The following is a 111,949-nucleotide window of genomic DNA, read 5'->3' on the forward strand; positions in this document are numbered from 1 at the left end:
AGTATATCAACGGCTTCTACAATCCGCGCCGACGGCACTCAGCATTGGGCTGGAAAAGCCCGGTCGCCTTCGAACGGAAAGTGGCCTAAAAGAGCACCTGGGGCGGCACTAAACCGCGACAGGTCCAGCATCCTGAACATGAAGATGCAGTGGAACGCTGTGTTGATGGCAGCAAGATGCTTTTGATGTTTGGTTATCGAGAGCCGGTAAGCAGCGCGGGCCTGAATCTTGCATCAGTGAAAAGCCTCCCCGTCAATCATACGCTTTTTCAGATGCTCGACGCCCTGATCTCTGCTGCGAAATCCGGAAAGCTTGAATCTGCGGCAGGCGAGAGGAAGCCCGTCGAGGAAACCAACGGATTTCGAAACGTTGGGACGTGGGAGATCGAAATCCGAATGTCCGGACCAATTCCGACGGCGGAGGTATCGATAGGTTGCGACGAGCAGTCCTTCACCGCTATTTACGCCACAGGCGTTCGATGAAGATATTATCCAAGGAACGACCCTTGCCGTCCATAGAGATGCGGACGCCGGACCGGCGCAGGCGGTCTGTCCAGGCGAAGGATGTGAACTGCGATCCCTGATCGCTGTTCATGATGTCGGGCGGTCCGAACCTATGGAGCGCCTCGTTCAGCGCCTCGACGCAGAAGTCGGCCTCCGGCGTGTTCGAGATTCGCCACGACAGAACCATCCGGGTATGCCAGTCCATGATCGCCACCAGATAGAGGAACCCGCGGCGCATAGTAGAACGACGACCGCGGGATCAACAGCAGCGCGCACTGCTGGCCGATGGACAGGTCCGGATGGTCGCGTTCGATCATACCGCGCCTCATTTCCCGCCCCAGAACTTGAGCTTTCTTTCCAGAAAAGAGTTGGCCACCGCCAGCCCCCCGATCTTGGCGTGCAGGTCCCTGATCTGGTCTTCATCAATCACCGGTGCCTTGCGGCTGCCGCGCTGGAAAACACCGGACGCGCCATCCAGCAGCGCCCGTTTCCATTGGTTGATCGTCGTTGGATGCACGCCGAACCGGCTCGCCAGCTCCGACACGGTCGCCTCGCGTTTCAGCGCTTCCTGCGCCACCTTCGCCTTGAACGCAGGGGCATGCTGCTTTCGTCTCGACATCATCGATCTCCTTCGTGGTGAAGATCAGCAGACCGCAAATCAGAGCTCAGGTCCTTGTCCAGTTTGAGGGGGGCACCTCAAGAGCGAATTCTGGGAGTGCTTTGAAATTCTCTGCATACATGCGGTTCGGGCAACAGATCACCGGCTCCCGCAGCTTGAGCGGCTTCACTGAGCAGGCACCGTGGCGCGGTTTTATGCAGGGACCGTTAACGAATGGGCATTGCGCCTGATCCGCGAATATACGGCCTGCCGGATCGAGCGGCTCGAAGCCAAAAATTCAGTAACTTGAAGTGCCATATCGGCACACTTGAAAAACCAGCCGGGTTACGCAAGTGCAGAAACACTCGCGCCACCAATTGCTTGAAGACAAGAACAGTGGTGCGAATGTCAGCTTAGCGCTTCAGTGGAGGTTTGTTGATCCACGGTGGCCATTGTCCAGCCTATATTGCAACTTCGCAAATCTTGCCTGAGCGTCAGGGATCAAGGTAATCTGCCCAGCAGAAGGACCATTAATACATGTGACAGCCACAGTCTGCGCAGGTAGGCTGAACATGTCTTCGCTCTGACCGTGCAGGCGCCCCTTGCATACCCATCGATGCGGGACCATCGCGCTGCCTGTTATTTCCCAGCCACCATCCGGGAGGTGAAAGGTTGATGCGTAAAAGGCCGGGTTGCTTCAAGGTCCTCCCGTGGCCGCGTCAGCGGCAAGGGAAGCCAGAACTAGAACGCTCGCTGCGGATAGATTTTTCATGTGCACTCCCAAAAACTACCTTCTCTTTGGTCATCTACATCTACGGCGTAGTAATGACCAAAAGGTGCGTTCGATGGGGCACAGTTGTCACCGAGGAGTTAGGCGCACGGTGAAAAGTTGCAGCCACGAACCTCACGGAGGCGAGGTAATCAAACAGAGACCGCCAGAAACAGACTTGTGGAATGGTTTATGGGTCAGTTTCCCCGGCGGGGTGTAACTGATTTGTTTTATTGCCGTAATTTGAGAAAGTGGCAGCCCGTAGGGGAGTCGAACCCCTCTTTCCAGGTTGAAAACCTGGCGTCCTAACCGATAGACGAACGGGCCACACGTTGCGTGAGGCGGTTCCTAGGCAAATCCGGCGATCTATGCAAGGGGGATTTTGCATCTTTCTTAGTCGGATGGCGGAAAACTTGCTTCGGGGATGAAATGCCGTAATTCGATCACGCCAAAGCGGCGTCTTCCAACCTTAGTTGCACGTTCTGACGACCGCGCCACACGTTCAGCTCAAGGCGGCCCGCCAGATGAAATCGCTTGCCGCCATGATTTTCCAGCATGGGGCCCAGCGGGCCGTCCGACGCGCCAAAGGCAATGGCATCAAGTTGTGGCCCCGTGCCGTCACCGAAGCGGATCTTGAGATGACGTTCGCCAACACGTTTGGCAAAAGTGATCTGCATCTGGGCAAAGACGTGGCGCGGCGCCGAGGCACCCGCGCCGAAGGGGCCGGCCGCGTCCAGCTGCGTGATCAGATCGGGTGTGGCGGCGCCGGGCATCAATAGCCCGTCAAGCACCAGATCCGCGGCGCCGACGGTGCCGGCGCCTTGCTTGGCCAGCAATTCGGACAGGCGCGTCATCGCAGGCTCCAGCTGAGCGCGCGTGACGGTCAGGCCGGCAGCCATCTTGTGCCCGCCCCCTTTCAGCAGCAGTCCTTCGGCGGCCAGCTTCTGAATTGCGGCACCCAGATCGACGCCTGTCACGGAGCGGCCCGATCCCTTGCCGATATCGCCGTCAAAGCCGATCACGATGGCGGGGCGGTTCGCCGCCTCCTTCAGGCGGCTGGCAACGATGCCGACAACGCCGGGATGCCAGCCGTCGCTTGCGGCCCATACCAGCGGCGCATCCAGACCGCGCGCTTCGGCTTGCGCCATTGCGGCGGCCTGAACCCCTGCCTCTATCTCGCGGCGTTCGCCGTTCAGCTGATCCAGCCGCTCGGCCATCGCCTGCGCCTCGACCGGATTGTTGCAGGCCAGCAGGCGCGCGCCCAGATCGGCGCGCCCGATGCGCCCGCCGGCATTGACGCGCGGCCCCATCAGGAACCCAAGGTGATAGGCCGCCGGCGCGCTGTCCATACGCGCAACATCGGCCAGCGCGACCAATCCGGGCCGCTCGCGCCGCGCCATGATGCGCAGGCCCTGCCGCACAAAGGCGCGGTTGACCCCGATCAGCGGCGCCACATCGGCCACCGTGGCCAGTGCGACCAGATCCAACATCGCCATCAGGTCCGGCCCCTTGCGCCCGGCCTCCCGCAGTTGGCGGCCCGCTTCGACCAGCATCAGGAACACGATGGCAGCCGCGCACAGATGTGCCAGATCGCCGCTTTCGTCCTGTCGGTTGGGGTTCACGATGGCCAGCGCGTCCGGCAACGTCTCTCCGCCCAGATGGTGGTCGAGGATAATGACATCGGCGCCTTTGGCTGCGGCAACCGGTCCGTGGCTCAGCGTGCCGCAATCGACGCATATGATCAGATCATGCGCGGCGGCCAGCGCGGCCATCGCCTCGTCATTGGGGCCATAGCCCTCGTCGATGCGGTCGGGCACGTACAGCGTTGCTTCGCGCCCCATCTGGCGCAGCCAATCAATAAGCAGCGCGGCGCTGGTGCCGCCATCAACGTCGTAATCGGCAAAGATCGCGATCCGCTCACGCCGCTCTACCGCCGCAAGAAACCGGGCTGCGGCCGTCTCCATATCCAGCAGCGATCTGGGATCGGGCAGCAGATCGCGCAGGGCAGGGGCCAGGTATCCTTGGGCGCCCTCGGGGGCTACGCCGCGGCGGGCCAGCACCAGACAGACCGGATAGGGCAGGTCGGTGATCTGCGCCATCGCTTCGGCCGCACGCTCCAGTGCCGGTGTCGGGCCGGTCCAGCGTCGCCCGGTCAGCGATGCCTCTACATCCAGAAACGCAGTCATGTGCGCCCGGCTTTCATCTTCCGAAAAATACTCATGGTCCGCCGATTACCGCGTGCGCATCGAAATGTCCCGAAGAATTCCGGTCGCTTCAGCGCGCGGCTGCGAATATCCGGCATGTGCGATTTGCGCGGTGTCAGTTCCAAGTGGCCAGCACAACGACACCACCGCAATCTGACAACGCAAAAGGCGCGCCATGCAATCGGGCGCGCCTTGAATGCTTCGGTTTGAAAGCGACTTTACTTGATCGGATTGCGGTAGATCATGCGGCGCACCGACCCGGTTTTCGAGCGCATCAGAACGGTTTCGGTTTCCACATAGGTCTGACGCCGTTTGACGCCCTTGACCAGCGATCCGTCGGTGACGCCGGTGGCGGCAAAGATCACGTCGCCCGTCACCATATCGTCGCGCGCATAAATGCGGTCGAGGTCGGTGATGCCCGCCTTGGCGGCGCGGCCACGTTCGTCATCGTTGCGGAACAGCAGCCGGCCCCAGATCTGGCCGCCCATGCATTTCAGCGCGGAGGCCGCCAGCACACCCTCGGGCGCCCCGCCCGAGCCCATGTACATGTCGATTCCGGTCAGCTCGGCCTCGGCGCAATGAATGACGCCGGCAACATCGCCGTCGGGGATCAGGTAGACGGCGGCGCCGGTGGCGCGGACTTCTTCGATCATTTCCTGGTGGCGGGGGCGCTCAAGGATGCACACTGTCACTTGCGCCGGCTTGCAGCCCTTGGCGCGGGCCATCGCCTCGACCCGCTCGCGCGGGGACATGTCCAGCGACACCACGTCCTTGTCATAGCCCGGCCCGATCGCCAGCTTTTCCATGTAGACGTCGGGCGCGTGCAGCAGGCTGCCGCGCTGCGCCATGGAAATCACCGTCAGCGCGTTGGGCATCGCCTTGGCGGTCAGCGTCGTGCCTTCCAGCGGATCGAGCGCGATATCCACGCCGGGGCCGTCGCCGGTGCCGACCTCCTCGCCGATGAACAGCATCGGCGCCTCGTCACGCTCGCCCTCGCCGATGACGACGACGCCCTTGATCGCCAGCTTGTTCAGCTGCTCGCGCATGGCGTTGACGGCCATCTGGTCTGCCGCCTTTTCATCGCCGCGCCCGATCATGTCGGCGCAGGCCAGCGCGGCCGCCTCGGAAACGCGGGCCAGTCCGAGCGACAGCATGCGGTCGTTGAAATCGGCGGTGTCGGTCATGGCAGGATCCTTTGGCAAATGTGGAATGGGCAGCAATGACACCCGGTTTATCGGCAGCAGGGCCGCCGCACAAGGCAGCGGTCAGACAGTTTCGATGCGCAGCGCAATGGGCGTGTCGGTGACAACGCCCAAGCCAGGCAGGGCCGCCAGCGCCGCGTCCAGATCGGCGCGGCCAGCCTTGTGCGTGACGATCAGCACGGGCGCGTCCGGGCCGGAATGGTCGTATTGGCGCATCCGGTTGATCGAAATGCCGGCATCCCCCAGCGCCGTGGCGACCTTGGCCAGTGCGCCGGGTTTGTCGGTCAGCGACATGCGCAGGTAGTACGGCGCTGGCGTGCCGCCCGTCGCGGGCTGCGATTGTGCCAGGCTACGCGCCGGCTGGCCGAACATCGGCAGGCGGAAGCCGCGCGCGATATCCATCACATCGCCCGTGACGGCGCTGGCGGTGGGGCCCATGCCCGCGCCGGGGCCGCGCAGCACGATCTGTTCGACATTGTCGCCCTCCAGCACCACCATGTTGGTGCCACCCTCCAGCTGGCCCAGCGGGCTGGTGGCCGGAACAAGGCAAGGCGTCATGCGCTGCTCCAGCCCGCGGCCGGTCATCTGGGCGACGCCCAGCAGCTTGATCCGGTAGCCCATGTCGGCGGCGTGATTGATATCCTCGATCGTGATCGCGCCGATCCCCTCCATCTGGACGGCGTCGAAATCGACGCGGCAGCCAAAGGCGATGGCCGCCAGCAGCGACAGCTTGTGCGCGGCATCAATGCCGCCGACATCCAGCTGCGGATCGGCCTCAAGATAGCCCAGATCGGATGCTTCCTGAAATACGTCCTCATACGGCAGGCCCGCCGATTGCATCCGCGTCAGGATGTAGTTGCAGGTGCCGTTCATCACGCCCATCACGCGGGTCATGTCATTCCCGGCCAGCCCTTCGGTCAGTGCCTTGATGACGGGGATGCCGCCGGCCACCGCCGCCTCAAAGCGGATGACGCGCCCTGCATCCTCGGCCGCCAGGGCCAGCGCGTGGCCGTGATGGGCCAGCAGCGCCTTGTTGGCTGTCACGACGTCCTTGCCTGCGGCAATCGCGGCCTCGGTCGCGTCCTTGGCGGGGCCGTCGTCGCCGCCCATCAGCTCGACGAAAATATCGACGTCATCGCGCTGCGCCAGTGCGACGGGATCATCCTCCCACGCGTAATCATCCAGCGGAACGCCGCGTTCCTTGCCGCGCGAGCGGGCCGAGACGGCGCTGATCGTCACGGGGCGTCCGGCACGTGCCGCCAGCAGGTCGGCCTTCTGGCGGATGATGCGCACCACGCCGGTGCCAACGGTGCCCAATCCGGCGATACCAAGGCGCAAAGGATCGTTCATGGGGCTGTCTCCGGCTTGTGGTAAGGGTCTTTGGCGATCTACAGGCAAAGCGGGCAGGGTGCAACGCGGGTTTTTTGCAGCATTGCCGCGGCTCTACCGCGTGACCCCGGCTTGCATCCGTGCGCGTGTGCTGTCGTCAATCACCGTCCCGCCCAGCCGGGACGCCCGCGATTTCAGCCCGGCGATGCGCGCCTCGATTGCCGGCGCAGTATCGGGGCCGGTGTCGGTTTCGTTGATGCGGGCCTGAAGCCCCTCCAGCGGCACCAGATCGGGATAGGGCGCCGCGCGCGCCGCGTCCGTCAGGGTGGCGTCCAGCTGCGGGAACTGCGTACACCCTGCGGCCCCCAGGGTGATGATCAACGCAAAGGCATGGCTGCGGCGCATAGGGGCATCCGGTGGTTAAAGTGACGTCACCCCTGCTGCATGCCACTTTTCCGCCGCCATGGGCAAGCGCGGCGTCCTTTTTATACCGGCGCATGTCGCATTCCGCCCAGACGGCGCAGGCATTGCAGGCAAGGCTGGCGATGGAGCGGCGGCACAAGGGGGATGCGCATGAAAACCGGGTTTATCGGGCTGGGAAATGTCGGCGGCAAGCTGGCCGGCAGTTTGCTGCGCGGCGGCACGCCGCTAATGGTGCATGATCTGGACGCGGATCTGGTGCGCGATTTCGGCGCGCGCGGCGCCGGTGATGGCGGCGATCCGGCACAGATGATGCAATACTGCGATACGGTCATCACCTGCCTGCCCAGCCCCGCAGCCAGCGCCGCCGTTGTGGCGCAGATGCTGCCACATATGGGGCCGGGCAAGACGTGGCTGGAGATGTCCACCACCGACGCGGCCGAGGTGCAGCGCCTTGGCGCCGAAGTGATGGCCAAAGGGGCATCAGTGGCCGATTGCCCGGTGTCGGGCGGTTGCCACCGTGCCGGTACCGGCAATATCAGCATCTATGCCGGCTGCGACCGCGCCACGTTCGACCGTATCCTGCCGCTGCTGGTGATCATGGGCCGCAAGGTCCTGCATACCGGCGAGCTGGGCAGCGCGTCGGTGCTGAAGGTGATGACCAATTATCTGGCCACCGCCAACCTGCTGACCCTGTGCGAAGCGCTGACGGTGATGAAGGCGGCGGGCATGGATCTGGGCACCACGTTTGACGCAATCGCGATCTCATCGGGCAATTCGTTCGTGCACGAAACCGAAAGCCAGCTGATCCTGTCGGGCGCGCGCGACGTGAATTTCACCATGGATCTGGTGCAAAAGGATATCGGCCTGTTCCAGAAACTGGCCGATCTGCACAATGTCCCGCTTGAGATATCGCCCCTGATGATCGAAATTCTGACAGATGGGCAGCGCCGCTATGGAATGCGCGCGCAGTCGGACCGCATCATCGAGCGACTGGAGGAGGCGACGGGCCTCAGCATCACCGCGCCCGGATTTCCAGGCCATCTGGTGGATACCGAACCGGAAGAGATTGGCGCCGAGGTGGTCGCGCGGCGCTGAAGGGGCAGGTCGGGCGGGCGGAACTGCGCAGCCAATCAGAATCTGTCATGCCCCTGACACAGTGCGAGACTGCGGCGATTGCTGCGGGGCGTCGGTTCAGCTGTCCTCCCACTTGACTTGCGGAACAAAGCGGGGGCTGGTCATGACGGTTGTGCGGATCTTCAGATCATCGCTTAACCCGACTTTGAAAATGGCCGGGTAGGTCGACACGCTTTCCACGATGATCAACTCTTCGCCGCCGCGCAGAACCGGCAGTTTGTCATGCGCTGTTTTGATGTCGGACGTCTCCAGCTCCGGCAAATCGCCCGCGCCACGCACCTTGCTCCATTGAACCACATATTCGTTGTCGCTGCTGACGAATTTCACTACCGAAATCCGCAGCGAATTGGCGCCCCCATCGTTCGAGATGGTGTCGAACACGATCTTTGCGTTGTCGATATACGTTGGCGTGATCGCCGCACCTTCGCGCGAAATCATGTCTGCAATGGTGTAACTGGCCTTGTCGCGGGCGCTGTTATAGCGGTGCAATTCAAAAAATTCATAGGTTGCACCGATCGCCCAGATCAAAAGCGGCAGGGTGATGACCGCCTCGACCATGACAGTGCCGCGTTCGTCATTGTTAAATCTGGCCAGCCAGGATTTCAGGATGCAGCGGAACATGTTACAAAGGCTCCATCACAAAGGCGGACATGGTCACGATTGCCAACTGGCCGCTGTTGTCTTTTGTCATCGACCGCGCAATGTGCCAGGTCGGAAATAGCGGATCGTACTTCACGCAAGCGCGCAGAAACATCAGATCATTCCCCACGCCGGGCATCAGCCGATAGGTGGCTTTGCCTGTTTCCTCGCGGTCGGTACACATGACCTCCCCGCCCAGAGAAACCAGATTGCGCATGTCGCTGCGCACCATTTCCAGTTTGATGCTGTTCAGGCAATCGGCAATGGTAAATGCCTCATCGCAGATGCGCTGCTTGATCTTGGTATGGTATTGCTCCAACGCGGCCTCATTCTCGGCTTCGGTGTCGTAATTCTGCACAAACTCGCCTGTCCCCAGACGGATGTCACGTACCGCCATGTCTAGCCCACGTTCCAGCAGGGTCTGGCGCAGGGTGATCATGCTGAGTTCGATCGACATCGCCAGCAGCGCGAAATAAATCGGAAAGATCACCACAAACTCGACCGAGGCATTTCCGTCCTCGCGACGGGCCAGCCCCATCAGGCGGCGCAGGGCGTGGCGCAGATGATTTTTCATTGCGTCAACCTCAGGTTAATCACGTTCGAGGCAATCGAGCTGAACGCATCGGAGATATCGAGCCCCTTGGCGCGGTAATAATGCGCGTGCGAGGTGGCGCAGCGTTTCAGCTCTTTTTCAGCGGTGCTGTTTACCGGAATTTCAAAGCCGATCGTATAAACGACGACACCCTTGTTCTTCGTGGCTGTGCAGATATCGTCCATCTGCCCATCTTTCTCGCTACCGGTTACGCGGTTGGTGTTGTTTGTAAATTCATTCAGTGCCGTTTTATAGTTGAACTTGTCGTTCAGAAACTCCGGGCTGATCAGCCCCCAAGCCATTTCCCAGCTTAATTGTTCGCTGGAAATAAAACCTGACAGGGTTTCGTCCAGGTTGTCGAAAGCCCAGGAAGAAATCCGCGTATTTTCCTCGACGTTCAGATATTCGTCTCTGTTCGGGTTCTTGATGTAATAAGCCGATTTTTCAGAGCCTCCTTCCTCGTAAACGCAAATCCACTTGCCCAGCCACGTGTTTTTTCCACAATTCGACTCGTCATATGTCTTGATGCTGTTGATAAGCGAGAGGTATCCGTATTTGAAGCTTTGCTGCGTCCACGTAACCTTGTGCATCAGCGAATTGGGGCCGCGGAATGCGCTGGGCAGTTTGAATTGATTGGAATACGTGTTTTCGCCATCGCCCATCATGACGATGACTTTCAGCGTTTCGCCCTCGTCATAGGCTGCGGGGACAACTCCCACCAGCGGATCGACCTTATAAATGGGTTCGGTGACCGGTTTTTTATCATCGTCAAGAATGACCGTTCCCGCGGTATCGACCTTGGGCCGTTGGCCGACGACGACTTTGCCCAGATCGGTTTTGACTTTTTGAAATTTGGCATCCAGCAGGGCGGCGCCCCATTTCATGCCAATATTGCCCGAGGTATTTCCGCCCGCCTCGAAAGAGTCGATCTTGGCGTGCAGATCCGTCTCGCTGATGGAATAGGGCAGGATTTCGGCGTATTCGTTAGTAAAGCAGGTTCTGGTATCGCTATCAAGATCGTCGAACCCGTCATCGCCCTGCGCCGTGTAGATCAGCTGTAGCTGTTCAACATCCGGGTCAATCGCCGCGCTGTTGAAATCATCATCGGAAAATTGAAGGCAGCTGGCATAGGTCTGCAATTCGTCCACTTCCAGCGCGTCGAAGATATGCTGGCCGGGCGCGACGTCCCAGCTGGAACGGCACGATGGAAATCACCGCGTCGCCCGTGCTGCTGCTGTTGAGGATGCTGGTCGTGAATGCCTTGCCGGCGGTCTTGAGATTAACCAGCTTCTGGTTGTTTCGCATTGATCCGGACACGTCCAGAACCATGGCCACTTCCAGTTTCGGCACGCGCCGCTCGGCGGTGGAGGCCGCGACAGCGCCCAGTTGTTTCACACCGGTCAAGTGCATCAGATAGGTGTCCATCGACATTTTCGCCGTCGCGCTGACCTTGCTGGTGTTCAGCGTCTGGATGATGTCGTCATCGCCGTCCAGCCCGTCATCGTCGATCTCGTTGAGGTACGCGGACATGCCGGCCTTGGCCATGAAATCCTGCACGATCGGCTTTGGCTTGGTGCCGTAGGGCGCGCCGGCGCCGGCCAGAACGGCATTGTCCAACGTGTTCTGAAGCCGGGCGCGGCTCATCTCCTGCCGCATCGTGTCAATGGCGATGCCGCCCACGATCAGCATCATCAGCAATGCAAACAAGGTAAAGGCGACGACGGCCCCGTCTTCATCCTTGCGGAAGACGGTCAGACGGCTGCCCCTTGCATGGGGCGGTGCAGGTTTGGCGCTGGACAGGCTGTGCCAAGTATCTGGTTTCATGCTGAAATGCGTCACTGTCATGCCTCGCGGTGCCAAAAGCGGCGTTGTCGACTCGGATTTCGTTGCAATGTTTATGGCGGTCTGCTGTGTCGGAAATGCGGCCGCGATCACGGCGAAAAAGAGGCAAATTCGGGCTGTTTTGGACAATTTTCCGATGTTTTGCCTTGTAATGCCGGGCAGGCAACGGCGCAGGCCACGGGCAAGCTTGACTGGACAAAAACTGTGCGAAGATTAACGTTACCTTTGGAATTACGTCATAAACATCAAGCGGCGGGCCGATGCCTGCCGCGCATTGGAGGGTAGCGATGACAGCCGCAAAAGAACCGAGTTTCCGCGATTCTGTGGACCTGATGTTCAACCGGGCGGTCGCGCTCATGGATCTTGAGCCGGGGCTGGAGGAAAAGATTCGCGTGTGCAACGCCACCTATACCGTTCGCTTTGGCGTGCGGCTGCGCGGCCAGATTCATACCTTCACCGGGTATCGCAGCGTCCATTCCGAACATATGGAGCCGGTCAAGGGCGGCATCCGCTTTGCAATGGGCGTCAATCAGGACGAGGTGGAGGCGCTGGCGGCGCTGATGACCTACAAATGCGCCCTGGTGGAGGCACCCTTTGGCGGCTCCAAGGGCGGTTTGCGCATTGACCCGCGCCAGTGGGACGAACACGAGCTGGAACGGATCACCCGCCGTTTCGCCTATGAGCTGATCAAGCGTGACCTGATCAACCCCAGCCAGAACGTGCCGGCCCCCGACATGGGCACCAGCGAGCGCGAGATGGCCTGGATCGCCGATCAGTACAAACGCATGAATACAACCGATATCAACGCGCGCGCCTGCGTCACGGGCAAGCCGATCAATGCAGGCGGTATTCAGGGCCGGACAGAGGCGACAGGGCGGGGCGTGCAATACGCGCTTCAGGAATTCTTCCGCCACCCCGAAGATGTCAAGCTGGCCAATCTCAGCGGCAAGCTGGATGGCAAACGCGTGGTCATTCAGGGGCTTGGCAATGTTGGCTACCATGCGGCCAAGTTCCTGTCCGAAGAGGATGGCTGCATCATTACCGCAATCGTTGAACATGATGGCGCCCTGATCAACGAAAAGGGCCTGAACATCGAAGAGGTACGCAACTGGATCGGCAAGCATGCCGGCGTCAAGGGGTTCCCCGATGCCGAATATGTGCCCGAGGGCGCGAAGGTTCTGGAAAAGGAATGCGACATCCTGATCCCCGCGGCGATGGAGGGTGTTACCAACATCACCAACGCGGCCAATATCAACGCGTCATTGATTATCGAGGCTGCCAATGGCCCCGTTACGGCGGGCGCCGATCAAATTCTGCGCGAAAAGGGCTGCGTCATCATCCCGGACATGTTCGCCAACGCGGGCGGCGTGACGGTTTCGTACTTTGAATGGGTCAAGAACCTGAGCCACATCCGCTTTGGCCGCATGGGCCGCAGGCAGGAAGAATCGCGCCACCAGCTGGTTGTGGATGAGCTGGAGCGTCTGAGCGGTGACAAAAATCTGGGCTGGACGTTGAGCCCCGATTTCAAGCAGCGATACTTGCGCGGCGCGGGCGAGTTGGAGCTGGTGCGCTCGGGTCTTGATGACACCATGCGCGCGGCTTACCAGTCAATGCGCGATGTCTGGCACGGGCGCGACGAGGTGACGGACCTGCGGACGGCCGCCTATCTGGTGTCGATAGGCAAGGTTGCTGCCAGTTATCGTGCGCTGGGGCTGTGATTCGGTAAGCGATTTCAGCGCCAGCCAAGGCGCGACCACCCCGCGCAGCGGATTTCCCAGGCTTTCGACCGATTGCGCAGAAACCAGCGCAATCGGTCCATCGCGCTCCGTTTGTGTGGCCAAGCGATATTCGCACTGGTAATTGTTTGCAGATGTCCTGACACGAAAGGCTGATATGTTTCGTTTCCTCCTTTACGCCGCCCTGACCCTGACCGCCGCGCCCGCGCTGGCCGCAGGCAAGGCTGCTGAAAATTGCGCTGTCACGTCAGGCATCGTCGCGGACGCTGTTGCGCAGCGTGTATCGGGCCGCGCGCAGGCGGATGCGACGGCGACGCTTGCCGATGGCGACATCGCGGCGCGGTTTGTACCTGCTGTCCAGCCGCTTGTGGAGTGGGTCTATACCCTGCCGCAGGATCAGCTCACTGGCGATGCCGCTGCCGCGTTCCAGGCCGCGTGTCTGGAGCAGGCTGGCTGACCGAATGTCGCGCTGCGTGGCATTGTTCTCGCTGCCATCCGATCCGGCCCTGTGTTGGCGGTGCCTCTTGGCGGCAGGCGCGACTCAGCCCATATAGCTGTCATGTCCTTGCCGCCCGGTTTCCTTGAAGAGTTGCGCACGCGCACGTCGCTGACCCAAGTGGTCGGGCGCAAAGTCATGTGGGATACCCGCAAGTCCAACCAAGGCAAGGGCGATATGTGGGCACCATGCCCATTCCATCAGGAAAAATCCGCCAGTTTTCACGTCGATGACCGTAAGGGGTTCTACTACTGCTTTGGCTGCCACGCCAAGGGTGATGCCATCAGCTTTGTCCGCGATACCGAGAATGTGGAATTCATGGAGGCGATCCGCATCCTTGCCGCTGAGGCGGGTATGCAGATCCCCGAACGCGACCCGCAGGCGCAGGCCAAGGCCGACCGGCGCACGCAACTGGCGGAGGTCATGGACCAGGCGGAGCAGTATTTCCGTCTGATGCTGAAAACCGGCGCTGGCGCGGATGCGCGCGCCTATCTGCAACGCCGCGGGCTGGATGACGCGACGCAAGACCGGTTCGGGATCGGATTTGCGCCGCAAGCGTGGCAGGGCCTGTGGGATCATTTGACGGGCAAGGGCGTGGCCGAGGATCTGATCCTCGGCTGTGGCTTGGCGCGCCCCTCCCGGAAGGGCGGCACGCCTTACGACGTTTTTCGCGGGCGCATCATGTTTCCCATCCACGACGCCCGCGGCCGTGTCATTGCGTTTGGCGGGCGGGCGATGGACCCAGATGACAATGCCAAGTATCTGAATTCTCCCGAAACGGAACTTTTCGACAAATCGCGCACACTTTATAATTACGCCCCCGCGCGGGAGGCCGCCGGCAAGGGCCAGCCGCTGATCGTGGCCGAAGGCTATATGGATGTGATCGCGCTGGTTCAGGCCGGATTCCACGGCGCGGTGGCGCCTCTGGGCACGGCCGTGACGGAAACCCAACTGCAACTGATGTGGCGCGCCGTGGACGAACCTGTGCTGGCGCTTGACGGGGACCGGGCCGGCCTTGCGGCGGCGCAGCGGGTGATTGATACGGCGCTGCCCCTGCTCGAAGCGGGCAAAAGCCTGCGGTTTGCTCTCATGCCCGAAGGGCAGGACCCCGATGATATCCTGCGCGCCCAAGGGCCGGGCGCCGTGCAGGCGCTGATTGCGGGCGCGCAGCCGATGGTGCAACTGCTGTGGCAGCGCGAGACGGAAGGGCGTGAATTTGACAGCCCCGAACGGCGCGCGGCGCTGGACAAAGCGTTGAAAGATGCAGTGGATAGAATCACGGATCAATCCATACGCAGTCATTATGTGCAGGCGTTCAAAGATCTGTGCTGGCAGCTGTTTCGTCCGCGCAAGGGCGGGCAGGGCCGCCCGCAGGGCGCAGGCAAAGGCCGCTGGATCAAGCCCGATCAATCGGCGCGCGCCAGCACCAAGTCATCGCCGCTGGCCCGGTCGGACCCGCGCCAACACGACCAGATGCGTGAGGCGGTCATTCTGGCCGCGTTCATTTCGACCCCCGCCATCCTGAACGATTTTGAATCCGCGCTTGAGCGTTTGGGCTGCCCCGACCCCGATCACGCCCGGATCCGCGATTTGATCGTCAGCCATGGGCCCAATGGCGCGGCGCCGCTGCGCGATGCCATAATTGCCGCATTGGGCGAACATGCCCTTGAAAAATTGCTGTCTCTTCCCCATGTCGCATTGACCCCGCCTGTCCGCCATCCGGGCGATGCAGCGCTGGCACAGATGACCGTGGCCGAAGAATTGGCCAAGATTGCAGCAACCCAAGGCTTGCGGGCCGAAATTGTAGACGCCGCCGAGGATATGCTGGGCGTTGCAGATGAGGCCATGACATGGCGTCTGGGGCAGGCCGCCGAGGCGCGCAACCGCGCGGTGCGCAGCGAACACGAGGACCGCGCGGAATACGACCTTGCCGATAATGGCGCACGAATCAACCGGGGCGAACGCAAGCAGTTTGACGCCCTGCTGGACAAGATTACCTTTACCAAACCAAGCCGCTAATTGGATTTTGGTAAGGTCCGGGTGAAGAAAAACAGGTAAACGGGTTGCGAATCACCTCGTAGCAGGGATGATTCGAGTTTAGCGAATCACGCGCCCGTCATTCAGGAGACTTACATGGCCGCCAAAGACACCGACGACCAGAAGCCCGACGATCAGGACGCCGAGATGTCGCTGGACATGAGTCAGACCGCGATCAAGAAGATGATCTCGGAGGCACGTGAAAAGGGGTTCATCACCTACGACCAGCTGAACAAGGTTCTGCCGCCCGATCAGGTCAGCTCGGAGCAGATCGAGGACGTGATGTCGATGCTGTCTGAAATGGGCATCAACATCATCGAAAACGACGAGGTCGAGGACGAGGATCAGCGCGGCACCGCCGTGGCCGAAGTTGGCAGGCGCGGTGAAATCACGCTTGGGTCCGGCAAGGAAGAGAAGCTGGACCGCACAGACGATCCCGTGCGCATGTACCTGCGCGAAATGGGCAGCGTCGAGCTTCTGTCGCGCGAGGGCGAGATCGCCATCGCCAAACGGATCGAGGCGGGCCGAAACACCATGATCGCGGGCCTGTGCGAAAGCCCGCTGACCTTTCAGGCGATCACTATCTGGCGCGACGAACTTGTCACCGAGGATATTTTGCTGCGCGATGTCATCGACCTTGAGACGACATTCGGCAATCAGCTGGACGGCGAGGGCGAATCGGTTGTCGATGCCGCAAACGTCGCCACCGCGCCCACATCGACCAAGGACGACGGCACCGAACTGGATGCTGACGGCAATCCGATCGCCGCCGACGACGACGATGACGAAGATGATCAGGCCAATATGAGCCTTGCGGCGATGGAAGCCGCGCTCAAGCCGATGGTGCTGGAAACGCTGGATCATATCGCCGACGATTACCTGAAACTGGCCGAAATGCAGGACAGCCGCATTTCCGCGACGCTGAACGAGGACGGCACGTTCTCGTCCTCGCAGGAGGACACGTATCAGGTTTTGCGCAGCGAAATCGTGGTTCTGGTGAATTCGCTGCACCTGCACAACAACCGTATCGAGGCGTTGATCGACCAGCTGTATGGCATCAACCAACGCATCATGATGATCGATTCCGCCATGGTGAAACTGGCCGATCAGGCCCGCATCAACCGGCGCGAATTCATCGACGAATATCGTGGCCGCGAGCTGGATCCGAACTGGCTGGACGATATGGCCCAGAAATCGGGCCGCGGTTGGCAGATGCTGATTGAGCGGTCGAACGACAAGGTGACAGAGCTGCGCTCGGACATGGCGCAGGTCGGCCAGTATGTCGGTCTGGACATCTCCGAATTCCGCCGCATTGTCGGGCAGGTCCAGAAGGGCGAGCAGGAGGCGCGGCTGGCCAAGAAGGAAATGGTCGAGGCGAACCTGCGTCTGGTCATTTCGATTGCCAAGAAATACACCAATCGCGGCCTGCAATTCTTGGACCTCATCCAGGAGGGTAACATCGGCCTGATGAAGGCCGTCGACAAGTTCGAGTATCGCCGCGGCTACAAATTCAGCACCTACGCGACATGGTGGATCCGTCAGGCGATTACCCGCAGCATCGCCGATCAGGCCCGCACCATCCGCATCCCGGTTCATATGATCGAGACGATCAACAAGCTGGTGCGCACAGGGCGCCAGATGCTGCACGAAATCGGCCGCGAGCCGACACCGGAAGAGCTGGCCGAAAAGCTGCAAATGCCGCTGGAAAAGGTCCGCAAGGTGATGAAAATCGCCAAGGAGCCAATTTCGCTGGAAACCCCGATCGGCGACGAGGAAGACAGCCAGCTGGGCGATTTCATCGAGGACAAGAACGCCGTCCTGCCGCTGGATTCGGCCATTCAGGACAACCTCAAGGAAACGACGACGCGCGTTCTGTCATCCCTGACGCCGCGCGAGGAGCGGGTTCTGCGCATGCGCTTCGGCATCGGGATGAACACGGATCACACGCTGGAAGAGGTGGGCCAGCAATTCTCGGTCACGCGCGAACGCATCCGGCAGATCGAGGCAAAGGCACTGCGCAAGCTGAAACACCCCAGCCGGTCGCGCAAGCTACGCTCGTTCCTGGACCAGTAAACAACATAGAACGCCGCGAAAAGTTGATTTTTGCGGCGTTTTTTCATTCAACGGTGAACCATTCCCGGCCTAACGCGTTGTTTTCCCAGATCGAAGGAGAACGCAATGAAACGCTTTATCATCATAGCCGCCCTATGTGTCCCCGTTGCCGGTCTGGCAACCACGTTTGAAACATCCGATGCCGAGCAGGCGAACGTGTTCGAGATCAAAGTATCCCAAGACAAGCTGCCAGAATGCGAAGAAACCTTGCGCGATTTGCGCCAAAAGCCCGTTGTCACGGACAGCGGGTGGGCATTGCCATCCTTCATGGTCAGCGATGACTTGCCACGTACCGTCTGCGTCGTCGACGCCTGACGCGGGTAGAACACCCTTAAATGCTGATACATCTGAAACTGCGCTGCCTGAATTTAAGGCAGCGCAGTTTCTATATTATAGCGCATCGACCAAAACGCCCTCATCCATGGCGATGTCAAATTCGTGCGGGTGGATCGTGTCCATCCGCTGCTGGGTGTATCCGACGCCGATGACCTGCGGTCTGTGACCCTTGCTGCGCAAATCGGCTATCGTTCGGTCAAAGAAACCACCTCCATAGCCCAGCCTGAAATTGTTCGCGTCCAGCCCCACCACCGGCGCCAGCACGATATCGGGCGCGACCACATCGGCACCCTGCGGCGGGACAGGTATGTTCCAAACCCCTTTTTCCAGCTTATCGCCCTGCTGCCATGCGCGGAATTCAAGCGGATGCGCCTTGGCGACGACGGCAGGCAGGGCAAGCCTTGCGCCGCGATCCCGGCAATCTGCGGCCCATTTGCGCAGGTCCGGCTCTCCCCGGAATGGCCAGTAGAGCGATATGGTTTTGCCGTCCACGTCCCCGAGCAGGGTGTCAAGCCTCTCGGACAGGTGCGCATCGGCTTGTTGTCGCGCGGCGACGGGAATAGCCTGACGCGCCTCGATCAGAGTGCTACGCATTTCCTTGCGCCATGCGGGGGTTCCGGGGAATTCCTGCATCATTCGGCTCCTTGGTTTGGTCAGCCCGTGGGCATCACGACGACCTCTTGCACGTTGGCGTGGGCCGGTTGGTCCAAAGCGTAGACAACGGCGCTGGCCACGTCCACCGGCATCAGCTTGTCAGGTTTTGCCTCGCTGAAAAAGGGCGTGTCGACCATGCCGGGAGCTATGACGGTGCAGCGCCCGCCCCATTCGCGCATGTCCTGCGCCATGTTGCCCGCAAGGCCGTGAACGAACCACTTGGATGCGCCGTAGATCGACCCCGAAATATGCACGCGCCCCGCGACCGAGCCGGTCAGAACCAGATGGCCCTTGGTTTTCTTCAGCTCCGGATATGCCGCCTTCATCGTCAGCAGCACGCCCATGACGTTGATGTCGATCATGTTGCGCCACTCCTCCGGGTCGCCGTTTTCAACGCCCGGCGTATCCAGCCCGGTGCCTGCGTTGGCATAGACCGCGTCCAGCTGGCCAAAATGCGAAACAGTCTGCGCGACAGCATCCTTCAGCGTGCCCAGATCGGTGACATCGCCGGGCAGGGCCAACGCGCTGTCACCGATTTCGCTGGCGAGGGTTTTCAGCTTGTCTTCGCTGCGTGCAAACAGCGCCACGCGCCATCCGGCGTCTGCTGCCCTGCGGGCTGTTTCCGCGCCGATGCCGGATGATGCGCCCGTGATGAATAGAACCTTGCCCGTCATGTAAAAACTCCTTTGCGATGTATTGCAGCCCCAACGCGGCAAGGGGCGCCAAAGGTCCATTGCGCTGCATCTGGTGGGGTCAATTCGCATCTACCCAAAACTTTGCGGCTGCCCTATAGTGCCTGTGGATAACTGGGCGGCAGACCCATATTCGAGAGGCAGAGACAATAAAAGGACAGGCCAATGCGCTGCCCGTTTTGCGGAAATATTGAAACACAGGTCAAGGATTCACGTCCCGCAGAGGAGCATGTCTCGATCAGGCGGCGCCGGTTCTGTCCGGCATGTGGCGGTCGTTTCACCACTTACGAGCGGGTGCAACTGCGCGATCTGGTTGTGGTGAAAACCAATGGCCGCCGCGAGGATTTTGACCGTGACAAGCTGGAGCGGTCCATCCGTATCGCCCTGCAAAAGCGTCCGATCGAACCGGAGCGGATCGAACAGATGATCTCGGGCATTGTGCGCCGACTGGAAAGTATGGGCGACACCGACATACCCTCAAAAACCGTGGGGGAGATTGTGATGGAGAGCCTGGCACGGATCGACACGGTGGCCTATGTGCGTTTTGCCAGCGTTTACAAGAACTTCCAGGCGGCCGACGATTTCGACAAATTCGTGAGCGAGCTACGGCCCGAAGCGCTGCCCGGAGCAGAGCCACCCAAGACGTGACCCGCGGCGACGATCATCGGTTCATGCGCGTGGCGCTGGGGCTGGGGCGGCGCGGGCAGGGCAATACCTGGCCGAACCCGGCGGTGGGCTGCGTGATTGTGCGCGCGGGTCGCATCATCGGGCGCGGCTGGACGCAGCCCGGCGGAACGCCACATGCGGAAACGCAGGCGCTGGCGCAGGCAGGCACCGCCGCACGCGGCGCCACGGCCTATGTCACGCTGGAGCCTTGCGCCCATCACGGACGCACGCCGCCCTGTAGCGCCGCACTGATCGCGGCAGGCGTTGCGCGCGTCGTGATTGCGTCGGACGATCCCGACCCGCGCGTGTCGGGTCGCGGCCTTGCCATGCTCCGCGAGGCTGGTGTGCAGGTCACCACCGGGGTCATGGCCGATGACGCAGCCCGCGATCTGGGCGGTTTTCTCAACCGGGTTCAGCGCGGGCGGCCGGAAGTGCTGCTGAAACTGGCGACATCCTTTGACGGGCGGATCGCCACGGCGACCGGGCAGTCGAAATGGATCACCGGACCGGGTGCGCGCCGGGCGGTCCACGCCATGCGGGCACGCTATGACGCCGTCATGGTGGGGGCTGGCACGGTACGCGCGGACGATCCCATGCTGACCGTGCGCGGCATGGGCGCGCGGCAACAGCCCGTCCGCATCGCAGTGTCGCGGCGGCTGACGCTTCCGCTGATGTCGCGGCTGGCGCAGACGGCGCGCGACGTGCCGGTGTGGCTGATCCACGGGCCGGAGGCGGACTCTGCGTCAATCGCCGCATGGACCGATCTTGGCGCGCGTCTGATCGCCTGCCCGCTGCGCGGCGAGGGCCTTGATATGGCGGCGGCGATGCAGGCGCTGGGCGCTGCCGGTCTGACACGTGTTTTCTGCGAAGGGGGTGGCGCGCTGGCTGCGTCCCTGCTGAAGGCGGATGTGGTGGACGGGCTGGCAGGGTTTACCGCCGGTCTGGCACTGGGCGCGGATGGCCGCGCTGGCATCGGGGCGCTGACCCTTGATGCGCTGGAGGCCGCACCCCGGTTCGCGCTGGAGGATGTGCGCGCTATGGATGGTGACGTCATGCACCTGTGGCGCCGCGCCTGACAAGGTTGCAATATGCAAAACGCGCGCCCCGGTATTGCGGAAGGCGCGCGTTCTAAAGATGATATCGAATTGATCTGGCGGTGCGCTGTGCGCTCATGCGCGAGCGCTGAACTTTGCGATGTCCGAACGGGTCAAGCCGATGTCATCCAGCTCGCGGTCCGACAGCGCAGACAATGCCATGCGTGTGGCACGTGCGTCTTTCCAGGCGGTAAAGGACGCAAAGAGGCGGCTGATGGTCAGCCCGGCGGGAGCGGCATGAAACGCGGCGGAGCGGGTGGTGTCGATAACGGCCATTTTGATCGTCCTTTGAATGGCATGACTGGATGTCATGGCTGTGCGTGTTCTGTTGCAGGTCAGATAGCCAGCCAAACCCGTTCCGGCAACGGCACTTTGCGCATAGTCATTATGCGCCGGCTGCATAGGTCAAAGCGGTTCTTATAAGCTTATTTTTAAGGGGTTTGCGGTAACGGCGCTCTGGCAAATTGAAGGGGGTGTTTTGTTGCCGCAACGCGCCGATTGCGGCCCGAAAGTTGCCCGCCGGATCGTGGCTTGTGTATTCTCCTTGGAAGGTGTTCCCGTTTCGTGCTAGGCATTCGGAAAGCCGGACACAAACGGGCGGGCAGGGGCAGGACATCATGCGGGTTTTAGGCATTGATCCGGGGTTGCGGAATATGGGCTGGGGGTTGATCGACGTCGATGGCAGTCGGCTGAGCCATGTTGCCAACGGCACCCTGCATTCGGCCGGCGACGGCCTTCCGGTCCGGCTGCTGTCGCTGTTTCAGCAACTCAGCGCGATACTGACCCAATATGCGCCGCATACCTCGGCGGTCGAGCAGACATTCGTCAACAAGGACGGCGCCGGCACGCTTAAACTGGGGCAGGCACGCGGTATCGCGCTGCTGGCGCCCGCGCAATACGGGATTGACGTGGGGGAATACGCGCCCAACACGGTGAAAAAGACGGTTGTTGGCGTCGGCCATGCGACCAAGGACCAGATCGCGCATATGGTTAAAATGCAACTGCCCGGCGCGGTGCTGACCGGTCCCGACGCCGCCGATGCGCTGGCCATCGCAATTTGCCACGCGCATCACGCGGCCAGCCGGGCGCGCATCGCCCGCGCATCACTGAAAGGAGCCTTGGCATGATCGGGCGCATCGCGGGACGCATTGATTATCGCGCCGCCGATCACGTGCTGATTGATGTGCGCGGTGTTGGCTATCTGGTGTTCTGCTCGGATCGCACGATGCAGGCGCTGCCACGCGCGGGCGAACACGCGGCGCTCTATACGGATCTGCTGGTGCGCGAGGATCTTCTGCAACTCTACGGCTTTACCACTCTGGTCGAAAAGGAATGGCATCGCCTGCTGATGAGCGTGCAGGGCGTCGGCGCCAAGGCCAGCCTTGCGATCCTCGGCACACTTGGCCCGGACGGCGTCGGGCGCGCCATTGCGCTGGGCGACTGGAACTCGGTCAAGGCGGCCAAAGGTATCGGCCCGAAAACCGCACAGCGCGTCGTCAATGAGCTGAAGGACAAGGCGCCTGAAATCATGGCGATGGGCGCAGGTGCCGCCACGGCTCCGGCGCCTCACGGGGGCGATGTGATCGACGCCGATACTCCCGCATCTGCGCCGCGCCCCGTGCCCGCCGGGCCCGGACCGCAGGCCGAAGCGTTGTCAGCGCTGACCAATCTGGGCTATGCCCCCGGCGAGGCTGTGGGCGCGGTCGCGCAGGCCGCAGGTGATGCGCCCGAGGCTGATGTGGCTGGCCTGATCCGCGCCGCGCTCAAGCTGCTGGCACCCAAGGGATGAGGCCGCCGCGATGACCACCAGCCCGGACCCCACCCTGCGACCCGAAAAACTGGCCGAGGATGAGGGGCGCAGCCTGCGCCCGCAAGCCTTGAGCGAATTCATCGGACAGGCCGAGGCACGCGCAAATCTGCGCGTCTTCATCCAGTCGGCGCGCCAGCGCGGTCAGGCGATGGATCACACGCTGTTTCACGGGCCGCCCGGCCTGGGTAAGACCACTCTGGCGCAGATCATGGCGCGTGAGCTGGGTGTCGGGTTTCGCATGACATCCGGCCCGGTACTGGCCAAGGCCGGTGATCTGGCCGCAATCCTGACCAATCTGGAGCGTAACGACGTTCTGTTCATCGACGAGATTCACCGCCTGAACCCGGCGGTCGAAGAGGTGCTGTATCCCGCGCTTGAGGATTTCGAGCTGGACCTTGTCATCGGCGAAGGCCCCGCTGCGCGCACCGTGCGGATCGAGCTTGCCCCGTTCACCTTGGTTGGCGCCACCACGCGGCTGGGGCTGCTGACGACACCGCTGCGCGACCGGTTCGGCATCCCGACCCGGCTGCAATTCTACACGGTGGACGAATTGCACGAAATCGTCGTGCGAAACGCGGCGCTGCTGTCCATCCCCTGCGCAACCGATGGCGCCCGCGAAATTGCCCTGCGCGCGCGTGGCACACCGCGCATCGCCGGGCGTCTTCTGCGCCGCGTGGTCGATTTTGCACTGGTCGACGGCGACGGCACGATCACGCGCGCATTGGCCGATTCTGCTCTGACGCGGCTGGGCGTCGATCACCTGGGTCTGGACAGCGCTGACCGGCGCTACCTCACCCTGATCGCCGAGGCGTATCAGGGCGGTCCTGTCGGGATCGAAACCCTCAGCGCGGCCTTGTCTGAATCGCGCGATGCGCTGGAGGAGGTGATCGAGCCCTATCTGCTTCAGCAGGGCCTGATCCAACGCACGCCGCGCGGACGGATGCTGGCGCAGCGGGCGTGGACCCATTTGGGCATCGCGCCGCCAAAACCTGCGGGCCAGACTGATCTGTTCGACGGATGATGCATCTGGCGCGTGCGGGAAAATGAGTATTTGAACCAAGATGAAATTCCCGGCAGTGGCTTTTTCTTGGTGAAAATACCCATTATTCGGTTCAATCCATAAAGCGTCGCACGAGAGGCGCCCGGGCCGCGCACCGGGCCGCTCAGAATCGGGCGATGCGTTCGCGGCGCCATGCAGGAGATATCCATGAACCCTGACCAGATCGAACCATTATTCACCCGCAGCGACGGCACTTATTTATGCGCGCGCTGGGGGCGCCCCATCGCGCCGGTGGTTTTCGGTGTCGATGATGCGACCCTGCCCATCATAAAGGGCGCGATCGAGGCGGTGACAACGCTGGCAGGCCACGATACCGCCGAAACGGACCCCGAGCTGGGCGTTAATCTGATGGTGTTCTTCTTTCGCGATTGGGACGAGCTGCTGGATCTGCCGGACCTGGGCCGGATGATCCCGGATCTGGAGCCTTTGGTCGCGCGGTTGCAGGCCGCGGATGCCAATCAGTATCGCATTTTCCGGTTTGAAGCGGCCGGCGCGATCAAAGCGGCATTCGTGTTTTTGCGCATGGACGCGCATCTGGCGGCGGTTCCGGCCGAGACGCTGGCGCTGAGCCAGGCAGCGCAGACCATCCTTTCATGGTCGGACACCGCGTTTCAGGACCGCTCGCCCTTGGCGCTGGTACCGGGGCAGGACGCGGCAATGCTGCGGCCGGATATTTCCGACGTGATCCGGGCCGCTTATGACCCTGTCTTGCCCGATTGCGCGCAGGATGCGTCGCACGCGCTTCGGCTCTCTGCGCGGATAGGCCGCAACTGAGCGGGCCGGACGCGCGGGAAACGGCGGTGGTTGCCGCGCTTTCGTCTGCTGTCTAGGGTGCCGGGTATGAGCCATGTTTTCCCGATCCGCATCTATTATGAAGATACCGACATGGGCGGTATCGTCTATCACGCCAACTATCTTAAATTCATCGAGCGGGCGCGCAGCGACTGGGTGCGCGATCTCGGCATAGATCAGCGCGCGATGAAAGAGGAGGAGGGCGTGGTTTTCGCCGTCCGGCGCATTGAGGCGGATTATCTTCTGGCCGCGCGCTTTGATGACCGGCTTGAGGTGCGCACCGATGTGCAGTCCGTCACCGGCGCGCGGCTGGTGCTGCGCCAGCAGGTCAGCCGCGCGGGCGAGGCGGTATTTTCTGCTGCTGTCACCATCGTCTGCGTGACCGATACCGGCCATCCTGCCCGGCTTCCGGCAAATATCCGCCTGCTGCTGCACTGATAGCTCAATTTTGCGTGCGATCCAGCGATGGCGTTGGATTTTATCCAGTGATTAGGCTAGCGTCGCGCGAAACAGGGCCCACATGCAACCGGGCCGCATAAAAAAGAGCAGGCAGATGGAAGCAGAAACCCTCGCGCTGGCGCAGGATATAGACATGTCCATGTGGGGCATGTTTGCGCAGGCGACGTTCATCGTAAAATTGGTCATGCTGTTGCTGATTGGCGCGTCCTTCTGGGCGTGGTCGATCATCGTGCAGAAGCTGATCCTGTACCGCAAGGCGCGCAGGGAAGCGGAGGCGTTTGACCGGCAATTCTGGTCGGGCGAGCCGCTGGACGAGCTGTTCGAGCAGATCGGCACCGATCCGGCCGGCCAGTCGCAGCGCATCTTTGCGTCGGGCATGATGGAATGGCGCCGCAGCCACCGCACCGATGGCGGCATGATCGCCGGCGCGACCGCGCGCATCGATCGCAGCATGGACGTGGCCATCGCCAAGGAATCAGAGGCGTTGCAGTCCGGGCTGACGGTTCTGGCGACGGTGGGCAGCATCGCGCCCTTTGTCGGGCTGTTCGGCACCGTCTGGGGTATCATGCACGCGTTCATCGGCATTGCCGCGTCGCAAAATACCAGCCTCGCCGTTGTGGCCCCCGGCATTGCCGAGGCGCTGCTGGCCACCGCGCTGGGCCTTCTGGCCGCGATTCCGGCGGTTATCTTCTACAACAAGCTGAGCGCGGATTCAGACCGCATCGTCGCGGGTTACGAGGCGTTCGCCGATGAGTTTGCAACCATTCTCAGCCGCCAGTTGGACAGCTAGGCCATGGGTGCAGCGGTTCAAAACTCGGGCGGGGGCAAGCGGCGCAGGCGGGGGCGCAGCCGTGCGCGCCCGATGGCGGAAATCAACGTCACGCCGTTTGTCGATGTGATGCTGGTGCTGCTGATCATCTTCATGGTGGCCGCGCCTTTGATGACGGTCGGCATCCCGATCGAGCTGCCGAAAACGGCGGCCAATTCGCTGCCGGGCGAACAGGAAGAGCCGCTGACGATCACGCTGACGGCCGAGGGCATCGTCACGATCCAGACAACCGAAGTGGACCGTGCCGATCTGATCGGGCGCCTGCGCGCCATCGCGGCGGAACGGGACGGCGACCGTGTATTTTTGCGCGCCGACGGTGCGGTGCCGTATTCGGACGTGGTGCAGATCATGGGCGCGCTCAACAAGGGTGGGTTTGATAATATCGGTCTGGTGACGGATACGGGCGGCCCGTCGCTGGACGCGCCCGAAGGCTGAGGCGCGCGGCGCAGTGAACACGGGTCAAATCATATCGGGGGCAGGCCATATCGGCCTGATCGGCTGGCTGCTGTTTGGCGGCTGGTCCATGTCCGACCCCATGGATTTTCAGGTGACCGAGGTTACCGCCGTCAGCTATGAGGAATATGCCGCCATCGTGTCGGGCGCGGCCAATCCTGCCCCCGAGGCGGAAATCGCGCCGCCCGCCCCGGTGGAGCCCCAGGTGCCGCAGGATGCGCCGGATCTGGCTAGCGCACCTGATGCCGCACCCGAGGCGCCCGCGCCCGAAGCCGCGCCAGAGGCGGCGCCCGATCCCGCACCGCAGCCGCCCGCACCCCCCGCCGAGGCCGAGGTGTCGGATGCCCCGCCGGTGATGGAGCAGCCCGCGCAGGACATGGCGGCGCTGGTTCCCGACACGTTGCTGCGCCCGCAGCAGCGCCCCGCCGAACGTGTCGCGCCTGAACAGGTCGCCCCGCCCGAGCCGGATACAGCCGTCGACGACATCGTGCGCGAAGAGGCCGTGCCGGACGCCGACGCCGAAACCCCGCGCGAGGAGGCAGAGGCGACCGCGCCCGAGGCTGCCGCGACCGAAATCGTGACCGAGGCGCAGCAGGCCGCGCCGTCCAGGTCCGTTCGCCCGAAATCGCGTCCAAACCGCCCGGCCCGGGCGCCCGAGCCTGAAACCCAAACCGCCGAGGCGGCGCCGCAAACCGCACCCGATCCGGCGCCCGCGCCTGCGCCCGATCCGGCGCCCGCGCCTGCACCCGCACCCGCCGCCGACAGCGCCGGGATCGAGGATGCGCTGGCCGCCGCGCTGGGTGCCGCATCCGAGGCGCCGGCGCCCAGCACGGCGGCCCCCGCAGGCCCGCCGCTGACCTTTGGCGAAAAGGAAGGCATGCGGATTGCCGTGCAAAGCTGCTGGAACGTTGGATCGCTCAGCTCGGACGCGCTGGCCACCACGGTCACGGTGGCGTTCGAGATGTCCGAGGATGGAAAGCCGATCAACGGCACGATCCGCATGATCGCCTCCTCCGGCGGCACGTCGGGCGCGGCCAAGCAGGCGTTTGAGGCGGCGCAGCGGGCGATCATCCGCTGCGGCGGGCGCGGATTTGACCTGCCGGTTGAAAAATACGCGTCATGGCGCAATGTGGAACTGGTATTTAACCCCGAGAATATGAGGATCAAATGATGGCACGATTTCTGGCCCCGCGATTTCTGGCTGTTTTGGCCCTCTGCGCAAGCGCGGTTGCCGCCCCGGTCCAGGCGCAGAACGGCCCCTTGCGGCTGGAAATCACCGAGGGCGTGATTGAACCGCTGCCGTTTGCCGTGCCGGGTTTCGTGCCCGGCAGCGGCACCAGCGGGCAGGTGGCGCAGGACATCACGAACCTGATCGCCGCCGATCTCAGCGGCACCGGCCTTTTCCGCGAAATTCCCGCCAGCGCGCATATCAGCCGGGTCACCAGCTTTTCCAGCCCGGTGCAGTTCGCCGACTGGAAGGCCGTGAACGCGCAGGCATTGGTGACGGGCGCCGTCGATACGGACGCATCCGGGCGCCTGACGGTGCAGTTCCGCGTCTGGGACGTCTATTCGGGGCAGGAGCTGGGCACGGGTCAGCAATTTGCCGGCACCGAAGCGGGCTGGCGCCGGATCGCGCACAAGATCGCCGATCAGGTCTATAGCCGCATCACGGGCGAGGGCGCCTATTTTGACAGCCGCGTCGTGTTCGTCTCGGAAACCGGGCCAAAGGATCAGCGCGCCAAGCGTCTGGCGATCATGGATTATGACGGCGCCAATGTGTCCTATCTGACCGACAGCGCATCGCTGGTTCTGGCACCGCGGTTTTCCCCCACCGGCGACCGCATTTTGTACACCAGCTACGAAAGCGGATTTCCCCGTATCTACGTACTGGACGTGGCCAGCGTGAACCGCAGGTCGCTGCCGTCGCAGGACGGCACGATGAGCTTTGCACCACGGTTTGCGCCCAATGGGCAGACGGTGGTGTATTCGGTCGAATCGGGCGGCAATACCGACATCTACACGATGGATATCAATTCAGGCGCCAGCCAGCGCCTGACCAGCGCGCCGTCGATCGAAACCGCCCCCAGCTACAGCCCGGATGGCAGCCGGATCGTGTTCGAGTCGGACCGCACAGGCCGCAACCAGCTTTATGTAATGAGCGCAAGCGGCGGCGAGGCGCAGCGCATCTCGAACGGCGAGGGCAATTACGGCACGCCGGTCTGGTCGCCGCGCGGCGATCTGATCGCCTTCACCAAGCAAAGCAAAAGCCGCTTTCACATCGGCGTCATGCGCACCGATGGCAGCGAGGAACGGCTGCTGACCGCATCGTTCCTGGATGAGGGGCCAACATGGGCGCCCAATGGCCGCGTCATCATGTTTACCCGCGAAACCCAGGGCGCTTCGGGGCAGGCCGGCCTTTATTCGGTGGACATCACCGGGCGCAACCTGCGCGCTGTCACCACCGGCGGCGGCGCCAGCGATCCGTCGTGGTCGCCCCTGCAATAGATTTCCGCCGGGCGGCGCGCGGGGCGTTTCCCTTGCACCGCCCGGCATGATAGAACAGCGAAAACCACGCGCCACACGGCGCATAACATTATACCGAGCGAGGCATGACGATGACCTTCCTGAAGACAGTGACACTTCTCTGCGCCGGTCTGGCGCTGGCCGCCTGCACCAACCCCAACCGTTTCGGCGCCGATGACGCCGCCGGGCTGAATGGCGGCATGGGTGCCGGGATGGGCGCGGGCATGGATGGATCGGCCTCCGATCCCCGCTCGCCTGCGTATTTCCAGCAGACCGTTGGCGACCGCGTGCTGTTCGTGATCGACACCTACAACCTGACACCCGAAGGCCAGCGCACGCTGGACGGTCAGGCGCAATGGCTGATGACCAACCGCGATTATAACGCAGTCATCGAAGGTCACGCGGATGAGCAGGGCACGCGCGAATACAACCTTGCGCTGGGCGCACGCCGTGCCAACTCGGTCGAGGAATATCTGATCGGCAAGGGTGTTCCCGCCGGCCGTCTGCGCACCGTCAGCTATGGCAAGGAGCGCCCGATCGAGATTTGCAGCAACGAGGCGTGCTATTCCCAGAACCGCCGCGCCGTGACCATCATTTCGGCCGGCGCGAACAGCTGACGCGCTTCACATAAACTGACCGGAGATTGCCCATGCGCCGCCTTGCCACGCTGATCCTGACTGCAACGATTGCGTTCGCCACGCCTGCCCTTGCGCAGGATCGCGCGGCGACGCTGGCGGACATACGGCAGGAAATGTCCGTGCTGTATGTCGAGGTGCAAAAGCTGCGGCGCGAGCTGAGCACGACAGGCGCGGCAGGGCATCTGAACACCTCGGGGTCGGTCCTGGACCGCGTCGGCGCGATCGAGGGCGAATTGCAGCGCCTGACCGCGCGCACCGAAGAGATGCAGCAGCGCATCAACAGCATTGTCACCGACGGCACCAACCGCCTTGGCGATCTGGAATACCGCCTGGTCGAGCTGGAGGGCGGCGATACCACCGCATTGGGCGAGACGACGACGCTGGGCGGCGGCGACATGCCGCAATCGGGTGGCGGCGCCAGCGCGCCGGCCATTCAGCCGGCGGGCAGCAGCGCCGAGCCGTCCGAATCCCTGGCGGTGGGCGAGCTTGCGGATTTCGACGCCGCCGAGGCCGCATTTGCGGCGGGCGACACGGCGCTGGCGGCCGAGCAGTTTGCGACGTTCCTGCAAAACTACCCCGGCAGTCCGCTTGCCCCGCGCGCGCACCTGATGCGCGGGCAGGCCCTGGAAGCGGCAGGCGATACCAAGGCATCAGCGAAATCCTACCTTGATGCGTTTTCGGCGGACAAGTCAGGGCCGCAGGCGCCCGCGTCCCTGTTCCGGCTGGGCCGTGCGCTTGGCCGTCTGGGCCAGAACGATGCCGCCTGCCAGACATTGGCCGAGGTCGAAACCCGGTTTCCGGGCGATCCGTCCGGCGCCGAGGCGCGCGGCGAAATGCAGGCTATCGGCTGTCAGTGACGGCCCCGATTGCGGCCAGTCCCGCCGCGCGGATCGCGCAGCACTTTGAAAATGACGCCCGCCCGCTTGGCATCGCCGTGTCGGGCGGCAGCGATTCGCTGGCCCTGCTGCACCTGATGGCGGCGTGGGGCGGCGCGCCGCTGCGCTGCGTGACCGTCGACCACGGCTTGCGTCAGGCGTCGGCAGGTGAGGCGGCGCAGGTTGCGAAAATCTGTGCGGGTCTTGGCATCGCGCATGACACGCTGACATGGGACGGCTGGACCGGTCAGGGCAATCTGGCCGCCGAAGCGCGCCGCGCGCGCTATGCGCTGATGGCCAACTGGGCCGCGGCGCACGGGCTGGCGGGCGTTACGCTGGGGCATACGCAGGATGACGTCGCCGAAACGCTGTTGATGCGCCTCGCGCGCCGGGCCGGTGTCGACGGTCTGGCCGCCATGCCCGCGCGGCGCCCCGAAGGCGATATTACCCTGCACCGGCCCCTTCTGGCGGCCCGCCGCGCCGAGCTGCGCCGGTATCTGGCCGAACGCGGGGTCGGGTGGATTGACGACCCCAGCAACACCGACGGGCGGTACCGCCGCACGCAGGCGCGGATCGCGCTGGACGCGCTTGTGCCGGTGGGGGTGACGCCTGACGCGCTGGCCGACGTGGCGCAGCACTTGGGCAAGGCGCGCGCCACATTGGCCCATTACGCCGCCGCCGAGGCGCGGGCGCTGGTGACTGTTCAGCAAGGCGATCTGCTGATGCCAGCCGCAGGTTTTGCGGCGCTGCGCCCCGATATCGCGCGCCGCATCCTGTCGGCCGGGCTGCGCTGGATCAACGGCGCGCAGTATGGCGCGCGCGGCCCGGATCTGGACCGGCTGCTGGCGGCGCTGTCTGCCGGACGCGGTGGAACGCTGGCGGGCTGCCGCGTGACCACCGCATCCGGCGTGATCCGTCTGGCGCGTGAATTCGCCGCAGTGCGTCAGACCTCTGCCGCGCCTGATGCGCTGTGGGACGGGCGCTGGCGGCTGACCGGACCGCAGATGCCGGGCGCGCGCGTCTGCGCCCTGGGGCTGAAGGGGCGCATGGCCTGCCCTGACTGGCGCAAGGCGGGTTTGCCGCTGCACTCGATCGAGGCCTCGCCGGCCATCTGGCGGGGCGCCGATCTGATCGCGGCACCGCTGGCCGGATACCCGAACGGATGGACTGCACAGCTTTGCCGCACGCAGACTGATTTGCGGGCAATGCTATTATCGCATTGAAGATGGGTCCATGATCTCTATTTAAAGAGCAAGCCCCGCGTGCTATGCGCCGGGAGACGTAGATTGGGAGAATTTCCTTGGGCAACGCACGCAATATCGCCTTCTGGCTGGTCCTGTTCCTGCTGGTTTTGGCGCTGTTCAACCTTTTCAGTGGCTCGGGCGGCGCGTTGCAGAGCCAGTCGGTGAAATATTCCGAGTTCGTGGCAGCGGTTCAGGATGACGCTGTGACAAACGTGACGCTGGACGGCGAAAACGTGACCTTCCGCAAATCCGACGGCAAGGATTACAGCGCCATCAAGCCCAGCGACGCCGACATCACGCAGACCCTGATCGACAAGGGTATTCCCGTAACGGCCAAGGCGCAGCAGCAATCGGGCTTCCAGACCTTCCTGCTCAGCCTGCTGCCGTTCCTCCTGCTGATCGGCGTGTGGATCTATTTCATGAACCGCATGCAGGGCGGCGGAAAGGGCGGCGCGATGGGCTTTGGCAAATCCAAGGCCAAGATGCTGACCGAAAAATCGGGCCGCGTGACGTTCGATGACGTGGCGGGCATCGACGAGGCCAAGGAAGAGCTGGAAGAGATCGTTGAATTTTTGCGCAATCCGCAAAAGTTCAGCCGCCTTGGCGGACAGATCCCCAAGGGTGCGCTGCTGGTCGGCCCTCCGGGCACCGGTAAGACCCTGCTGGCGCGCGCGATTGCGGGCGAGGCGGGCGTGCCGTTTTTCACCATCTCAGGCTCTGACTTTGTTGAAATGTTCGTCGGCGTGGGGGCCTCCCGCGTGCGGGACATGTTCGAGCAGGCCAAGAAAAACGCGCCTTGCATCGTCTTCATCGACGAGATTGACGCGGTTGGCCGTCACCGCGGCGCCGGTCACGGCGGCGGCAATGACGAGCGCGAGCAGACGCTGAACCAGCTTCTGGTGGAAATGGACGGGTTTGAGGCCAATGAGGGCGTCATCATCGTCGCGGCGACCAACCGCAAGGATGTTCTGGACCCCGCGCTTCTGCGTCCCGGCCGGTTTGACCGTCAGGTGACCGTGCCGAACCCCGACATCAAAGGCCGCGAGAAGATCCTTGGCGTGCATGCGCGCAAGACGCCGCTTGGCCCTGATGTCGATTTGCGCATCATCGCGCGCGGCTCGCCCGGATTTTCCGGTGCGGATCTGGCGAACCTGGTGAACGAGGCCGCATTGATGGCCGCGCGTCTGGGCCGCCGATTTGTGACGATGGAAGATTTCGAGATGGCCAAGGACAAGGTCATGATGGGCGCTGAGCGGCGCAGCATGGTCCTGACCCAGGACCAGAAGGAAAAGACGGCCTATCACGAGGCGGGTCATGCCATCGTCGGTCTGGCGCTGCCGAAGTGCGATCCGGTCTACAAGGCCACGATCATCCCGCGCGGTGGCGCGCTGGGCATGGTTGTGTCCCTGCCGGAAATCGACCGGCTGAACTGGCACAGGTCGGAATGTGAGCAAAAGTTGGCGATGACAATGGCCGGCAAGGCGGCTGAGATTATCAAATACGGCGCGGATGACGTCTCCAACGGGCCGGCGGGCGACATTCAGCAGGCCAGCGGGCTGGCGCGCGCGATGGTGCTGCGCTGGGGCATGTCCGACAAGGTGGGCAATATCGACTATCAGGGCGCGCATGAGGGGTATTCGGGCCAAGGCGCCGGCAGTTTCTCCATCTCGGCCGCGACGAAGGAGCTGATCGAGTCCGAGGTCAAGCGCCTGATTGACGAGGCGTATGAGACTGCGCACCGCATCCTGACGGAGAAGAAAGAAGACTGGACCCGACTGGCCGGAGGGCTGCTGGAATATGAGACGCTCACCGGCGAGGAGATTCAGCGCGTCGCCCGAGGCGATTCGCCAAAGGCAGGCGACGATGAGGATGACAGCGACGCAGGCAGCGCGCCGTCCCTGACCGCCATTCCCAAGACCAAGCCCAAGACGCCGCGCGGCGACGGCGGGATGGAGCCGGAACCTACAGCGTGAGCGCCGCAGGCCACACGCCCGCATCGGATTGGAACCCGCGCGCCTACGCGCGGTTTCAGGACTTGCGGCTGCGCCCGGCGATGGATCTGCTGAATGCGGTGGATCAGATTGGCCCTGGCGATGTGATTGATCTGGGGTGCGGCGCGGGCCAGATGGGCGCCGCGTTATCCAAGGTGGCGATGGGGCGCGACGTGATCGGTGTGGATGCGTCGCCCGCGATGCTGGCAAAGGCGCGCGCCTCCAAGGGTTATGCCAGCGTGCAGCAGGCGGATATACGCGAATGGCACCCGCAACGGGCGCCGGGCCTGATTTTTTCCAACGCGGCGCTGCACTGGCTGGGCGATCACCGGCGCCTGATGCCGCGCATTGCGGATATGCTGCGCAAGGGGGGCACGCTTGCGGTGCAACTGCCCCATCAGAACAACGCGCCCTCGCACCGTGTCTGGCTGACCCTGGCCGAGGATCTGTTTCCCGGCCGTATCGACACCTGCGGGATGCCGGGGATCCTGACCCCGGTGGAATACGATACGCTGCTGACCCCAAAGGGCCGGTTTCGGATGTGGGAAACCGAGTATTACCAGCGCCTGAGCGCCGAGGCGGACAGCCACCCGGTGCGCCGCTATACCGAGGCCACATATGCGCGCCCCGTTCTGGATGCGCTGGACCCCGGCGAGCGGGCGACACTGATCGCGCGCTATGAGGAGGTGATGAGAACCGCCTATCCGCTGCGCCCGGACGGGTCGGTTCTGTTCCCCTTCCGCCGGCTGTTTTTTACTCTGACGGTTTGACCGCTGATCACAGTCCGGATCGCTGCAACGGTGTTTGACTTTGCCGCGCCGCTATCGTGATATGCGGGGTCAGCCCGTAGAGGCAAACTCAGCCCGGAGCGTTCCGAATGCCTGCCATCATCCCGACCGAACACACTGCCCGCATCACATGGCTGGGCTGCGTTGCGAACAGCGAGGCGGATTTGCGCTCGGTGCCGATGCAGGACGCGGCGCTGACATTTGCCGGCGTGCCGGGCGAATTTCACGGCGGCGAAACGCGCCCGTCATGCAGCCGCGTTGCCGCGCTGTATCAACGTGGCACGGTGATCGCAAATACGCGGCAAATCTCGATCGTATCCGCCGAAGAGCTGGCGCTTATTGCGCAGGCCATGGGGACGGACGCGCTGGACCCAAGCTGGCTTGGCGCGTCCATGGTTGTGGAAGGGATCGCTGATTTCAGCCACGTGCCGCCGTCCTCCCGGCTGCAAGCGCCGGACGGCGCCGCGATGGTGGTGGACATGCAGAACCGCCCCTGCCATTTGCCCGCTAAAGTGATCGACGCCGAACGCCCCGGCATGGGCCGCGCGTTCAAACAGGCGGCCGAGGGGCGGCGCGGTGTTACCGCCTGGGTTGAACGCGAGGGGCGCGTTGCCGTGGGCGATACGCTACGCCTGTTCATCCCCGATCAGCGCGGCTGGCAGCCCGGCCGTTAAAGCGCCAGATACCCGATAGCGGCGAAGGTGAGCAGCACACCCATCCACTGCCCCGCTGTCATGCGCTCGCGCAGGATTGCCCAGGCCAGAATGACGGTAATCATGCCGAATGTGGACGCCGCGACCGAGGCAAATTCAGGCCGCGCCATACCGGCAGCAGCGATGACAATCCCCAGCGCAACGCAATCCAGCACCCCCATCGCACCCAGCATCGGCAACGTTCCTCTGCTGGGCCAGCGCAGGCCGCCCGTGGCCAGCATCAGTGCAACCGCCACCAGCGAGGCGACCAGCCGCGTGACGAAAATCACCGGCATTTCGGCGCTGGCATCCGCCGCCGCCTGACCCAGCGCAAAGGTGGCGGCAAAAGACGCGCCGCCCAGCATCGCCCACAGGATGGCCGCGCGCTTGTTCCCGTGGCTTTCGCCGGCGCCGGTCAGAAGGCCCACGATGGCGACGCCTGAAATGACGGCGCCCACGGCAACCCACTGATCCCACGGCACCGGCTGCCCCGACAGCGCCGCCCAGCCGACCGACAGGATCGGATAAGCGCCGATGACCGGCGCGACCAGCCGCACTGGCCCAATCTCGAACGCGTGATACAGGCCGATATAGGCCAGAAAGAACGCAACGCCTGCGGCGGCGGCAAGCGCAACCGCGCCCAACGTCATCGTGTCCCATCCGCCCAAGGCAATGGCGGGCGGCACCAGAATCACCGTGCCGATGATCAATACCGATGTCAGGGCAGACAGGATCCCGCCGCGCTGCGATACATATCGGACACAAATATCATGCAAGCCCCAGCACAGCGCAGCGACAAGGCCGAAGACCAGTGAACTCATGAAAATGCCTCGGGCTGATGGCCTGCGAAGACCGTAGGCGGCTGTAACAAGGACGAAATCACATTACGCGGCGGCGCGTATTTTCCGGCATTGCTTGCACGAATGCAGCCTTTGAAAATCACGTAAAAGTACGCCGTGGTAAAATTGATTTGATACGCGTTCATAATTCGGCAGGCTCGCATTCTTTACCATTGCTTTTCAAGTTATTCTCTGAGTTAAATATTTATTCCAATGGTGCAAAGGATGCATCGCTGCGCGAGGTTTTGAGATGCTCGACGATATTTACGCCAGGGTCCAGCCCGGTCCGCCACGTCCCAGTAAAATCATCGAACCGAGGGTGTTTTCAATGCCTCCCGGTGTCGAACGATACGTGGTCGAAGGGGGCGGCGCGATCCTGATCCGCATTGAGGCGGGTGATCGGTTCACCATCTCGAACACCGAAGGCGGCCAGCCTTGCGAGGTAGTCGCAGCGGACGAGACGGGCCGCATTGACCCCGGCATGATCGGCGGCGCGCCCAACAGCGACGCGTCCGGCCTGAAATCGCTGCTGTCGGGCAGCGATCAGTCGCTGCGTGGGTTGCGGATGGGGCTGGAGGCCCGCAATCTGGACCTGTCCAAGGCCAAGGCGCATCGTTTCTGGGATGGCAACACGCCCGCCAAGGCCGAGCAGAGCTTTGCGGTGGAGCGTGACGGCGTGCTGATCGTCGCCGCACCCGGCGACGCGATGGATTTCGAGGCGCAGGATACATTGACGCCGCTGACGCTGATGGTGACGCGGGCGGTCATCAAACGTCATACCAAGTTCGAGCTGCCCGAGCCGCTGGCCGACCCGCTGCAAAGCATCCGCGTGCACAGCGCCACCGCCGAGGCGTATTTCGTCAAGGCGGGCGACTACATCCAGATCCAGGATGTAGATGGCCGTCAATGTACCGATTTCGAATGCTTTTCGGCGTCCAAGCTGGACAAGGGGATCGAGCATGCGCTGGACGTGACCACGACCCGCACGCTGATGCATCACTCCTATCCGATGCCGGGCCTTCATGCGAAATACTATGATCAGGAAATGCTGCCTCTGGTTGAGGTGATTCAGGATACCTGCGGGCGCCATGACGCGTTTGCGATGGCCTGCTCGGAGAAATATTATAACGACATCGGCTATCCGGGGCATGTAAACTGCTCGACCAATTTCAACAATGCGCTGGCCTCGTACAACGTGACCGGGCGCCCCGGCTGGATGGCGATCAACTTTTTCTTCAACACCAACATTGACGATCACGGGGTTCTTTACACGGACGAGCCTTGGTCGCGGCCCGGCGACTATGTGCTGCTGCGTGCGCTGACCGATATTGTCTGCGTCAGTTCGGCATGCCCGGATGATACCACTGCCGCCAACGGCTGGAACCCGACCGATATCCACATCCGCACCTATAGCGGAACCGAAAAATTCTCGCGGTCTATCGCATACCGCTCGACACCCAATGCAGAGGCGAAGATGACCAAAGAAACCGGATTCCACGATAACTTCGCCAAGCTGACGCGCAACTTCGTTGAGTATAACGGCTATTGGCTGCCCAACTGCTTTGCCGAGACGGGCCCGATCGAGGAATACTGGGCCTGCCGCCAGAAGGTTGCGATCATGGATCTCAGCCCGCTGCGCAAGTTCGAAATTACCGGGCCGGACGCGGAAAAGCTGTGCCAGTATGTATTCACGCGCAACATGAAGACGCTGGCCATTGGCGGCGTTGTCTATACCGCGATGTGCTATGAGCATGGCGGCATGATCGACGACGGCACCGTGTTCCGTCTGGGCCAGGACAATTTCCGCTGGATCGGCGGCACCGATTATGGCGGAGAGTGGATCCGCGAAATTGCGGAAAAGCTGGAGCTGAAGGTGCTGATCCGCTCGTCCACGGACCAGCTGCACAACGTCGCCGTGCAAGGCCCCAACAGCCGCGATCTGCTGCGCAAGCTGGTCTGGACCGCGCCGCATAACCCCGAGTTTGATCAGCTGGGCTGGTTCCGGTTCACGCCTGCACGCCTGCACAGCGAAACCGGCACTGCCTTCGTTGTATCGCGCACAGGCTATACCGGCGAGCTGGGCTATGAGGTGATGTGCCACCCCAAGGATTGCCACGAGATTTTCACCGCCATCTGGGAGGCCGGCCAGGAATTCGGGATCAAGCCGATGGGGCTGGAGGCGCTGGATATGGTGCGCATCGAGGCCGGGCTGATCTTTGCCGGGTATGATTTCAGCGATCAGACCGACCCGTTCGAGGCCGGCGTCGGCTTTACCGTGCCGCTGAAATCCAAGGAGGACGATTTCATCGGCCGCGATGCCCTGATCCGGCGCAAGGAAAACCCGGTGCGCAAGATGGTCGGACTGGAAATCGACAGCAAGGTGCAGGTGGGCCATGGCGATTGCATCCATATCGGCCGCGCCCAGATCGGGGAGGTGACCTCCTCGATGATCTCGCCGCTCTTGGGCAAGAATATCGCGCTGGCCCGCGTGGACGTCCATCATGCCGAGTTCGGAACCGAGGTAGAAGTCGGCAAGCTTGACGGACATCAAAAACGCCTGCCGGCAACCATAGTACCCTTTGCGGCATATGACCCCAAAAAGGAACGCCCCCGCTCATGACCCAGACAGTGCTTGATAAACTTGGTGGAGAAGACGCTCTGAAAGAGCTTGTCGAGCATTTCTATGATCTGGTTGAATCCACCCCCGAAGGCGCACAGATCGTGCGCCTTCACATGGATGGGCACGGTCTGGCCGCCACCCGCAAGCAGCAGTTCAATTTTCTCTGCGGTTTTTTCGGGGGGCGGCAGTACTACAAAGAACTTCACGGCCATATGAACGTGAAGCTGATCCACGAACATATTCCCATCATGCAAAAAGACGCAGAAGACTGGCTGCTGCTGATGGACCGGGCGCTGGATGATCTGGGCCATAGCGGGCCGCATGTTGACCGCCTGCGCGCCACGCTGCGCCGTGTGGCGCTGGTACTGGTCAATGATGGCGCGGTCGTCGGCGCCGACAGCAAGCGTCTGGCGCGTCTGTAAGGGCAGGGGCCGTTCTTGGATATGGCCCCTGCGGAATGTCTTGGGTCTATACTGCGCCTATGCGGGTCGCCAGGCTAGCGGATGACATGAACGGCACATTTCGCGTGCCGGACGATATAATTGGCTGTGCTGCCCAGAAAGTAATCTTCGAAGCCGGGACGATGGGATTTGACGATGATCAGATCAATCGCGTTCTCATTGGCATAATCAAGTATCGTGCGGCCCGGATGCCCCGTGACAATCTTGCCTTCGGCGTTCGAGAAATCCCTGAGCAGGTTCTCCATTTCGGACAGCAGCTCGACGCGGCGGGCCTTTGCCGTATCCTCTGGCACGTAGGGCAGAACGTAGTTGGGCAGGCGTTCGATCACATGAAGCAGCGTGGTTTTGGCGTCATCCGTGCCAACCCTGTTCGCCACCTGAAGCCCCTTGGAGTTATCCAGCTTGCTGTCGAAAACGATCGGGACGAGAATATTCTTATACATGGAGCGTCTCCCAGAAATTGTTGGCTTTATTGTCGCTGATCTTGGGTATGGGGCGCATTAACATACGTCAAGTATGCTGTTCCAAACGGTTTGATTTCCATAGTTTTCTGCACTCCCCTCCAGTGCTTGATGGGAAACAAAAAACGCGGCGATTGCTCACCGCGTTTTTCCATGCTGTCATTTGGAGCCTGATCAGTTCTGAAGGTAAACTTCCAAACTGTCGTCCATGGCGTCCTTCCATGGCGTGTGGTGCTTGGGCGCCATGGTGCCGGTGATGACCGATCTATAGCTGTTGTTGCGGAAGGTCATGATGTCTTCCTTCTTGTGCCCCTTCCAGGCAAAGAACGCCTCCTTGGCACCATCAACATCAAAGCTGGGGTAATCCGTTTCGGCGATCAGTTCCTTGATATACTCGGCCTGATAGGTGATCGCGTCGTAATCATCCTTGCCGGCATCCTCGGCGGCGATGCGGTCGGCAACGTCCTTTTCCATCTCGGCTTTGCTGGGGATCTCGATCTTGCCCATGATCGCGTCACGCACCCACCATGCCTGCGCATCGAACATGTTGAAGGTGAACCACTGGTCCTGCATGCCCAGATAGAACAGGGTCGGGTCATGCACCCAGGCAACCCCCTTGTAAAGGTCCGCAGTGGCCAGACGGTTGGCGGTAGCCAGGCACAGCCCATCAACCATGAAGGGGAAATTATGCTTGTACCCGGTGCAGAGCAGGATCGTGTCCACGCGCTTGGACGTTCCGTCCTTGAAATGGGCGATGTTGCCGTCAACACGCGTAAGCAGCGGCACTTCTTCCCAATTATCGGGCCATTTGAAGCCCATTGGCTGCGTGCGGTGGCTGACGGTGATCGACTTGGCGCCGTATTTCCAGCACTGGCTGCCGATATCCTCGGCCGAATAGGATGTGCCGATGATCAGGATGTCCTGATCCACAAACTCCATCGCATCGCGGAAATCATGCGCATGCAGAATGCGGCCGGGGAATTTATCGAAACCGTCAAATTCCGGCACGTTGGGCGTGGAGAAGTGGCCGGTGGCGCAGATGACGTGGTCAAATTCCTCGGTGTAAACGTGATCCTCGGGCAGATGGCAGACGGTGACCTCGTACTTGTCGCCCACCTTCTTGACGTAGCGCACGACCGTTTCAAACCGGATCAGATCGCGCACGCCGGCCTTTTCGACGCGGCCCTTGATATAGTCGAACAGCACTTCGCGGGGCGGATAGCTGGCGATCTGCTTGCCGAAATGCTCCTCGAACGAATAATCGGCGAATTCCAGACCTTCCTTGGGGCCGTTTGACCACAGGTAGCGATACATTGATCCATGAACCGGCTCGCCGTACTGGTCTACACCTGTGCGCCACGTGTAATTCCAAAGGCCACCCCAATCATCCTGCTTTTCAAAGCAGACAATCTCGGGGATGTCCTCGCCTTTTTCCTTGGCGGATTGGAAGGCGCGCAGTTGTGCCAGTCCCGAAGGGCCGGCGCCCAGAATTGCGATACGTTTCTTCATAGAAAACTCCCGTTGGTTTAAACCGATCTGCTTGCCCGGTTCTTTTGGTTTGGACCAATTCAACCGGGCGCCTCTCGTTCTGTCAAGAAATTTGGCACTTCGGGGAAAGTTTTTAGACTGTCAGGAAGTGCGCTCAGCATTCCTGAAGTAGCTGGCGCTGTTCTTCGATCAAGTGAAGCTTGATGTATTCAACCGCAGCATCGGTATCACGTGACGCGATGGCGTTGAACAAGCTGTTGTAACGTCTTTGATAATCCTCAATCCGTGCGGGGGTCAGGTGGCGGCGTAGCTGCGCCGTGCGAAAACTTTGACGGCATGCGTCAATGACCAGATCGTAACAGCCGGCAATCAGGGGGTTGCCGGTGCCGATGGCGATGCGGCGATAGAACGCCTCTTCGATTCGGACAAAGGCGTCTGCATCGGTCTGGACCGCTTCGATCTGGCTGAGGATTTCGCCCAACGCTTCGATGTCGCGCGGGGTCATGTTGACCACGGCAAGACGCACCATATCTGGCTCCAGAATGCCGCGGATCACCTGCAAATCCAACGGGCTGGAACTGGCCGCGATTTCGCTATGCGAGGATTCGGGCGCGCCTTTGGTCTGGGGATTGACGAAACTGCCGCTGCCGGCGCGGCGGCGGATCAGGCCATGACTCTCCAGAACTTCCAGCGCCTCGCGGACGGTGTTGCGGGCCACGCCCAGATCCGAGGACAACGTGCGTTCGGATGGCAATCGCTCGTCCACCGCGTATTCGCCGCTGCGGATGCGGCTGAAAATGGTGTCGACAACCGCCTGCACCGTGGCGCTCATCGGTGTCTGGGCGGTAAAGGCAGCGGTGCTTTGGGCCAGCGACATGGGCGTCCTTTCGCATCTGATCGTAAAACAGTTTACACAAAGCCGAGAGCAGACGCATCGCGAATATCTGCTGCGGCATTGACCCAGCACAAGGACACTGAAAGGAAACCGAAATGAAGACGGAAAAGACCGAAAATGGCACAATCGACGTCTGGACCCCCGCCGAAGTCGCGGAGGCGCGCGAGCAACTGGTGCTGATCGACGTCCGCACACCGCAGGAGCACGCGCTTGAGCGAATCAGCGGCGCGCTGTTGATGGCGTTGCAGGAGTTTCGCCCCGACTGCCTGCCGGGTCAGGGCGCCAAGCGGATCGTGCTGCATTGTGGGTCGGGCGTGCGGTCCGGCAAGGCGGCGGCGATGTGCCTTGAGGCCGGGATCGACCGGATCGCCCACATGGAAGGCGGAATGGCCGCGTGGAAAGAGGGCGGGCACGAATATATCGGCACCGATATTTCCAGCGGGGCGCCAAAGAAGATGCGCAAGGAAGACTGAGGCAGCCACCCTTTGCTGAAACGACAAAAGCGGGCCAATCGGCCCGCTTTTCATTATGGCGCTGCGGTTATTTTTGCAGCGGCGGCTCGGTTTCCAGATCGGGCCAGATGCCGGGCGATGTGGGCAGACCGTCGTCGAATTTCGACAGATAATCCAGCATCAGCGGCTTGTTGGCGATGAAACCTTTGTATTCGGCCAGCTCGTCCGGCAGATCGCGGATAACGCGGTGCAGGCGGCGGCCCCATTTCGGCACAGTCATCAGATCCTGAAAGGCGCACAGGTAGCAGCGGATCGGGAACACCATCGCGTTCGAGCGCGGCAGGCGGAAGAAGGTCTGTAATTCGACGCGCAGATGCTGCTTGGCGCCGATATTCTCGGGCGTCAAAGTGGTCTTCTGAACGCCCCATTTGTGATAGTTTTCAGGGCTGGTATCCAGCAGCGGGTTGACCGTCATTGTCCAATTCAGGCGGCGGGCCGGGCTGCCTTGCTGGATGTTCAGAAGGAATTTCAGCGCGCGCACGAAAATGCCCTTCTCGGCGGCCAGCGGCACCGGCGCGTGCCACTCGAAGAAGTTCATGCCGATGTCAAAATCCAGGCTCCAGTCCGCCTGGGTGGTGATCATGCCCGCATCCATCCACAGATTGTCGTCACGCTGGTCCAGAAGGGCGAAATCGCCCTGCGTCTGGCGGGTAATGTACTCCATCGGGCCGTAGGGCAGGGTGCTGTCGTCAAGGAAGGTAAACGTGTCGTCGATGCCCAGCGGCTTGTTGACCCAGCGCCATTTGTCGCCGTCGCGATGCAGCTCGAACAGGTCCGGGTAATCCTCGGACTTGGCCACCATGATCAACTCCAGCAGATCCCAGCCCGCCAAAGTCATGTGCGGCAGTGACTGGCAGCGCAGCGGATCGGCGGCCAGCACCAGCGCGCGGTCGCGCATTTCGGAAACGTAGTGTTCGTCTACATCGAAACGGTTGTTGAAGATCGACCCGTCGCGCCCGCCGTCATGCGGCTCCATGTTGACCGAATACATGTAGTCGTCTTTGTCGAACGGAAACGGGAACCGTTTGATCGCCCAAGCGGAGTTGCGGAACGAATAATCGTCGCGGAACGTCTCGTCGTTGAATTGTATTGTCATGTCAGTCCTCCCTGTCGCCCCCGCGCCTCAAGCTGTGTTGCCTTGGGCCGGGGCGTGAATTTTAGCGGTCCAGAACCAGCGTCTTGCCTTCAAAGCGGCTGACGCAGGGCATGATCTTTTCGTTTGCTTCGTGCTCTTCCGGCTCCAGCCAGTGATCGCGGTGGATGATGGTGCCGTCGCATTCCAGCACGTTCGTCTCGCACTGGCCGCAGGCGCCGCCACGGCACAGATAGGGCGCATCGACGCCGGCATTCTCGATCGCCTCCAGCAGGCTTTCGTGTTCACCGACCTGAATGACCTTGTTGGACACGGCCAGCTTGACCTCGAACGGCTTGCCGGGTTTGGGCGCCAGAAATTCCTCGTAATGGATTGCCTCGCGCGGCCAGCCCAGTTCGGCGGCGGTGCTGCGCACCCAGTTGATCATCCCCTTGGGGCCGCAAACATAGATATGCGTGCCCAGCGGCTGGCTATCCAGCAGGTTTTCCAGATCGATCGCCTCGCCCTTGACGTCGTAGTAGACATGCACGTCATTGGGATGCTCGGACGTCAACTCGCGCGCGTAGCTGGCCAGATCCTCGCTGCGGGCGGCATAATGCAGCTCCCAGTTGCCATGGGTGCGGTCCAGCTGCTTGATCTGCGCCATGAAGGGGGTGATGCCGATCCCGCCGGCGATCATCAGGTGTTTTTTTGCCCGCAGGTCCAGACTGAACAGGTTGACGGGGTTCGACAGAACCATCTCGTCGCCGATCTTGACCTTCTGGTGCAGGAACAGCGACCCGCCGCGCCCTTCGTCATCGCGGCGCACGGAAATGGTGTATGCCTTGCGATTGGCCGGGTCCGACATCAGCGAATAGGGGTTCAGGCGGGTGCGGCCCTCGTCCTGCATCTCGACGACGGTATGCGCGCCGCCCGAAAAGGTGGGCAAGAGGCCGCCATCTACCGGCTCGAACTGAAAGCGCGTGACCAGATCGTTCAGGGGGACGATGTCGGTGACGCGCACCTTGATCTTGGTGGCTCCGCTCATTCGTAAATCCTCTTTTGTTCGGGTATGTTGCCGGGATCTTCGGCGTCGACACAAACGCCCTGATAGGCGGCGATCCGGCGCGAATAGTGATCGCGCACAAACAGGTTCAGCCCGCAATGCGAGCAGACGAACGGATCAAGCTCGACGTCTTCGGTGATGCCTTTGCAGTGGACGCATTGCATGCGCCGTGCCGTCGATCCGCGATGTTCGGTCTGGATGGCGGTATGGGGGATACCGGCATTCACCGCCTCGTTCATGGCCTGGCCCATCATCCCTTCGGTGCCGGTCAGGTACACTTGAAGGCCCATATGCGCGCCTTGCAGGACGCGGCGGATCCGCTGAAGCGATGCGGCATAGCTGGGGCCGACATGCAGGATCTGGGGGTTCAGATCCTTGAGCCTGGCCTCATAATCGGTGTTTTTAGGAATATATATAATGTGGCTTTTCGCCATCAGTTCGGGCGTGGCGATGTCCAGGATCGCTTCGGCGCCTTCGGCCTCGGCGATCATCAGATGATGCTTGCCCGCGCGCGCCTCAAGCTGGCCCCAGACCGGCCTACTGGTGATTGAGGGGGGGAATTCAAACTTCGACATGTGCGCCTTCGTCTCCTGTTGGATGTCGTGGGTCGTTTTTTGTTGGTACGCGGCGGGTCCGCTGCCCGCCGCGCACGTTTTTATATATTATCAGCCCTTGGCCGTGCGAACTTTCTTGTCCTTGTCATAGAAGGGCATTTCCGCGGCGACCGCCGGGATTTCGGTGCCGTCCGCGTTGCGCACGGTCAGCTTGGTGCCGGGCTTGGCGGCGGCAACAGGCATGCGGGCGATGCCGACATTGTGGTTGTTGACCTTGGACACCATGCCGAATGTGACAGTGCCGACCTTTTCGCCGTCCTGCAGCAGGTCCGCGCCCTCATCGGCGGGTGTGTCACCTTCCAGCTGGACGCCGTAGATCTTGAACCGCTCGCGGCCTTCCAGCGCATAGTGGTTTTCGGCGCCGATAAAGCCGGTCTTGCCGGGGGAGACGACAAATTCCAGCCCCAGCTCCCACAGGGTGTCGCCTGCCGGATCGCCGTTTTCATGCGGATAGGTTTCCGAGTTGTCGCCTGGGAAGAACAGCAGGTAGGATTCGGTGCGCAGGCGGTCCAGCGTGCTGAACTGCACCGGGCGGATGCCCATATCCTTGCCGCCTGCCAGGATCTGGTCCCACAGCTCGACCACGTGTTTCTTCTGGCAGAAAATCTCGTACCCGCGCTCGCCGGTATAGCCGGTGCGCGAGATCATCACGGGGCAGCCGAACAGTTTGGTCTGCATGATGCCGAAATAGGCCAGATCGCGGATGCCGGGCACATGATCGGCCAGGAAATCGACCGCAACGGGGCCTTGCAGCGAAATGTCGTGCAGATCGTCGTCAAAGGTGATCGCAACGTTCTTGCCCGCCGCAACGGATGTCATCATCTCCATGCCCGTGCCGGTGCCATGCACGACCAGCCATGTATTGACCGACAGGCGATAAATCACGCAGTCGTCGATGAACATGCCGCGCTCGTTCAGCATCGCGGCATAGACCGCGCGGCCCGGCATCAGCTTTTCGACGTTGCGGGTGGTGGTGCGGTCGATGACGTGGGCGGCATCGGGGCCGGTCAGATGCACCTTTTTCAGACCCGACACGTCCATCAGTCCGGCCTTGGTGCGGACGGTCTCATAGTCGGCATTCGCGCGCTCTTCGCTGTGGTCATAGTACCACGCGGTTCCCATGCCGTTCCAATCCTCCAGCTCGCCGCCGATTTCGGCGTGGCGATGTGCCAGTGCGGAATGTCTCCAGATTATTGCCATGATGTGGCCCCCTGTTGTCACAAACGTAATTCGATCACTCATTCAGCAACAGGGAATTTCAAAAAGCAACAACGCCGTGCAATATTTTTTCCCACCAGCAAAAATTGGGGATTAGCGCGCATCCGGCTCGCACCGATCCGGCGGACGGGGCTGATTCGGTCGCCCATGCGCGTCTGCGTAATTGACACAGCGCAAAAAACGCGGCCCAATGCCGCACCAATAATAATATATTCCTGCCGGGCAACCTGTCCGCAATGCAGGAAAACCAACAAGGGAGATGTGCGGATGGCGCAATCAAGTGACGGCAGCGGAGTCAGCCTGCAAAGGGCAATCGGCTGGAAAGACGCATTCTGGATGGCCTCGGGCGTGCCGGCGCTGGTGCTGTTTTCGATCGGCGGAATCGCGGCGACAATCGGTAACCCGTCATGGGTGATCTGGATGCTGTCGGTGTCCTTCGGATTCATGCAGGCGTTTGTCTACGCCGAAATCGCGGGCCTTTTCCCCAACAAATCGGGCGGCGCGTCGATCTATGGCGCCGCGGCGTGGGTGCGCTATTCCAAGGTGATCGCGCCGCTGTCGGTGTGGTGTAACTGGCTGGCCTGGACGCCTGTTCTGGCCATCGGCGGCGGATTGGCGGCCGGGTATGTGCTGACCTCGCTGTTCGGGGCCGAATCGGCCGTCAACAGCTGGGAGATTACGCTACTGCCGCTTGATTTTCTGAACGCGGGCCTGACCTTGCGCATCAACGCGACGTCGATTGTCGGCTCGGCCATCCTGCTGTGTGTGTTCATCGCCCAGCACAAGGGCATCTCGGCGGCGGCCAAATTGCAGTCGATCATCGGTCTGGCGGTTCTGATCCCGCTGCTGATCGTCGGCCTTGTGCCGCTGCTGACCGGCGACGTTCTGACAGAAAACCTGCTGCCGCTGACGCCCATTTCCGGCGAATGGAATATCGAGGGCACGACGCTGTTCCTGGGGGGGCTGTTCATCGCTGCATGGTCTGCCTATGCGTTTGAAACGGCGATCTGCTACACCAGCGAGTTCAAGGATCCGCAGCGCGACACCGTGCGCGCGATCATTGCTGCGGGCGTGGTCTGCGTGGTGATCTACACCCTGGTTCCGCTCAGCTTTCAGGGTGTTCTGGGTGTTGACGGCATGCTTGAGCCGGGCATCGTGGACGGGTCTGCCGTGGCTGGCGTGATGGCCGGTATGGTCGGCGGCGGCAGCATCATCGCCAAGATCATGGTTGTGATGCTGTTCCTGGCGCTGGTGCTGGCAATCATGACGTCGATGGCCGGATCGTCGCGGACGCTCTATCAGGGGTCAGTCGATGGTTGGTTGCCCAAATTCCTGTCGCGCACGAATGAGCATGGCGCGCCGGTGGCTGGCATGTGGTCGGATCTGGGGTTCAACCTGATCCTGCTGCTGATGTCGGATTACCTGTTCGTTCTGGCGGTGTCGAACTGCTGCTATCTGGTATTCAACTTCCTGAACCTGCATTCAGGCTGGCTGCACCGGATCGACAACGCCAACGCCACCCGCCCCTGGCGCGCCCCCACCATCATGCTGTGGATCGGTGGCACGCTGGCCTTCGTCAACGCGATGCTGCTGGGCGCAGGCGCCAATGTCTGGGGGGAGGGCACGCTGCGCTCGGCTGTCATCGCCATCGCGCTGATCCTGCCGGTGTTCTGGTATCGCCACTACGTCACCGACAAGGGCCAGTTCCCCGCCAAGATGCTGGAGGATCTGTCGGTGGGCGGCAACACCGACCTGTCGCAGCGCAAGGCAGGAATGCTGCCCTACATCACGCTGGCCGCTGGTCTGGCCGTGGTGATCATCTCAAACCAGATATTCCACCTGTGATTTCGTATCCCATTAAAATCACTTGAAAATCCAAGGCCGCCCCTCTTTGGGGCGGTTTTTACGAGGCAAATAACTGAAAACAGGACTTGCCTTAGATGAAAATTTGTTTCTTGGTAGTTGAGCGAACACGGCTTTTCTGCTAACGGTAGAATCGATATCACAGGAAGGATCACAACAGATGTGCGGGATCGTAGGACTTTTTTTGAAGGACACGTCGCTTGAGCCTAATTTGGGCCGGATGCTGACGGAAATGCTGATCACGATGACGGATCGTGGCCCCGATAGCGCGGGCATCGCCATTTATGGCACCGAACACAAAGGCAAGGTCAAGCTGACCGTGCAGTCCGATCACCCCGACCGCGATTACGACGGTCTGGACAAGGACATGCAAAAGGCACTGGGCGGCGAAGTGACCGTTCGTGTCAATGACACGCACGCCGTGATCGAAATCGACACAGCATGGGCCGCAGCCGGACGCACCGTTCTGGCGAATATCCGCCCCGAAGTGCGCATCATGAGCACCGGCGAATCGCTGGAAATCTACAAGGAAGTCGGTCTGCCGAAAAACGTCGCGGCACGTTTTGACATCTCCTCGATGTCCGGCAGCCACGGAATCGGCCACACACGCATGGCGACCGAATCGGCCGTGACCACAATGGGCGCGCACCCGTTCAACACCGGCCGCGACCAGTGCCTGGTGCATAACGGATCGCTGTCGAACCACGCCAGCCTGCGCCGCAAGCTGCGCAAGGCCGGCATGCGCATCGAGACCGAGAACGACACCGAAGTCGGTGCCGCCTACGTCACATGGAAGATGCAGAACGGCTCGACACTGGGCGAGGCGCTGGCATCGGCGATTGACGATCTTGACGGCTTCTTCAACTTCGTCGTCGGCACCAAGGACGGCTTTGGCGTCGTGCGTGACCCGATCGCGTGCAAGCCGGCTGTCATGGCCGAAACCGATCAGTACGTTGCCTTCGCCAGTGAATACCGCGCGTTCGTCAACCTGCCCGGCATCGACTACGCCCGCGTGTGGGAGCCCGAGCCCGCAACCGTCTATTTCTGGAGCCACGACCACGCTCCGACCGCTACAGAGAAGGCAGCATAATGCAAACTTTTGATCTTGAAGCGCAGGGTCTGCGCAACCTGAACGCTGCACTTCAGGCGCAGTCCGCCGAGACGAACCAGACCGCATGGGAAATCGTGAATGCCAAGGGCAGCCATGCCATTGCAGTCGGTCTGGACGCCCCTATCGAAGTGAACGTCAAAGGCTCTACCGGTTACTATTGCGCCGGTATGAACAAGCAGGCGACCGTGCATGTGCACGGCTCTGCCGGCCCCGGCGTGGCCGAAAACATGATGAGCGGTACGGTCATCATCGAAGGCGACGCCAGCCAGTACGCCGGCGCGACCGCCAATGGCGGCACGCTGATCATCAAGGGTAACGCCAGCTCGCGCTGCGGTATCTCGATGAAGGGCGTTGACATCATCGTTCACGGCAATGTCGGCCACATGAGCGCATTCATGGCACAGTCGGGCAACCTGGTTGTCTGCGGCGATGCCGGCGATGCGCTGGGCGACAGCATCTACGAGGCGCGCCTGTTCGTGCGCGGCTCGGTCAAGTCGCTGGGCGCGGACTGCATTGAAAAAGAAATGCGCCCCGAGCATCTGGAAATCCTCAAGGATCTGCTGGAGCGCGGCGAATGCGACGCAAAACCCGAAGAGTTCAAGCGCTACGGCTCGGCCCGTAAGCTGTATAACTTCGACATCGACAACGCATATTAAGGGGCTGACATGAAAGACGATAAACACGGCGTTCCGCACACGGTTCCGATTCAGTCGGCCACGTTCTCTAACCCGACAAACGCAGAAATCCGCCGCGCTGCGGCCACCGGCATCTACGACATCCGTGGTGGTGGCTCCAAGCGCAAGTTGCCGCATTTCGATGACCTGCTGTTCCTTGGCGCCTCCATTTCGCGCTACGCCCTCGAAGGCTACCGCGAGAAGTGCGACACCAAGGTTACGTTGGGCACCCGATTTGCCAAGAAGCCGATCGAGCTGGATATCCCGGTGACGATCGCGGGCATGTCCTTTGGCGCGCTTTCGGGCCCCGCCAAAGAGGCACTGGGCCGCGGCGCCTCCATGGCCGGCACGTCAACAACCACCGGCGACGGCGGCATGACAGAAGAAGAGCGCGGCCACTCCACCAAGCTGGTCTATCAGGTCCTGCCCTCGCGTTACGGCATGAACCCCGATGACCTGCGTCGCTGCGACGCCATCGAAGTCGTGGTTGGCCAGGGCGCCAAGCCCGGCGGCGGCGGCATGCTGCTGGGCCAGAAGATCAGCGACCGCGTTGCACAGATGCGGAACCTGCCCAAGGGCATCGACCAGCGCAGCGCCTGCCGTCACCCTGACTGGACCGGCCCCGATGATCTGGAAATCAAGATCATGGAACTGCGCGAAATCACCGCGTGGGAAAAGCCGATCTACGTCAAGATCGGTGGCACACGCCCCTATTTCGACACCATGCTGGCGATCAAGGCCGGTGCGGACGTGGTCGTTCTGGACGGCATGCAGGGCGGCACCGCCGCAACGCAGGACGTGTTCATCGAACATGTCGGTCTGCCGATCATCGCCTGCATCCCCGAAGCGGTTCGCGCCCTTCAGGACATGGACCTGCACCGCGAAGTGCAACTGGTCGTCTCGGGCGGTATCCGCGGCGGCGCGGATGTGGCCAAGGCACTTGCCCTGGGCGCGGACGCGGTTGCCATCGGTACGGCTGCCATGATCGCACTGGGCGACAATGACCCCCAGTGGGAGGCCGAGTACAACGCGCTTGGCACCACGGCGGGCGCCTATGACGACTGGCATGAGGGCAAGGACCCGGCGGGTATCACCACGCAGGACCCCGAGCTGATGAAGCGCTTTGATCCCATCGCGGGCGGCCGTCACCTGAACAACTTCCTCAAGGTGATGACGCTGGAGGCGCAGACAATCGCGCGTGCGTGTGGCCACAACCACCTGCACAACCTCGAGCCCGAGGATCTGGTGTCGCTGACCATGGAAGCTGCTGCAATGACCAAGATTCCATTGGCAGGAACGCAGTGGTATCCCGGCAAGCCCGGCACCAGCTATTAAACGAAATCCGGCCTTGGGGGCGCGCACTTTGTGTCGCGCCCCTTTTGCCATGATCACATCAAGAAACGAACCACAGGGACACACGAACATGACAACAGATCAACTTGTTCAAGACTCCAAAATCAATCTTGAAAGCTGGGGCAAAGAACGCGGCATCAAGCAATTCATGGTGAATTTCACCGACATTCTGGGCATGCAGCGGACCAAGCTGGTGCCCATTCGCGCGATTGGCCGCATGCAAAAGGGCGGTGCCGGTTTCGCCGGTTTCGCGGGCGGAATGGACTACACGCCGGCCCATCCCGACATGCTGGTGATGCCCGATGCAGATGCCGTGGTTCAGGTGCCGTGGCAAAAGGATCTGGCATGGGTTCCCGGTAACCCCGTCATGCAGAATGAATACTCCGCGCAGGCGCCGCGCAACGTTCTGCGCAAGCAGATCGCTGACGCCGCCGAGCTGGGTCTGCACTTCAAAATCGGCGTCGAGCCCGAGTTTTCGCTGCTCAATCCCGATGGCACCGCCGTGGCCGATCAGCTGGATTGCCGCACAAAGCCTTGCTACGACCAGCAGTCGATGATGCGGAACTATCACATCATCAACGAAGTCAGCGAATACATGCTGGAAATGGGCTGGGGTTGCTACCAGGCCGACCACGAGGACGCAAACGGCCAGTGGGAAATGAACTGGGATTTCGACGATGTCCTGCGCATGGCCGACCAGCTGAGCTTCTTCAAGTTCATGGTCAAATATGTCGCCGAAAAGCACGGCATGCGCGCCAGCTTCATGCCCAAGCCGCTGCCGACGCTGACAGGCAACGGCCTGCACGCACATATCTCCGCATGGGACGGCACCGGCAAGGACGCCAAGACAAACCTGTTTGCCGGATCGGGCGACACGCCTGCCGGCCGTCATGGCCTGTCTGAAACGGCTGCGCATTTCCTTGGCGGTATCCTGAAGCACGGCACCGGCATGACCATCATCTGCTGCCCAACCGTCAACAGCTACAAGCGCATCGGCGCCCCCAGCACCGCATCCGGCGCAACCTGGGCGCCCAAGGACATCACATGGGCGGGCGACAACCGCGTCCATCTGGTGCGCGTCCCCGGCGGCGGCCGCATGGAACTGCGCCTGCCCGATGGCGCGACAAACCCCTATCTGATGCCGGCCGTGATCATGGCGGCGGGCCTTGATGGTGTCCGCAACAAGATTGATCCCGGCGACACCCATGACATGGACCGCGTGGTCGATGCCGACAAGGTGGTCGAGCCTGCAAAACTGCCGCAGAACATGCTGGACGGATTGCGCAGCTTCGAGGCGGATACCCAGCTGACAGAAACCTTGGGCGACGAATTCTCGAAATCGTTCCTCAAGCTGAAGCATCGCGAGTGGGACAGCTACATGACCCACTTCACCCAGTGGGAGCGCGACAACACGCTGGACATCTGACCAGCAGCGCAGACCTTTACGCAAGAGCGGGCCAATCGGCCCGCTCTTTTGCGTTATGATGGTGGCATCACGTGGTCTGCGGGTAGCTGATGATCGACAGATAGCGGCAGGGCAGGGTCACCAGCCGTTCGGGCCCGTGCGGCGCGTCGGCGTCAAAAAACAGCGTGTCGCCCGGCTGTAGCAGAACGACCGAATCGCCGTGCCGATACTCGACGGCGCCCTCAAGCATATAGATCGTCTCGATTCCGCCGTGTTGAAAGGTCGGAAACATATCGGACATATGTGTAAGGGTGATCAGATACGGCTCGACGATCACGCCAGATCCGTTCGATCCAATGTGGCCCAGCAGATTATACTGATGCCCGGCACGCGTGCCGGCACGCTCCATCTCCACGCCTTCGCCGGATTTGGTGTGCATGAATTCGCGCGTTTCCTCGAAGCGGCGGAAAAACCCTGTGATCGGCACGCGTAGCGCATTGGCCAACGTTTGCAGGGTGGTCAGCGATGGCGACGTGTTGCCGTTCTCGATCTTGGACAGCATGCCGATGCTTAGCCCGGTCCGGTTCGAAAGCTCTGCAACGGTGATCTCCTGCTTGCGTCGGTGCGCCCGCAGTTCGCGTCCAATCGCGATTTCCAGAACGTTTTCGCGGTCCTCCTTGGGAGAGCGGTGAGGATCCTGGGTCAGTTTGGCTGCGCGGGCGGGCGTGATCTTTTCAATGTTCATTCATCTTTCCGATGTATCAAACGACAATATTCCGCGCGGTGCGGGCCGTCTCGCTGCCGCTGAGGATACAGTCAGATTAAAGGGATGTTTACTGACAGGGCAAGAACTTTGAAGCCCAGTAATAAAGCTAATTGGAGGATTCGGGTGATTCGGCGTCATTTCAGCCATGGAAAATTGATCTGACGCAAAGATATGCAGGTTTCCCAGAAAAAAACTTGACCCTGAGTGAAGACGTGCAACACTGGCCGTCCGGTCCGGGTTCAATGGGTAGGCGTGAAAACCGCCCCGCCGGGCGAAAGAAAATGAAACGGCGTCCAATCAATGGGGGCCACTGACGCCGCGGAAAAAAAAGCGGCGCCAATTGGGAGACTAGAATGAAATACACCACTACGGCCCTCGCGGCCGCCCTGATGACGTGCGCGCCTATCGCGGTCATGGCGGAAGACAGCCAGGATCCCATCGTAATTCCGATCCACAACTGGTCATCGCAAATTGTCATGTCCAACGTGGTCGGCCAGATCCTTCAGGAGCGTGGCAACTACGTCGAATACGTCACCACAGACAGCCAGGCCGTCTACGAGTCGATCCGATTGGGCGACGTCACGCTTGAAATGGAAGTATGGGAAGGCGCGTTTGGCGCGTCCTACCGTGCCGCGATGGAAAAGGGCGGTATCGTCGATGCGGGCGACCATGATGCGGTCACCCGCGAGGATTGGTGGTATCCGATGTGGACCAAAGAGGCATGCCCCGGCCTGCCCAGCTGGGAAGCGTTGAACGACTGCGCCGAGGTTTTCGCCACGGTCGAGACGGGCGACAAGGGCCGCTATCTGGACGGACCGGTGGACTGGCTCAAGCACGGCAAGGAGCGGGTCGAGGCGCTGGACATGAACTTTACCGTGATCAACGCGGGAAGCGCCGCGGCCCTTTGGGCCACAATCGGCGCCGCCGAGGCGGAAAAGAAACCGATCGTGGTGTTCAACTGGACGCCAAACTTTGCCGAGGCCGTGTGGCCGGGTGAATTTGTCGAATTCCCTGAATGGGAAGAGGGCTGCGATACGGACCCGGCCGTGGGGCCGAACCCCGATGCGCTGTATGATTGCGGCAACCCGGCAGACGGCTACCTGAAGAAGGCCGCTTGGGAAGGCATGGAAGAAAAATGGCCTGGCGCGTTTGAAACGTTGACCAAAATCTCCTTTACCAACCCGCAGATCGCGGAAATGGCCAAACTGGTCGACGTCGAGGATATGGAACCCGAGGAGGCCGCCGCCGAGTGGCTGGAAGCGAACGCAGACGTGTGGCAGCCTTGGATCAACTGATCTGGCTGACTGACATCTGAAACCTTCTCTGGCCCCGCCCGAATTCCTCGGACGGGGCCAATTTGCCCCAGGAGCCTCCATGACCCAAGATACGCCCGTCATCTCTTGCCAGAATGTCTGGAAACTGTTCGGCCGCGACCCCAAGACATACCTTGCCACCTTGCCCATCGGGCGCGGCTATGAGGAAATTCGCGCGGACGGGTACATCGCCGGCGTCAAGGATGTCAGCATCGATGTTCACCGCGGCGAGATGTTGGTGATCATGGGCCTGTCAGGGTCGGGCAAATCAACGCTGGTGCGGTGTTTCAGCCGCCTGCATGACATCACCGGCGGCACCATCACCGTCGAAGGGCAGGACATCATGTCGCTGTCGGAGCGTGAGCTGATCGAACTGCGCCGCTCGAAAATGGGCATGGTGTTTCAATCCTTTGGCCTGCTGCCGCACCGCACCGTTCTGGACAATGTCGCCTTTCCGCTGGAAATGCGGGGCCAGGACCGCCACAAACGCCGCGAGCGCGCGTTGGAGGTGATCAAGCTGGTCGGCCTGGAGGGCCGCGAGGATTATTTCCCGCGCGAGCTGTCGGGCGGCCAGCAGCAGCGCGTCGGCATCGCCCGCAGCCTCGCCATCGAGCCTGATATCTGGTTTCTGGACGAACCGTTTGGCGCGCTTGATCCGCTGATCCGGCGCGAAATGCAGGATGAATTCCTGCGGCTTCAGGCGATGCTGGCAAAGACCATCGTTTTCATCACCCACGATTTCGACGAGGCGCTGCGCCTTGCAGACCGCATCGCCATTATGAAAAACGGCGCGGTGGAACAATGCGATACGCCCGATCAGATCGTTCTGCATCCTGCCACCGAATATGTCCGCAAGTTTACCGAGGATATCGACAAGGCCCGCGTCGTTCATGCCAGTGTGCTGGCCAAGCCGGATCTGGCAGGCACGGGCCAGCCGGTCGATGCCGGCGCTACGGTTCACGATCTGGCGCAGCTCTTGGTGCAGGATACGCGCGATGCGATCCCGGTGGTGCGCGACGGCCTAAGCCTTGGCGCGTTCCGGCGCAGTGACGCGCTCGACATCCTTGTGGGAGCCACCTGATGGCGGTCCTGACCACTGACACCGCCGCACCCGGCCCGGCATTGACCCGCCCGCGCATTGCGCTGATCATGGTCCTCGTCGCTGTGGTGCTGACAATCATGCACTATGTCGGCGCCCTGCCGGCCGCGCTGCACCGCCTTCCGGAGGCGATGATTCCGCCCTTTGCGCATTGGCTGGATATCGGGTTCAATTTCATCAAGGATGATCTGGGCCTTCTGGCCCTGACGCGGTTCCTGACCGATGGGTTGGAGCTGATTCTGGACGCGACCGCGAACCTGCTTTTCGGGCAGCGCCGCTGGCCGTTCCTGGGGCCGATCCCGTGGACAGCCATTGCCGCGGTCGCCGCCGTGGTGGGCTACTACCTTGGCGGGTGGCGCATGGCGCTTTTGGGCGGGGGGGTGTTTGTCTGGACCGCGCTGATCGGCCAGTGGAAAATCGCGATGCAGACCGCGTCGGTTCTGGTCGTGGCGGCGCCGCTGGCATTTGTCATCGGCCTCACCGTCGGGATAGCCGCATGGCGATACGCGTGGGTCAGCCGGGCGATCAAGCCGGTGCTGTCCGTTCTCCAGACGCTGCCGTTTTTCACATACCTTCTGCCGGCCGTCATCTTTTTCAAGGTCGGGCCAACGGCGGGCGCGGTGGCCACCACGATTTACGCGATCCCGCCGATGATCCTGATGACCACACTCGGCCTACAAAAAGTGCCGCATGAGGTGGTCGAGGCCGGCCACATGAGCGGATGCACACGTTGGCAGTTACTGCGGCGCGTTTATCTGCCCTCGGCCCGGCGCGAGATTTTGGTTGGCGTCAATCAGGTCATCATGCTGAGCCTTGCAATGGTGGTTCTGACCGCATTCATCGGCATGCCGGGTCTGGGGGCAAAGCTGCTGGCGATGATGGGCAGTTTCAAGCTGGGCCGCTCGTTCGAGATTGGCGTTACAATCGTTCTGATCGCCATCATGCTGGACCGCATGTCCAAGGCGTGGGTGATCAAACAGCCCGAACATTTCAAACGCGGAACGCCATGGTGGAAGCGGCACATCCTGCTTTTGACGGGTATCGGCGCGTTTGCCTTCTTTTGCATTGTCGGCCAGTTTGTCGAAATTGCGACCGATATCGGACGCAAGCAGAATTTCAGCATGGGCAGCGAAATCGACGACCTGATGAAGGGGTTTCTGGCGCTGAGCTGGGTCAATGCGATAACGGATTCGATCCGCTATGTGCTGAACGTCAAGGTGCTGATCCCTTTCCGTAACTTCATGCTCAGCATTCCGACACCTGCCTTTATCCTGATCGTCACGGCCTTTGCGATGTGGCTGGGCGGGCGCAAGCAGGCGTTCCTGGCGGCATTGTTTTTCAGCCTTGTGGCGCTGTCGGGCTGGTGGGACCGGTCCGTTATCACGCTTTACTCGGTGATTTCGGCGGTGACGTTGGCGCTGATTTTTGGCCTGCCTTTGGGTATCATGGCGTCGCGCAGCGAAAAGTGGTCGCGCCGGGTGCTGCTGGCCTGTGATACCGCGCAGACCTTTCCCAGCTTTATTTATCTGATACCCGCGATCATGCTGTTCGGCATCACCGACGTCGCTGTGATCTTTTCGATCCTGATCTTCGCAATGGTGCCGCTGACGCGATACACCATCGAGGGGCTGCGCACGGTGCCGGAGGAAATGACCGAAGCGGCTGATATGTCTGGCGCCACCAAGATGCAAAAGCTGTGGAAGGTTCAGCTGCCGCTGGCCCTTCCGACCATGGCGGTAGGGTTCAACCAGGCGATCATGTTCGCGTTCTTCATGGTCATCATCGCGGCGTTCATCGGCACGCAGGATTTGGGGCAGGAATTGCAGCGCACCCTTGCGGGGACGGACATGGGCAAGAACTTTGTCCTTGGCATCTGTGTGTCACTCATGGCGCTGACCTTTGATCTGACGATCCTGAAATGGGCCAACGATCAAAAGAAGATGCTGGGGCTGGCCGAGTAGGCCACCCGCGACCTGAGGCAGAAGCGCCGCATCGTGTGCTTCTGCCCCGATCAGCCGCGCCTTAACTGCGCGGCTGGCGTTTCAGTGCCTCGGCGAGGGCGGAACCCAGCGCGCCCTCGCTGGTCGCCGCACCCTTGGGGGCGGCAGAGGATGCAGATTTGCCGCCGCGCGCAGGCTTGGCCGTGCGGCCGGCGCCGTCTGTATTCTGCCCGCTGTTATCCTTGCGCATGGTCAGGCCGATCCGCTTGCGGGCGACGTCGACTTCGGTCACGCGGACGCGCACCACATCGCCGGCCTTGACCACCTCGTGAGGGTCCTTGACGAACCGGTCGGCCAGCTGGCTGACATGCACCAGCCCGTCCTGATGCACGCCAATATCGACAAACGCGCCGAACGCCGCGACATTGGTTACCGTCCCCTCCAGCGACATGCCGGGTTTCAGATCGGTGATACTGTCGATGCCATCGGCAAATGTTGCCGTCTTGAACGCCGGGCGCGGATCGCGGCCGGGCTTTTCCAGCTCGGCCAGAATATCGCGCACTGTGGGCAAGCCGAAATCACCCGTGACGAATTGCTCGGGCTTCAGGCCAGACAGGGCGCCGCTACCCTCCATGATCGCGCGCACGTCACGCCCGCAAGCCTGCACGATCCGGCGCGCCACGCCATAGGCTTCGGGATGGACCGACGAGGCATCCAGCGGCTCGGCGCCGCCGGTGATTCGCAAAAAGCCCGCGCATTGCTGGAACGCCTTGGGGCCAAGCCCCGCAACCTTGAGCAGCGCCTTGCGGGTGGCAAAGGCACCGTTTTCATCGCGATGCGCCACGATATTCTGCGCCAGCGACGGCCCCAGCCCCGCGATATGCGCCAGAAGCGGCGCAGAGGCCATGTTCAGATCGACGCCAACTGCGTTCACCGCATCCTCGACGACAGCGGCCAGCGATTGCGCCAACTGGCGCTGGTCCACGTCATGCTGGTACTGGCCGACGCCAATCGCCTGCGGCTCGATCTTGACCAGCTCGGCCAGCGGGTCCTGCAAGCGCCGCGCGATGGACACCGCGCCGCGGATCGACACGTCGATATCGGGAAATTCCTTCGACGCCAGCTCGGACGCGGAATAGACCGAGGCGCCGGCCTCGGACACGATCACCGGGGTCGGGCGCGGGGCGCCTGCGGGCAGACGTTTCAGCACGTCCGCAACCAGCCTGTCCGTCTCGCGGCTGGCGGTGCCGTTGCCGATGGCGATCAGCGCGACGTCATGCTTGCGGATCAGATGCAGCAGCGTTTCCTCGGCGCCGCGCAGATCGTTGCGCGGTTGAAACGGATGGATCGTCGCGGTGTCGATCAGCTTGCCGGTCTGGTCGACCACGGCAATCTTGCAGCCCGTCCGTATGCCCGGATCAAGCCCCAGCGTGGCGCGCGCGCCCGCAGGCGCGGCCAGCAGCAGATCCTTGAGGTTGCGCGCGAACACCTCGATCGCGGTGGCATGGGCGCGCCGGCGCAGATCGGTCAGCAGGTCCATGAACATGGTGCCGCTCAGCTTGATCTTCCACGTCCAGGCGGCGGCATCATGCAGCCATTTGTCGCCCGCAGCCTGCCCCGGAATGCCGATTTCGGCGGCGATCATCCCAATGACGCGGGGCAGACCTGCGTCAGGCTCGGGGACGATATCGACCGTAACGATATCCTCCTTGGCGGCGCGCAGGATGGCCAGCGCACGATGCGCGGGGATCGTCGCCCATTTTTCGCTGTGGTCGAAATAGTCGGAAAACTTCGCGCCGGCCTCTTCCTTGCCTTTGTTGACGCGCGCGGTGATCAGCGCGTCCTGCTGCATGAAGTGCCGCAGGCGCCCCAGAAGCGCGGCATTTTCACCCAGTTCCTCGGCCAGAATATCGCGCGCCCCGGTCAGGGCGTCCTTGGCAGTCGGCACCGTCTCGGACAGATAGTCGCCGACCAAGGTTGCCGGGTCGGTCGCGCGATCGGACAGGATCGCGCGCAGCAGCGGCTCCAACCCGTTTTCGCGCGCGATCATCGCTTTGGTCCGGCGCTTGGGTTTGAACGGCAGATACAGATCCTCAAGCGTCGATTTGGTATCCGCCGCGGCGATGGCGCGCGCCAGCGGATCGGTGATTTTGCCCTGCGCGGTGATTTCCGCCAGAATCGTGGCGCGGCGTTTTTCCAGATCGCGCAGATATGTCAGCCGCTCGGCCAGCAGGCGCAGCTGCGCGTCGTCCAGACCGCCCGTCGCCTCTTTGCGGTAGCGGGCGACAAATGGCACGGTATCGCCCCCGTCCAGCAACGCAATGGTGGCGGTGACCTGCTCGGCGCGCGCGCCAATGTCGGTTGCGAGTGTTTGGGCGATACGGTCGGCGGCTGCGGTCATGGCGTGGTTCCCTTTGCTGGACGAAGCCCGGTGATAGCGCCGCAGCCCACCCGCGCCAAGGCCCAGGTACGGCGCAAAGAGCGAGGTGGTGCCGCGGCTGAATTCAAACCGCAGCAGGCGGGGGCGCGACACAGGCGATCCCACACTGCGGACGGCAAGCGGCGCCCGCCGAGCGATGGAATTCGATACAAGCTTTCGGGGGAAATGGTGCTGTGAGAGAGAATTGAACTCTCGACCTCACCCTTACCAAGGGTGTGCTCTGCCACTGAGCTACCACAGCAATCGGGCGCTGATTAGACGCTTATTCAGCGACGTGCAAGCCTTATCTGGACCCGCCGCCATGCCTCATGTAGAGAAGCACCATGACAGATGGCGATACCCCCAAACAGCCCAAACCCAAGGGCAATCCGCGCGAGGACCGGCTGAAGCAGGCGCTGAAGGCCAATCTGGCCCGCCGCAAGGCGCAGGCGCGCGGCCGGGGCGAGGGTAAGGCGGCCGTGAAAAAAGGCGATGACGCGTGAAATATTTGACAGCTTTCGTGCTTGCGATTGTGGCAGGCGCGGCCAGCGCCCAGCAGGCCAGCCCCGCATTTTGCTACTTCGAGGCGGATGGGAACATCCTGATCCAAGGGCGATGCCATTTCGTCCCGCAAGGTGGCGGCAGCTTCAAGATTTTCGACGCCATGTCGAATTTCACCTATTTTGCCAATGTGCGGGTCGGCGCGCAGGCGCAGGCCGACGGGTACTGGAACGGCGAGCCGGGCGCAAATCATGCGCATAACCCGCTGGGCAAACTGATCCGCGTCGGCGGGTGCTGGGTGAATCAAAGCGCCCGTGTATGTGCCTGGAAATAACCTTTAGACTTCAAGAAAACGGAAAGACAGGCGCATATGGACAGCATTATCGTCACGGGGAACGGCCCGCTGAGCGGAACGATTCCCATCGCGGGGGCGAAGAACGCGTGTCTGACGCTGATGCCTGCCACGCTGCTGAGTGATGAGCCGCTGACGCTGACCAACGCGCCGCGGCTGAGCGATATCCGCACCATGTCGGCGCTGCTGGGATCGCTGGGTGCCGAGGTGTCGACGCTACAGGGCGGGCAGGTGATTGCCATGTCGTCCCATGCGCTGACCAGCCAGCGGGCCGATTACGACATCGTACGCAAGATGCGCGCATCCATTCTGGTGCTGGGTCCGCTTCTGGCGCGATTCGGTCATGCCGAGGTGTCGCTGCCCGGCGGCTGCGCCATTGGCGCGCGCCCGGTCGATCTGCATCTGAAAGCGCTGGAGGCGATGGGCGCCGAGCTGGAGCTGCGCGAGGGGTACGTGCATGCAAAGGCGCCGGGCGGGCTGAAGGGCGGCACGTTCGAATTTCCCATCGTGTCGGTCGGCGCCACCGAAAACGCATTGATGGCCGCCACGCTGGCCAAGGGCACCACCGTGCTGAAAGGGGCCGCGCGCGAGCCCGAGATCGTCGATCTGGCCACTTGCCTGCGCCGCATGGGCGCGCAGATCGAGGGTGACGGCACCGATACCATCACCATTCAGGGCGTCGACCGCTTGCACGGCGCCACCCACCCCGTGGTCACCGACCGGATTGAACTGGGCACCTATATGCTGGCCCCCGCGATCTGCGGCGGCGAGGTGACGTGCCTTGGCGGGCGGATCAATCTGCTGGAGGCGTTTTGCGAAAAGCTGGACGCGGCGGGCGTGTCCGTGACCGAAACGCCCGAAGGTCTGACCGTCGCGCGCAAGAACGGCGATATCCGCGCCGTGGATGTGGCAACGGCGCCGTTCCCCGGCTTCCCGACCGATTTGCAAGCGCAGTTCATGGCGCTGATGTGTACCGCAAACGGCACGTCGGTTCTGGAAGAAACGATTTTTGAAAACCGTTTCATGCACGCGCCCGAGCTGATCCGAATGGGCGCCGATATTGACGTGCATGGCGGCGTTGCCACGGTCAAGGGCGTTGCCCGGCTCAAGGGCGCGCCGGTCATGGCGACCGATCTGCGCGCCTCCGTATCGCTCATTCTGGCCGGGCTGGCCGCCGAGGGCGACACGATTGTAAACCGCGTCTACCATCTGGATCGCGGCTATGAGCATGTCGAGGAAAAGCTGCGCGCCGTGGGCGCCATTATCGAACGGGTGCCGGGCCAATGACCAACGATGCCAGATTTGAGGATGCACGCGAGGCGGCGCTGAACCTTGGGGCGCTGGATGTGGATGATTTGCAGATCATTTCCAGCCTTGCCCAGGATTCGGTGTTTCCGGCCACCGAAATGACCTGGCGGCCCGGCGCGCGGCGCTTTGCGCTGCTGCTGAACCGCTTCCGTTGGGAGGAGGGTGCAGCCAGCCACGCGCCCGAACGGGTTCAGGCGCTGCTGGTCATTGATTGCGTGCTGCGCGTTGCCACGCAGGGCATTGACCGCACCGACAAGGATCTGATCCTGTCACTGCTCAGCATCACGTTCGAACCGGGCGAGGATGGGTCCGGTCACCTCCTGCTGACGCTGGCGGGCGATGGCGCCATCCGGCTGGAAGTGGAGGCGCTGGAGGTCACGCTCAAGGATGTCACGCGCCCCTATATCGCCCCATCGGGCAAAACGCCGCGCCATCCCGATCAGACCTGACATTCCCGCAAGGAGCCTGCAATGCCCCGTTTCCTTGACCATGCCGCCCCTGATTTCGAGGCGGACTTTACCGCGCTGCTGACGGCCAAGCGCGAGGATAGCCCCGATGTGGATGACACCGTGGCTGCGATCATCGCCGACGTGCGCCAGCGCGGTGATGCGGCGGTGATCTACCTGACCCAGCAGTTTGACCGTATCACGCTGACGCCCGACACCATGCGCCTGACTGCCGCCGAGGTAGCCGTCGCCGCAGATCAGGTGGCGCCCGATGTGCGCGCCGCGCTGGAGCTGGCCGCCAGCCGCATCCGCGCCTATCACGCGCGCCAGATGCCCCATGATGACAGCTGGACGGACGAGGCGGGCGCGACGCTGGGCTGGCGCTGGACGCCGGTGGATGCCGCCGGGCTCTATGTGCCGGGCGGCACGGCGACCTATCCCTCGTCGGTGCTGATGAACGCGATCCCGGCCAAGGTGGCCGGGGTGGCGCGCCTTGCCATGGTGGTGCCCACACCGGACGGCGCGCTGAACCCTGCCGTGCTGGCCGCAGCGCAGATCGCGGGCGTCGATGAAATCTACCGCATCGGGGGCGCACAGGCGGTAGCCGCGCTGGCCTACGGCACCGAAACCATCTCCCCGGTGGACAAGATTACCGGCCCCGGCAACGCCTATGTCGCCGCCGCCAAACGGCGCGTTTTCGGCAAGGTCGGCATCGACATGATCGCCGGACCGTCCGAGATTCTGGTGATTGCGGACGCGGATAACGACCCGGACTGGATCGCGCTGGACATGCTCAGCCAGGCCGAACATGACGCCAGCGCGCAGTCGATCCTGATCACTACCGATGCGGCATTTGGCCAGAAGGTGGCCGATGCGATCAACGCCCGCCTGCAAACGCTGGAGCGGCGCGCCATCGCTGGCGCCAGCTGGCGCGACTTTGGCGCGATCATCACGGTGCCGGATCTGGCCATCGCGGCGCAGCTGTCAAACCGTATCGCGCCCGAACATCTGGAACTATGCGTTGCGGATGTCGACGCCCTCAGCGCAGAAATCACCCATGCCGGCGCTATTTTCCTGGGCCAATGGACGCCCGAGGCGATCGGCGATTATGTCGGCGGGCCAAACCACGTGTTGCCCACCGCGCGCTCGGCCCGGTTCTCATCGGGGCTGGGCGTACTGGATTTTCTGAAACGCACGACGCTGGCGCGCATGACACCCGACGCCCTGCGCGCGACCGGCCCCGCCGCCGAAACGCTGGCAAAATCCGAAAGCCTTGAGGCGCATGGCCTGTCGGTGCGCGCGCGGCTTGACCGGCTGAACGGGTAGGGGCATTGCGGCGCGGCGCCCGCCGCGCTACTGCTAATGCAATACGACCTGCGAAAGACGCCCCCATGAGCCATATCAGCCATATCGAACTGGACGACGCAAACCTGCCCGCGCCCACCCCCGAGATCGAGCAGGAGCGCAAAGTCGCCATGTTCGACCTGATGGAGCAAAACACCTTCACCCTGCCGCCCCGCGAGGGGCGCGCGGTGCCGGGCGGCCCCTATCGCGTGGGCCTGTCGATCCGCGACAAACGGCTGGTCTTCACCGTCACCACCGAAGCAGCAGACCCGGCGGCCGAATTCCACCTATCGCTCAGCCCGTTCCGGCAGGTAGTCAAGGATTACTGGGCCATCTGCGAAAGCTATTTCGACGCGGTCAAAAACATGTCGCCCAGCCAGATCGAGACGATCGACATGGCCCGCCGCGGCATTCACAACGAGGGTGCGCGCATCCTTGAGGAGCGGCTGGAAGGCAAGGCCGGCATCGACAACGACACCGCGCGCCGTCTGTTCACGCTGATCTGCGTGCTGCATTTTGGCAGCTAGGGCTATGGCGGCCCCGCTTCCTCAGTCGGTGCTGTTTTGTTGCGATTACAACGCAGTACGGTCCCCCATGGCCGAAGGGATCATGAAAAAACTCTACGGCACCGGCACTTATGTGCAGTCGGCGGGGGTGAAATCCGATCAGGACATTGACGGGTTCTCCATCGCCGTCTGCAAGGAAATCGGGGTCGAATTGTCGCGCCACCGCGTGCGCAGCTTTGACGAGATGGAACAGTGGGGCGACGATCTGGGGTCGTTCGACATGGTCGTGGCGCTCAGCCCCGCCAGCCAGCGCCGCGCGCTGGAGTTGACGCGGATCTATCATCTTGACGTGCTGTACTGGCCGATTATGGATCCTACCGGCCTGGGTGAAACCCGCGCCGCCAAAATGACCGCTTACCGCCAATCCCGCGACCAGATTCTGGCGCATATGACCGAACGCTGGGGCGACCCCCGAGGAGAGAACACATGAGCGAGACCATCAAGCATTATTTCGACGCCTTCAACATCGGCGACACCGAGGGCATGCTTGCCTGCCTGTCCGACGATATCGTCCACCACGTCAACGAGGGCGGCACACGCCGGGGCAAGGACATGTTTCGCGATTTTTGTGCCCACATGGAAGAAAGCTATCGCGAGGAACTGTCGGACATGGTGCTGTTCACGTCCGAGGACGGAACCCGCGCGGCCGCCGAATTCGTGGTCAGCGGAACGTATTTGAAGACGGATGAGGGCCTGCCCGAAGCGGACGGCCAGACCTACAAACTGCCCGCCGGTACGTTTTTCACGCTCAAGGATGGGCTGATCACCCGCATCACCACCTATTACAACCTGTCCGACTGGATCAATCAGGTGTCCTGATGACAACTGCCAAGCCCGAGCTTCGCATCCTGTCCGGCGCCGCGCTTGATGCGGCGCTGGATGACGTGGCGCAGTTGCGGATGACGGTTTTTCGCGGCTACCCATATCTATATGACGGCGATCTGGACTACGAGCGCCGCTATCTGCAAACCTACCGTGATAGCCCCGATGCGATCCTTGTCGGTGCATTTGACGGCGCACGCCTGGTCGGTGCCTCCACCGGTGCGCCGCTTGAGGATCACGCGGATGATTTTGCCGCCGCATTCGCCGATCAGAACATGGCGCTGACGGATATCTTCTACTGCGCCGAATCGGTTCTGCTGCCTGAATATCGCGGGCGCGGCGTCGGCCACGCCTTCTTTGATCAGCGGGAGGCGCACGCACGCGCTCTGGGGCGCTCAATCTCTGTGTTTTGCAGCGTTCAGCGGCCTGCGGATCATCCGATGAAACCGCCAGCCTACGCCCCACTTGATGCCTTCTGGCGCGCGCGCGGATATGCGCCACTACCCGGCGCCGTCGCCAGTTTTCGCTGGAAAGATATTGATTCGGACTGCGAGTCAGACCACCCACTTCAATTCTGGATGCGCAAGCTGACTGCTGACGGACAAAACGCAGAAACGCCCAGCCTGCGGCGATAACCGGCGCCAGCAGCAGCGCATTCCTGCCGACGCGGAATAGCGCCCGGCGAAAGACGCGCAGGATCGGAAACGCGTCTGCTAACGCCTCAAACCGCATCCACCCTCTTTCTTTAGTCATAATCCGACGCCGCAAAACGCTGCTTCACATCCTTTCCTCAGATCAAACTGTGGGATCATTACGTCTCCTGATCAGATTTTCGTCAGACAGCCCGCCCGTACCTTCCAACTCTGCGCGTTTTTTGTTATCTTCCAGTTAATAAAAAAACGACTGAGGCAGGATAAACAGGCATGGCAACGGGCTTTCGTGGCACGTTCGTCATTTCATGGTCGCAGACCGAAGTGGACGGCATCGCGCCCGACAGGGTCGAGCAGATTGCCGTTGGCGCCACGTGGCGCTGGCAGGGCAGCCCGGTACGGGTCGACGGACCGTCCGAGCTTTTGCGGCTGGAAAATACGAACGGATATGGCATCGACCGCAAAAGCGCGGCCAGAATGGTGCGCCGTCTTGTCGGTGCGGCGATTGCGGGCACCCGCTACCTGCCCAGCGTCGACGGTGACGATCACATGCCGGACAGCAGCTTTGTCGTGACCAATGGCAGGGAAACCTACACTGTCACGGTTATCTTGGTGGGCTCAGGCGCGCCGCCCTTGCTGATGTTCGTCGGTGCAATCCCGCCGCGCGATACTGAAATGTGGGTCGTCCATCATACGCTGGAGGGTGCGCATGCTGCCGCGACCGGCCCCGCGTCGGGCGGTGTCATCTGCTTCACACCGGGCACGCGGATCAAAACGCCGGACGGCGCGCGTCTGGTCGAGGATCTGCGCGAGGGCGACCGCATCCAGACCAAGGATAACGGCGCTGAGGAGATTCAATGGATCGGCAGCCGTCACATGACCGGCGCACGTCTCTTTGCGATGCCAAAACTGCGCCCGGTTCGCATCCGCGCCGGTGCGCTGGGCAGCGATTGCCCCGATGCGCAGCTGCTGGTCTCGCCCGAGCATCGGATGCTGGTCAAGGGGGATGTGGCTCGCGCGCTGTTCAACACGCCCGAAGTGCTGGTGTCGGCCAAGGATCTGATCAACTCCGGCAGTATCAATGTCGATCTCACGCTGCGCGAAGTGACCTATATCCACCTGCTTTTGCCACGCCATCAGATTGTCTGGGCCAACGGCCTCGAAACAGAAAGCTTCCATCCAGCCAGCACCGCCCCCTCCACGCTGGCCGCATCGGACCGCCGGCGCCTTCTGGCCCGCTTCCCCGCGCTGGAGCATGAGCCGCACAGCTATGGCAGCTTCGCGCGGCGCGGCCTCAGCGCGCCAGAGGCCGCTATTCTGGCGCATCAGGCTGCATAACGCGGGAATCGCCCGGATGTCCTTGCGCGCCCGCATGTTTTTTCTTGGTAAAAATACCCAAATCCACCGCTTATCCAGACGCGGCGCAGATCGGTCAGCGCACCGGGTCCAGCCGCGCATCCTTAAGGCGGCAATCGCGCATCACGTCCTGCCCGCATGGCACCGGATCCAGGTCGCGTGACAGGCAAATCCGCACCTCCTGTATCCGTCCCTGCTGGCAAGTGATGGTCACCATATCCGGCTCCAGCGCCGGATTATCCCTTAAAAACGCGGCCTCAACGACGCGGGCGGGCAGGGTGACGGGCTGAGTCAGCTGTTCAAACACATCGGGACGCCGGACCGCATCATAGGCTTTGCGCGCCAGCGCGTAATAGTCCGCCCCGCTCAAGCCGGTGCAGCGGCCGTGTTTTTTCCATTGATACCATGCCAGCCCGGCACTGCCCATGATATCGGCCATGCCTGCTGACATCGCGCGCGATGGCGGGCGTCGGGCGCTGGTGCAACAGCTGGGCCAGCCGCGATGGTATTGCGGCCAAAGCCCATGCAGCGCCCAACCCCGGTTCGCTTGCGCGCTGCATTCGGGCGCCCGGCGCGCATCGCCCGCGGTCGCGCACCATGTCGGTGTCCAGCTGAGCGCCAGCACGTAATAGTCGAACGCCCCCGCTTTTTCGCCCTCAGCGCGGGCAATTGTGGCCGTCAGCAGCAGGATCAGCAGCGCGCGCATGATTTCCGTCTTTCCATTTCGCAATTCGCGCACTATACGAAACCCCAAGTTTCCCGACAATGGCGACCCGCCCCGGACCAGATCCGGGGCCTCCTGGAGACAGGAGACAGGGAAGGCTTGCCGGAATTCACAGCTGTAGGAGAGACACATGGCGAAACCACTGATGGCCAAGGCCACCGCCGTCTGGCTGGTGGACAACACCACGCTCAGCTTCAAGCAGATCGCGGATTTTACGGAAATGCACGAACTCGAAGTGCAGGGCATTGCCGATGGCGACGTTGCTGTCGGCGTCAAAGGGTTCGATCCGGTCAGCAACAATCAGCTGGACCAGTCCGAGATTGACGCCGCCGAAAAAGACCCGATGCGCAAGCTGAAACTGAAATACAACGCCTCCGCCGAGGGCGAGGAAAAGCGTCGCGGCCCGCGATATACGCCCCTGTCCAAGCGGCAGGACCGTCCAGCGTCGATCCTGTGGCTGGTCAAATTCCATCCCGAACTGGCCGATGCGCAGATCTCGAAACTGGTCGGCACGACCAAGCCGACCATTCAGGCGATCCGCGAGCGCACGCATTGGAACATCGCCAACATCCAGCCGATTGATCCGGTCGCGCTGGGCCTGTGCAAGCAGTCCGAACTGGACGCCGCCGTGCAAAAGGCCGCCGCCAAGAAGGCCCGCGAAGGCGAAGCGATGAGCGATGATGACCGCCGCAAGCTGCTCAGCACCGAACAAAGCCTGTCCAGCGACGACGAATACAAGATCCCCACCGCGATCGAGGGGCTGGAGACATTCACGCTGGGCAATGCCGAACCGGAAGTCACCGAGAAGCAATACGATGCCGACAGCCTGTTCAATCTGCCCGAAAGCGGCGCGGATGACGAGGACGACAGCGAAAGCTGATCTGGCGCCCGGACCCAAGTCCGCGCAAGGCAATGATCCCGGCCGCGAAACCGCGTGCCGGGATTTTTTATACGCAATGTGCAAATACCGCTTGCGTGAATCGCGAATGCGTATAAACGCAAATTCAAGACGCCAACGCACGCGCCTCTGGCCGGTCAGTCCTTTCTGACTGACCCCGCGTTTATGTAGCGACGGTAACGTCTCTGACTGCCGATCCCCCCGCATCGGGCGGGGCTATCCTTTTGGAGATGACCCATGACAGCCATGTTCCCCGGCGCCCTGCGCGCCGCTTCCGTTCCCGTATGCGCATCCGGCGCCATGTCAGATCCGGCCGCCGCGTTCATCGCGTCACGCCAGTTTGACCGCCCGACGCTGGTGGTCAGCCGCGCGCGCGTCGCTGCGCAATATGACGCGCTGGTCGCGGGTCTCGGCGCCGCGCGTATTCACTACGCCGTCAAGGCCAATCCTGCGCCCGAAATCATCCGCACGCTGGTGCAGCGCGGCGCGCGCTTTGACGCGGCCAGCCGGGGCGAGATCGAGCTGTGCCTTGCCCAAGGAGCATCCGGCGCTGATATCTCCTTTGGCAACACGATCAAGAAACCTGCCGATATCGCCTATGCCCACGCCCATGGCGTGACGCTGTTCGCCGCCGATAGCGAGGCCGAGATTGACAAGCTGGCCGCACATGCACCCGGCTGCGGCGTTTACCTGCGTGTGATTGTCGAGAATTCATCGGCCGACTGGCCGCTCAGCCGCAAATTCGGCTGTGCCCGCAGCGCGCTGCCCGGTCTGATGGATTACGCCCGCGAGCGCGGCGTCGATGTGGCCGGCCTGTCCTTCCACGTCGGCAGCCAGACCCGGCGCCCCGAATTCTGGAACCCGGTTCTGGACCAGATCGCCCAGCTGTGGCACGCTGGCCGCGCCGCCGGGCACGACCTGCGCGTGCTGAACCTTGGCGGCGGTTTTCCCGCCACCTACGAGGATGACGTGATGGGCGCGCAAAGCTATGCCGCCGCCGTCATGGACGCCGTGACCGAGCGGTTTGGCGATGTGCCTTATATCATGGCCGAGCCTGGCCGGGGCCTGGTGGCCGAAGCCGGGCATATCGTGGCCGAGGTGCTGCTGGTCTCGCGCAAATCGGCGGATGATCTGCACCGCTGGGTCTATCTTGATATCGGCATGTTCTCGGGGCTGGCCGAAACCATGGGTGAGGCGATCCGCTACCGGATCGAGACGCCGCATGATGGCGGTGAGCTGGGCGCCTGCATTCTGGCCGGGCCGTCCTGCGACAGTGCCGATATCCTGTATGAGCAGCGCCCCGTCATGCTGCCGCTGGCGCTGACCGGCGGTGACCGCGTGGTGATCCGCCATTGCGGCGCCTATACCAGCAGCTATTCGTCCGTCGGTTTCAACGGCTTTCCGCCGCTGGATGTTGTGGTGATCTGACAGTTTTCCGCGCCGCCGCCTTGCATCCGGCGGCGGCGCGGGACTAGGCTGCGGGTGTCGTGATCCCCATCCGGAGCCTTGCCCATGCCGCGCCCCTTAGACATCGCCTGCCTGCAACTGCGGCCCATGCCCGATATGGACGCCGCGCTGGCCGAAGCCTTGCCACTGGCCGAAAAGGCGGTGGCGGGCGGCGCGCAGATGCTGTTCCTGCCCGAATACTGCGGCGGGCTTAAGGCCGACGGCGCGGCGGTGGCGCCGCCATCGGCACCCGAGGGCGATCATCCGTTTTTGCAACAGATGCAAGCCTTTGCGGCGCAGCATCATGTCTGGACGCATCTGGGCTCCGTCGCGGTGGACGGGCCGGAGGGGCGCATCATCAACCGGGGTTTCATGTTGGCGCCGGACGGGGCCATAGCCGGGCGTTATGACAAAATTCACCTTTTCGACATTCAGCTATCGGATGACGAAGTGTACCGCGAAAGCGACCGCGTAGATCCCGGCAACTGCGCGGTGATCCATGACACAGCGCTCGCGCGGGTGGGGCATACGATTTGCTACGATCTGCGCTTTGCCCACCTTTTCCGCAGCTTGGCGCAGGGCGGGGCCGAGATACTGGCGTGCCCGGCCGCCTTTACCGCCAAGACCGGCGCGGCGCATTGGCATGTCCTGAACCGCGCGCGCGCGATCGAGACAACGCGATTCGCGGTGTCTGCCGCCATGACCGGACCGATCCCCGGCGGCGGCGAGACATACGGTCATTCACTGATCGTCGATCCATGGGGCGAAGTGTTGGCCGATGGGGGCGAGGGGCCGGGCGTGGTCGCCGCGCGGATTGATCTGGACCGGATCGCCGAAACGGAAGGGCGCATACCCAGTCTGATGAATGACGCTGATTTCGCGCGGGTCTAAGAAAATTCGGTGAATTTTCTTGTGCCTTCGGCGAGGATATTTTCAGCAAGAAGAAGGGAGGGCGCCGCGTCAAGCGGCGCCTGATGTGTTCATTTCGGGAAGCCGATGGTTTTCAGTGCGGCGGCGATTTCGTCCAGCACGGCGGGATCGTCGATTGTCGCGGGCATTTTGTAATCCTCGCCGTCGGCGATGCTGGCCATGGTGCGGCGCAGGATCTTGCCCGAGCGGGTTTTGGGCAGGCGGTCCACGACGACGGCCAGTTTGAAGGCGGCGACGGGCCCGATTCGTTCGCGTACGAGGGCGACGCATTCGCGGGTGATTTCCTTGGCTGGGCGGTCGACGCCTTTGGTCAAACAGACAAAGCCGACGGGCACCTGGCCTTTGAGGTCATCCTTGGCGCCCAGTACCGCACATTCGGCGACGTCGGGGTGGGAGGCCAGCACCTCCTCCATCAGGCCGGTGCTGAGGCGGTGGCCGGCGACGTTGATCACGTCATCGGTGCGGGCCATGATGTAGAGGTAGCCGTCTTCGTCGATCATGCCGGCATCGCCTGTCTCGTAATAGCCGGGGAAGGTTTCGAGGTAGGATTTGCGAAACCGCGCTTCGGCATTCCACAGGCTTGGCAGCGTGCCGGGGGGCAGGGGCAGTTTGATGGCGATGGCGCCGAGTTCGCCCGCAGGTTTTGGCGTGCCGTCCTCGGCGAGGATGTGGATGTCGTATCCGGGCATCGGCACGGTGGGCGAGCCAAGTTTGACCGGAAGCGCCTCAAGACCCGCGGGATTCGCGGCGATGGCAAAGCCGGTTTCGGTCTGCCACCAGTGGTCATAGACAGGTTTGTCCAGCATGGTCTGCGCCCAGTGGATCGTGTCGGGGTCGGCCCGTTCGCCCGCCAGATAGAGCGCCTGCAGGTTTGACAGATCGTATTTCTTCAGCAGCTCGCCCTCGGGATCCTCGCGTTTGACGGCGCGGATCGCTGTAGGGGCGGTGAAGAAGCTGCGCACGTTATGTTCGGCGATGACGCGCCAGAACGTGCCGGCGTCGGGGTTGCCGACCGGTTTGCCTTCGAACACGACGGTGGTGTTGCCGTGGATCAGCGGCGCGTAGCAGATATAGCTGTGACCGACGACCCAGCCGACGTCGGAGGCGGCCCAGAACACATCGCCCGGATCGACGTTGTAGATATTTTTCATCGTCCAGTTGAGCGACACGAGGTGTCCCGCGGTGGCGCGGATCACGCCCTTGGGCGCGCCTGTGGTGCCGGAGGTGTAAAGGATATAGGCCGGGTGATTGCCCTCGACGGGGACGCATTCGGCGGGGGTCACCCCGTATTGGAAGGCGTACCAGCTGACGTCGCGGCCGGGGGTCAGTTTGGCCACCTCTTGTTCGCGCTGGAAGATGACGCAGAAATCGGGCTTGTGGGTGGCTTGTTCGATGGCGCCGTCCAGCAGGGGTTTGTAATGGACGACGCGGCTGGGCTCGATCCCGCAGGAGGCGGCGATGATCGCCTTTGGCGTGCAGTCGTCGATGCGCACCGCCAGTTCGGACGCGGAAAACCCGCCGAAGACGACCGAGTGGATCGCGCCGATGCGTGCGCAGGCCAGCATCGCCTCCAGCGCCTCGGGGACCATGGGCATGTAGATGATGACGCGGTCGCCTTTTTCGATGCCCTTGGCGCGCAGGGCGCCGGCCAGGCTACTGACGCGCGCCTGAAGATCGGCATAGGTGATGCGCTGTTTGACGCCGGTGACGGGGCTGTCATGGATGATCGCCGCCTGTGCGCCGCGTCCGGCCTCCACATGGCGGTCGACGGCATTGTAGCAGGTGTTCACGCGGGCGTCGGCAAACCATTCATACATATCGTTGCCGCGATCAAACAGCGCCTTCTTGGGCGCTTCGACCCAATCGATCGCCTCGGCCTGTTTCAGCCAATAGGCTTCGGGGTCTGATTTCCAGCTTTGATAGATATCGGCATAGCCCATGGCGCTCTCCCTCGTTGGTGTGACCTTTGTAAAGCCTGATCGGGGGAAGCGGCAAGATCACTGCGTATGATTGATACAGCATGGGCCCAGAGCGGCGGTCTTTTTTTGCGCAAATGCAACCGTTCCTGCATCTTTTGACCGATTGCCGGCGTTACCTGACCGCAGGGGCGCGGACGGTGTCCCTGACGCGCAAAGAGATGACACAAGACCTGAAAGGAATTCGACAATGCCAGAACGCGAAGATCCCGGTGCAAAGCCCGGAATGAAACCCGGTCAGCAGCCCGGATTGAAGCCGGGAATGGAACCTGGACAGCAGCCGGGGATGAAGCCGGGGCTTGAGCCGGGCCAGCAGCCCGGTCAGAGGCCGGGACAAGAGGCCGACCGGCAGCCGCCGGGCGACGCCAAGGGCGAATGAGCGGTTCGGTCCGAAGATCGGCGCACTCATGCGGCGCCGGTTTTCAACCGTAATGCGCGACGGGGGTGCCTGCGATGGCGGCCATGTTCAGCAGGCCGCGCGGGGTGATGGCCGGCGACACGATGTGCGCGCGGTTGCCCATTCCCATCAGGATCGGGCCCACCTCCAGCCCGCCGCCCTTCATCTTGAGGATGTTGCGCACACCCGACGCGGCATCGACGTTGGAGAAGATCAGCACGTTTGCCGCGCCTTCCATGCGGTTGTCGGGCAGCAGGCGTGCGCGCAGGTCTTCGTCCAGTGCGGCGTCGATGTTCATCTCGCCCTCATAGGTGAAATCGCGCGGCTTGGCGTCAAGCAGTGCAATGGCGGCGCGCAGGCGCTTGCCTGAATCCTCGCCCTGATTGCCGAAGTTGGATTGCGAGCAGAAGGCGACCTTGGGCTCGATCCCGAAGCGGCGCACATGGCGCGCGGCGCCGATGGCCGTTTCGGCCAGGTCTTCGGGCGTGGGAAAGACGCGCACGTGGGTGTCGCCGATGAACAGCGGCCCGTCCTCGAGGATCATCATGGACACGGCACCGTGTGGATGATGATTGGCATCGCCCAGCACTTGCGTGATGTATTTCAGGTGCCAGCGATACTCCCCGAAGGTGCCGCAGATCATCGAATCCGCCTCGCCGCGATGCACCATGACGGCGCCGATGGCGGTGGTATTGGTACGCATCACCGCGCGGGCCAGATCGGGGGTCACGCCGCGCCGCTTCATGATTTCGTGGTAGCTGGTCCAGTAGTCGCGATAGCGCGGATCATCCTCGGGGTTGACCAGCTGGAAATCACGACCGGGACGGATGTTCAGGCCCAGTCGCTCGCAGCGTGTTTCGATCACCGACGGGCGGCCGATCAGGATGGGCTGCTCGCTGGTTTCCTCCAGCACCGCCTGCGCGGCGCGCAGCACCCGCTCGTCCTCGCCCTCGGCAAAGACGATGCGGCGCGCGTCCTTTTTCGAGGCTTCGAAAACCGGGCGCATCAGCAGCGCGGATTTGAACACCGACGCGTCCAGCTTGGCCTTGTAGATGTTCAGATCGTCCAGCGGCCGGGTGGCCACGCCCGATTCCATCGCCGCACGGGCAACGGCGGTGGAGACGATGCCGGACAGGCGCGGATCGAACGGCTTGGGGATCAGGTAATCGGCGCCGAATGTCATCGGCTCGCCCTGATAGGCGGCGGCCGCTTCGGCCGAGGTGGTGGCGCGCGCCAGTGCGGCGATGCCATCAACGCAGGCAATCTGCATGGCGTCGTTGATCTGCGTCGCGCCCACGTCCAGCGCGCCGCGGAAAATGAACGGAAAGCACAGCACGTTGTTGACCTGATTGGGAAAATCGCTGCGGCCCGTTGCGATGATCGCGTCCGGCACAGCCTCGCGCGCGAGGTCGGGCATGATCTCGGGTGTCGGATTTGCCAACGCAAAAACGATGGGCTGCGGCGCCATGCGGCGGACGTGATCGACTGTCAGTGCGCCGGGGCCGGACAGACCCAGAAACAGATCGGCGCCGTCTATCACATCATCCAGACCGCGCAGATCGGTCTTTTGCGCAAATTCGGCCTTTTGCGGGTTCATATCCTCGGCCCGGCCCTCATAGACCAGCCCGTGTATGTCGCAGAGCCAGATATTCTCGCGCCGTGCGCCCAGTTTGACCAGCATGTTCAGGCAGGCAATGCCGGCCGCGCCGCCCCCTGTCGAGACGATCTTGATATCCTCCCACCGCCGCCCGGTGACGTGCAGCGCATTCTTTGCCGCTGCGCCCACGACAATGGCGGTGCCGTGCTGGTCATCGTGAAAGACGGGTATGTTCATCCGCTCGCGGCAGATCCTTTCAACAATAAAGCAGTCGGGTGCCTTGATATCCTCAAGGTTGATCGCGCCGAATGTCGGCTCCATCGCGCAGACGATTTCGGCCAGTTTCACCGGGTCGGGTTCGTTCAGCTCCAGATCGAAGCAGTCAATATCGGCAAATTTCTTGAACAGGACCGCCTTGCCCTCCATCACCGGTTTGGAGGCGAGGGGGCCGATATTGCCCAGGCCCAGAACGGCGGTGCCGTTGGTGACGACCCCCACCAGATTGCCGCGGCTGGTGTATCGGCTGGCATTGGCCGGATCTGCCTTGATTTCCACACATGCCTCGGCAACGCCGGGCGAATAGGCGCGGGCCAGGTCGCGGCCATTGGCCAGCGGTTTTGTCGCGCGCACTTCCAGTTTTCCCGGCTTGGGAAATTCATGGTAGTTCAGTGCCGCTAGCCGCAGTGTATCGCCTGTGTCGCTCATCTGGCAGATCCTATTCCGGTTTGGTTTAACGATGAATTAACCGCCGCGTGGTCATGTGTCCGGGGAAAACAAACTGTGCAGCGTTGCGTCCCGGTTCGCAATCGGGAATTCTGTGGGTGCGCCATTGCCGCCGGGCGCAAAATCCGGGTAGAAGATGCACGATTATTTGCCGGAAGGGTAGGCCATGCAGCAGCATCTCACGATCGTCAAACATCCGCTGGTTCAGCACAAGCTGACACTGATGCGGGAAAAGGATGCCTCGACCGCCGTTTTCCGCCAGCTTCTGCGCGAGATTTCGCAACTGCTGGCCTATGAGGTCACGCATGAGCTGCCGATGACGACGCGCCAGATCGACACGCCGATGCAGAAGATGGATGCGCCGGTGCTGGCGGGGCGCAAACTGGCGCTGATTTCGATTTTGCGCGCCGGCAATGGCCTGCTGGACGGCATGTTGGAGCTGATCCCGTCCGCGCGGGTCGGCTTTGTCGGGCTTTACCGCGACGAGGTGACGCTCCAGCCGGTGCAGTATTATTTCAAGGTGCCCGACAATCTGGACAAGCGGATGGTGATCGTCGTCGATCCGATGCTGGCCACTGGCAATTCTTCGGCGGCGGCGGTCGATCTGCTCAAACAGGCCGGCGCGACGGATATCCGGTTCCTGTGTTTGCTGGCCACGCCCGAAGGTGTCGCGCGCATGAAAGAGTCGCACCCCGATGTGCCGATTGTGACCGCGTCACTGGATAAGGGGCTGGACGAGAAGGGGTATATCCTTCCGGGGCTTGGCGATGCGGGTGATCGCATGTTCGGCACGAAATAAGGTTCATTTGCGGCAGCTTGCCTGTTTACTCGTCTTTTGAATTGAGGCAGGATAATTCCCACATATTGTGGGGGCATTATGAAATTCACACGACTTATCGCGCTGGCGGTCATTGCCGCGACCTGTGGTTTGGGTGCCGCGCAGGCGAAAACGCTGCGCGATACCGGCCAACCGGCCGAATTTCCGCCCAGTTCCTACACCGGGCGCCAGTATGTTGACAGCAAGGGCTGCGTTTTTGTCCGGGCCGGTATCGACGGCGATGTGACATGGATTCCGCGTGTTTCACGCGCCCGCAAGACGCTGTGCGGACAGCAGCCGTCGCTCGCGACGGCCCGCGCGCCGGAACCTGCTGCGGCCTCCGCGCCGCAGCCGCGACAAAGCGCAGTGGCAGCCGCGCCCGCGCCACGCGCGGCCCCTGTCCAGACCGCACGCGCGCAACCGGTGCAGGCGCAGCCAGCCCGGATACAGCCAGCCCAGACCCGAAGGGTGCAGTCGCAGCCTGTTCGCACTCAGCCCGTGCGCGCGCCGCAGGGCGCGGCCATATCCGCGCGTCCGCAGCCCGCGGCGCCGATGCGGACCGTATCCGCTCCCCGTACCGCGCCGGTGCTGTCGGTGGGGCCTGCGCCGGTGCGCCGTGCGCCGGTTCAGCAGCCGCGCGTTGCCGCATCGTCCGGCTGCGTTGGCGGTAGCGCCGTGTCGTCGCAATATATGCAGTCGCGGTCTGGCTATCCTGTACGCTGCGGCCCGCAGGCGGGTGCCCATGTAACGCGCGTTCCGGGCACCAATGCCGCGCGGGTTGCGCCGCGCCCGGCTCAGGCGCCGGCTTATACGGCGCCCGCGTATACGGCGCCGCTATATGGTGGAACGGGCTACGCCGCCGAGGCGCGGTATGTGCCCCGCACAGTTGCCGCCGCCCCGCAGGCGCGCATTGTTGATCCCTACACCACCCGCGTTGCCCCGCGCCATGTGGTCCGGTCGCAGCAGCGCACGCAGGATGTCACCATTCCCGACGGGTATAAACGCGTGTGGATGGATGACCGGCTGAGCCAGCAGCGCGCGCATCAGACCTTTGCCGGCAAGGCCGCGATGGAGCGGATGTGGACCAAGACACTGCCGCGCCGCCTGATCCTGACCGGGTCGGGACGCGAGGTGACCGCGCTTTATCCCGGCTTGATCTACCCTTATGTCAGCTATGAGGAGCAGCGCGCGGCAATGTCCGGTCAGGCCTATCGCGCACAGTCCGGCGCGGCGGTGTCCGGGTCGAAAGTGACGGTGTCAACCAAATCACGACAGCCCGCTGCCGCACCGGCAGCGCGCGCGACCAGCCATCGCTATGTGCAGGCCGGCGTTTATGCCAACCGGGCGCAGGCGCAGCAGGCGGCGCAGCGTCTGGCCGGGGCCGGATTGCCTGCCCGGCTGGGGCAGATCACCAGCGGCGGGCGCCAGTATGATATGGTGCTGAGCGGCCCCTACAGCAATCAGGCGGCGCTGAACGGCGCGCTGGCCCAAGCGCGCCGCGCCGGGTTCGGGAACGCCAAGCTGCGCTGAGACGCGCGTGACGAAAATTGCAAACGCCGGGCCGTTATCAGCCCGGCGTTTCGCGTTTGAGGCATGTTTTGTGCCGCAGCACTACCCGCCGCAAATTCCCTGTAGGCGCAGCCAGTCCGCGTCGCTCAGCACCGGGGGCGGGGCGTTTGCGGCGAAGGGATCTGCCTCGATCAATGGCAGCACAGTCTCGCCGGTGACGTCGCGGGCATAGGCGTAGGGCGTGCTGCGGATCGACCACGCGGCGAACCCGTCCAGCAGGGCCGCGTCATCGACAGGTTTCAGGGGCGCATCGGTCAGAAGGTATTCGGCATAGCTGCGCAGTGTTTCCGTACCCGGATCGCCGGTCGTCAGCAGCCTGAACGAGGCGATCAGACCCGCATGATCCAGCAGCCGGCCCAGTGGGTCATAACCGCGCGCGCGGATCCGCTCGGCCACGATGTAGCCCGCGACAACATCGGGTTCCTCGAAATCCTCGACCAGCGAGCGGTTCAGCAAAATCGTGCCGCCCGGCAACGTGGCGGTTGTGCCGACGCCGTCGCGCACCACGCGCAACGCGCCGGTGCCGCGCCGTGCGGGCAAGCGCTCGGCCAGGCGCAGCAGGGCGGCGGCGCCGGCGGGCGCGCGGCAGGGCGGGCCGGTCACGGCCTGCATCTGCGCCTCCAGCGCGGCGCCGATCTGGGCGCGCTTGACCGGTGGCACCACGCGCAGTGCGTGATCGCGCACCGCGCCCGGCAGCCAGAAAACGGCCAGCGCGGCCACGGCGACCAGCGAGCCGATCACCATCCCCAGCCGCAGCCTGCCGGGCCGCGGCCGGAGCCGCGCCACCCCTGCGCGCAGCTTTTCTATGGCGTCGATCATCTGATATTCCGCCGCGTCCAGTTCCAGCGTTTCGCCGGTGTCGCCGTCGGGGTGGTAGATGGCGGGCATCTGTCCGGGGTTGGCGCGCACCACCGCCGGGATCGACCAATGGGTCAGCGCGCGGTCGCGCATATCCGTGATGATCAGGCTGGCATTGCCCATCGACACAACGACTTCGCGGCGCTGATCGCCGGGTTCGGCGCGCCACAGGCCCTGCGCTTCGAGCCGTTGATATTCGCTGAGTGCGGTCATGTGGTCGGATCTGCCCTGACTTTTTGCCGGACACTAGCATGGGTGCAATGGCAGCGGCAATCACCCGGCGCCCGCGCTGCGCAGGAGTATTTTCAGGAAGATGAAAGCCGTGCAAGGGGGGTGGCGGGCGCAGCGCGGGCGCGCTAACGATTGGGCGTTACTGCTTTTGGAGCCTGCGTGATGTCCCAGCCGCCTGTAAAGATTGCCATCAACGGATTTGGCCGGATCGGCCGCGCCATTTTGCGGATTGTTCTGCAAGGGCGCGATGACATTGATCTGGTCCTGATCAATGAAATCGAACCGCTGGAAACCTGCGCTTATCTGTTTGAATATGACAGTGTCTATGGCACCTGGCCGGAGAAGGTCGCAACCGCGCCCGAGACGCTGATCGTCGGCGGGCGCAAGATTGCGTTTCACGCGGCGCCGGATTTGCGACAGCTGGATCTGAGCGGTGTGGATCTGGTGCTGGAATGTACCGGCATGGCCGGAAAGCGGGCCATGGCCGCCCGCGGGATCGAGGCGGGGGCGGGCGCCGTTCTGGTATCCGGGCCGGCGGCGGAGGCGGATGTGACACTTGTTCTGGGCGCGAACGAGGCGGCGCTAGCCGGGCAGGACATCATTTCTAACGCGTCCTGCACGACCAACGCGCTGGCCCCGCTGGCGCGGCTTCTGGACGAGGCGTTTGGCATTGTGTCGGGCCAGATGACGACGGTGCATTGCTACACCGGCAGCCAGCCCACGGTGGACAAGCCGCGCGGCAATCTGGAGCGCAGCCGCGCCGCCGCCCTGTCGATGGTGCCGACCACCACCAGCGCGCGCGGCCAGATGGAGCTTGTCCTGCCCGATCTGGCCGGGCGGATCGAGGCGCGCGCGATCCGTGTTCCGACGGCCAGCGTGTCCTGCATTGATCTGACGGTGCAGACAGTGCAGCCGGTCACCGCGGCATTGGTGAATGATGTGTTGCGCGAGGCGGCAGAAAGCGGCCCTTATGCGGGGGTCTTTGGCTGGACCGAGCGGCCGCTGGTGTCATCCGATCTGCGGGCGCGCCCGGAATCCATCATCATGTGCGGGCGCGAGACGTCCGTGTCAGACGGCGGTCTGTGCCGCGTCTTTGGCTGGTATGATAACGAGTGGGGATTTTCCTGCCGGATGCTGGACATGGCCGCGCGTATCGGGGCAGGGCTTAGAACCAGGGTTTGAACTTGGCCTCGAATTCGGCCTGCACGGCGAAGTTGTCATATTCGGTCTGCACCCAGTCCTCAAAGCCGATGCCGGTTTCGCGCTGGCGCGCCTCGTACAGGTCCAGGATATAATCCAGCACGCCCGTGCGCGAGCGGCGCACGTGCAGGAACCGCAGGCCCAGCATCGGGCGCGCCTCGGCCACGCTGCGCCCTTCCATCACCATCAGATAGATGGCAGAGGCAAAGCCGGCCCGGTCCGCGCCCGATTTGCAATGCATCACGAACGGTTTTTCGATGCTGCGGAAGGCGTCGATCAGCGCCTGAATATCGGAGGGCGGCGCGGCATAGCGGGCGTGCAAGGTCACATCCACCAGCGTCAGGCCCAGCTCGGCGCAGCTTTCCTTTTCGGTCAGGTAATGCGCCGCGCCGGCCGATCCGCGCAGGTTCAGAATGGATTTGATGCCCATCTGTTTGAGCTGCGCGAACCGTTTATGCGTGGGGTGGTTCGAGCGCCAGACGCCCGGCGCCACCTCGAACTGGTTGGTCCAGATGCCGCGCAGGATGGCATGGTCAAACCACAGGTTGTAGATATGCGCGCGGCGCCGGTTTTCGGGCGTGCTGAGGTCGGTGTTGTAGGACTGGCGCAGATCACGCTCCCACGCGGCGAGCTTTTTGAATGGGGACATGCGGGCCTCGGCGCTGGGGTGGGCTATGGGGCTGGAGCGTCTCACTTAGTCGCCCGCGCCGCGCATGGCAAGGCGCGGGGGTGGATTGACGCGGCCCCGCCGGGCGGTAAGGGTGCAGATGCAGGGCGGGAAAGGGACCATGATGCGCAAGGCGACATATAACGGCAGTCTGGCAGGGGGCCGCAGCTATCTGGCCATACCCGGCCCTTCGGTGGTGCCGGACCGGGTGCTGAACGCGATGCACGCCGCATCCCCGAACATCTACGCGGGTGCGCTGGTGGAGATGAGTGAGACGCTGCTGCCCGATCTGAAAAGGATCGCGCGCACGCGCCACAATGCCGCGATTTATATCGCCAACGGCCATGGCGCGTGGGAGGCGGCATTTGCCAATATCCTGGCGCCGGGGGATGGCGTTTTGGCGCTGATTACCGGGCGGTTCGGGCATGGCTGGGCCGATATGGCGGCCCAGCTGGGCGCGGATGTCACGCGGATGGATTTTGGCCGCGCGTCGCCCATCGACCCCGCCCGCGTGGAGCAGGCGCTGCGCGCGGACACCGAGCGCCGGATCAAGGTGGTGGTGGCCACGCATGTCGATACATCCACCTCCGCGCTGAGCGATCTGCCCGCCATTCGCGCGGCGATGGATGCCGCCGGGCATCCGGCGCTGCTGGTGGCCGATTGCATCGCCTCGTTCGGCTGCGACCGGTTCGAGATGGACGCCTGGGGCGTCGATATCGCCGTGACGGCCAGCCAAAAGGGGCTGATGATGCCGCCGGGTCTGGCGTTCGTGTTCTTCAGCGACAAGGCGGCAGAGGCGCGGCGCGGGCTGGCGCGCGTCAGCCCCTATTGGGACTGGACGCTGCGCGCCGCGCCGGATCAGTTTTATCAGTATTTCTTTGGCACCGCGCCGACGCAGCATCTATATGGCCTGCGCGCCGCGCTGGACATGATCCTTGATGAGGGGACCGAGGCCGTCTGGGCGCGCCATGACAGGCTGGCGCGTGCGATCTGGGCGGCGGGCGAGGTCTGGGCGGATGGCGGCGCGCTGCGCCTGAACATCGCCGATCCGGCGCATCGCAGCCGCGCCGTCACGGCGCTGTCGCTGCCCACGCCCAAGGCCAGCGATCTGCGCGCATGGCTGGAGGCCGAGGCCGGCGTGACGCTGGGCATCGGTCTGGGCATGGCGGAGTCGGATGATCCGGCGTGGCACGGGTATTTTCGCATCGGCCACATGGGCCATGTCAACGCGCATATGGTGCTGGGCGCGCTGGGCAGTATCGAGGCCGGGATGATCGCGCTGGACATCCCGCACGGGCCCGGCGGCCTGAGCGCGGCGGCCAGGGTGATCGCAGGCTAGGCGCGCGCGTCTGCCAGCCCCTCAGCCTCTGCGTCGGCCAGCGCGCCGGGCAGGGCGGCGGCAAACAGCGCCAGATCATCGGGCGTGCCGCAGCTGACACGAATGCAGCGATTTTGCGGCGCGGCAAACGGCATCCGCACAAAGATATCGCGCCGCGCCAGCCCCTCCAGCACGGTGCGGGCGAAATCACCGTCCCCGCCGCAATCAATGCTGACGAAATTGGTGGCCGACGGGACAGAGGTCAGGCCGTTTTCAAGCGCGATGCGCGCTATTTCGTCCCGCGCGGTGGCGACCTGTGCCTGAACCTGCGCCAGCCACGCGGTATCGCGGATCGCCGCCAGCGCGCCCGCCTGTGCCGCGCGGTTCATGCCGAAATGATTGCGGATCTTCTCGAACTCCGCGATCAGCGGCACCGGCCCGATGGCATAACCCACGCGCGCCCCGGCCAGCCCATGCGCCTTGGAAAAGGTGCGCATGCGGATCACGCGCGGATCGTCTGCGCCTATCGGGGCGGGTGCGGGGGCAAACTCGACATAGGCCTCATCCAGCACCAGCAGCGCGCCGTCGGGCAGGGTGTCCAGCGCCGCAGTGATTGCCGCACCGTCATGCCATGTGCCCATCGGGTTGTCCGGGTTCGCCAGATAAACCAGCTTTGCGCCCACCTCGGCCGCGCGCGCCATCAGGGCGGCGGGGTCTTCATGGTCATCCGTATAGGGCACCTTGTGCAGTGTGCCGCCATAGCCGGTGACATGGTAGTTGAACGTCGGATAGGCGCCGTCCGACGTGACCACCGCATCGCCCGGCGCCACCATCAGCCGCACCAGATAGCCCAGCAGCCCGTCGATACCCTCGCCGACCACGATATGATCTGGCGTGACGCCATTTTGTTCGGCCAGCGCATGGCGTAGCTCGTAACTGGTGGAATCGGGGTATTTCCAGATCTCGGCGCTGGCGGCTTGCATCGCTGCAATAGCGCGGGGCGAGGGGCCAAACACGCTTTCATTCGCGCCCAGCCGGGCGGCGAAGGGCGCGCCGCGCCTGCGCTCCATCGTTTCGGGCCCGACAAAGGGGACGGCGGCGGGCAGGGACTGGATCAGCGGGGTGGTGCGTTTATCTGGCATGGGCGCAATTAACGCCATGGCGCGCCGGGGTGCAAGCCGTCAGATACCCACCGCCACCAGCGCATCTGCCAGCGGCGCGATGGTGTTCGTGTGCAGCCCCGCGATGTTGATCCGCCCGTCCGGCGCCATGTAGATGGCGTGCGCGTCGCGCAGCGTTGCCACCTGCTCCGGCGTCACGGGCAGGCGCGAAAACATGCCGCGGTGCTGTGCCAGATAGGCGAACCGGTCTGTGCCGACCGCCGCGCCCAGTGTCTGCGCCAGCAGCGTGCGCAGGTCTGTCATACGGTGGCGCATTGCCTCCAGCTCGGCCTGCCAGTCGGCGCGCAGGGCCCCGTCGGTCAATACCATGCTTACCAGCCGCGCGCCGTGATCGGGCGGAAAGGAATAGTTCTGCCGGTTCAGATGCGTCAGCGCACCCTGCGCGCGCGCCTGCAATGCGCCGTCCTGCATCACGGCCAGCAGGATGCCGGTGCGCTCGCGATAAATGCCGAAGTTTTTCGAGCAACTGGCCGCCACCAGAACCACGGGGCAGCTTTCGGCAATGGCGCGCGTTGCGGCGGCATCCGCCTCCAGCCCGTCGCCGAAGCCAAGGTAGGCCAGATCAATCAGCGGCACGGCGCCGCGCGCGTTCATCACATCGATCAGCGCGCGCCATTGCGCCATATCCGGGTCCGCGCCGGTGGGATTGTGGCAACAGCCATGCAGCAGCACGGCGTCACCGGAACGCAACTGCGCCAGATCCGCCAGCATTCCGGTATGATCAACGGAATGGGTTTCAGCGTCATAATAGCGGTAAGGGACCGCCTCGATCCCCAGATGCGCCAGTATGCTCAGGTGATTGGCCCATGTCGGAACAGGCGCGAAAACGCGGGCGCCGGGCTGCGCCATGCGCAGCAGCTCCAGCGCCTGATGCACCGCGCCGGTGCCGCCGGGCGTGGCGATGGCCGCCACTTGCGCGGCATCGGCCGCATCGCCCAGCACCAACTGCCGCATCGCGTCCAGAAACGCCGGATCACCGGCCAGCGCGCCATAGCTTTTGGTTTGCTGGGCCTGCCACAGTTGATATTCGGCCTGCTTGATGCTGCGCATGATCGGCGTGGCGCCGCTGTCGTCCTTGTACACGCCAACGCCCAGATCGATCTTGCCCTCGCGCGTATCACCCGCCAACTGCACCATCAGCGCCAGAATGGGATCGTCTGCCTGCGCGCGCAAACGGTGCAGCATGTCAGGCATCCCCTGTGGCAACAGGCAGCGTCGGAAAGGCGCCCCATTCCGTCCATGACCCGTCATAAAGCGCATGGTCCAGCACCCCGATCCGTTCCAGCGCCAGATTGATGATCGCCGCCGTGGTGCCCGATCCGCAGGTGGTGATAACCGGCTGGCTCAGGTCCGCGCCCGCCGCATCGAATACGGCGCGCAGGGCGGCCACGTCCTTCATCGTGCCGTCGTCGTTCAGCAGCTCGGTATAAGGCACGTTCAGCGATCCGGGGATATGCCCCTTGCGCAGCCCCTCGCGCGGCTCTGGCGCCTCGCCGCGGAATCGCGCGGCCGAGCGGGCGTCCAGAATGGTATGATCGCCCAGCTTCGATGCGGCCGATACCTGCGTGACATCCTTGACCATCTGGTTCTGGCGCCGCACCGTCATATGCCGGTCGCGGATGATCGGCGCCATGTCTTCGACGGGGCGCTCCTCGGCCAGCCATTTGGGCAAACCGCCATCCAGCACGGCAATGTGGCGCTGACCCATCAGGCGAAACAGCCACCAGACGCGCGCGGCCGAAAACAGACCATGCGTGTCATAGACCACCACCTGATGCCCGTCGCCCACGCCCATGGCGCGCAGACGTGACATGAATTTCTCGGTCGTCGGCGCCATATGCGGCAAATCCGAGCGATTGTCGCTGATGTCGTCAATGTCAAAGAACCGCGCGCCGGGAATATGCTGCTGCTCGTATTCGGCGCGCGCATCGCGATCCACGCCCGGCAGGAACATTGTCGCGTCCAGAACCCTCAGGTCGGGATCCTTCAGATGCGCAGCCAGCCACGCGGTTGAGACCAGAATTCCCGGATCGTCCTCAGCCATGATCGTCCCTCTTTTTAACCTGTTCCTGATTATCGCCGCAAAGATACCAAGGCAAGCGCGTCACCCGCCCGCGCGCCTGTGCAGCACCCCCGCGCCATAGCTCAGCCCGGCGCCCAGCAGCGCACCGGCAATCATATGAATGACAATCAACGGCCCCGCATTCAGCCCCGGACCAATCAGCGCCAGCAGATACCACGCCGCCGCGCCGCCGCCGATCCCCAGCGCCGTTGCCGGTATCAGCCGCGAAGGCCCGCGCAGCCCCGCACCGCCGGTTGCGCCCGCCATCATCGCGACCAGCAATTCCATCAGCGGTGGTCTTTCAGCAAACGCTGCTTCTGGCGGCCCCAGTCGCGCTTGGCCTCGCTCTCGCGCTTGTCGTGGTTCTTCTTGCCCTTGGCGATGCCGATCTTCAGCTTGGCCAGCCCGCGATGGTTGAAATACATCACCAGCGGCACCAGCGTCATGCCCTTGCGCTGCGTATCGGACCACAACCGCGCCATCTCGCGCCGCGACACCAGCAGCTTGCGCTTGCGCTTTTCCTCGTGGCCAAACGTCTTGGCCTGTTTGTAGGGCGCGATATAGCTGTTCACCAGCCACAGCTCGCCATCCTCGACGCTGGCGTAACTTTCGGCAATGTTGGAGCCGCCCTCGCGGAGCGATTTCACCTCCGACCCTTCCAGGATGATACCGCACTCGATATCGTCCTCGATCGCGTAATCGTACCGCGCGCGCCGATTTTCGGCGATCACCTTGTAATTCTTGTTCTCATCACTCTTTGCCATGAAAACGATCTAATCACGCCCCGCGTCCAAGTCCAGCAGCTAAGTCCCAAGTGGCGCCCATCTTTCTTTTTGCTTCAAATATCCCCCGCGCGGAGCGCATGAAATCTCTTTTGGCGCAGCGCCCGTTGACTCCGCCGCAAACCCCGATATAAGCGCGGCTTCATTGGTGTTGGTGGCCCCCGCAAGGGGATGCCTGTCGGGATATTCCAAAGGACAACGCCCTTCGCATCGCAAAGAAGGAGATCAGCCGTGACCAAACGCACGTCTGCCAAGTACAAGCTAGACCGCCGCATGGGCGAAAACATCTGGGGCCGTCCGAAATCCCCGGTGAATCGCCGTGAATACGGCCCCGGCCAGCACGGCCAGCGCCGCAAGGCCAAGATTTCCGATTTCGGCCTTCAGCTGCGCGCCAAGCAAAAGCTCAAGGGCTATTACGGCGACCTGACCGAAAAGCAGTTCAAGCGCATCTACCTGGAAGCCGCCCGCGTCAAGGGTGACACCGGCGAGAACCTGATCGGCCTGCTCGAGCGTCGCCTTGATGCCGTCGTCTACCGTGCCAAATTCGTTGTGACCATGTTCGCCGCCCGCCAGTTCGTGAACCATGGCCACGTCACCGTGAACGGCCAGCGCGTCAACATCCCCTCCTACCGCGTGAAAGAGGGTGACGTGATCGAGGTCCGCGACCGGTCCAAGCAGCTGGCCGTACTTCTGGAAGCCACCCAACTGGGCGAGCGTGACGTGCCTGACTACGTCGACGCCGACCACTCGAAGATGAAGGCGACCTTTGTGCGCACCCCCGGCCTGACCGATGTGCCCTATCCCGTCGTGATGGAGCCGAACCTGGTTATCGAATTCTACGCGCAGAACTAAGTTTTCTGCACATATGCCACAACGTCAGGGCCGCTTCGGGAAACCGGGGCGGCCTTTTCATTGGTGCTGGTCAAGGCGCGGCGCCATGGCTAAAACGGGCGCTGTCGAAGGGGGGCTTATGAGCAATATCACACCGCAGCCGGGAATTATGGACATCACGCTTTATCAGGGCGGGGTGGCGCATTTGCCGGGCATCGCCAACGCCGTGAAGCTCAGCTCGAACGAAAACCCCTTCGGTCCCAGCGACACCGCCAAGGAGGCGTTTCGCAAGGCGTCCTACCATCTGCACCGCTACCCGTCCTCGGACCATGCCGAATTGCGCGCCGCCATCGGCGAGGTGCATGGGCTCGACCCCGAACGTATCCTTTGCGGCTCGGGCAGTGATGAAATCATCGCGTTTATCTGCCAGGCTTATGCCGGTCCGGGCGACGAGGTGATCCATACCGAACACGGCTTTGGCATGTACCGCATCAGCGCGCTGGCCAATGGCGCCACCCCCGTCGAGGTGCCCGAGCGTGAGCGCGTCACCGATGTCGACGCGATCCTTGCCGCCTGCACCGATGCGACGAAACTGGTGTTTATCGCCAATCCCAACAACCCCACCGGCACCATGATCGGCGAGGGCGAGGTTGCCCGCCTTGCCGCCGGCCTGCCGGATCATGTGCTGCTGGTGCTGGACGGCGCCTATGCGGAATATGTCGACGGCTATGATGGCGGCGCCGCGCTGGTCGAGGCGCGCCAGAACGTGGTGATGACGCGCACGTTTTCCAAGCTTTACGGGCTTGGCGGGCTGCGGATCGGCTGGGCCTATGGCCCCGATCACGTCATTGCCGTGCTGTCGCGTGTGCGCGGCCCGTTCAACCTGTCGGCGGCCGCGCTGGCCGCTGCCGAGGCCGCTGTGCGTGACACGGCCTGGGCCGAAAAGTGCCGCCTTGACAACGCGCGCTGGCGGCATTGGCTGGCCGAGGCGCTCAGCGAACATGGCGTGCAATCTGACACGTCGCTGGGCAATTTCATCCTTGCCCGCTTCGCCAGTCAGGCCGAGGCCGAGGCGTGTGACGAGCATCTGAAATCCGAGGGCCTGATCGTGCGCCGTGTGGCGGGGTATAACCTGCCCAACTGCCTGCGCATCACCGTCGGGGACGAGGCCAGTTGCCGCCGCGTCGCCCATGCGGTGGGGCAATTCATGGCCACCGCGCGATGAGCGTCCTTTACAACCGCGTCGCCCTGATCGGGCTGGGCCTGATCGCGGGGTCAATGTCGCTGGCGATCCGCCGCGCCGGGCTGGCGGGCGAGGTGGTGGGCTATGCCCGCTCGGCCGAAACGCGCAGCACAGCGCGCGAGATCGGCCTCTGCGACCGGATCGAGGAGAGCGCCGCCGCCGCTGTAAAGGGCGCCGATCTGGTGGTGCTGTGCGTCCCGGTCGGCGTGATGGGCGATGTTGCCGCTGAAATTGCCCCCGCGCTCAAACCCGGCGCGACGGTCAGCGATGTCGGCTCGGTCAAGCGGGCGGTGATTGATGCCGTCGCGCCGCATCTGCCGGAAAACGTTCACTTTGTTCCGGCGCATCCGCTGGCGGGCACCGAACATTCCGGCCCGCGCGCGGGCTATGCCGAGCTGTTCGATAACCGCTGGTGCCTGATCGTTCCGCAGGAGGGCGCCGACCGCGCCGCCGTGGGTCGGCTGGAGGCGCTGTGGCGCGGCATTGGCGCGCAGACCGATGAAATGGATGCGGACCACCATGATCTGGTGCTGGCCGTGACCAGCCACACACCGCACCTGATTGCCTATACAATGGTGGGCGTGGCCGACGATCTGCGCCGCGTGACCGATAGCGAAGTCATCAAATATTCCGCCGCCGGTTTCCGCGACTTCACCCGCATCGCCGCCAGCGATCCGACCATGTGGCGCGATGTGTTCCTGAACAACCGCGAGGCGACGCTGGAAATCCTTGGCCGCTTTACCGAAGAGCTGTTCGCGCTTCAGCGCGCGATCCGCACCGGCGACGGCGACCACCTGCACGCCTATTTCACCCGCACCCGCGCCATCCGGCGCGGCATCATCGAGGCGGGGCAGGATACGGACGCCCCCGATTTTGGCCGCACGCGGACGCGCAGCGGATGATGCGGGCGGCGATCCTGCTGGCCCTGATGGCCGCCACCAGCGCCGCACTCGCCGCCGCGCCCGACACGTCACTGCGCCCCGTTGCCCGGCCGGCCGATATGGCCGCCGCCGCGCCGCAGTCTGAATGGCAAGCGCGCGGACTACGCACATCCATCCGTCCGGTCGCCCGCCCGCAAAATCTGGTGACTGTCCGCGCCCGCCCGGCGCCGGTTCAAACCGTCTCTCCGACCCGCCAGATTGTCCGGCCAGCAGGCGAACCCGCCACGCGGGTCGAGCAGAATTCGGGCGGCGGCGTGATGGCAGCGCTGCGCCCGCTGCTGCGCCCCTTGGGCATCAACCGCAAGGCAGACGCGCGCAAAAGGCAGCTTTTGCGCGGCGCGGTCTGCGGCGATCCGGCCATTCAGGGCGAGCAGGTGGGCCGCGTTCCGGGACGCATCGCAGGCTGCGGTATCGAGGACGCGGTGAAGGTGCGCAGCATTGATGGCGTATCGCTCAGCCAGCATGCGCTGATGGATTGCCAGACCGCGCGCACCATCAAGTCATGGATGCAAAGGGACATGGCGCCCGCCGTGGGCAATTACGGCGGCGGTGTCGCGCAGCTGCGCGTTGCGGCGCATTATGCGTGCCGTACCCGCAACAATCAACGCGGCGCAAAGATTTCCGAACATGGCAAGGGCCACGCGATCGACATTACCGGCTTTACCTTGCGCGACGGCAAGACGATCACCGTGCTGAACGATTGGGGCGGCGGCAAAAAGGGCGCGATCCTGCGCAAGATGCACCGGACGGCCTGCGGTCCTTTCGGCACGGTGCTGGGCCCCGAATCGGACCGGTTTCATCAGGACCATTTTCATTTCGACACGGCCCGCTATCGCAGCGGCAGCTATTGCCGCTGATCCAGCGCGTTCCGCAAACGCATCAGCGCAGGCGCAGAACCGGGGCCGGTGCGATCGGCAGCGGTCCGATCCAGATGCGCCCGCCGGCAAAGCGCAGGGGAACGTCCAGCGATTTGGGGTCATCCCCCATCGCGGACATGATCGACAGCGCCTGCTCGGCGGTCTGTGCCATGTCGGGCGTGATGACCCCCGCGCCGACGGCAGTGCCGAGCATCTGGCGCCAGTTGCGTGCGGTTACCGTCAGCGTCCCGTCCGGCCGCCCGCCCAGATCCACGGTCAGAACACCCGAGGCCGCCAGCGCCATTGCGCCCCATTGCAGATCGGCCGATTGCACGGCGATGCGCGTGGGCTGCGGGCGGGCCTCCTTAATCGCGCGGCGATCCCATGGCACGTCGAAATCCACGATGATATCAGCGGCCAGCGCCTGAATCACGCGCGGCAGCGCGCTGCTGGCGTCAAGCTGCGCCAGCAGCGGCGCGGGCGGGGCGATGTCGCTGGCCGCCAGCCCCAGACGATAGCGCGCGTCCGCGATATTGCCCGTATCCTCGACACGTTCGGCGGCGACGCGCAGGGTTTGCGCCGAAATCGCGCCGCTGCCATCTTCGGGGATCAGGGCCACGCCTTCGGCTGTCAGGGTGATCCGGCGCGGTGCCAGCGCGGTACTGGGCGCAACCACGAGCGAGGCGCGCATGTCCTGATTGGTCAGCGCATAGCTCTGCCGGGGCGTGTGCAGCGTTTGCTCGTTCGGCCACATCGCGATCACGTGGTTTGGCGTATAGCTGAGCGTCAGAAGCTGGAAAAACGGTGCCTCCCAGCCCAGCCCCGAGACGGGATCGGCCAGCGCAACATCCGAGATCGTCGTATCAAACCGGCTGGGAAAACCCTGCACCGACAGATCGGAATATTCGGCCCGCCAGCCATCGGCCTGCCGCGCATCGAACCACGCCGCCACACCCGAGCGCAGCGCCGCCGACCCGACAAACCAATATCCGGCCCACGCTGCTGCCAGCGTTAAGACGATCGCCAGCAATATCCGCATGATCAGCCCCTTTCGCGTCTGCGTCCAATCGTGTTTATTGATCTAAATGGCAAGAGGGACTTGGCAATGACAATGTGGGTTTTCGGCTATGGATCGCTGGTGTGGAATCCCGGCTTTGACGTGGCGCAGCGGCGCATCGCGACATTGCCGGGCTATGCACGCAGCTTTTGCATGCGCTCGATCCACCATCGCGGCACGGTCGAGGATCCGGGCCTGGTTCTGGCGCTGGACGAAAGCCATGGCGCGGAATGTCACGGTGTCGCAATGGCCGTCGCCGCCGGGCAGGAGGACCGCACGCTTGAATACCTGCGCGCGCGAGAGCTGATCTCATCGGCCTATCTGGAGCGCATGTTGAATGTCCGGCTGGACGGCGGGGAGACGGTAGAGGCGGTGACCTACGTGATTGACGCGGATCACGTGCAGTATTGCGGCGCGCTGCCGCTGGAGGAGCAGGCCCACATCATCGCCCGCGCGGTGGGTGATCGCGGCGCGAATACCGAATATCTGTTCAACACAGCCGCCCATCTGACCCAGCTGGGCATCAGCGACGGCGACCTTGAATGGCTGGCCGCGCGGGTGCGGGGGCTGTGCGCATAACCGCTTGGCCCCACGCGGCGATCCGCGTAGGGTGCGGCCAAATGAAACAAGTGTCGGGAGCGTCCATATGGGCCAGCCGGACCGCGAGGTCGTGCCGCATTTTTCCCAGCCATGGCGCCAGATCGTCATCATGGTCCTTGTCCTGGCCCTGGCGGGGCTGGGCGCGTTCATGGCGCTGCCCCGCGTGCTGCCGGTGTTCGAGGCGAACCCCTATCTGAACGGGTTCATCTTCTTTGTGTTCCTGATCGGCGTGGTCGCCTGCTTCTGGCAGGTGTTTCAGCTGATCGGATCGGCCCGCTGGCTTGAGAATTTCGCAGGCGGCGTGCCGGGCAGCGAAATGGCGCCGCCGCCGCTTCTTCTGGCGCCTTTGGCCGCGCTTTTGCGCCAGCGAAGCAAGCGGATGCAAATCTCGCAATCATCCGCCCGCTCAATGCAGGACATGGTGGCGCAGCGCATCGACGAGGCGCGCGAGATCACGCGCTATATCGTCAACCTCCTGATTTTCCTTGGCCTTCTGGGTACATTTTACGGTCTGGCAACCACAGTCCCGGCTTTGGTCGAGACGATCAAGGGGCTGGCCCCGCAAGAGGGCGAAGGCGGGGTCGAGGTGTTCAGCCGCCTGATGACCGGCCTTCAATCGCAGCTTGGGGGCATGGGCGTCGCGTTTGCGTCCTCGCTGCTGGGCTTGGCCGGATCGCTGATCGTGGGGCTGCTGGAGCTGTTCGCAAGCCACGGCCAAAACCGCTTCTACCGCGAGCTTGAGGAGTGGATGACCACCATCACGCGCGTCGGTTTCGCGGGTGCCGAGGAGGGCAGCCCCGAACAGGCGCTGCTGACCGGGATCGTCGATCAGATGAGCGAGCAGATGGAATCGCTTCAGCAAATGTTGACGCAATCCGATATCAGCCGCGCGGCAGCGGATGAGCAGATGGCCGCACTGGCAGGCGCTGTCGGCAGGCTGGCGCGCAGCATGGATGACGACGGCGGCACGGCGGCCGCGCTGGACCGGGTGGCCGACGGGCAGGACCGGCTGATCAGTGTGCTGGAGGCGCGCGAGGCGCCGGGGCAGGTCGGGCTGGACGCCGAAAGCCGGATGCGCCTGCGCTCGATCGACGTTCAGATGCTGAAAATCCTTGAGGAAATCAGCGCCGGCCGACAAGAAAGCATGACAGAGCTGCGCACCGATCTGGCCGGGCTGAAACAGGCGATGCACACCGCCCGCACCCCCCGGCGCAGCTATCGCGTACCCGGCGCCGCCAGCCAGACGCCGGAGCAGGAGGGCTAGACCATGGGTCTGTCGCGCCGCAGCGGGCAACGTTTTCAGGCTTCGATCTGGCCGGGCTTCGTGGATGCGATGACCGGGCTGCTGCTGGTGCTGATGTTCGTGCTGACGATCTTCATGGTTGTGCAATTTGCCCTGCGCGAGACGATCACCGGACAGGAAACGCAGCTGGATTCGCTATCGTCGGAGGTCGCGGCGCTGTCGCGCGCGCTGGGGCTGGAGCAGGACCGCAGCGCCACCTTGCAAGAGCGCGTCGGCGCGCTGACCACCACGCTGAGCGACGCGCGCCAGCGGCAGGAGGAGCAGACCGCCCGGATTGCCACCCTCACCGCCCAGAACGAGGCAGCGCAGACGCGCATCGCCAGCTTTGAGGCGCAGGTGGCCGGGCTATTGGCCGCGCAAGACACCGCAGAGGGCCGCATTGCCGATCTGGAAGGCGCGCGCGATGATCTGACGTCGGAAAAAGAGGCGCTGGAGCTTGCCCTCGCCAGCCTGCGCGACGAGGTCGACGCCGAGGCCGAAGCGGCCCGTCTGGCCGCCGCGCAGCGCGACGCATTGGAGGCATTGGCCGCCGATCTGCGCAGCAAGGCAGGCGAGGCTGAAACCGCGCTGAGCGCATTGCAGGAGGATCTGACGGCGCAGGAGGCGGCGCGCCTCGCGCAAGCGGCCGCCGCCGAGGCGCTGCGCGCGCGTCTGAAGAATTCGCAGACCGAACTGACCGCCATGACGCTCGCGCTGGAAGAACAGCGCCGCCGCGCCGAAGAAACGCTGACCCTGCTGGCCGCCGCCCGCGACAAGACCGGTGATCTGGAGGCGCGGCTGGCCGACGCACTCGCCAGCCGCAGCGCGCGCGCCGATGAAGTCGCAGCACTGGAGGCCGAACTGGCCGCGTTGAAGGCCGACCAGCAACTGTCGATGGAAGAAATCCGCGCCCGGCTGGCCGCAGCGCTTGCTGCGCAAGCGAAGGCAGAAACGCAAGCGGATGCCCAGATGAGCGCCGCAGAGGAGCGCGCGATTTTGCTGAGCGAGGCGCGCAAGAGCCTGTCAGAACAGACCGCCCAGACCGAAGAGGCGCAGCGCGCACGCGAATTGCTGAACCAGCAGGTCGCGGCGTTGCGCGATCAGCTGGGCCAGCTGCAGGCGCTTTTGGACGAGTCGCAGGATCGCGAAGCCGCCGATGACGTGCGCATCGAGGCGCTGGGCCGCGATCTGAACGCGGCACTGGCGCGCGTCGCAGCCGAAGAAAAGCGCCGCAGGCTGGCTGAGGAAGAGAAAAGCAAATTGCTTGAAGCTGAAAAGCAGGATCTTGAAAAATACCGTTCGGACTTCTTCGGGCGCCTGCGCGATGTGCTGGGCAATCAGGAGGGTGTGCGGATCGAGGGCGACCGCTTTGTGTTTTCGTCCGAGGTATTGTTTGCGCCGGGGCAGGCGACCTTGTCGAATGCGGGCAAGAACGAGATCGCAAAAGTGGCGGAAATCCTGCGCAAGGTCGTGGGCGATATTCCCGAAGAAATTGAGTGGATCATCCGCGTTGACGGCCATACCGACAACGTGCCCGTGATCGGAACCGCAGGATTTGCCGATAACTGGGAGTTGAGTCAAGCGCGTGCGCTGTCGGTCGTGCGCTACATGATCGACTTCCTTGGCGTCCCGGCAAACCGTCTGGCGGCCAACGGGTTCGGACAATATCAGCCCGTGTCCAGCGGCGACAGCGCCGACGCGCGCGCCCAGAACCGGCGGATCGAGCTCAAATTTACCGAAAGATGACGCCGTGAAGTTACGTGGACCGAGAAAATTCTGCGAATTTTCGGCGCCCGGACGCATTGCTATGGGCTGATAATCGTGTCGGTCTGAGTGGATATGATGGATCCATCACGAAGCAGATCAATCTCGACGGTGTAACTGCCGGGCGTCCAGCGTGCGCCGCGCAGCTTGCGCCCTGCTGCGCGGAAAAACTGCGCCTGCGCGCGGTCGATTACGTCACTTCGCTGGAAAATGGTTGCACCGTCGGGGCCGGTGATCGTCTGCCGCAATACATCGCCGGCCCGCGCGCCAAATCCGTAACCCCATGCCACCAGGGCCGGTGCATCGGCGGGCAGATTTAGTATCGCGGCGCTGCCCTCTTTCACCGCGCTATAGGATGGCACGGCGGTTGCGAGGCCGGCGTTCAGCAAACCGCCCGGCTGATAAATTGGCGAGAACGCCCACAGATGATCTGGACCAGGACCGCCGCAATCGCCACCGGGGCGGAACGGATCGACGACGGCGCCATCTTTGCGCAGGCTGAGATGGACATGTGGAAACTGGGTGCGCCCGGACAGACCGATAAGGCCCAAGGCTGCGCCGCGCTTGACCGTCTCGCCCGGCTGCACCGTCAGCGAACCCTGCCTCATATGGCAAAGCTGGGTTTCCCATCCATCGCCATGATCAAGCACGACGCCGTTGCCGCAGTCACGCCCGTTCACAGAGGTGGCAGTCTCCGCGCTATAGATCTGATCGATCATATCATTCCGCACGCGCAGAACAATGCCATCGGCAGGAGCAAGGACGTTAACCCCGGCCCGCATCGCCCGCAGGGATGGCAAGGCGAAATCCGTGCCTTTATGTCCGTCGTAGCTTAGCCCCTGGCACATGTAATCTTGCGCGCGCTCGCTTGGATCAACGTCGGGATATTGCTGAATGAAGCAGGTGTCGCCCAAGATGCATTCGGCCGGAAGGGTCAGCTGAAGCTGGGTCTCAGCATTTGCGGCGCCGGCCAAAAGGACCAGCGCCGCAAGGGATCGATGCAGGATCACTCGGCCGTCAGCAGCGGAGGCTTCTTTCCGCTCAGGCGCGGGGTGTCGGGGCCGTTGATTTGCAGGTCAATCTTGCCGTCCTTGACCGCCACCTTGACGACACCGCCCTTGGCCAGCTTGCCAAAGAGCAGTTCCTCGGCAAGTGGCTTCTTGATGTGTTCCTGAATGACGCGGGCGAGGGGACGCGCGCCCATCTTGTCGTCATATCCGCGCTCACCCAGCCATTCGGCCGCGGGCGGGGTCAGTTCGATCGTGACGTTGCGGTCCATCAGCTGCGCCTCGAGTTGCAGGACGAACTTTTCGACAACCTGCATGATCACCTCTTTGGGCAGCGTGCCGAAGGAGATCACCGCATCCAGGCGGTTGCGGAATTCCGGCGTAAACGTCCGCTCGATCGCGGCTGTATCCTCGCCCTCGCGGCGATCGCGGCCAAAGCCGATGGCGGATTTGGCCATCTCGGACGCGCCCGCGTTCGAGGTCATGATAAGGATCACGTTGCGGAAATCGACGGACCGCCCGTTATGATCGGTCAGCGTGCCGTGGTCCATCACCTGAAGCAGGATGTTGAAAACATCCGGATGCGCCTTCTCGATCTCGTCCAGAAGCAGGACGCAGTGCGGATGCTGGTCAACACCGTCGGTCAGCATGCCGCCCTGATCAAAGCCGACATAGCCCGGAGGCGCGCCGATCAGACGTGAAACCGCGTGTTTCTCCATGTATTCGGACATGTCGAAACGGATCAGTTCGACCCCAAGCGTATCGGCCAGCTGTTTGGCCACTTCGGTTTTGCCCACGCCGGTGGGGCCGGCGAACAGGTAGTTGCCGATGGGTTTTTCCGGCTCGCGCAGGCCCGCGCGGGCAAGTTTGATGGCGCTGCTCAGCGCGGTAATCGCGGCGTCCTGACCAAATACCACGCGTTTCAGCGACGCTTCCAGATCGCGCAGGATCATCGCATCGTCCTTGGACACGTTTTTCGGCGGGATGCGCGCGATTTTGGCAACCACCGCCTCAATCTCTTTCACGCCGATGCTTTTGCGGCGTTTGGAGGCGGCCACCAGATGCTGCGCGGCGCCAGCTTCGTCGATCACGTCGATGGCCTTGTCGGGCAGTTTTCGGTCATTGATATAGCGCGCGGCCAGATCAACGGCGGTTTTGATCGCCTCGTTGGTGTATTTGACGCTGTGATGCTCCTCGAAATAGGGCTTGAGGCCCTTGAGGATCTTGATCGAATCCTCAACAGACGGCTCGGCCACGTCGATTTTCTGGAACCGGCGGGACAGGGCGCGATCCTTTTCAAAGTGCTGGCGGAACTCCTTGTAGGTGGTGGAGCCCATGCAGCGCAGCTTGCCACCCTGAAGCGCGGGTTTCAGCAGGTTAGAGGCGTCCATCGCGCCGCCCGATGTGGCGCCGGCGCCGATGATGGTGTGAATTTCGTCAATGAACAGCACCGCGTCGGGGTGGTTTTCCATCTCTGTCATCACGGCCTTCAGCCGTTCCTCGAAATCGCCGCGGTAGCGGGTGCCGGCCAGAAGCGCGCCCATATCGAGCGAATAAATGGTGGTTTTTGCCAAAATCTCGGGCGTTTCGCCTTTGACGATTTTGTACGCCAGTCCTTCGGCGATGGCGGTTTTGCCGACGCCCGGATCACCCACCAGCAGCGGGTTGTTCTTGCGGCGGCGGCACAGCACCTGGATGCAACGCTCCACCTCGTCGGCGCGGCCGATCAGGGGATCGACATCGCCGGTGCGGGATTTCTCATTCAGATCGACGCAGTATTTCGCCAGCGCCGATTCGCCCGGCTCCACCGCGCCCGGTTCCTGCGCGCGCTGCGATGCTTCGTCATCGGCGCCCTGCACGGGGCGCGCCTCGCCAAAGGCGGCGTCCTTGGCCACGCCATGGGCGATGAAATTGACGGCGTCATAGCGGGTCATCTCCTGCTCCTGCAGGAAATAGGCGGCGTTTGACTCGCGCTCGGCAAAGATGGCGACCAGCACGTTGGCGCCGGTCACTTCGGTCCGGCCCGACGATTGGACGTGAATCGCGGCGCGTTGAATGACGCGCTGGAACGCGGCGGTCGGCACCGCCTCGGACCCTTCGATTTCGGTGACGAGGTTCGACAATTCGTCGTCGATGAATTCGACAAGCGTGCCGCGCAATTCCTCGGTATCGACGCTGCATGCCTTCAACACGCGGTTCGCATCGGGTTCATCGACAAGCGCAAGAAGCAAATGCTCAAGCGTTGCAAACTCATGCTGCCGTGCATTGGCAAGCGCCAAGGCGGCGTGGATTGCCTGTTCCAGTGTGGTCGAGAATGAAGGCACTTTGGTGCTCCCTCTTGTCTGGTGCCGCGGGGTCTTTGGCCAGCATGGCCCGATAACCTTAAGGTTTGGTCGATAACGCCACGGCTTCAAGTTTTTTTTCGCAAAACGCGCCCAATTTATCGTGTCCGGGCGGTTTTGCAGTGTGGTTGAGGGGTCAAAAATGGTCCTTGCGCTTGCGGATTTCGGCAAAGACGGCGGCGTCGGGGGCGTCCTGCATGGCCAGATGCGCCCGGATGGCGGGATCGGCTGCGCGCAGGAACGGGTTGGTGGCCAATTCGTCGGCCAGCGTTGAGGGGACTGTGGGGCGGCCCTCGCGACGGGCTGCCTCTGTTGCGTCTGAACGGGATATAAGCGCGGAATTGCCGGGATCAACGGTCAGCGCGAATTTCGCGTTGGCGCGGGTATATTCGTGGCCCGAGTAAACGATCGTATCCTCTGGCAGCGCCATCAGCTTGCCGAGCGATTGCCACATCTGGTCTGCGGTGCCCTCGAACAGGCGCCCACATCCAAGCGCCATCAGGCTGTCGGCGGTAAATACGGCGCGGCTGGCCGGGAAATGCACTGCGATATGACCCACCGTGTGGCCGGACACATCCATGATATGCCCGGTCTGGTCGCCAATCTGAATGGTATCGCCATCTGCGACCGACATATCCAGCGGCGGCAGGCGATGGGCGTCAGCCGCTGCGCCGATGACGGTTGCCGGATGCGCCGCCAGCAGATCCTCCAGACCCTGAACATGATCGGCATGATGATGGGTCAGGACCACATGGCTGAGCGTCCAACCCCTTTGCTCAAGCGCGCGCAGGATCGGCGCCGCCTCGGGCACATCGACGCACAGGGTGGCGCCGCTGGCCGGGTCATGGGCTAAAAACGCATAGTTATCCTCAAGGCACGGGAGTGTCAGAATTTCAAATGGCATCGCGGGCCTCCTTATACAGCATCGGCGGTGCCTTGGGTGTTTGCGCGCCGCCTCTTCTAAGTTAGGGTTCAGCCTGACGGATCAAGGGCGCCACTGCAATGCATGTTGATGTGCAGGAGTTACGGAATTTCTACTACCGCAGCACGCTGGGCCGGGCTGTGCAAAAGACCGTGCGCGCCGAAATCGCCCGCATCTGGCCCGAGGCGAAGGGGCAGACGGTGGTTGGCTTCGGCTTTGCCGTGCCGTTCCTGCGGCCCTACCTGCACGATGCGCGGCGCGTTGTTGCGCTGATGCCGGGACCGCAGGGGGTGATGGCCTGGCCGCAGAAGATGCCGAATATCTCGGTCCTGTGCGAAGAAACGCTGTGGCCGATTGAGACGGGGCATATCGATAAACTGCTGGTCATGCACGCGCTGGAGGCCAGCGAACGGCCGGCCGATTTGCTGAACGAATGCTGGCGCGCGCTGGGGCCGGGCGGCTCGGCGCTTTTCGTGGTGCCGAACCGTGCCGGGCTGTGGTCGCGCAGTGATCGCACGCCATTCGGATCGGGGCGCCCTTACAGCCAGACGCAACTGGAGGCGCTGCTGAAATCGCACGGCTTCCTGCCGGAACAGCATGTGACCACGCTCTACCAGCCGCCCAGCACGCGCCGTTTCTGGCGCAAGACCGCCGGCATGTGGGAAAGGCTGGGGGGCAACCTGTCGATGGTGGTGTCGGGCGGCGTGCTGATGGTGGAGGCCACCAAGCGTGTCCCGGCGCCGCGCGGCCCCGGCCTGCGCGCCAGCGTGCGCAAACCGCTGGAGGCGCTCAGCCCCCGGCCCAAGCCGGTGGCGGGTCAGGCGTACGGCTCTCCGTTTGAGGTTGCGAACTCCATAGTGCAAGAAAGCTGACTGGCAGGCGGGCTATCAAAAATCGCCGCGCGGGTATTTCTGTTCCATTTTCATCCAAGTCTGAACGCCCAGCCTTCGGGATTTTGCCAGACGCCTTTCCACCTTTTTGCGGGACACCCATTCCCTGATATCGCTCTTGTGTTTGCGGAATGAGTTTCTGGGTTTCACTGGCGTGTATTTGGCTGTGAAATCGGTGTAGCCGAAATGTGTGGACAGAAAGTTACGGTATTCGGGAAAATACCTCTGGCGCAATTCTTCTTCAATGTCGTGCCATGGTTTGTTTCCGACAAAATGCAGGATGATGGGATCGGCCTTTTCCAATGCCTCGGTCAATGAGGTGAGCATCGGGAAGTTCCAGATAGGGCTGATCAACTTCACCTGATGACTGAAAATCATATTCAGGAAAGTCTGGTCATGAAGATCCAGATTTTCAACATTATCGCAGATCAGATCAAACGTGCCTTCCGGAGTCAGGATGGCATTATATGCCTGCACATCAATCAGCAGGAAACCTGCATTGAAATATCGATCCGGCGCTTTTGCGATGCGATCCCGGTAGTTGCGAGACTTGGAAGAGTTGTGTTCCGGCATCCAGACGTTCAGATCGGACACCGCAGCCAACGGGTATCCGTCCAAGTCCATTTCGAACACACCCTGAATACCCGGACGATTCAAATACATGTCAGCATCAAGATAACACAATCTGCGATATTCCGTCATCTCATGGGGCAAGAATATTCGAAGATAGGACTCGATGGATATTCTATCGTTGGTCGGCAGTTTGTCCGTGGAAATGAAATTGGCACGGCCAATACGCAGACCATCCGCAAGCGCGTCGGGCGTTTCGACATCCTCAGAGCAAATGACACAGATATCAAACGCGCGATCTTTTTCCTGCTCGATAATCTGCCGCGCCAGAAGCAGGCCGCATCTGTAGAAGTGGGCATCCCCCACGATGATGACAGCATCTTTGTGGCGGGCTGGCGTGTCGAACGCCAGATTGATGGTTTTCACTGTGTCTTGTCCCACTGGTGTCGGCTCCTTCTGTCGCCGTTCTGCAACATCTTCCCGATTAGACATGTCTTTGGCCAGCCTTGAATGTCAAGTTGGCGGATCGCGGCCCGACGGGCGGTCCAGCAGGATTGCCGACATGCCGCGCCTGACGCCCGCGACCGGTGCGTGACTGCGGGATTGACAGTTAGCGCAAACAATGCCCTGCTGGATTCGGAGCCAGGTCCGCGAGATTACATTCAGTTTTAGGATCTGTTGTGCGAAAAAAATGCTTAAAACCAGCATGATCCTGATAAGTTACTGTAAACCAACAGGCTTTTAAGTCGCTTGCGTATTCGCTAGCAACTTGCGAGGTGGGCAAGGCTCTGCTAAACCCACGCCGGATTACACTGATCAGAGTATGAATGCTCGCCAACGCCCCTCAGCCGCGCCCGCGGCTGTCGCAGGGGCCTAATTGTCGAAAGGGTGGACGTGTCCGAACCAGCTTCGATCTCCTCGGGTATCGCCGAACGCTATGCGACCGCGATCTTCGAGATTGCCCAAGAAAGCAAACGCCTGCCCAAGCTTGAAAGCAGCGTTGACGCATTGGCCGAAGCGCTGAACGTCAGCAGCGACTTGCGCAGCGTCATCTCCAGCCCGGTCCTGAGCCGGGACGAGCAAGGCAAGGCCATCACCGCCATCGCCGAGCACCTCAAGCTGACGCCCTCCTTGTCGCGTGGCATCAGCCTGATGGCGAAAAAGCGGCGTCTGTTTGCTCTGCCGCAACTCATTGCGCAGCTTCGCGCGATGATCGGCGAGGAAAAGGGCGAAGTTCAGGCCGAGGTCACCAGCGCCAAGGCGCTGACCAAGGCGCAGGCAGATCAGCTGACCAAGACGCTGACCGATAATATCGGCAAGGACGTCAAGATTAATGCGACCGTGGACGAAAGCCTTGTCGGCGGTCTGATTGTAAAGGTGGGCTCGAAGATGATCGACACGTCGATCCGCTCCAAGCTTGCATCGCTCCAGAGTTCAATGAAAGAGGTCGGATAAATGGGTATCCAAGCGGCAGAGATTTCTGCAATCCTGAAGGACCAGATCAAGAATTTCGGCCAAGAGGTCGAAGTGGCCGAAATCGGTCAGGTTCTGTCTGTCGGTGACGGTATCGCGCGCGTTCACGGTCTGGACAATGTTCAGGCCGGCGAGCTGGTCGAATTCCCCGGCGGGATCATGGGCATGGCCCTGAACCTCGAGGCGGACAACGTCGGTATCGTGATCTTCGGCTCCGACCGCGACATCAAGGAAGGCGACACCGTCAAGCGCACCAAGTCCATCGTGGACGTGCCGATCGGCGATGCGCTGCTGGGCCGCGTTGTTGACGGTCTTGGCAACCCGCTGGACGGCAAGGGCCCCATCGACACGACCGAGCGCGGCATTGCCGACGTCAAGGCGCCGGGCATCATCCCCCGCAAATCGGTGCACGAGCCGATGGCGACAGGCATCAAATCCGTCGACGCGATGATCCCGATCGGCCGTGGCCAGCGCGAGCTGATCATTGGTGACCGTCAGACCGGCAAGACCGCGATCGCGCTGGATACCATGCTGAACCAGAAGTCGATCAACGACGCTGCTGGTGATGACGAAAGCAAGAAGCTGTACTGCGTCTATGTCGCCATCGGCCAGAAACGTTCCACCGTTGCGCAGCTGGTGAAGAAGCTGGAAGAAACCGGCGCGATGGCCTATTCCATCGTCGTCGCCGCGACCGCCTCGGACCCCGCGCCGATGCAGTTCCTCGCGCCCTATTCCGCGACCGCGATGGCAGAGCATTTCCGCGACAATGGCCGTCACGCGCTGATCGTCTATGATGACCTGTCCAAGCAGGCCGTGGCCTACCGCCAGATGTCCCTGCTTCTGCGCCGTCCGCCCGGACGCGAAGCCTATCCCGGCGACGTTTTCTATCTGCACTCCCGCCTGCTGGAGCGGTCGGCCAAGCTGAACGAGGATAACGGTTCCGGTTCGCTGACGGCCCTGCCGATCATCGAAACCCAGGGCGGCGACGTGTCTGCATTTATTCCGACCAACGTGATCTCGATCACCGACGGCCAGATCTTCCTGGAAACCGAGCTGTTCTATCAGGGCATCCGACCCGCCGTGAACACCGGTCTGTCGGTCAGCCGAGTGGGCTCCTCCGCCCAGACCAACGCGATGAAATCCGTTGCGGGTCCGGTCAAGCTGGAGCTGGCGCAGTACCGCGAAATGGCGGCCTTCGCCCAGTTCGGCTCGGATCTTGATGCGGCCACCCAGCAGCTGCTGAACCGCGGCGCGCGCTTGACCGAGCTGATGAAGCAGCCGCAGTATTCGCCGCTGACCAACGCCGAAATCGTGTGCGTGATCTTCGCCGGCACCAAAGGGTATCTGGACAAGATCGCCGTCAAGGATGTGGGCCGCTTCGAGGCGGGTCTGCTCAAGCATCTGCGCGGCAAGCATTCCGACGTTCTGGACATGATCACCAAGGAAGACCCGAAGATCAAAGGGGACGCCGAGGCCAAGATCAGGGCTGCGCTGGACGAATTCGCCGCCGACTTCGCATAAAAGGGAGATAAGGCAATGCCGAATCTCAAGGACCTGAAAAACAGGATCGCGTCGGTCAAATCGACCCGCAAGATCACCAAGGCCATGCAAATGGTTGCCGCGGCGAAACTTCGCCGCGCGCAGGAGGCTGCCGAAGCGGCGCGCCCCTATACCGAGCGTTTCAACGCCGTTATGGGGCGCCTCGCGGCGTCGGTGGGCCAGTCCGAAGGCGCGCCCCGTCTGCTGCGGGGGACCGGCGAGGATCAGACCCATCTGCTGATCGTCATGACGTCCGAGCGTGGCCTGTGCGGCGGTTTCAACGCCAACATCGCCAAGCTGGCCAAGCAGGACGCCAACAAGCTGCTGGCCGAAGGCAAGACCGTGAAGATCATCACGGTCGGCAAGAAGGGCCGCGATTCAATGCGCCGCGAATACGGCAAGTATTTCGTGGATCATGTGGATTTTTCGGACGTCAAACGCATCGGCTATGCGGATGCGCAGGGCGTGGCGACCGAGGTGTTGAACCGCTTCGACGCTGGCGAATTTGACGTTGCCAAGATCTACTTTGCTGAATTTGAAAACGTCGTGACACAGATCCCGACAGCGCAGCAGATCATTCCGGCCAAGTTCGATGCGCCCGACACAGATGGCGGTGCTGAAACGCTTTATGACTACGAGCCGGACGAGACAGCCATTCTGGCCGATCTTCTGCCGCGCGGCGTGGCCACGGCGATCTTTGCCGCACTGCTGGAAAACGGGGCGTCCGAGCAGGGCGCGCGGATGTCCGCAATGGACAACGCAACCCGCAACGCAGGCGAGATGATTGACAAGCTGACCATCGAATTTAACCGCTCGCGTCAGGCTGTGATCACGAACGAGCTGATTGAAATCATTTCGGGCGCGGAAGCGCTCTAGAAACGAGACGGAGACGATACATGGCAAACGCAAAAGGCAAAATCACTCAGGTGATCGGAGCCGTGGTTGACGTTCAGTTCGGCGACCACCTGCCGCAGATCCTGAACGCCCTGACCACGGACAACAACGGCAAGAAACTGGTTCTGGAAGTCGCGCAGCACTTGGGCGAGAACACAGTTCGTACCATCGCGATGGACGCAACCGAAGGCCTCGTGCGCGGCCAGGAAGTGACCGACACCGACGGCCCGATCACGGTGCCGGTTGGCAACGCCACGCTGGGCCGCATCCTGAACGTTGTGGGCGAACCCGTCGACGAAGGCGGCCCCGTTGGCCGCGACGAAGAGCGGTCCATTCACGCCGACGCGCCCCCCTTCGCCGACCAGTCGACCGAGTCGATCGTTCTGGCCACGGGCATCAAGGTGATTGACCTGCTGGCCCCTTATGCCAAGGGCGGCAAAATCGGCCTTTTCGGCGGTGCCGGCGTGGGCAAGACCGTTCTGATCATGGAACTGATCAACAACATCGCCAAGGTGCACTCGGGCTTTTCCGTTTTCGCCGGTGTGGGCGAGCGGACGCGTGAGGGCAACGATCTTTACCACGAGATGATCGAATCCGGCGTTATCGTCCCCGATAACCTTACCGAATCCAAAGTGGCGCTGGTCTACGGCCAAATGAACGAACCGCCCGGTGCGCGTATGCGTGTGGCCCTGACCGGCCTGACCCTGGCCGAGCAGTTCCGCGACCAGTCGGGTACAGACGTTCTGTTCTTTGTCGACAACATCTTCCGCTTCACGCAAGCCGGTTCCGAAGTGTCCGCCCTTCTGGGCCGCATCCCGTCCGCTGTGGGCTACCAGCCGACGCTGGCCACCGACATGGGCCAGATGCAGGAGCGGATTACATCGACCAACAAGGGCTCGATCACGTCGGTGCAGGCCGTCTATGTTCCTGCGGACGACCTGACCGACCCGGCGCCTGCGACATCGTTCGCGCACCTTGACGCCACGACGGTTCTGTCGCGCGCCATTTCCGAGCTGGGCATTTACCCCGCCGTGGACCCGCTCGACTCCACCTCGCGCCTGATGGACCCGTCCGTTGTGGGCGAGGAGCATTATCAGGTGGCGCGTGACGTGCAGGGTATCCTTCAGCGCTACAAATCGCTTCAGGACATCATCGCGATTCTCGGCATGGACGAACTGAGCGAAGAGGACAAGCTGACCGTGGCCCGCGCCCGGAAAATCCAGCGATTCCTGTCGCAGCCCTTCGACGTGGCCAAGGTCTTTACCGGTTCGGACGGTGTGCAGGTTCCGCTGGAAGAGACGATTTCGTCCTTCAAGGCGGTTGTCGCCGGCGAATACGATCACCTGCCCGAGGGCGCCTTCTACATGGTTGGCGGCATCGAGGATGTGAAGGCCAAGGCCGAGCGTATGGCAGCCGACGCCGCATAATGCACCTGCCGGACCGCGCTGCGCGGTCCGGTATTCCGCCCAATGAAGGAGGCCACCAATGGCTGACACAGTGCAATTCGATCTGGTATCGCCCGAGCGCCTTCTGACATCCGTTCAGGCGCGCGAAGTGCAAATCCCCGGTGCCGAGGGCGATCTGACGGCAATGGCCGACCATTCGCCGGTCATCACAACGCTGCGCCCCGGTATCGTGCGCGTCATTTCGGACAAGGGCGAAGAAGAATACGCCGTCACCGGCGGCTTTGCCGAGATCAACGCCGATGGCGTTTCGGTTCTGGCCGAGCAGGCGATTCACCGCTCCGATCTGACCCAGGAGCATTTCAAGAAGCTGGTCGCAGATGCGACTGACCGTCTTGCGCGTGCGCAAGAGACGTTCAAGAATGAACCGGGCCCCGTCGATGACGCAGCCAAGCTGCTGGCCGACATGGTGGCAATGGGCGATCACATGGGCCTTAGCGGCTACTAAACCGCCGCATCTGTGCAAGATCCTGACAAAGGCCCGCGTTTCGCGGGCCTTTTCCATTTTCGATCACAGTTTCGCCTAGAATCTGGACTATGTTGATATTTGGGTAATGGTTGAGTGCTATGAAAAGATTGAACACAAGGCTATTGGGTGTTGATCAGGGGGAGGCGGTGCTGTTTTCGGAATTTGAGAGCGGCGGCACCATGTGGACGGGGGAGGGGGAGCGTTCGCGCACCCAGGCTGTGGTGTTTTCCGAGCGATTCCGCGCGCCGCCTGCCGTGCAATGCGCGCTCTCCATGTGGGATATCGACAACAGCACCAATGCGCGGGTCGAGGTCAGCGCGGAGGCCATTACAGAAGAAGGCTTTACCGTTGTGTTTCGTACGTGGGCAGACACGCACGTTGCGCGTGCCCGCGTCTGCTGGATGGCAATCGGGGAGGTGTCTGGCGACGAAGACTGGGATGTATAGCAAACATGCGCGCCTGACCGCCGGACCATGACATCGCCCCGGCGGCGCCTAGTCGCGGCGCGGTTCAGTTGCCGAATTGGCCCTCATACACAGGCTCAAGCGTGGGGGTGTCGAACAGCGACGATACGGACGTTCCGTTCCAGATGTTCAGGATAGCCTGGGCAAAGACGGGCGCGGTGGGAATGATACGGATGTTCGGCGTTGCGCGCACGGCCTCGGTCGGGGCGATCGTGTCGGTGATGACCATGGATTTAAGCACCGAATTTGTCACCCGCTCGACCGCCGGGCCGGACATGACGCCATGGGTTGTGTAGGCATGCACCTCGGCGGCGCCGTTCTCGATCAGCACTTCGGCGGCCTTGCACAATGTGCCGGCGGTGTCGCACATATCGTCGATGATGATGCATTTCTTGCCGGTGACATCGCCGATGATGGTCATTTCGGCCACCTCTCCGGCCTTCTCGCGGCGCTTGTCCACGATGGCCAGCGGCGCGTTGATCCGTTTGGCTAACTCGCGCGCGCGGGCGACGCCGCCCACATCGGGCGACACGATCATCAGATCATCGAGGCTGCCCTTGAATTGCTTCATGATATCAAGGGCGAACACCGGCGAGGCGTAAAGGTTATCCACCGGAATATCGAAAAACCCTTGGATCTGGGCCGCGTGCAGATCCATGGTCAGCACTCGTTCGATCCCGGCCTCGACCAGCATGTTCGCCACCAGTTTCGCCGAAATCGGCGTGCGCGCCTTGCTGCGGCGGTCCTGCCGCGCGTAGCCGAAGTACGGGATGACCGCCGTAATGCGCGCGGCCGAGGACCGGCGCAGCGCGTCGGACATGATCAGCAGCTCCATCAGGTTGTCATTGGCCGGGTTTGATGTAGGCTGGATGATAAACATATCCTCGCCGCGCACGTTCTCGAACACCTCGACGAAAATCTCACCGTCGTTGAACCGCTCGACCCGCGCATCGACAAGGCCGACATTGACGCCCCGGTGCATCGACATGCGCCGCGCAATGGCTGTGGCGAGCGGCATGTTGGCGTTGCCTGAGATAAGCTTAGGCTCGGATGTGGATGACATGGCTGTGGTTCCCCCGGGGTGGCCGCATGGGCAGATTCGCTGCGTTGACACCGCTTAGCACGCGCGTAGGGTCGGGCAAAGCTACAGGTACCCGAAGGAGGCGTAAAACATGGCCCAGATAGATTATTTCTTCTCGATTCTCTCGCCCTATGCCTATCTCGCCGGAAACCGGCTGGAGGAGGTGGCGCGCGCGCATGATGCGCAGATCACCTATAAACCAATAGATTTCATGGCGGTGATGGCGCATCTGGGCGGTCCGGGCGGGCTGCACCCCGCGCGGCTGAGCTATATGTCGCAGGACATCGTGCGCCTGGCAGACCGGCATGGGATGCCGCTGACCGCGCGGCCTGCGCATTGGCCGGCCAATCCGGCGCCAGCATCCTATGCAATCATCGCAGCGCAGGCCGCAGGGGGCGGAGATACCGGCGCGTTGGTACACGCCTTCATGCGCGCCTGCTGGGCCGAGGACCGGGACGTGTCGGATGATGGCGTGGTGCGCGATTGTCTGCGCGCCGCCGGGTTCGATCCGGGCCTTGCCGATCGTGGCCTGCTGAGCGGGGCAGAAACATATGGCGCGAATAATGATGAGGCGATGCAGCGCGGCGTCATTGGCGTTCCGTTCTACCTGACGGGGGACGGCGCGGCGTTCTGGGGCCAGGACCGGCTGGAGGATCTGGACCGGCATCTGGCGGCCGGCGCCTGACATGCCATGCGCAGAAAAGGGCGGGTTCCCGACATTCTGGACAACCTGCGGCGAGGGGCCGCGCAGGGCGCTGATGATCCATTGCAGCCTTGGGGAGTCCGGCATCTGGGGCGGGATAGCACGTTCCTTGGCCGGGGCGCTGACAATGACAGCCTTCGATCTGCCGGGCCATGGGCGCAGCGTCGATTGGGACGCGCGCGGCGAGATGAGCGCTGTCTGCGCCGAAATGGCCGCCGACCTTGCCAGTGGCGCCGGCCCTGTTGATGTCATCGGGCACAGTTTCGGCGCCGTGATTGCCCTGAGGCTGGCGGTCGAGCGGCCTGATCTGGTCCGTTCTCTGGTGATGATCGAGCCGGTTTTTTTCGCCGCCGCGCTGCGTAGCCAGCCTGCCGCCTGCGCCGCGCATCTGTCGGAACAATGCGCCTTCGAGGCGGCGCTTGCGGCAGGAGATATGACAGCGGCGGCGCGCAATTTCATCGGCCAATGGGGCGGGGGGCGACCTTGGGAGAGTTTCAGCGCCGCCGCGCAGGCGCGCATGGCGCAGCAGATGCCGCTGATCGTGGCGGCGGGGCCGGCACTCTATGACGATGCTGGCGGGCTGCTGGAGCCTGGCGTGCCGGAGCGTGTCGATATCCCGGCGCTGCTGCTGGAGGGTAGCAACGCGCCCCAGATCATCCCGGCAATCAACGCGGCGCTGGCCGCGCAATTGCCCCGCGCCGGTCGCGGCGTGATCGCGGGAGCGGGGCATATGTCGGTGGCGACGCATCCCGACGAGGTCAGCGCGCAGGTGCTTGAATTTCTGGCCGAGGAGCAGACCGAAAAGCAGGCGCCGTGTTAACCCTTGGCCAGCGACACGAACTGGTCAATCATCTCATGCGTGATCGACCAGTCGCAGACCAGTCGCATCATCTGCGGCGCGTCCGGATCGCCCTCCAGATCACCCCAGAGCCGATACACGGCGCCGGCCGCATGCAGGCGCTGATGCACGTGGCGGGGCAGGGTGGCGAAAATCATGTTCGCCTCCGGCTCCTCCACAAACTCCAGACCCGCGACATCGCCCAGCCCGGCGGCCAGCCGTGCGGCGTTGGCATTGGCGGCGCGCGCCGCCTCCAGCCATGCACCGCCGTCCAGATAGCCCTGCATCTGCGCCGAAAGGTAGCGGTGTTTGGAGAACAGATGCGCGCCGCGTTTGCGCCGCAGCTCGAACTCCCACGCGTGTTTGGGGTCGAAAAAGATGACCGCCTCGACACCGGCGCAGCCGTTTTTCGTGCCCCCAAGGCTAAGCGCGTCGATGCCCGCCTTCCATGTCATATCGGCGGGGGAGCAGCCCAGCGCGACCAGCGCATTGGCAAACCGCGCCCCGTCAAGGAAGGTCGGCAGACCGTATTCGCGCGCCACGCCAGTCAGCGCGCGCAGCTCCTCCAGCGTGTAGATACGGCCCATTTCGGTGACTTGGGTAAGCTGTACCGGTCCGCGCTGCGAGGTATGCACATCGCCGCGCTCCCAATCCTCGATCCGGGCGCGTAGCTGATCGGCTGTCATCTTGTCGCCCGTCCCGACAAGGCTCAGCTTGGCGCCGCCGGTGTAGAATTCGGGGGCGTGGCATTCATCGACGTTGATATGCGCCAGCGGGGTGCAAAATACCGTCTCCCACGGCTGGGTCAGCGTCCCCAGCGCCAGCGCGTTGGCGGCGGTGCCGGTGGCGACCAGATAGACCGCCGCCTCGGGCGCCTCGAACAGCTCGCGGATCTGGGCGCGCACACCGTCCATGATGGCATCGGTGCCATAGCTGGGCTGAAACCCGGTATCGGCGGCAATCATCGCCTGCGCGACGGCAGGATGCATCGGGCCGGAATTGTCAGAGGCAAAATACATCAGGTCGGCTCCTCTATGATGTGGTCTTCCCAGTCGTCTTCGTCGATCTCGAACTCGGGCACCGTACGGCTTTGCATGGACACGCCAGCGTCATGCACGGTCTGCGGATCGCCGGAAATCAGCGGGTGCCAGTCGTACAGCTTCTTGCCCTGCCACAGCAGTTTGTAGGCGCAGGTTTCGGGCATCCAATACAGGTTTGCATCCATATTGGTCGGCTTCAAAACGATACATTCCGGCACGAACTGGTGGCGGATCGGGTATTGCGCGCATTGGCAGGTGCTGTCGTCAAACAGGCGGCAGGCGACGCGGGTCATGACCACCTCGCCGGTATCCTCGTCCTCCAGCTTGTTCATGCAGCATTTGCCGCAGCCGTCGCACAGTGCCTCCCATTCGGGGCGCGTCATGCGGGTCAGCGGCGTGTCCTCCCAGTAGCGGGGGCGCAGCGGGGCGCTCATAGCGCGGCCAATATGCGGCGGGCGTCGGCGCAGTCGGCGTCCATCTGGGCGATGAATGCCTCAAGGCTGTCGAATGTTTCCTCCGGGCGCAGGAAATCGACCAGCGCAACCGACATCTCGGCG

At 62.7% G+C, this 111,949-nt stretch carries 110 protein-coding genes, 2 tRNA genes and 1 pseudogene (1 of these 113 cut by a window edge); 69 read left to right on the plus strand and 44 right to left on the minus strand.

Annotated features, from left to right (window positions below; translation table 11 throughout):
• Positions 1-149: 149 nt before the first annotated feature.
• Positions 150-482 (plus strand): hypothetical protein, encoded by a 333-nt coding sequence (locus DQ230_RS07425; protein ID WP_113911953.1) that lies wholly within the window; start codon positions 150-152, stop codon positions 480-482.
• On the opposite strand, the pseudogene DQ230_RS07430 reads toward DQ230_RS07425, so the two are convergent.
• The 7 genes and pseudogenes from DQ230_RS07430 to DQ230_RS07465 all read right to left on the minus strand — a co-directional run.
• Positions 463-741: pseudogene (locus DQ230_RS07430) on the minus strand (transposase); the annotation flags it as partial. The gene DQ230_RS07425 and the pseudogene DQ230_RS07430 overlap by 20 nt on opposite strands.
• A gap of 87 nt (positions 742-828) precedes the next feature.
• The gene (locus DQ230_RS07435) at positions 829-1,122 is read right to left on the minus strand and encodes a transposase (RefSeq protein WP_162497393.1); all 294 of its coding nucleotides are present in this window, start codon (positions 1,120-1,122) and stop codon (positions 829-831) included.
• A gap of 1,000 nt (positions 1,123-2,122) precedes the next feature.
• A tRNA-Glu gene (locus DQ230_RS07445) sits at positions 2,123-2,197 on the minus strand.
• A gap of 116 nt (positions 2,198-2,313) precedes the next feature.
• Positions 2,314-4,056, minus strand: coding sequence for a single-stranded-DNA-specific exonuclease RecJ (recJ, locus tag DQ230_RS07450; RefSeq protein ID WP_113911957.1), 1,743 nt, complete (start codon positions 4,054-4,056; stop codon positions 2,314-2,316).
• 236 nt (positions 4,057-4,292) lie between these two features.
• Positions 4,293-5,258, minus strand: coding sequence for a class II fructose-bisphosphatase (gene glpX, locus DQ230_RS07455; RefSeq protein WP_113911958.1), 966 nt, complete (start codon positions 5,256-5,258; stop codon positions 4,293-4,295).
• Between the two features lie 81 nt (positions 5,259-5,339).
• Entirely contained in the window at positions 5,340-6,626 is a 1,287-nt protein-coding gene (locus tag DQ230_RS07460; protein WP_113911959.1) for a homoserine dehydrogenase, read from the minus strand.
• A gap of 93 nt (positions 6,627-6,719) precedes the next feature.
• On the minus strand, positions 6,720-7,010 hold the full coding sequence (locus DQ230_RS07465; RefSeq protein ID WP_113911960.1) for a hypothetical protein: 291 nt from the start codon (positions 7,008-7,010) through the stop codon (positions 6,720-6,722).
• Positions 7,011-7,178: 168 nt separating this feature from the next.
• Between DQ230_RS07465 and DQ230_RS07470 the strand changes: the two genes are divergently transcribed.
• Positions 7,179-8,123, plus strand: a complete 945-nt coding sequence (locus DQ230_RS07470) for an NAD(P)-dependent oxidoreductase (RefSeq protein WP_113911961.1) — start codon at positions 7,179-7,181, stop codon at positions 8,121-8,123.
• 96 nt (positions 8,124-8,219) lie between these two features.
• Here the strand turns inward: DQ230_RS07470 and DQ230_RS07475 are convergent, their stop codons facing one another.
• From DQ230_RS07475 to DQ230_RS07490, 4 genes are read right to left on the minus strand one after another with little or no spacing between them, the layout of a single operon-like run.
• Positions 8,220-8,783 (minus strand): TadE/TadG family type IV pilus assembly protein, encoded by a 564-nt coding sequence (locus DQ230_RS07475; protein ID WP_113911962.1) that lies wholly within the window; start codon positions 8,781-8,783, stop codon positions 8,220-8,222.
• Position 8,784: 1 nt separating this feature from the next.
• Entirely contained in the window at positions 8,785-9,375 is a 591-nt protein-coding gene (locus DQ230_RS07480) for a TadE/TadG family type IV pilus assembly protein (protein ID WP_238987454.1), read from the minus strand.
• Complete coding sequence (locus DQ230_RS07485) at positions 9,372-10,541, minus strand: hypothetical protein (RefSeq protein WP_162497394.1); 1,170 nt, start codon at positions 10,539-10,541, stop codon at positions 9,372-9,374. Before DQ230_RS07485 ends, DQ230_RS07480 begins: the two co-directional genes overlap by 4 nt.
• Positions 10,495-11,217, minus strand: a complete 723-nt coding sequence (locus DQ230_RS07490) for a TadE/TadG family type IV pilus assembly protein (RefSeq protein ID WP_162497395.1) — start codon at positions 11,215-11,217, stop codon at positions 10,495-10,497. The genes DQ230_RS07485 and DQ230_RS07490 overlap by 47 nt, the downstream gene beginning before the upstream one ends.
• 305 nt (positions 11,218-11,522) lie before the next feature.
• On the opposite strand from DQ230_RS07490, the gene DQ230_RS07495 reads away from it, so the two are divergent.
• The 5 genes from DQ230_RS07495 (at position 11,523) to DQ230_RS07515 (ending at position 17,931) form a co-directional block, all read left to right on the plus strand.
• Positions 11,523-12,953, plus strand: a complete 1,431-nt coding sequence (locus DQ230_RS07495; RefSeq protein ID WP_113911965.1) for a Glu/Leu/Phe/Val family dehydrogenase — start codon at positions 11,523-11,525, stop codon at positions 12,951-12,953.
• Positions 12,954-13,128: 175 nt separating this feature from the next.
• The gene (locus tag DQ230_RS07500; protein ID WP_113911966.1) at positions 13,129-13,428 is read left to right on the plus strand and encodes a DNA primase; all 300 of its coding nucleotides are present in this window, start codon (positions 13,129-13,131) and stop codon (positions 13,426-13,428) included.
• 102 nt (positions 13,429-13,530) lie between these two features.
• The gene (gene dnaG, locus DQ230_RS07505; protein WP_113911967.1) at positions 13,531-15,486 is read left to right on the plus strand and encodes a DNA primase; all 1,956 of its coding nucleotides are present in this window, start codon (positions 13,531-13,533) and stop codon (positions 15,484-15,486) included.
• 114 nt (positions 15,487-15,600) lie between these two features.
• Positions 15,601-17,577, plus strand: a complete 1,977-nt coding sequence (rpoD, locus tag DQ230_RS07510) for an RNA polymerase sigma factor RpoD (RefSeq protein ID WP_113911968.1) — start codon at positions 15,601-15,603, stop codon at positions 17,575-17,577.
• Positions 17,578-17,682: 105 nt separating this feature from the next.
• A complete protein-coding gene (locus DQ230_RS07515; RefSeq protein WP_113911969.1) occupies positions 17,683-17,931 on the plus strand; it encodes a hypothetical protein in 249 nt (82 codons plus the stop codon).
• Positions 17,932-18,006: 75 nt separating this feature from the next.
• On the opposite strand, the gene DQ230_RS07520 is transcribed toward DQ230_RS07515, so the two are convergent.
• Positions 18,007-18,588 carry a 5-formyltetrahydrofolate cyclo-ligase gene (locus DQ230_RS07520; RefSeq protein WP_113911970.1) on the minus strand — a complete coding sequence of 194 codons (582 nt, stop codon included), beginning with the start codon at positions 18,586-18,588 and terminating at the stop codon, positions 18,007-18,009.
• Positions 18,589-18,605: 17 nt separating this feature from the next.
• On the minus strand, positions 18,606-19,280 hold the full coding sequence (locus DQ230_RS07525) for an SDR family oxidoreductase (protein ID WP_113911971.1): 675 nt from the start codon (positions 19,278-19,280) through the stop codon (positions 18,606-18,608).
• 183 nt (positions 19,281-19,463) lie between these two features.
• Here DQ230_RS07525 and nrdR point away from each other — a divergent pair, with 183 nt between their 5' ends.
• Positions 19,464-19,946, plus strand: coding sequence for a transcriptional regulator NrdR (nrdR, locus tag DQ230_RS07530; RefSeq protein WP_113911972.1), 483 nt, complete (start codon positions 19,464-19,466; stop codon positions 19,944-19,946).
• A complete protein-coding gene (ribD, locus tag DQ230_RS07535) occupies positions 19,943-21,040 on the plus strand; it encodes a bifunctional diaminohydroxyphosphoribosylaminopyrimidine deaminase/5-amino-6-(5-phosphoribosylamino)uracil reductase RibD (RefSeq protein ID WP_338050503.1) in 1,098 nt (365 codons plus the stop codon). Before nrdR ends, ribD begins: the two co-directional genes overlap by 4 nt.
• Before the next feature lie 93 nt (positions 21,041-21,133).
• Here the strand turns inward: ribD and DQ230_RS07540 are convergent, their stop codons facing one another.
• Entirely contained in the window at positions 21,134-21,334 is a 201-nt protein-coding gene (locus DQ230_RS07540; RefSeq protein ID WP_113911973.1) for a DUF1127 domain-containing protein, read from the minus strand.
• Between the two features lie 341 nt (positions 21,335-21,675).
• On the opposite strand from DQ230_RS07540, the gene ruvC reads away from it, so the two are divergent.
• From ruvC to DQ230_RS07615, 15 genes are all read left to right on the plus strand, one after another.
• Positions 21,676-22,185 carry a crossover junction endodeoxyribonuclease RuvC gene (gene ruvC, locus DQ230_RS07545; RefSeq protein ID WP_113911974.1) on the plus strand — a complete coding sequence of 170 codons (510 nt, stop codon included), beginning with the start codon at positions 21,676-21,678 and terminating at the stop codon, positions 22,183-22,185.
• Positions 22,182-22,847, plus strand: coding sequence for a Holliday junction branch migration protein RuvA (gene ruvA / locus DQ230_RS07550; protein WP_113911975.1), 666 nt, complete (start codon positions 22,182-22,184; stop codon positions 22,845-22,847). Before ruvC ends, ruvA begins: the two co-directional genes overlap by 4 nt.
• A gap of 10 nt (positions 22,848-22,857) precedes the next feature.
• Positions 22,858-23,889: a Holliday junction branch migration DNA helicase RuvB gene (ruvB, locus tag DQ230_RS07555; protein WP_113911976.1), complete on the plus strand. Its 1,032-nt coding sequence runs from the start codon at positions 22,858-22,860 to the stop codon at positions 23,887-23,889.
• A 186-nt stretch (positions 23,890-24,075) separates the two neighbouring features.
• Complete coding sequence (locus tag DQ230_RS07560; protein WP_113911977.1) at positions 24,076-24,702, plus strand: hypothetical protein; 627 nt, start codon at positions 24,076-24,078, stop codon at positions 24,700-24,702.
• A gap of 66 nt (positions 24,703-24,768) precedes the next feature.
• Entirely contained in the window at positions 24,769-25,158 is a 390-nt protein-coding gene (gene ybgC / locus DQ230_RS07565; RefSeq protein WP_113911978.1) for a tol-pal system-associated acyl-CoA thioesterase, read from the plus strand.
• Between the two features lie 115 nt (positions 25,159-25,273).
• The gene (gene tolQ / locus DQ230_RS07570) at positions 25,274-25,969 is read left to right on the plus strand and encodes a protein TolQ (protein ID WP_113911979.1); all 696 of its coding nucleotides are present in this window, start codon (positions 25,274-25,276) and stop codon (positions 25,967-25,969) included.
• Positions 25,970-25,972: 3 nt separating this feature from the next.
• The gene (tolR, locus tag DQ230_RS07575; protein WP_113911980.1) at positions 25,973-26,443 is read left to right on the plus strand and encodes a protein TolR; all 471 of its coding nucleotides are present in this window, start codon (positions 25,973-25,975) and stop codon (positions 26,441-26,443) included.
• Positions 26,444-26,456: 13 nt separating this feature from the next.
• On the plus strand, positions 26,457-27,632 hold the full coding sequence (locus DQ230_RS07580) for an energy transducer TonB (RefSeq protein ID WP_113911981.1): 1,176 nt from the start codon (positions 26,457-26,459) through the stop codon (positions 27,630-27,632).
• Positions 27,632-28,966: a Tol-Pal system beta propeller repeat protein TolB gene (tolB, locus tag DQ230_RS07585; protein WP_113912092.1), complete on the plus strand. Its 1,335-nt coding sequence runs from the start codon at positions 27,632-27,634 to the stop codon at positions 28,964-28,966. The genes DQ230_RS07580 and tolB overlap by 1 nt, the downstream gene beginning before the upstream one ends.
• 110 nt (positions 28,967-29,076) lie before the next feature.
• The gene (gene pal / locus DQ230_RS07590) at positions 29,077-29,601 is read left to right on the plus strand and encodes a peptidoglycan-associated lipoprotein Pal (protein ID WP_113912093.1); all 525 of its coding nucleotides are present in this window, start codon (positions 29,077-29,079) and stop codon (positions 29,599-29,601) included.
• A 32-nt stretch (positions 29,602-29,633) separates the two neighbouring features.
• On the plus strand, positions 29,634-30,479 hold the full coding sequence (ybgF, locus tag DQ230_RS07595) for a tol-pal system protein YbgF (protein WP_113911982.1): 846 nt from the start codon (positions 29,634-29,636) through the stop codon (positions 30,477-30,479).
• Complete coding sequence (gene tilS, locus DQ230_RS07600; protein ID WP_238987455.1) at positions 30,476-31,720, plus strand: tRNA lysidine(34) synthetase TilS; 1,245 nt, start codon at positions 30,476-30,478, stop codon at positions 31,718-31,720. Before ybgF ends, tilS begins: the two co-directional genes overlap by 4 nt.
• Before the next feature lie 77 nt (positions 31,721-31,797).
• Positions 31,798-33,714: an ATP-dependent zinc metalloprotease FtsH gene (gene ftsH / locus DQ230_RS07605; RefSeq protein ID WP_113911983.1), complete on the plus strand. Its 1,917-nt coding sequence runs from the start codon at positions 31,798-31,800 to the stop codon at positions 33,712-33,714.
• Positions 33,715-33,794: 80 nt separating this feature from the next.
• Positions 33,795-34,502 (plus strand): methyltransferase domain-containing protein, encoded by a 708-nt coding sequence (locus tag DQ230_RS07610; RefSeq protein ID WP_113912095.1) that lies wholly within the window; start codon positions 33,795-33,797, stop codon positions 34,500-34,502.
• 107 nt (positions 34,503-34,609) lie between these two features.
• The gene (locus tag DQ230_RS07615) at positions 34,610-35,194 is read left to right on the plus strand and encodes an MOSC domain-containing protein (RefSeq protein ID WP_113911984.1); all 585 of its coding nucleotides are present in this window, start codon (positions 34,610-34,612) and stop codon (positions 35,192-35,194) included.
• Here DQ230_RS07615 and DQ230_RS07620 read toward each other — a convergent pair.
• A complete protein-coding gene (locus DQ230_RS07620; protein WP_113911985.1) occupies positions 35,191-36,033 on the minus strand; it encodes a DMT family transporter in 843 nt (280 codons plus the stop codon). The two genes, DQ230_RS07615 and DQ230_RS07620, sit on opposite strands and share 4 nt — an antisense overlap.
• 268 nt (positions 36,034-36,301) lie before the next feature.
• Here DQ230_RS07620 and DQ230_RS07625 point away from each other — a divergent pair, with 268 nt between their 5' ends.
• Complete coding sequence (locus DQ230_RS07625) at positions 36,302-38,671, plus strand: trimethylamine N-oxide demethylase (protein WP_113911986.1); 2,370 nt, start codon at positions 36,302-36,304, stop codon at positions 38,669-38,671.
• Complete coding sequence (locus tag DQ230_RS07630) at positions 38,668-39,093, plus strand: group II truncated hemoglobin (RefSeq protein ID WP_113911987.1); 426 nt, start codon at positions 38,668-38,670, stop codon at positions 39,091-39,093. The genes DQ230_RS07625 and DQ230_RS07630 overlap by 4 nt, the downstream gene beginning before the upstream one ends.
• Positions 39,094-39,167: 74 nt before the next feature.
• On the opposite strand, the gene DQ230_RS07635 is transcribed toward DQ230_RS07630, so the two are convergent.
• The 3 genes from DQ230_RS07635 to DQ230_RS07645 all read right to left on the minus strand — a co-directional run bounded on the left by DQ230_RS07635 (position 39,168) and on the right by DQ230_RS07645 (position 41,958).
• Positions 39,168-39,575 (minus strand): universal stress protein, encoded by a 408-nt coding sequence (locus DQ230_RS07635; RefSeq protein WP_113911988.1) that lies wholly within the window; start codon positions 39,573-39,575, stop codon positions 39,168-39,170.
• A 192-nt stretch (positions 39,576-39,767) separates the two neighbouring features.
• Positions 39,768-41,102 carry an NAD(P)-binding domain-containing protein gene (locus tag DQ230_RS07640; RefSeq protein WP_113911989.1) on the minus strand — a complete coding sequence of 445 codons (1,335 nt, stop codon included), beginning with the start codon at positions 41,100-41,102 and terminating at the stop codon, positions 39,768-39,770.
• 133 nt (positions 41,103-41,235) lie between these two features.
• Entirely contained in the window at positions 41,236-41,958 is a 723-nt protein-coding gene (locus tag DQ230_RS07645; RefSeq protein ID WP_113911990.1) for a FadR/GntR family transcriptional regulator, read from the minus strand.
• Positions 41,959-42,071: 113 nt separating this feature from the next.
• Between DQ230_RS07645 and DQ230_RS07650 the strand changes: the two genes are divergently transcribed.
• The gene (locus DQ230_RS07650; protein ID WP_113911991.1) at positions 42,072-42,449 is read left to right on the plus strand and encodes a rhodanese-like domain-containing protein; all 378 of its coding nucleotides are present in this window, start codon (positions 42,072-42,074) and stop codon (positions 42,447-42,449) included.
• Between the two features lie 67 nt (positions 42,450-42,516).
• Here the strand turns inward: DQ230_RS07650 and DQ230_RS07655 are convergent, their stop codons facing one another.
• The 4 genes from DQ230_RS07655 to DQ230_RS07670 all read right to left on the minus strand — a co-directional run bounded on the left by DQ230_RS07655 (position 42,517) and on the right by DQ230_RS07670 (position 46,440).
• Positions 42,517-43,584, minus strand: coding sequence for a heme-dependent oxidative N-demethylase family protein (locus tag DQ230_RS07655; protein ID WP_113911992.1), 1,068 nt, complete (start codon positions 43,582-43,584; stop codon positions 42,517-42,519).
• Positions 43,585-43,645: 61 nt separating this feature from the next.
• Positions 43,646-44,608, minus strand: a complete 963-nt coding sequence (locus DQ230_RS07660; RefSeq protein ID WP_113911993.1) for a PDR/VanB family oxidoreductase — start codon at positions 44,606-44,608, stop codon at positions 43,646-43,648.
• On the minus strand, positions 44,605-45,201 hold the full coding sequence (locus DQ230_RS07665) for a dimethylamine monooxygenase subunit DmmA family protein (RefSeq protein WP_113911994.1): 597 nt from the start codon (positions 45,199-45,201) through the stop codon (positions 44,605-44,607). The genes DQ230_RS07660 and DQ230_RS07665 overlap by 4 nt, the downstream gene beginning before the upstream one ends.
• Positions 45,202-45,291: 90 nt before the next feature.
• Entirely contained in the window at positions 45,292-46,440 is a 1,149-nt protein-coding gene (locus DQ230_RS07670; RefSeq protein WP_113911995.1) for an aminomethyl transferase family protein, read from the minus strand.
• A gap of 285 nt (positions 46,441-46,725) precedes the next feature.
• On the opposite strand from DQ230_RS07670, the gene DQ230_RS07675 reads away from it, so the two are divergent.
• From DQ230_RS07675 to glnT, 5 genes are all read left to right on the plus strand, one after another.
• Positions 46,726-48,303, plus strand: coding sequence for a trimethylamine N-oxide permease (locus tag DQ230_RS07675; RefSeq protein WP_113911996.1), 1,578 nt, complete (start codon positions 46,726-46,728; stop codon positions 48,301-48,303).
• Between the two features lie 178 nt (positions 48,304-48,481).
• Entirely contained in the window at positions 48,482-49,411 is a 930-nt protein-coding gene (locus tag DQ230_RS07680; protein ID WP_113911997.1) for a class II glutamine amidotransferase, read from the plus strand.
• Positions 49,411-50,088, plus strand: coding sequence for a GltB/FmdC/FwdC-like GXGXG domain-containing protein (locus DQ230_RS07685; RefSeq protein WP_113911998.1), 678 nt, complete (start codon positions 49,411-49,413; stop codon positions 50,086-50,088). Before DQ230_RS07680 ends, DQ230_RS07685 begins: the two co-directional genes overlap by 1 nt.
• A gap of 9 nt (positions 50,089-50,097) precedes the next feature.
• Positions 50,098-51,441 (plus strand): FMN-binding glutamate synthase family protein, encoded by a 1,344-nt coding sequence (locus DQ230_RS07690; RefSeq protein ID WP_113911999.1) that lies wholly within the window; start codon positions 50,098-50,100, stop codon positions 51,439-51,441.
• An 88-nt stretch (positions 51,442-51,529) separates the two neighbouring features.
• Complete coding sequence (gene glnT, locus DQ230_RS07695) at positions 51,530-52,885, plus strand: type III glutamate--ammonia ligase (RefSeq protein WP_113912000.1); 1,356 nt, start codon at positions 51,530-51,532, stop codon at positions 52,883-52,885.
• A gap of 67 nt (positions 52,886-52,952) precedes the next feature.
• On the opposite strand, the gene DQ230_RS07700 is transcribed toward glnT, so the two are convergent.
• Positions 52,953-53,609, minus strand: a complete 657-nt coding sequence (locus DQ230_RS07700; protein ID WP_113912001.1) for a helix-turn-helix domain-containing protein — start codon at positions 53,607-53,609, stop codon at positions 52,953-52,955.
• 374 nt (positions 53,610-53,983) lie between these two features.
• On the opposite strand from DQ230_RS07700, the gene DQ230_RS07705 reads away from it, so the two are divergent.
• The 3 genes from DQ230_RS07705 to DQ230_RS07715 all read left to right on the plus strand — a co-directional run bounded on the left by DQ230_RS07705 (position 53,984) and on the right by DQ230_RS07715 (position 58,003).
• Positions 53,984-54,925, plus strand: a complete 942-nt coding sequence (locus DQ230_RS07705) for an ABC transporter substrate-binding protein (protein ID WP_113912002.1) — start codon at positions 53,984-53,986, stop codon at positions 54,923-54,925.
• Between the two features lie 79 nt (positions 54,926-55,004).
• The gene (locus DQ230_RS07710; RefSeq protein WP_113912003.1) at positions 55,005-56,024 is read left to right on the plus strand and encodes a quaternary amine ABC transporter ATP-binding protein; all 1,020 of its coding nucleotides are present in this window, start codon (positions 55,005-55,007) and stop codon (positions 56,022-56,024) included.
• Entirely contained in the window at positions 56,024-58,003 is a 1,980-nt protein-coding gene (locus DQ230_RS07715; RefSeq protein ID WP_113912004.1) for an ABC transporter permease, read from the plus strand. Before DQ230_RS07710 ends, DQ230_RS07715 begins: the two co-directional genes overlap by 1 nt.
• 61 nt (positions 58,004-58,064) lie before the next feature.
• Here the strand turns inward: DQ230_RS07715 and DQ230_RS07720 are convergent, their stop codons facing one another.
• Positions 58,065-60,383: a Tex family protein gene (locus DQ230_RS07720; RefSeq protein WP_113912005.1), complete on the minus strand. Its 2,319-nt coding sequence runs from the start codon at positions 60,381-60,383 to the stop codon at positions 58,065-58,067.
• Positions 60,384-60,588: 205 nt separating this feature from the next.
• Positions 60,589-60,663, minus strand: a tRNA-Thr gene (locus tag DQ230_RS07725).
• A gap of 82 nt (positions 60,664-60,745) precedes the next feature.
• Here DQ230_RS07725 and DQ230_RS17240 point away from each other — a divergent pair.
• From DQ230_RS17240 to DQ230_RS07770, 10 genes are all read left to right on the plus strand, one after another.
• Positions 60,746-60,904, plus strand: a complete 159-nt coding sequence (locus DQ230_RS17240; RefSeq protein ID WP_203228023.1) for a hypothetical protein — start codon at positions 60,746-60,748, stop codon at positions 60,902-60,904.
• Entirely contained in the window at positions 60,901-61,236 is a 336-nt protein-coding gene (locus DQ230_RS07730; RefSeq protein WP_113912006.1) for a hypothetical protein, read from the plus strand. The genes DQ230_RS17240 and DQ230_RS07730 overlap by 4 nt, the downstream gene beginning before the upstream one ends.
• Positions 61,237-61,272: 36 nt before the next feature.
• Positions 61,273-62,541: a UDP-N-acetylglucosamine 1-carboxyvinyltransferase gene (gene murA, locus DQ230_RS07735; RefSeq protein WP_113912007.1), complete on the plus strand. Its 1,269-nt coding sequence runs from the start codon at positions 61,273-61,275 to the stop codon at positions 62,539-62,541.
• Entirely contained in the window at positions 62,538-63,011 is a 474-nt protein-coding gene (locus DQ230_RS07740) for a DUF2948 family protein (RefSeq protein WP_113912008.1), read from the plus strand. The genes murA and DQ230_RS07740 overlap by 4 nt, the downstream gene beginning before the upstream one ends.
• A gap of 21 nt (positions 63,012-63,032) precedes the next feature.
• Positions 63,033-64,334, plus strand: a complete 1,302-nt coding sequence (gene hisD / locus DQ230_RS07745) for a histidinol dehydrogenase (RefSeq protein ID WP_113912009.1) — start codon at positions 63,033-63,035, stop codon at positions 64,332-64,334.
• A gap of 65 nt (positions 64,335-64,399) precedes the next feature.
• Positions 64,400-64,879 (plus strand): UPF0262 family protein, encoded by a 480-nt coding sequence (locus tag DQ230_RS07750; RefSeq protein ID WP_113912010.1) that lies wholly within the window; start codon positions 64,400-64,402, stop codon positions 64,877-64,879.
• A 4-nt stretch (positions 64,880-64,883) separates the two neighbouring features.
• A complete protein-coding gene (locus DQ230_RS07755; RefSeq protein WP_113912011.1) occupies positions 64,884-65,348 on the plus strand; it encodes an arsenate-mycothiol transferase ArsC in 465 nt (154 codons plus the stop codon).
• A complete protein-coding gene (locus DQ230_RS07760) occupies positions 65,345-65,737 on the plus strand; it encodes a ketosteroid isomerase-related protein (RefSeq protein WP_113912012.1) in 393 nt (130 codons plus the stop codon). Before DQ230_RS07755 ends, DQ230_RS07760 begins: the two co-directional genes overlap by 4 nt.
• A complete protein-coding gene (locus DQ230_RS07765; protein WP_113912013.1) occupies positions 65,737-66,375 on the plus strand; it encodes a GNAT family N-acetyltransferase in 639 nt (212 codons plus the stop codon). The genes DQ230_RS07760 and DQ230_RS07765 overlap by 1 nt, the downstream gene beginning before the upstream one ends.
• A 288-nt stretch (positions 66,376-66,663) precedes the next feature.
• Positions 66,664-67,728 carry a Hint domain-containing protein gene (locus DQ230_RS07770; RefSeq protein WP_113912014.1) on the plus strand — a complete coding sequence of 355 codons (1,065 nt, stop codon included), beginning with the start codon at positions 66,664-66,666 and terminating at the stop codon, positions 67,726-67,728.
• A gap of 94 nt (positions 67,729-67,822) precedes the next feature.
• Here the strand turns inward: DQ230_RS07770 and DQ230_RS07775 are convergent, their stop codons facing one another.
• On the minus strand, positions 67,823-68,452 hold the full coding sequence (locus DQ230_RS07775) for a ribonuclease T2 family protein (protein ID WP_113912015.1): 630 nt from the start codon (positions 68,450-68,452) through the stop codon (positions 67,823-67,825).
• Between the two features lie 148 nt (positions 68,453-68,600).
• Between DQ230_RS07775 and DQ230_RS07780 the strand changes: the two genes are divergently transcribed.
• The 3 genes from DQ230_RS07780 to DQ230_RS07790 all read left to right on the plus strand — a co-directional run bounded on the left by DQ230_RS07780 (position 68,601) and on the right by DQ230_RS07790 (position 71,705).
• Positions 68,601-69,350, plus strand: a complete 750-nt coding sequence (locus tag DQ230_RS07780; RefSeq protein WP_113912016.1) for a DUF1013 domain-containing protein — start codon at positions 68,601-68,603, stop codon at positions 69,348-69,350.
• A 255-nt stretch (positions 69,351-69,605) separates the two neighbouring features.
• Positions 69,606-70,796 (plus strand): type III PLP-dependent enzyme, encoded by a 1,191-nt coding sequence (locus DQ230_RS07785; RefSeq protein ID WP_113912017.1) that lies wholly within the window; start codon positions 69,606-69,608, stop codon positions 70,794-70,796.
• Between the two features lie 84 nt (positions 70,797-70,880).
• On the plus strand, positions 70,881-71,705 hold the full coding sequence (locus tag DQ230_RS07790) for a carbon-nitrogen hydrolase family protein (protein ID WP_113912018.1): 825 nt from the start codon (positions 70,881-70,883) through the stop codon (positions 71,703-71,705).
• A gap of 89 nt (positions 71,706-71,794) precedes the next feature.
• Here DQ230_RS07790 and DQ230_RS07795 read toward each other — a convergent pair whose 3' ends face one another.
• Entirely contained in the window at positions 71,795-73,684 is a 1,890-nt protein-coding gene (locus DQ230_RS07795; protein WP_113912019.1) for a propionyl-CoA synthetase, read from the minus strand.
• 226 nt (positions 73,685-73,910) lie between these two features.
• On the opposite strand from DQ230_RS07795, the gene DQ230_RS07800 reads away from it, so the two are divergent.
• Positions 73,911-74,099 (plus strand): hypothetical protein, encoded by a 189-nt coding sequence (locus DQ230_RS07800; protein WP_113912020.1) that lies wholly within the window; start codon positions 73,911-73,913, stop codon positions 74,097-74,099.
• 43 nt (positions 74,100-74,142) lie between these two features.
• On the opposite strand, the gene DQ230_RS07805 is transcribed toward DQ230_RS07800, so the two are convergent.
• Complete coding sequence (locus DQ230_RS07805; RefSeq protein WP_113912021.1) at positions 74,143-76,419, minus strand: NADP-dependent malic enzyme; 2,277 nt, start codon at positions 76,417-76,419, stop codon at positions 74,143-74,145.
• A gap of 184 nt (positions 76,420-76,603) precedes the next feature.
• Between DQ230_RS07805 and upp the strand changes: the two genes are divergently transcribed.
• A complete protein-coding gene (upp, locus tag DQ230_RS07810; protein WP_113912022.1) occupies positions 76,604-77,236 on the plus strand; it encodes a uracil phosphoribosyltransferase in 633 nt (210 codons plus the stop codon).
• 78 nt (positions 77,237-77,314) lie between these two features.
• A complete protein-coding gene (locus DQ230_RS07815) occupies positions 77,315-78,784 on the plus strand; it encodes an SPOR domain-containing protein (RefSeq protein ID WP_113912023.1) in 1,470 nt (489 codons plus the stop codon).
• A gap of 81 nt (positions 78,785-78,865) precedes the next feature.
• Here DQ230_RS07815 and DQ230_RS07820 read toward each other — a convergent pair whose 3' ends face one another.
• Entirely contained in the window at positions 78,866-79,894 is a 1,029-nt protein-coding gene (locus DQ230_RS07820; protein ID WP_113912024.1) for a hypothetical protein, read from the minus strand.
• A gap of 180 nt (positions 79,895-80,074) precedes the next feature.
• On the opposite strand from DQ230_RS07820, the gene DQ230_RS07825 reads away from it, so the two are divergent.
• Positions 80,075-81,094: a type I glyceraldehyde-3-phosphate dehydrogenase gene (locus DQ230_RS07825; protein ID WP_113912025.1), complete on the plus strand. Its 1,020-nt coding sequence runs from the start codon at positions 80,075-80,077 to the stop codon at positions 81,092-81,094.
• Here DQ230_RS07825 and DQ230_RS07830 read toward each other — a convergent pair.
• Positions 81,078-81,761, minus strand: coding sequence for a fused DSP-PTPase phosphatase/NAD kinase-like protein (locus DQ230_RS07830; protein WP_113912026.1), 684 nt, complete (start codon positions 81,759-81,761; stop codon positions 81,078-81,080). The two genes, DQ230_RS07825 and DQ230_RS07830, sit on opposite strands and share 17 nt — an antisense overlap.
• Before the next feature lie 139 nt (positions 81,762-81,900).
• Between DQ230_RS07830 and DQ230_RS07835 the strand changes: the two genes are divergently transcribed.
• A complete protein-coding gene (locus DQ230_RS07835) occupies positions 81,901-83,118 on the plus strand; it encodes a pyridoxal-phosphate-dependent aminotransferase family protein (protein ID WP_238987456.1) in 1,218 nt (405 codons plus the stop codon).
• Here the strand turns inward: DQ230_RS07835 and DQ230_RS07840 are convergent.
• The 5 genes from DQ230_RS07840 to smpB are packed head-to-tail and all read right to left on the minus strand — an operon-like array spanning position 83,115 to position 87,104.
• Complete coding sequence (locus DQ230_RS07840) at positions 83,115-84,239, minus strand: pyridoxal phosphate-dependent aminotransferase (RefSeq protein ID WP_113912027.1); 1,125 nt, start codon at positions 84,237-84,239, stop codon at positions 83,115-83,117. The genes DQ230_RS07835 and DQ230_RS07840 overlap by 4 nt on opposite strands.
• 39 nt (positions 84,240-84,278) lie before the next feature.
• Positions 84,279-85,463 (minus strand): amino acid aminotransferase, encoded by a 1,185-nt coding sequence (locus DQ230_RS07845; protein WP_113912028.1) that lies wholly within the window; start codon positions 85,461-85,463, stop codon positions 84,279-84,281.
• Between the two features lies 1 nt (position 85,464).
• The gene (sseA, locus tag DQ230_RS07850) at positions 85,465-86,322 is read right to left on the minus strand and encodes a 3-mercaptopyruvate sulfurtransferase (RefSeq protein WP_113912029.1); all 858 of its coding nucleotides are present in this window, start codon (positions 86,320-86,322) and stop codon (positions 85,465-85,467) included.
• 60 nt (positions 86,323-86,382) lie between these two features.
• A complete protein-coding gene (locus DQ230_RS07855) occupies positions 86,383-86,628 on the minus strand; it encodes a hypothetical protein (protein WP_113912030.1) in 246 nt (81 codons plus the stop codon).
• Positions 86,628-87,104, minus strand: a complete 477-nt coding sequence (gene smpB, locus DQ230_RS07860) for an SsrA-binding protein SmpB (protein WP_113912031.1) — start codon at positions 87,102-87,104, stop codon at positions 86,628-86,630. The genes DQ230_RS07855 and smpB overlap by 1 nt, the downstream gene beginning before the upstream one ends.
• Before the next feature lie 249 nt (positions 87,105-87,353).
• On the opposite strand from smpB, the gene rpsD reads away from it, so the two are divergent.
• The 4 genes from rpsD to DQ230_RS07880 all read left to right on the plus strand — a co-directional run bounded on the left by rpsD (position 87,354) and on the right by DQ230_RS07880 (position 90,994).
• Positions 87,354-87,974 carry a 30S ribosomal protein S4 gene (gene rpsD, locus DQ230_RS07865; RefSeq protein WP_113912032.1) on the plus strand — a complete coding sequence of 207 codons (621 nt, stop codon included), beginning with the start codon at positions 87,354-87,356 and terminating at the stop codon, positions 87,972-87,974.
• Between the two features lie 118 nt (positions 87,975-88,092).
• Positions 88,093-89,178: a histidinol-phosphate transaminase gene (hisC, locus tag DQ230_RS07870; RefSeq protein ID WP_113912033.1), complete on the plus strand. Its 1,086-nt coding sequence runs from the start codon at positions 88,093-88,095 to the stop codon at positions 89,176-89,178.
• On the plus strand, positions 89,175-90,098 hold the full coding sequence (locus DQ230_RS07875) for a prephenate/arogenate dehydrogenase family protein (protein WP_113912034.1): 924 nt from the start codon (positions 89,175-89,177) through the stop codon (positions 90,096-90,098). Before hisC ends, DQ230_RS07875 begins: the two co-directional genes overlap by 4 nt.
• Complete coding sequence (locus tag DQ230_RS07880) at positions 90,095-90,994, plus strand: extensin-like domain-containing protein (RefSeq protein WP_338050504.1); 900 nt, start codon at positions 90,095-90,097, stop codon at positions 90,992-90,994. Before DQ230_RS07875 ends, DQ230_RS07880 begins: the two co-directional genes overlap by 4 nt.
• Positions 90,995-91,016: 22 nt before the next feature.
• Here the strand turns inward: DQ230_RS07880 and DQ230_RS07885 are convergent, their stop codons facing one another.
• Complete coding sequence (locus DQ230_RS07885) at positions 91,017-92,033, minus strand: DUF2125 domain-containing protein (RefSeq protein WP_113912035.1); 1,017 nt, start codon at positions 92,031-92,033, stop codon at positions 91,017-91,019.
• Between the two features lie 66 nt (positions 92,034-92,099).
• Between DQ230_RS07885 and DQ230_RS07890 the strand changes: the two genes are divergently transcribed.
• The 3 genes from DQ230_RS07890 to DQ230_RS07900 all read left to right on the plus strand — a co-directional run bounded on the left by DQ230_RS07890 (position 92,100) and on the right by DQ230_RS07900 (position 95,679).
• Entirely contained in the window at positions 92,100-92,630 is a 531-nt protein-coding gene (locus DQ230_RS07890) for a gamma-glutamylcyclotransferase (RefSeq protein ID WP_113912036.1), read from the plus strand.
• 67 nt (positions 92,631-92,697) lie between these two features.
• Positions 92,698-93,915, plus strand: coding sequence for a biopolymer transporter ExbB (locus DQ230_RS07895; RefSeq protein ID WP_113912037.1), 1,218 nt, complete (start codon positions 92,698-92,700; stop codon positions 93,913-93,915).
• A gap of 3 nt (positions 93,916-93,918) precedes the next feature.
• Positions 93,919-95,679: a peptidoglycan -binding protein gene (locus DQ230_RS07900; protein ID WP_113912038.1), complete on the plus strand. Its 1,761-nt coding sequence runs from the start codon at positions 93,919-93,921 to the stop codon at positions 95,677-95,679.
• A 59-nt stretch (positions 95,680-95,738) separates the two neighbouring features.
• Here the strand turns inward: DQ230_RS07900 and DQ230_RS07905 are convergent, their stop codons facing one another.
• From DQ230_RS07905 to gloB, 3 genes are all read right to left on the minus strand, one after another.
• Positions 95,739-96,707, minus strand: coding sequence for a M23 family metallopeptidase (locus tag DQ230_RS07905; protein WP_113912039.1), 969 nt, complete (start codon positions 96,705-96,707; stop codon positions 95,739-95,741).
• The gene (clpA, locus tag DQ230_RS07910; RefSeq protein ID WP_113912040.1) at positions 96,704-99,028 is read right to left on the minus strand and encodes an ATP-dependent Clp protease ATP-binding subunit ClpA; all 2,325 of its coding nucleotides are present in this window, start codon (positions 99,026-99,028) and stop codon (positions 96,704-96,706) included. Before clpA ends, DQ230_RS07905 begins: the two co-directional genes overlap by 4 nt.
• A gap of 154 nt (positions 99,029-99,182) precedes the next feature.
• On the minus strand, positions 99,183-99,950 hold the full coding sequence (gene gloB, locus DQ230_RS07915) for a hydroxyacylglutathione hydrolase (protein WP_113912041.1): 768 nt from the start codon (positions 99,948-99,950) through the stop codon (positions 99,183-99,185).
• Positions 99,951-100,048: 98 nt separating this feature from the next.
• Here gloB and DQ230_RS07920 point away from each other — a divergent pair, with 98 nt between their 5' ends.
• A complete protein-coding gene (locus DQ230_RS07920) occupies positions 100,049-100,840 on the plus strand; it encodes a methyltransferase domain-containing protein (protein WP_113912042.1) in 792 nt (263 codons plus the stop codon).
• 15 nt (positions 100,841-100,855) lie between these two features.
• Here the strand turns inward: DQ230_RS07920 and DQ230_RS07925 are convergent, their stop codons facing one another.
• Positions 100,856-101,869, minus strand: a complete 1,014-nt coding sequence (locus tag DQ230_RS07925; protein WP_162497397.1) for a glycosyltransferase family 8 protein — start codon at positions 101,867-101,869, stop codon at positions 100,856-100,858.
• Positions 101,870-102,322: 453 nt separating this feature from the next.
• Here DQ230_RS07925 and DQ230_RS07930 point away from each other — a divergent pair, with 453 nt between their 5' ends.
• The 6 genes from DQ230_RS07930 (at position 102,323) to DQ230_RS07955 (ending at position 107,712) form a co-directional block, all read left to right on the plus strand.
• On the plus strand, positions 102,323-102,883 hold the full coding sequence (locus DQ230_RS07930) for a F0F1 ATP synthase subunit delta (protein ID WP_113912044.1): 561 nt from the start codon (positions 102,323-102,325) through the stop codon (positions 102,881-102,883).
• Positions 102,884-104,422, plus strand: coding sequence for a F0F1 ATP synthase subunit alpha (gene atpA, locus DQ230_RS07935; RefSeq protein WP_113912045.1), 1,539 nt, complete (start codon positions 102,884-102,886; stop codon positions 104,420-104,422).
• A 15-nt stretch (positions 104,423-104,437) separates the two neighbouring features.
• Positions 104,438-105,316 carry a F0F1 ATP synthase subunit gamma gene (locus tag DQ230_RS07940; protein WP_113912046.1) on the plus strand — a complete coding sequence of 293 codons (879 nt, stop codon included), beginning with the start codon at positions 104,438-104,440 and terminating at the stop codon, positions 105,314-105,316.
• Positions 105,317-105,336: 20 nt separating this feature from the next.
• Complete coding sequence (gene atpD / locus DQ230_RS07945; protein WP_113912047.1) at positions 105,337-106,761, plus strand: F0F1 ATP synthase subunit beta; 1,425 nt, start codon at positions 105,337-105,339, stop codon at positions 106,759-106,761.
• A gap of 58 nt (positions 106,762-106,819) precedes the next feature.
• Positions 106,820-107,245: a F0F1 ATP synthase subunit epsilon gene (locus DQ230_RS07950; RefSeq protein WP_113912048.1), complete on the plus strand. Its 426-nt coding sequence runs from the start codon at positions 106,820-106,822 to the stop codon at positions 107,243-107,245.
• A 119-nt stretch (positions 107,246-107,364) separates the two neighbouring features.
• Entirely contained in the window at positions 107,365-107,712 is a 348-nt protein-coding gene (locus DQ230_RS07955) for an H-type lectin domain-containing protein (protein WP_113912049.1), read from the plus strand.
• Between the two features lie 64 nt (positions 107,713-107,776).
• Here DQ230_RS07955 and DQ230_RS07960 read toward each other — a convergent pair whose 3' ends face one another.
• Positions 107,777-108,793 (minus strand): ribose-phosphate pyrophosphokinase, encoded by a 1,017-nt coding sequence (locus tag DQ230_RS07960; protein ID WP_113912050.1) that lies wholly within the window; start codon positions 108,791-108,793, stop codon positions 107,777-107,779.
• A 109-nt stretch (positions 108,794-108,902) separates the two neighbouring features.
• Between DQ230_RS07960 and DQ230_RS07965 the strand changes: the two genes are divergently transcribed.
• Together DQ230_RS07965 and DQ230_RS07970 are read left to right on the plus strand one after the other, a co-directional pair.
• The gene (locus DQ230_RS07965) at positions 108,903-109,496 is read left to right on the plus strand and encodes a 2-hydroxychromene-2-carboxylate isomerase (protein WP_113912051.1); all 594 of its coding nucleotides are present in this window, start codon (positions 108,903-108,905) and stop codon (positions 109,494-109,496) included.
• 1 nt (position 109,497) lies between these two features.
• Positions 109,498-110,334 (plus strand): alpha/beta fold hydrolase, encoded by an 837-nt coding sequence (locus DQ230_RS07970; protein WP_113912052.1) that lies wholly within the window; start codon positions 109,498-109,500, stop codon positions 110,332-110,334.
• On the opposite strand, the gene DQ230_RS07975 is transcribed toward DQ230_RS07970, so the two are convergent.
• The 3 genes in view from DQ230_RS07975 to DQ230_RS07985 are tightly spaced (each overlapping or abutting the next) and all read right to left on the minus strand, a layout consistent with a single transcriptional unit that may run on beyond the window.
• The gene (locus DQ230_RS07975) at positions 110,331-111,371 is read right to left on the minus strand and encodes a threonine aldolase family protein (protein ID WP_113912053.1); all 1,041 of its coding nucleotides are present in this window, start codon (positions 111,369-111,371) and stop codon (positions 110,331-110,333) included. The genes DQ230_RS07970 and DQ230_RS07975 overlap by 4 nt on opposite strands.
• Complete coding sequence (locus tag DQ230_RS07980) at positions 111,371-111,826, minus strand: YcgN family cysteine cluster protein (protein WP_113912054.1); 456 nt, start codon at positions 111,824-111,826, stop codon at positions 111,371-111,373. The genes DQ230_RS07975 and DQ230_RS07980 overlap by 1 nt, the downstream gene beginning before the upstream one ends.
• Positions 111,823-111,949: the end of a bifunctional riboflavin kinase/FAD synthetase gene (locus DQ230_RS07985; protein ID WP_113912055.1), read on the minus strand. It continues 812 nt past the right edge of the window; 127 of the gene's 939 nt are visible here — the last part of the coding sequence; its start codon lies off the right edge, out of view — the gene reads right to left on this strand; the stop codon is at positions 111,823-111,825. The genes DQ230_RS07980 and DQ230_RS07985 overlap by 4 nt, the downstream gene beginning before the upstream one ends.

The sequence above is a fragment of the Roseovarius dicentrarchi genome, assembly GCF_003316635.1.
In the GTDB taxonomy this organism is placed as follows: domain Bacteria; phylum Pseudomonadota; class Alphaproteobacteria; order Rhodobacterales; family Rhodobacteraceae; genus Roseovarius; species Roseovarius dicentrarchi.

Bases quoted from the DNA above. Each gene is read 5' to 3' on its own strand.
- DQ230_RS07920 (WP_113912042.1), top strand. From the start codon at position 100,049: ATGCATGTTGATGTGCAGGAGTTACGGAATTTCTACTACCGCAGCACG.
- DQ230_RS07835 (WP_238987456.1), top strand. From the start codon at position 81,901: ATGATGCGCAAGGCGACATATAACGGCAGTCTGGCAGGGGGCCGCAGC.
- DQ230_RS07780 (WP_113912016.1), top strand. From the start codon at position 68,601: ATGGCGAAACCACTGATGGCCAAGGCCACCGCCGTCTGGCTGGTGGAC.
- atpD (WP_113912047.1), top strand. From the start codon at position 105,337: ATGGCAAACGCAAAAGGCAAAATCACTCAGGTGATCGGAGCCGTGGTT.
- DQ230_RS07720 (WP_113912005.1), bottom strand. From the start codon at position 60,383: ATGACCGCAGCCGCCGACCGTATCGCCCAAACACTCGCAACCGACATT.
- DQ230_RS07435 (WP_162497393.1), bottom strand. From the start codon at position 1,122: ATGTCGAGACGAAAGCAGCATGCCCCTGCGTTCAAGGCGAAGGTGGCG.
- DQ230_RS07895 (WP_113912037.1), top strand. From the start codon at position 92,698: ATGGGCCAGCCGGACCGCGAGGTCGTGCCGCATTTTTCCCAGCCATGG.
- DQ230_RS07690 (WP_113911999.1), top strand. From the start codon at position 50,098: ATGAAAGACGATAAACACGGCGTTCCGCACACGGTTCCGATTCAGTCG.
- DQ230_RS07885 (WP_113912035.1), bottom strand. From the start codon at position 92,033: ATGCGGATATTGCTGGCGATCGTCTTAACGCTGGCAGCAGCGTGGGCC.
- ruvB (WP_113911976.1), top strand. From the start codon at position 22,858: ATGACCACCAGCCCGGACCCCACCCTGCGACCCGAAAAACTGGCCGAG.
- DQ230_RS07665 (WP_113911994.1), bottom strand. From the start codon at position 45,201: ATGTCGAAGTTTGAATTCCCCCCCTCAATCACCAGTAGGCCGGTCTGG.
- recJ (WP_113911957.1), bottom strand. From the start codon at position 4,056: ATGACTGCGTTTCTGGATGTAGAGGCATCGCTGACCGGGCGACGCTGG.
- sseA (WP_113912029.1), bottom strand. From the start codon at position 86,322: ATGGCTGAGGACGATCCGGGAATTCTGGTCTCAACCGCGTGGCTGGCT.
- DQ230_RS07700 (WP_113912001.1), bottom strand. From the start codon at position 53,609: ATGAACATTGAAAAGATCACGCCCGCCCGCGCAGCCAAACTGACCCAG.
- DQ230_RS07750 (WP_113912010.1), top strand. From the start codon at position 64,400: ATGAGCCATATCAGCCATATCGAACTGGACGACGCAAACCTGCCCGCG.
- DQ230_RS07620 (WP_113911985.1), bottom strand. From the start codon at position 36,033: ATGAGTTCACTGGTCTTCGGCCTTGTCGCTGCGCTGTGCTGGGGCTTG.
- upp (WP_113912022.1), top strand. From the start codon at position 76,604: ATGCAGCAGCATCTCACGATCGTCAAACATCCGCTGGTTCAGCACAAG.
- DQ230_RS07980 (WP_113912054.1), bottom strand. From the start codon at position 111,826: ATGAGCGCCCCGCTGCGCCCCCGCTACTGGGAGGACACGCCGCTGACC.
- smpB (WP_113912031.1), bottom strand. From the start codon at position 87,104: ATGGCAAAGAGTGATGAGAACAAGAATTACAAGGTGATCGCCGAAAAT.
- DQ230_RS07495 (WP_113911965.1), top strand. From the start codon at position 11,523: ATGACAGCCGCAAAAGAACCGAGTTTCCGCGATTCTGTGGACCTGATG.
- DQ230_RS07900 (WP_113912038.1), top strand. From the start codon at position 93,919: ATGGGTCTGTCGCGCCGCAGCGGGCAACGTTTTCAGGCTTCGATCTGG.
- DQ230_RS07465 (WP_113911960.1), bottom strand. From the start codon at position 7,010: ATGCGCCGCAGCCATGCCTTTGCGTTGATCATCACCCTGGGGGCCGCA.
- DQ230_RS07890 (WP_113912036.1), top strand. From the start codon at position 92,100: ATGACAATGTGGGTTTTCGGCTATGGATCGCTGGTGTGGAATCCCGGC.
- DQ230_RS07635 (WP_113911988.1), bottom strand. From the start codon at position 39,575: ATGTATAAGAATATTCTCGTCCCGATCGTTTTCGACAGCAAGCTGGAT.
- DQ230_RS07940 (WP_113912046.1), top strand. From the start codon at position 104,438: ATGCCGAATCTCAAGGACCTGAAAAACAGGATCGCGTCGGTCAAATCG.
- DQ230_RS07960 (WP_113912050.1), bottom strand. From the start codon at position 108,793: ATGTCATCCACATCCGAGCCTAAGCTTATCTCAGGCAACGCCAACATG.
- tolR (WP_113911980.1), top strand. From the start codon at position 25,973: ATGGGTGCAGCGGTTCAAAACTCGGGCGGGGGCAAGCGGCGCAGGCGG.
- DQ230_RS07560 (WP_113911977.1), top strand. From the start codon at position 24,076: ATGAACCCTGACCAGATCGAACCATTATTCACCCGCAGCGACGGCACT.
- DQ230_RS07715 (WP_113912004.1), top strand. From the start codon at position 56,024: ATGGCGGTCCTGACCACTGACACCGCCGCACCCGGCCCGGCATTGACC.
- DQ230_RS07710 (WP_113912003.1), top strand. From the start codon at position 55,005: ATGACCCAAGATACGCCCGTCATCTCTTGCCAGAATGTCTGGAAACTG.
- nrdR (WP_113911972.1), top strand. From the start codon at position 19,464: ATGCGCTGCCCGTTTTGCGGAAATATTGAAACACAGGTCAAGGATTCA.
- ruvA (WP_113911975.1), top strand. From the start codon at position 22,182: ATGATCGGGCGCATCGCGGGACGCATTGATTATCGCGCCGCCGATCAC.
- DQ230_RS07645 (WP_113911990.1), bottom strand. From the start codon at position 41,958: ATGTCGCTGGCCCAAAGCACCGCTGCCTTTACCGCCCAGACACCGATG.
- DQ230_RS07825 (WP_113912025.1), top strand. From the start codon at position 80,075: ATGTCCCAGCCGCCTGTAAAGATTGCCATCAACGGATTTGGCCGGATC.
- DQ230_RS07660 (WP_113911993.1), bottom strand. From the start codon at position 44,608: ATGAGCGGAGCCACCAAGATCAAGGTGCGCGTCACCGACATCGTCCCC.
- dnaG (WP_113911967.1), top strand. From the start codon at position 13,531: ATGTCCTTGCCGCCCGGTTTCCTTGAAGAGTTGCGCACGCGCACGTCG.
- DQ230_RS07475 (WP_113911962.1), bottom strand. From the start codon at position 8,783: ATGTTCCGCTGCATCCTGAAATCCTGGCTGGCCAGATTTAACAATGAC.
- gloB (WP_113912041.1), bottom strand. From the start codon at position 99,950: ATGCCATTTGAAATTCTGACACTCCCGTGCCTTGAGGATAACTATGCG.
- DQ230_RS07805 (WP_113912021.1), bottom strand. From the start codon at position 76,419: ATGAGCGACACAGGCGATACACTGCGGCTAGCGGCACTGAACTACCAT.
- DQ230_RS07765 (WP_113912013.1), top strand. From the start codon at position 65,737: ATGACAACTGCCAAGCCCGAGCTTCGCATCCTGTCCGGCGCCGCGCTT.
- rpoD (WP_113911968.1), top strand. From the start codon at position 15,601: ATGGCCGCCAAAGACACCGACGACCAGAAGCCCGACGATCAGGACGCC.
- hisD (WP_113912009.1), top strand. From the start codon at position 63,033: ATGCCCCGTTTCCTTGACCATGCCGCCCCTGATTTCGAGGCGGACTTT.
- DQ230_RS07640 (WP_113911989.1), bottom strand. From the start codon at position 41,102: ATGAAGAAACGTATCGCAATTCTGGGCGCCGGCCCTTCGGGACTGGCA.
- DQ230_RS07480 (WP_238987454.1), bottom strand. From the start codon at position 9,375: ATGAAAAATCATCTGCGCCACGCCCTGCGCCGCCTGATGGGGCTGGCC.
- atpA (WP_113912045.1), top strand. From the start codon at position 102,884: ATGGGTATCCAAGCGGCAGAGATTTCTGCAATCCTGAAGGACCAGATC.
- ybgC (WP_113911978.1), top strand. From the start codon at position 24,769: ATGAGCCATGTTTTCCCGATCCGCATCTATTATGAAGATACCGACATG.
- DQ230_RS07845 (WP_113912028.1), bottom strand. From the start codon at position 85,463: ATGCTGCACCGTTTGCGCGCGCAGGCAGACGATCCCATTCTGGCGCTG.
- DQ230_RS07525 (WP_113911971.1), bottom strand. From the start codon at position 19,280: ATGACGGGCAAGGTTCTATTCATCACGGGCGCATCATCCGGCATCGGC.
- DQ230_RS07770 (WP_113912014.1), top strand. From the start codon at position 66,664: ATGGCAACGGGCTTTCGTGGCACGTTCGTCATTTCATGGTCGCAGACC.
- DQ230_RS07955 (WP_113912049.1), top strand. From the start codon at position 107,365: ATGAAAAGATTGAACACAAGGCTATTGGGTGTTGATCAGGGGGAGGCG.
- DQ230_RS07760 (WP_113912012.1), top strand. From the start codon at position 65,345: ATGAGCGAGACCATCAAGCATTATTTCGACGCCTTCAACATCGGCGAC.
- DQ230_RS07515 (WP_113911969.1), top strand. From the start codon at position 17,683: ATGAAACGCTTTATCATCATAGCCGCCCTATGTGTCCCCGTTGCCGGT.
- DQ230_RS07655 (WP_113911992.1), bottom strand. From the start codon at position 43,584: ATGACAATACAATTCAACGACGAGACGTTCCGCGACGATTATTCGTTC.
- DQ230_RS17240 (WP_203228023.1), top strand. From the start codon at position 60,746: ATGACAGATGGCGATACCCCCAAACAGCCCAAACCCAAGGGCAATCCG.
- DQ230_RS07950 (WP_113912048.1), top strand. From the start codon at position 106,820: ATGGCTGACACAGTGCAATTCGATCTGGTATCGCCCGAGCGCCTTCTG.
- DQ230_RS07840 (WP_113912027.1), bottom strand. From the start codon at position 84,239: ATGCCAGATAAACGCACCACCCCGCTGATCCAGTCCCTGCCCGCCGCC.
- DQ230_RS07680 (WP_113911997.1), top strand. From the start codon at position 48,482: ATGTGCGGGATCGTAGGACTTTTTTTGAAGGACACGTCGCTTGAGCCT.
- DQ230_RS07775 (WP_113912015.1), bottom strand. From the start codon at position 68,452: ATGCGCGCGCTGCTGATCCTGCTGCTGACGGCCACAATTGCCCGCGCT.
- DQ230_RS07815 (WP_113912023.1), top strand. From the start codon at position 77,315: ATGAAATTCACACGACTTATCGCGCTGGCGGTCATTGCCGCGACCTGT.
- ybgF (WP_113911982.1), top strand. From the start codon at position 29,634: ATGCGCCGCCTTGCCACGCTGATCCTGACTGCAACGATTGCGTTCGCC.
- DQ230_RS07785 (WP_113912017.1), top strand. From the start codon at position 69,606: ATGACAGCCATGTTCCCCGGCGCCCTGCGCGCCGCTTCCGTTCCCGTA.
- DQ230_RS07800 (WP_113912020.1), top strand. From the start codon at position 73,911: ATGCCAGAACGCGAAGATCCCGGTGCAAAGCCCGGAATGAAACCCGGT.
- DQ230_RS07490 (WP_162497395.1), bottom strand. From the start codon at position 11,217: ATGAAACCAGATACTTGGCACAGCCTGTCCAGCGCCAAACCTGCACCG.
- DQ230_RS07625 (WP_113911986.1), top strand. From the start codon at position 36,302: ATGCTCGACGATATTTACGCCAGGGTCCAGCCCGGTCCGCCACGTCCC.
- DQ230_RS07965 (WP_113912051.1), top strand. From the start codon at position 108,903: ATGGCCCAGATAGATTATTTCTTCTCGATTCTCTCGCCCTATGCCTAT.
- DQ230_RS07740 (WP_113912008.1), top strand. From the start codon at position 62,538: ATGACCAACGATGCCAGATTTGAGGATGCACGCGAGGCGGCGCTGAAC.
- DQ230_RS07675 (WP_113911996.1), top strand. From the start codon at position 46,726: ATGGCGCAATCAAGTGACGGCAGCGGAGTCAGCCTGCAAAGGGCAATC.
- DQ230_RS07880 (WP_338050504.1), top strand. From the start codon at position 90,095: ATGATGCGGGCGGCGATCCTGCTGGCCCTGATGGCCGCCACCAGCGCC.
- DQ230_RS07650 (WP_113911991.1), top strand. From the start codon at position 42,072: ATGAAGACGGAAAAGACCGAAAATGGCACAATCGACGTCTGGACCCCC.
- DQ230_RS07520 (WP_113911970.1), bottom strand. From the start codon at position 18,588: ATGATGCAGGAATTCCCCGGAACCCCCGCATGGCGCAAGGAAATGCGT.
- DQ230_RS07610 (WP_113912095.1), top strand. From the start codon at position 33,795: ATGGATCTGCTGAATGCGGTGGATCAGATTGGCCCTGGCGATGTGATT.
- DQ230_RS07855 (WP_113912030.1), bottom strand. From the start codon at position 86,628: ATGGAATTGCTGGTCGCGATGATGGCGGGCGCAACCGGCGGTGCGGGG.
- DQ230_RS07615 (WP_113911984.1), top strand. From the start codon at position 34,610: ATGCCTGCCATCATCCCGACCGAACACACTGCCCGCATCACATGGCTG.
- glpX (WP_113911958.1), bottom strand. From the start codon at position 5,258: ATGACCGACACCGCCGATTTCAACGACCGCATGCTGTCGCTCGGACTG.
- tolB (WP_113912092.1), top strand. From the start codon at position 27,632: ATGGCACGATTTCTGGCCCCGCGATTTCTGGCTGTTTTGGCCCTCTGC.
- DQ230_RS07820 (WP_113912024.1), bottom strand. From the start codon at position 79,894: ATGACCGCACTCAGCGAATATCAACGGCTCGAAGCGCAGGGCCTGTGG.
- DQ230_RS07830 (WP_113912026.1), bottom strand. From the start codon at position 81,761: ATGTCCCCATTCAAAAAGCTCGCCGCGTGGGAGCGTGATCTGCGCCAG.
- DQ230_RS07540 (WP_113911973.1), bottom strand. From the start codon at position 21,334: ATGGCCGTTATCGACACCACCCGCTCCGCCGCGTTTCATGCCGCTCCC.
- tolQ (WP_113911979.1), top strand. From the start codon at position 25,274: ATGGAAGCAGAAACCCTCGCGCTGGCGCAGGATATAGACATGTCCATG.
- DQ230_RS07685 (WP_113911998.1), top strand. From the start codon at position 49,411: ATGCAAACTTTTGATCTTGAAGCGCAGGGTCTGCGCAACCTGAACGCT.
- pal (WP_113912093.1), top strand. From the start codon at position 29,077: ATGACCTTCCTGAAGACAGTGACACTTCTCTGCGCCGGTCTGGCGCTG.
- DQ230_RS07975 (WP_113912053.1), bottom strand. From the start codon at position 111,371: ATGTATTTTGCCTCTGACAATTCCGGCCCGATGCATCCTGCCGTCGCG.
- DQ230_RS07795 (WP_113912019.1), bottom strand. From the start codon at position 73,684: ATGGGCTATGCCGATATCTATCAAAGCTGGAAATCAGACCCCGAAGCC.
- DQ230_RS07755 (WP_113912011.1), top strand. From the start codon at position 64,884: ATGGCGGCCCCGCTTCCTCAGTCGGTGCTGTTTTGTTGCGATTACAAC.
- DQ230_RS07460 (WP_113911959.1), bottom strand. From the start codon at position 6,626: ATGAACGATCCTTTGCGCCTTGGTATCGCCGGATTGGGCACCGTTGGC.
- DQ230_RS07790 (WP_113912018.1), top strand. From the start codon at position 70,881: ATGCCGCGCCCCTTAGACATCGCCTGCCTGCAACTGCGGCCCATGCCC.
- DQ230_RS07705 (WP_113912002.1), top strand. From the start codon at position 53,984: ATGAAATACACCACTACGGCCCTCGCGGCCGCCCTGATGACGTGCGCG.
- glnT (WP_113912000.1), top strand. From the start codon at position 51,530: ATGACAACAGATCAACTTGTTCAAGACTCCAAAATCAATCTTGAAAGC.
- DQ230_RS07470 (WP_113911961.1), top strand. From the start codon at position 7,179: ATGAAAACCGGGTTTATCGGGCTGGGAAATGTCGGCGGCAAGCTGGCC.
- hisC (WP_113912033.1), top strand. From the start codon at position 88,093: ATGAGCAATATCACACCGCAGCCGGGAATTATGGACATCACGCTTTAT.
- DQ230_RS07875 (WP_113912034.1), top strand. From the start codon at position 89,175: ATGAGCGTCCTTTACAACCGCGTCGCCCTGATCGGGCTGGGCCTGATC.
- DQ230_RS07970 (WP_113912052.1), top strand. From the start codon at position 109,498: ATGCCATGCGCAGAAAAGGGCGGGTTCCCGACATTCTGGACAACCTGC.
- DQ230_RS07500 (WP_113911966.1), top strand. From the start codon at position 13,129: ATGTTTCGTTTCCTCCTTTACGCCGCCCTGACCCTGACCGCCGCGCCC.
- ruvC (WP_113911974.1), top strand. From the start codon at position 21,676: ATGCGGGTTTTAGGCATTGATCCGGGGTTGCGGAATATGGGCTGGGGG.
- DQ230_RS07630 (WP_113911987.1), top strand. From the start codon at position 38,668: ATGACCCAGACAGTGCTTGATAAACTTGGTGGAGAAGACGCTCTGAAA.
- DQ230_RS07670 (WP_113911995.1), bottom strand. From the start codon at position 46,440: ATGGCAATAATCTGGAGACATTCCGCACTGGCACATCGCCACGCCGAA.
- murA (WP_113912007.1), top strand. From the start codon at position 61,273: ATGGACAGCATTATCGTCACGGGGAACGGCCCGCTGAGCGGAACGATT.